Annotated in this window: 86 protein-coding genes, 2 tRNA genes and 3 pseudogenes (1 of these 91 running past the window's edge); 58 read left to right on the top strand and 33 right to left on the bottom strand. The window is 37.2% G+C overall.

Going from position 1 to position 115,343, the window contains the following annotated elements; translation table 11 throughout:
- The 6 genes from QUE35_RS00455 to QUE35_RS00430 form a co-directional block, all read left to right on the top strand.
- Positions 1-126, top strand: the 3' portion of a protein-coding gene (locus QUE35_RS00455) for a hypothetical protein (protein ID WP_147404850.1). It extends 597 nt beyond the left edge of the window; 126 of the gene's 723 nt are visible here — the last part of the coding sequence; its start codon lies off the left edge, out of view; it ends in the stop codon at positions 124-126.
- 12 nt (positions 127-138) lie between these two features.
- Positions 139-882 (top strand): hypothetical protein, encoded by a 744-nt coding sequence (locus tag QUE35_RS00450; RefSeq protein WP_122329695.1) that lies wholly within the window; start codon positions 139-141, stop codon positions 880-882.
- A gap of 187 nt (positions 883-1,069) precedes the next feature.
- Positions 1,070-1,813, top strand: coding sequence for a hypothetical protein (locus QUE35_RS00445; protein ID WP_122329694.1), 744 nt, complete (start codon positions 1,070-1,072; stop codon positions 1,811-1,813).
- A gap of 21 nt (positions 1,814-1,834) precedes the next feature.
- Positions 1,835-2,437: a hypothetical protein gene (locus tag QUE35_RS00440; protein ID WP_147404849.1), complete on the top strand. Its 603-nt coding sequence runs from the start codon at positions 1,835-1,837 to the stop codon at positions 2,435-2,437.
- A gap of 85 nt (positions 2,438-2,522) precedes the next feature.
- Positions 2,523-3,326 (top strand): hypothetical protein, encoded by an 804-nt coding sequence (locus tag QUE35_RS00435; RefSeq protein WP_022602210.1) that lies wholly within the window; start codon positions 2,523-2,525, stop codon positions 3,324-3,326.
- Positions 3,327-3,403: 77 nt separating this feature from the next.
- On the top strand, positions 3,404-6,487 hold the full coding sequence (locus tag QUE35_RS00430; RefSeq protein ID WP_022602208.1) for an RHS repeat protein: 3,084 nt from the start codon (positions 3,404-3,406) through the stop codon (positions 6,485-6,487).
- 71 nt (positions 6,488-6,558) lie between these two features.
- On the opposite strand, the gene QUE35_RS00425 is transcribed toward QUE35_RS00430, so the two are convergent.
- The gene (locus QUE35_RS00425) at positions 6,559-9,105 is read right to left on the bottom strand and encodes a DUF5686 and carboxypeptidase-like regulatory domain-containing protein (RefSeq protein WP_022602206.1); all 2,547 of its coding nucleotides are present in this window, start codon (positions 9,103-9,105) and stop codon (positions 6,559-6,561) included.
- 170 nt (positions 9,106-9,275) lie between these two features.
- Here QUE35_RS00425 and QUE35_RS00420 point away from each other — a divergent pair, with 170 nt between their 5' ends.
- From QUE35_RS00420 to QUE35_RS00405, 4 genes are all read left to right on the top strand, one after another.
- Positions 9,276-9,755: a CYTH domain-containing protein gene (locus QUE35_RS00420; protein WP_022602204.1), complete on the top strand. Its 480-nt coding sequence runs from the start codon at positions 9,276-9,278 to the stop codon at positions 9,753-9,755.
- 286 nt (positions 9,756-10,041) lie between these two features.
- Positions 10,042-10,125 (top strand) — tRNA-Ser (locus tag QUE35_RS00415).
- Positions 10,126-10,324: 199 nt separating this feature from the next.
- Entirely contained in the window at positions 10,325-10,570 is a 246-nt protein-coding gene (locus tag QUE35_RS00410) for a putative phage abortive infection protein (RefSeq protein ID WP_022389924.1), read from the top strand.
- Between the two features lie 26 nt (positions 10,571-10,596).
- Positions 10,597-12,156, top strand: coding sequence for a PDDEXK family nuclease (locus QUE35_RS00405; RefSeq protein WP_022602202.1), 1,560 nt, complete (start codon positions 10,597-10,599; stop codon positions 12,154-12,156).
- Positions 12,157-12,308: 152 nt separating this feature from the next.
- Here QUE35_RS00405 and QUE35_RS00400 read toward each other — a convergent pair whose 3' ends face one another.
- The 6 genes from QUE35_RS00400 to QUE35_RS00375 form a co-directional block, all read right to left on the bottom strand.
- Positions 12,309-13,844, bottom strand: coding sequence for a calcineurin-like phosphoesterase C-terminal domain-containing protein (locus tag QUE35_RS00400; RefSeq protein ID WP_022602200.1), 1,536 nt, complete (start codon positions 13,842-13,844; stop codon positions 12,309-12,311).
- Positions 13,841-16,657 (bottom strand): M16 family metallopeptidase, encoded by a 2,817-nt coding sequence (locus QUE35_RS00395; protein ID WP_122329693.1) that lies wholly within the window; start codon positions 16,655-16,657, stop codon positions 13,841-13,843. The genes QUE35_RS00400 and QUE35_RS00395 overlap by 4 nt, the downstream gene beginning before the upstream one ends.
- 133 nt (positions 16,658-16,790) lie before the next feature.
- Positions 16,791-18,293, bottom strand: coding sequence for an SGBP N-terminal domain-containing protein (locus tag QUE35_RS00390; RefSeq protein ID WP_147404848.1), 1,503 nt, complete (start codon positions 18,291-18,293; stop codon positions 16,791-16,793).
- A gap of 40 nt (positions 18,294-18,333) precedes the next feature.
- Entirely contained in the window at positions 18,334-18,801 is a 468-nt protein-coding gene (locus tag QUE35_RS00385; RefSeq protein WP_022602609.1) for a hypothetical protein, read from the bottom strand.
- A 25-nt stretch (positions 18,802-18,826) separates the two neighbouring features.
- Positions 18,827-20,254, bottom strand: a complete 1,428-nt coding sequence (locus tag QUE35_RS00380; protein ID WP_022602607.1) for a RagB/SusD family nutrient uptake outer membrane protein — start codon at positions 20,252-20,254, stop codon at positions 18,827-18,829.
- Positions 20,255-20,263: 9 nt separating this feature from the next.
- Positions 20,264-23,320: a SusC/RagA family TonB-linked outer membrane protein gene (locus QUE35_RS00375; RefSeq protein WP_022602606.1), complete on the bottom strand. Its 3,057-nt coding sequence runs from the start codon at positions 23,318-23,320 to the stop codon at positions 20,264-20,266.
- Between the two features lie 677 nt (positions 23,321-23,997).
- Here QUE35_RS00375 and QUE35_RS00370 point away from each other — a divergent pair.
- The 6 genes from QUE35_RS00370 to QUE35_RS00345 all read left to right on the top strand — a co-directional run bounded on the left by QUE35_RS00370 (position 23,998) and on the right by QUE35_RS00345 (position 30,721).
- Complete coding sequence (locus QUE35_RS00370) at positions 23,998-24,561, top strand: L-threonylcarbamoyladenylate synthase (RefSeq protein WP_009317209.1); 564 nt, start codon at positions 23,998-24,000, stop codon at positions 24,559-24,561.
- Positions 24,562-25,971, top strand: a complete 1,410-nt coding sequence (locus tag QUE35_RS00365) for a sugar transferase (protein ID WP_022602603.1) — start codon at positions 24,562-24,564, stop codon at positions 25,969-25,971.
- A gap of 1 nt (position 25,972) precedes the next feature.
- Positions 25,973-27,748, top strand: a complete 1,776-nt coding sequence (locus QUE35_RS00360; RefSeq protein WP_286261345.1) for a chloride channel protein — start codon at positions 25,973-25,975, stop codon at positions 27,746-27,748.
- Positions 27,749-27,757: 9 nt separating this feature from the next.
- Positions 27,758-28,723 (top strand): methionyl-tRNA formyltransferase, encoded by a 966-nt coding sequence (fmt, locus tag QUE35_RS00355; protein WP_022602602.1) that lies wholly within the window; start codon positions 27,758-27,760, stop codon positions 28,721-28,723.
- A complete protein-coding gene (locus QUE35_RS00350) occupies positions 28,723-29,130 on the top strand; it encodes a YbaN family protein (RefSeq protein ID WP_009317217.1) in 408 nt (135 codons plus the stop codon). Before fmt ends, QUE35_RS00350 begins: the two co-directional genes overlap by 1 nt.
- A gap of 73 nt (positions 29,131-29,203) precedes the next feature.
- Positions 29,204-30,721 carry a ClC family H(+)/Cl(-) exchange transporter gene (locus QUE35_RS00345; protein ID WP_022602599.1) on the top strand — a complete coding sequence of 506 codons (1,518 nt, stop codon included), beginning with the start codon at positions 29,204-29,206 and terminating at the stop codon, positions 30,719-30,721.
- 14 nt (positions 30,722-30,735) lie between these two features.
- Here QUE35_RS00345 and QUE35_RS00340 read toward each other — a convergent pair whose 3' ends face one another.
- The 9 genes and pseudogenes from QUE35_RS00340 to QUE35_RS00300 form a co-directional block, all read right to left on the bottom strand.
- The gene (locus tag QUE35_RS00340) at positions 30,736-31,056 is read right to left on the bottom strand and encodes a helix-turn-helix domain-containing protein (RefSeq protein ID WP_341459724.1); all 321 of its coding nucleotides are present in this window, start codon (positions 31,054-31,056) and stop codon (positions 30,736-30,738) included.
- Positions 31,048-32,865: pseudogene (gene recQ, locus QUE35_RS00335) on the bottom strand (DNA helicase RecQ); the annotation flags it as partial. The gene QUE35_RS00340 and the pseudogene recQ, both read right to left, overlap by 9 nt.
- The gene (locus QUE35_RS00330) at positions 32,866-34,182 is read right to left on the bottom strand and encodes a UDP-glucose dehydrogenase family protein (RefSeq protein WP_009317223.1); all 1,317 of its coding nucleotides are present in this window, start codon (positions 34,180-34,182) and stop codon (positions 32,866-32,868) included.
- A 78-nt stretch (positions 34,183-34,260) separates the two neighbouring features.
- Complete coding sequence (locus QUE35_RS00325) at positions 34,261-35,643, bottom strand: undecaprenyl-phosphate glucose phosphotransferase (RefSeq protein ID WP_022389913.1); 1,383 nt, start codon at positions 35,641-35,643, stop codon at positions 34,261-34,263.
- A gap of 104 nt (positions 35,644-35,747) precedes the next feature.
- Complete coding sequence (locus QUE35_RS00320) at positions 35,748-37,568, bottom strand: DUF349 domain-containing protein (protein ID WP_009317227.1); 1,821 nt, start codon at positions 37,566-37,568, stop codon at positions 35,748-35,750.
- Between the two features lie 127 nt (positions 37,569-37,695).
- Positions 37,696-38,469, bottom strand: coding sequence for a CRISPR-associated endoribonuclease Cas6 (cas6, locus tag QUE35_RS00315; RefSeq protein ID WP_009317229.1), 774 nt, complete (start codon positions 38,467-38,469; stop codon positions 37,696-37,698).
- A gap of 150 nt (positions 38,470-38,619) precedes the next feature.
- On the bottom strand, positions 38,620-39,867 hold the full coding sequence (locus tag QUE35_RS00310; RefSeq protein ID WP_031258888.1) for a M16 family metallopeptidase: 1,248 nt from the start codon (positions 39,865-39,867) through the stop codon (positions 38,620-38,622).
- The gene (locus QUE35_RS00305; RefSeq protein WP_022602589.1) at positions 39,867-40,685 is read right to left on the bottom strand and encodes a peptidylprolyl isomerase; all 819 of its coding nucleotides are present in this window, start codon (positions 40,683-40,685) and stop codon (positions 39,867-39,869) included. Before QUE35_RS00305 ends, QUE35_RS00310 begins: the two co-directional genes overlap by 1 nt.
- Positions 40,686-40,767: 82 nt before the next feature.
- Positions 40,768-41,217 carry a putative signal transducing protein gene (locus QUE35_RS00300; protein ID WP_009317235.1) on the bottom strand — a complete coding sequence of 150 codons (450 nt, stop codon included), beginning with the start codon at positions 41,215-41,217 and terminating at the stop codon, positions 40,768-40,770.
- Positions 41,218-41,496: 279 nt separating this feature from the next.
- Here QUE35_RS00300 and cysQ point away from each other — a divergent pair, with 279 nt between their 5' ends.
- The 6 genes and pseudogenes from cysQ (at position 41,497) to QUE35_RS00270 (ending at position 48,598) form a co-directional block, all read left to right on the top strand.
- Complete coding sequence (gene cysQ, locus QUE35_RS00295) at positions 41,497-42,300, top strand: 3'(2'),5'-bisphosphate nucleotidase CysQ (protein WP_022602587.1); 804 nt, start codon at positions 41,497-41,499, stop codon at positions 42,298-42,300.
- Positions 42,301-42,327: 27 nt separating this feature from the next.
- Positions 42,328-44,142: an SLC13 family permease gene (locus QUE35_RS00290; protein WP_022602585.1), complete on the top strand. Its 1,815-nt coding sequence runs from the start codon at positions 42,328-42,330 to the stop codon at positions 44,140-44,142.
- Positions 44,143-44,149: 7 nt separating this feature from the next.
- The gene (cysC, locus tag QUE35_RS00285; RefSeq protein WP_009317241.1) at positions 44,150-44,758 is read left to right on the top strand and encodes an adenylyl-sulfate kinase; all 609 of its coding nucleotides are present in this window, start codon (positions 44,150-44,152) and stop codon (positions 44,756-44,758) included.
- Between the two features lie 60 nt (positions 44,759-44,818).
- Positions 44,819-45,727 (top strand): sulfate adenylyltransferase subunit CysD, encoded by a 909-nt coding sequence (gene cysD / locus QUE35_RS00280; protein WP_009317243.1) that lies wholly within the window; start codon positions 44,819-44,821, stop codon positions 45,725-45,727.
- A gap of 11 nt (positions 45,728-45,738) precedes the next feature.
- Positions 45,739-47,236 (top strand): annotated as a pseudogene (gene cysN, locus QUE35_RS00275) (sulfate adenylyltransferase subunit CysN); the annotation flags it as partial.
- Positions 47,237-47,491: 255 nt separating this feature from the next.
- Complete coding sequence (locus QUE35_RS00270) at positions 47,492-48,598, top strand: cholesterol-responsive sulfotransferase (protein WP_022602581.1); 1,107 nt, start codon at positions 47,492-47,494, stop codon at positions 48,596-48,598.
- 88 nt (positions 48,599-48,686) lie between these two features.
- Here the strand turns inward: QUE35_RS00270 and QUE35_RS00265 are convergent, their stop codons facing one another.
- The 4 genes from QUE35_RS00265 to lepA all read right to left on the bottom strand — a co-directional run bounded on the left by QUE35_RS00265 (position 48,687) and on the right by lepA (position 54,231).
- A complete protein-coding gene (locus QUE35_RS00265; protein WP_022602578.1) occupies positions 48,687-49,466 on the bottom strand; it encodes an META domain-containing protein in 780 nt (259 codons plus the stop codon).
- 129 nt (positions 49,467-49,595) lie between these two features.
- Positions 49,596-50,531 (bottom strand): NmrA family NAD(P)-binding protein, encoded by a 936-nt coding sequence (locus QUE35_RS00260; protein ID WP_022602577.1) that lies wholly within the window; start codon positions 50,529-50,531, stop codon positions 49,596-49,598.
- A gap of 302 nt (positions 50,532-50,833) precedes the next feature.
- Positions 50,834-52,186 (bottom strand): Na+/H+ antiporter NhaA, encoded by a 1,353-nt coding sequence (gene nhaA, locus QUE35_RS00255; protein ID WP_122329692.1) that lies wholly within the window; start codon positions 52,184-52,186, stop codon positions 50,834-50,836.
- 257 nt (positions 52,187-52,443) lie between these two features.
- Positions 52,444-54,231, bottom strand: coding sequence for a translation elongation factor 4 (gene lepA / locus QUE35_RS00250; RefSeq protein WP_022602573.1), 1,788 nt, complete (start codon positions 54,229-54,231; stop codon positions 52,444-52,446).
- Positions 54,232-54,526: 295 nt separating this feature from the next.
- Here lepA and phoB point away from each other — a divergent pair, with 295 nt between their 5' ends.
- The 9 genes from phoB (at position 54,527) to xpt (ending at position 65,281) form a co-directional block, all read left to right on the top strand.
- A complete protein-coding gene (gene phoB, locus QUE35_RS00245) occupies positions 54,527-55,213 on the top strand; it encodes a two-component system response regulator PhoB (RefSeq protein ID WP_022602571.1) in 687 nt (228 codons plus the stop codon).
- 14 nt (positions 55,214-55,227) lie between these two features.
- A complete protein-coding gene (gene phoR / locus QUE35_RS00240) occupies positions 55,228-56,997 on the top strand; it encodes a two-component system sensor histidine kinase PhoR (RefSeq protein ID WP_022602569.1) in 1,770 nt (589 codons plus the stop codon).
- Between the two features lie 250 nt (positions 56,998-57,247).
- Positions 57,248-57,601, top strand: coding sequence for a hypothetical protein (locus QUE35_RS00235; RefSeq protein WP_009317252.1), 354 nt, complete (start codon positions 57,248-57,250; stop codon positions 57,599-57,601).
- A 99-nt stretch (positions 57,602-57,700) separates the two neighbouring features.
- Positions 57,701-60,409, top strand: coding sequence for a TonB-dependent receptor plug domain-containing protein (locus tag QUE35_RS00230; RefSeq protein ID WP_022602567.1), 2,709 nt, complete (start codon positions 57,701-57,703; stop codon positions 60,407-60,409).
- A gap of 168 nt (positions 60,410-60,577) precedes the next feature.
- Complete coding sequence (locus QUE35_RS00225; protein WP_022602565.1) at positions 60,578-62,224, top strand: AMP-binding protein; 1,647 nt, start codon at positions 60,578-60,580, stop codon at positions 62,222-62,224.
- A 37-nt stretch (positions 62,225-62,261) separates the two neighbouring features.
- On the top strand, positions 62,262-63,557 hold the full coding sequence (locus tag QUE35_RS00220) for a phenylacetate--CoA ligase family protein (protein WP_022602563.1): 1,296 nt from the start codon (positions 62,262-62,264) through the stop codon (positions 63,555-63,557).
- A 14-nt stretch (positions 63,558-63,571) separates the two neighbouring features.
- Complete coding sequence (locus tag QUE35_RS00215; protein ID WP_022602561.1) at positions 63,572-63,997, top strand: ACT domain-containing protein; 426 nt, start codon at positions 63,572-63,574, stop codon at positions 63,995-63,997.
- 16 nt (positions 63,998-64,013) lie between these two features.
- Positions 64,014-64,715, top strand: a complete 702-nt coding sequence (locus QUE35_RS00210) for an Mpv17/PMP22 family protein (protein ID WP_009317257.1) — start codon at positions 64,014-64,016, stop codon at positions 64,713-64,715.
- On the top strand, positions 64,715-65,281 hold the full coding sequence (xpt, locus tag QUE35_RS00205) for a xanthine phosphoribosyltransferase (RefSeq protein WP_022390241.1): 567 nt from the start codon (positions 64,715-64,717) through the stop codon (positions 65,279-65,281). Before QUE35_RS00210 ends, xpt begins: the two co-directional genes overlap by 1 nt.
- A gap of 50 nt (positions 65,282-65,331) precedes the next feature.
- On the opposite strand, the gene QUE35_RS00200 is transcribed toward xpt, so the two are convergent.
- Genes QUE35_RS00200 through hypF form a run of 4 tightly spaced genes read right to left on the bottom strand, consistent with a single transcriptional unit; the run spans position 65,332 to position 69,338 of the window.
- Positions 65,332-65,937 carry a class I SAM-dependent methyltransferase gene (locus QUE35_RS00200; protein ID WP_022602559.1) on the bottom strand — a complete coding sequence of 202 codons (606 nt, stop codon included), beginning with the start codon at positions 65,935-65,937 and terminating at the stop codon, positions 65,332-65,334.
- Entirely contained in the window at positions 65,934-66,704 is a 771-nt protein-coding gene (gene hypB / locus QUE35_RS00195; protein ID WP_022602557.1) for a hydrogenase nickel incorporation protein HypB, read from the bottom strand. The genes QUE35_RS00200 and hypB overlap by 4 nt, the downstream gene beginning before the upstream one ends.
- A 23-nt stretch (positions 66,705-66,727) precedes the next feature.
- A complete protein-coding gene (gene hypA, locus QUE35_RS00190; protein WP_022602554.1) occupies positions 66,728-67,069 on the bottom strand; it encodes a hydrogenase maturation nickel metallochaperone HypA in 342 nt (113 codons plus the stop codon).
- 4 nt (positions 67,070-67,073) lie between these two features.
- Complete coding sequence (hypF, locus tag QUE35_RS00185; RefSeq protein ID WP_022602552.1) at positions 67,074-69,338, bottom strand: carbamoyltransferase HypF; 2,265 nt, start codon at positions 69,336-69,338, stop codon at positions 67,074-67,076.
- Positions 69,339-69,448: 110 nt separating this feature from the next.
- On the opposite strand from hypF, the gene QUE35_RS00180 reads away from it, so the two are divergent.
- The 8 genes from QUE35_RS00180 (at position 69,449) to QUE35_RS00145 (ending at position 77,825) form a co-directional block, all read left to right on the top strand.
- Positions 69,449-69,712 carry a HypC/HybG/HupF family hydrogenase formation chaperone gene (locus QUE35_RS00180; RefSeq protein ID WP_009317263.1) on the top strand — a complete coding sequence of 88 codons (264 nt, stop codon included), beginning with the start codon at positions 69,449-69,451 and terminating at the stop codon, positions 69,710-69,712.
- Positions 69,702-70,778: a hydrogenase formation protein HypD gene (gene hypD / locus QUE35_RS00175; RefSeq protein ID WP_022602551.1), complete on the top strand. Its 1,077-nt coding sequence runs from the start codon at positions 69,702-69,704 to the stop codon at positions 70,776-70,778. The genes QUE35_RS00180 and hypD overlap by 11 nt, the downstream gene beginning before the upstream one ends.
- Before the next feature lie 11 nt (positions 70,779-70,789).
- Positions 70,790-71,830, top strand: a complete 1,041-nt coding sequence (gene hypE, locus QUE35_RS00170) for a hydrogenase expression/formation protein HypE (RefSeq protein ID WP_022390247.1) — start codon at positions 70,790-70,792, stop codon at positions 71,828-71,830.
- A 15-nt stretch (positions 71,831-71,845) separates the two neighbouring features.
- Entirely contained in the window at positions 71,846-73,030 is a 1,185-nt protein-coding gene (locus tag QUE35_RS00165; RefSeq protein WP_022602548.1) for a hydrogenase small subunit, read from the top strand.
- 12 nt (positions 73,031-73,042) lie between these two features.
- On the top strand, positions 73,043-74,761 hold the full coding sequence (locus QUE35_RS00160; protein WP_022602547.1) for a nickel-dependent hydrogenase large subunit: 1,719 nt from the start codon (positions 73,043-73,045) through the stop codon (positions 74,759-74,761).
- Between the two features lie 14 nt (positions 74,762-74,775).
- Entirely contained in the window at positions 74,776-75,570 is a 795-nt protein-coding gene (gene cybH, locus QUE35_RS00155) for a Ni/Fe-hydrogenase, b-type cytochrome subunit (protein WP_022602545.1), read from the top strand.
- A gap of 151 nt (positions 75,571-75,721) precedes the next feature.
- Entirely contained in the window at positions 75,722-76,180 is a 459-nt protein-coding gene (locus QUE35_RS00150; protein ID WP_009317269.1) for a hydrogenase maturation protease, read from the top strand.
- A 394-nt stretch (positions 76,181-76,574) separates the two neighbouring features.
- Positions 76,575-77,825, top strand: a complete 1,251-nt coding sequence (locus tag QUE35_RS00145; RefSeq protein WP_009317270.1) for a multidrug effflux MFS transporter — start codon at positions 76,575-76,577, stop codon at positions 77,823-77,825.
- 127 nt (positions 77,826-77,952) lie between these two features.
- On the opposite strand, the gene QUE35_RS00140 is transcribed toward QUE35_RS00145, so the two are convergent.
- The 5 genes from QUE35_RS00140 to QUE35_RS00120 all read right to left on the bottom strand — a co-directional run bounded on the left by QUE35_RS00140 (position 77,953) and on the right by QUE35_RS00120 (position 83,273).
- Entirely contained in the window at positions 77,953-79,401 is a 1,449-nt protein-coding gene (locus QUE35_RS00140; protein ID WP_022602541.1) for an O-antigen ligase family protein, read from the bottom strand.
- A gap of 12 nt (positions 79,402-79,413) precedes the next feature.
- On the bottom strand, positions 79,414-80,097 hold the full coding sequence (locus tag QUE35_RS00135) for a hypothetical protein (RefSeq protein ID WP_022602539.1): 684 nt from the start codon (positions 80,095-80,097) through the stop codon (positions 79,414-79,416).
- Between the two features lie 20 nt (positions 80,098-80,117).
- Positions 80,118-80,864 (bottom strand): hypothetical protein, encoded by a 747-nt coding sequence (locus QUE35_RS00130; RefSeq protein ID WP_022602537.1) that lies wholly within the window; start codon positions 80,862-80,864, stop codon positions 80,118-80,120.
- A 296-nt stretch (positions 80,865-81,160) separates the two neighbouring features.
- Positions 81,161-81,232 (bottom strand) — tRNA-Met (locus tag QUE35_RS00125).
- A 223-nt stretch (positions 81,233-81,455) separates the two neighbouring features.
- Positions 81,456-83,273, bottom strand: coding sequence for a glycoside hydrolase family 2 protein (locus QUE35_RS00120; RefSeq protein WP_009317271.1), 1,818 nt, complete (start codon positions 83,271-83,273; stop codon positions 81,456-81,458).
- A gap of 286 nt (positions 83,274-83,559) precedes the next feature.
- Between QUE35_RS00120 and QUE35_RS00115 the strand changes: the two genes are divergently transcribed.
- The 18 genes and pseudogenes from QUE35_RS00115 (at position 83,560) to QUE35_RS00030 (ending at position 105,740) form a co-directional block, all read left to right on the top strand.
- Positions 83,560-84,843 carry an O-acetylhomoserine aminocarboxypropyltransferase/cysteine synthase family protein gene (locus QUE35_RS00115; protein WP_022602534.1) on the top strand — a complete coding sequence of 428 codons (1,284 nt, stop codon included), beginning with the start codon at positions 83,560-83,562 and terminating at the stop codon, positions 84,841-84,843.
- Between the two features lie 369 nt (positions 84,844-85,212).
- Positions 85,213-85,836, top strand: coding sequence for a TetR/AcrR family transcriptional regulator (locus QUE35_RS00110; protein WP_009317273.1), 624 nt, complete (start codon positions 85,213-85,215; stop codon positions 85,834-85,836).
- A gap of 32 nt (positions 85,837-85,868) precedes the next feature.
- Complete coding sequence (locus tag QUE35_RS00105; protein WP_022602533.1) at positions 85,869-87,128, top strand: TolC family protein; 1,260 nt, start codon at positions 85,869-85,871, stop codon at positions 87,126-87,128.
- Position 87,129: 1 nt separating this feature from the next.
- Positions 87,130-88,041 (top strand): HlyD family secretion protein, encoded by a 912-nt coding sequence (locus tag QUE35_RS00100; protein WP_022602531.1) that lies wholly within the window; start codon positions 87,130-87,132, stop codon positions 88,039-88,041.
- Positions 88,034-88,990, top strand: a complete 957-nt coding sequence (locus QUE35_RS00095; RefSeq protein WP_022602529.1) for an ABC transporter ATP-binding protein — start codon at positions 88,034-88,036, stop codon at positions 88,988-88,990. The genes QUE35_RS00100 and QUE35_RS00095 overlap by 8 nt, the downstream gene beginning before the upstream one ends.
- A 13-nt stretch (positions 88,991-89,003) precedes the next feature.
- Positions 89,004-89,735 (top strand): annotated as a pseudogene (locus tag QUE35_RS00090) (ABC transporter ATP-binding protein); the annotation flags it as partial.
- Between the two features lies 1 nt (position 89,736).
- Positions 89,737-90,843: an ABC transporter permease gene (locus tag QUE35_RS00085; protein WP_022602525.1), complete on the top strand. Its 1,107-nt coding sequence runs from the start codon at positions 89,737-89,739 to the stop codon at positions 90,841-90,843.
- 1 nt (position 90,844) lies between these two features.
- Entirely contained in the window at positions 90,845-91,963 is a 1,119-nt protein-coding gene (locus QUE35_RS00080) for an ABC transporter permease (RefSeq protein ID WP_122329691.1), read from the top strand.
- 66 nt (positions 91,964-92,029) lie between these two features.
- Positions 92,030-92,932, top strand: coding sequence for an AraC family transcriptional regulator (locus QUE35_RS00075; RefSeq protein ID WP_169721142.1), 903 nt, complete (start codon positions 92,030-92,032; stop codon positions 92,930-92,932).
- Positions 92,933-93,160: 228 nt separating this feature from the next.
- Positions 93,161-94,423, top strand: a complete 1,263-nt coding sequence (locus QUE35_RS00070) for a TolC family protein (protein WP_022602517.1) — start codon at positions 93,161-93,163, stop codon at positions 94,421-94,423.
- A gap of 16 nt (positions 94,424-94,439) precedes the next feature.
- Positions 94,440-95,531 (top strand): efflux RND transporter periplasmic adaptor subunit, encoded by a 1,092-nt coding sequence (locus tag QUE35_RS00065; RefSeq protein WP_031258883.1) that lies wholly within the window; start codon positions 94,440-94,442, stop codon positions 95,529-95,531.
- A gap of 12 nt (positions 95,532-95,543) precedes the next feature.
- Positions 95,544-98,669, top strand: coding sequence for an efflux RND transporter permease subunit (locus QUE35_RS00060; RefSeq protein ID WP_022602515.1), 3,126 nt, complete (start codon positions 95,544-95,546; stop codon positions 98,667-98,669).
- Between the two features lie 47 nt (positions 98,670-98,716).
- On the top strand, positions 98,717-99,397 hold the full coding sequence (locus tag QUE35_RS00055) for a response regulator transcription factor (RefSeq protein WP_022602514.1): 681 nt from the start codon (positions 98,717-98,719) through the stop codon (positions 99,395-99,397).
- Positions 99,398-99,404: 7 nt separating this feature from the next.
- On the top strand, positions 99,405-100,733 hold the full coding sequence (locus QUE35_RS00050; RefSeq protein ID WP_022602513.1) for a sensor histidine kinase: 1,329 nt from the start codon (positions 99,405-99,407) through the stop codon (positions 100,731-100,733).
- Between the two features lie 293 nt (positions 100,734-101,026).
- Complete coding sequence (locus QUE35_RS00045; protein ID WP_031258882.1) at positions 101,027-103,060, top strand: dipeptidyl-peptidase 3 family protein; 2,034 nt, start codon at positions 101,027-101,029, stop codon at positions 103,058-103,060.
- A gap of 130 nt (positions 103,061-103,190) precedes the next feature.
- The gene (locus QUE35_RS00040; protein WP_022602511.1) at positions 103,191-103,880 is read left to right on the top strand and encodes a DNA alkylation repair protein; all 690 of its coding nucleotides are present in this window, start codon (positions 103,191-103,193) and stop codon (positions 103,878-103,880) included.
- A gap of 66 nt (positions 103,881-103,946) precedes the next feature.
- On the top strand, positions 103,947-104,417 hold the full coding sequence (locus tag QUE35_RS00035) for a Fur family transcriptional regulator (RefSeq protein ID WP_009317283.1): 471 nt from the start codon (positions 103,947-103,949) through the stop codon (positions 104,415-104,417).
- Between the two features lie 51 nt (positions 104,418-104,468).
- Complete coding sequence (locus QUE35_RS00030) at positions 104,469-105,740, top strand: adenylosuccinate synthase (protein ID WP_022602510.1); 1,272 nt, start codon at positions 104,469-104,471, stop codon at positions 105,738-105,740.
- Positions 105,741-105,799: 59 nt separating this feature from the next.
- On the opposite strand, the gene QUE35_RS00025 is transcribed toward QUE35_RS00030, so the two are convergent.
- Both QUE35_RS00025 and QUE35_RS00020 read right to left on the bottom strand, forming a co-directional pair.
- Complete coding sequence (locus QUE35_RS00025) at positions 105,800-108,484, bottom strand: 4-alpha-glucanotransferase (protein ID WP_022602509.1); 2,685 nt, start codon at positions 108,482-108,484, stop codon at positions 105,800-105,802.
- Between the two features lie 250 nt (positions 108,485-108,734).
- Complete coding sequence (locus QUE35_RS00020) at positions 108,735-111,257, bottom strand: adenosylcobalamin-dependent ribonucleoside-diphosphate reductase (RefSeq protein ID WP_022602506.1); 2,523 nt, start codon at positions 111,255-111,257, stop codon at positions 108,735-108,737.
- 443 nt (positions 111,258-111,700) lie between these two features.
- Here QUE35_RS00020 and QUE35_RS00015 point away from each other — a divergent pair, with 443 nt between their 5' ends.
- Positions 111,701-112,447, top strand: coding sequence for a nitroreductase family protein (locus tag QUE35_RS00015; RefSeq protein ID WP_022602504.1), 747 nt, complete (start codon positions 111,701-111,703; stop codon positions 112,445-112,447).
- A gap of 351 nt (positions 112,448-112,798) precedes the next feature.
- On the opposite strand, the gene QUE35_RS00010 is transcribed toward QUE35_RS00015, so the two are convergent.
- Together QUE35_RS00010 and dnaA are read right to left on the bottom strand one after the other, a co-directional pair.
- Complete coding sequence (locus QUE35_RS00010) at positions 112,799-113,785, bottom strand: glycosyltransferase family 2 protein (protein ID WP_022602503.1); 987 nt, start codon at positions 113,783-113,785, stop codon at positions 112,799-112,801.
- 60 nt (positions 113,786-113,845) lie between these two features.
- Entirely contained in the window at positions 113,846-115,243 is a 1,398-nt protein-coding gene (gene dnaA / locus QUE35_RS00005) for a chromosomal replication initiator protein DnaA (protein WP_022389959.1), read from the bottom strand.
- Between the last annotated feature and the right edge of the window lie 100 nt (positions 115,244-115,343).

The raw sequence follows: 115,343 nt of genomic DNA, 5'->3' as shown, positions 1-115,343 counted from the left end.
ACAAACCACTACAAAATAGGACAACTGAGAGATGTTCTAAAACTCGGAAATTTAGGAGAATTTGGTATTCAGTTTGAAGAATATAAGAGCATTTATTATGATATTGATATCGCTTTATTCAAATAACCCCACAAAACAATGAAAACCCGAAACAGCATTATCGCACTGACAGTCTTAGTTTTATCTGCATGCTCCGGATACAAGCGAGATACTTATAGAGTATATAAAACCTTCGATGAGTATGCCATGAAAGAGATCCCTTTCAGAATAACCGAAAAGAAATCGCTACCCTATGCTATGGTGAAAAGAAATGACGACACCATACGGGTACTTTTGTGCTTCGCCGATACAACCCAAAATCAATCCATTGTATATATAAACAAAGGGGAATATTGGTATAACCTAAAAAAATACCAAACCGACCCGATTCTATATTATTTTACCCTATGTGATACTATTCCAATATATACCGAAAGATATATACAAAACGACACGATTTGGGAATACAAATATAATATCAGAAACTCAATACTTGAATCAAGTTCTCTAACCAGACATACACGTAATAATGAAGTTTATATTTCCGTTCCCGACACTTTTAGGATTTCCGAATCAAACCGGCTGGATAGTATAAAAAATTTCATATCCCACTATTCGGAAAAATATCCCTATTATACTTCAAAAAAAATTCAACCCATACATTATTCGTATTATAACAAAATATTACGAAATGACACCCTTTATATCTATGAAAAACCTGCCGGAACAAATTACAGATTAGGAGAATTATTCTCTGTATATAAAATGAGTAATTTAGGTATAATAGATATGTATAGAGGAGGAAGTATCATATACGAAGCAAAAGTACCTAAAGCGGAATAAAATAAAAACAGATAAAACATTATGAAAAACTTTTTTTACTTTCTATTGGGATTACAGCTCCTGCTTACCGAATGTAACAGTTCTCAAAAACACGATATGGAAAAAGCATATTGTAATAGCAATCTGGACTCTATCTGAACCGTATTATGATATTGATATCGCTTTATTCAAATAACCCCACAAAACAATGAAAACCCGAAACACCATTATCGCACTGACAATCTTAGCTTTATCTGCATGCTCAGGATACAAGCAAGATACTTATAGAGTATATAAAACCTTCGACGAGTATGCCATGAAAGAGATCCCTTTCAGAATAACCGAAAAGAAATCGCTACCCTATGCTATGGTGAAAAGAAATGACGACACCATACGGGTACTTTTGTGCTTCGCCGATACAACCCAAAATCAATCCATTGTATATATAAACAAAGGGGAATATTGGTATAACCTAAAAAAATACCAAACCGACCCGATTCTATATTATTTTACCCTATGTGATACTATTCCAATATATACCGAAAGATATATACAAAACGACACGATTTGGGAATACGAATACGAAATCGAAAACTTCATACTTGAATCAAATTCTTTAACCAGACATACACGTAATAATGAAGTTTATATTTCCGTTCCCGACACTTTTAGAATTTCCGAATCAAACCGGCTGGATAGTATAAAAAATTTCATATCCCTCTATTCGGAAAAATATCCCTATTATACTTCAAAAAAAATTCAACCCATACATTATTCGTATTATAACAAAATATTACGAAATGACACCCTTTATATCTATGAAAAACCTGCAGGGACAAATTACAGATTGGGGAAATTACGTGCAGTATATAAAATGAGTAATTTAGGTATAATAGATATGTATAGAGGAGGAAGTATCATATACGAAGCAAAAGTACCTAAAGCGGAATAAAATAAAAACAGATAAAACATTATGAAAAACTTTTTTTACCTTCTATTAGGATTACAACTCCTGCTTACCGGATGTAACAGTTCTCAAAAACACGATATGGAAAAAGCATATTGTAATAGCAATCTGGATTCTATCAAGGTTGTATATTTTAAATATAGATTTTTTATTTACAGCAAACAGGCGGCAAAATGTTCTTGGCAAACAGTAATGAATATACCGAACGCCAAATGTCAGTACACCAGAAGCTTCGTAAAAGATACAATGATTAGGGATTGCGATCAATTAAAAGAAATAGAATCTGAACTGACAAAACTACATCCGCAAAAAGGTTTACCGGATTCATTGGATTATTTAGATGCCCGTATGGCAATTCTGGTCTATAAAAAAAACGGAATACGAGACTCTATTACGGTTAATGACCTTGCCTTAAATACTATTTATAAAAACCGTGTCATGCAAAATAAAAATAACAGACTCGTATATCTGATACGTAAATATACAGGATACTATTCTTGGTTTCCCAAAGATGAACTGCAACATGCGGCAGAACTTAAGGATACCACATTTAATCGGGACTCCATAGAAATCACCTTAGAAAACAATCCGCTGACGGAAGAGTTATGAAAACGAGGAAGAACTGAATTTCGGCCGGATTAATAATTTCTAATATCTATATTGTATTTGATTGATCAAACCAACTCAAAATAATATGAAAGCATTTATTCTTATCCTCTTTACATGTCTCGCTTTATCCGCAAAAGCGACGGACATCCCATTGGACAGCATCTACAATGCGGTATTCGCTTTCCAAAAAAAGACTGAACAATGCAATTATGAAGAGCGTATAGATTACCTCTTTGATCCTGTAACCCAAAAATATTTGAAACAATCCGATATTGGCATTTATCAGATATATTATTATGCAAGCCCAGAATATGTTAACTTCATCATCATTGAAAAAAAATCTTTTCAACTAATAAATATGCATGATCCCTTAGAAAAAAACGTGGAAATATTCTTTGATTATTTCAAAAGAAACAACATTCCGGACAAACTGATTTTAGAATATCTATCTTATTTAGCTTCAATCGCTAAAAGAAATGAGTATGTGGATAGATCTCATTCCTTCTATATAGGGCCAAAATGTACAAGGGAAATTGAAAGGGAACGCGAGCAGGTTTTCGATATATCCCAATGTAAAATTAAACGGTTCTCCCCCAAAAGCAACTTGTCCTATTTTATCTATTCCGCTTTCGGAATTACCAATCTCGGTATTATCGAAAAGAAAAAGGTCTCTTTATTGAATATGTATGGTGAATATTTTGATTGTCTTATCCCATTGATCAATTGCATGATAAAAAATAATACCAAACAAGACGAAATCTTCAAATACATAAGGCTATTAAACAAAACCTATTCGGAAAACCATGCGTATCTTGATTCGCTATTCAAAAGTCCGGTATCAGAATACGATACCATAGTGCTAAAAGTAAACGGACAAAAAGCTTATTGAAATCAATTAGAAGATAATCCATAAACGAATAACTTTTTATTTTAAACCCAACATTGACACCCCTAAATAAGAACGACATGAAACACATCACAACACTATTTATCGGATTTCTAATAAGTATCAATATCCATGCTCAGACAGAACCTCTATTTCCTGAAATGATGGGGGCTAAAACAATAGATTTCCCGACACCCAATGCAGCCTCGTTAGGGAAATACGGGCAAATACCTGTAAGTTACTATAACGGATTGGTCAACATATCTATACCTATATATACAATCAAGTTACAAGATATCGAAGTCCCGATCGTTTTACAATATCATTCCGGAGGGAATAAAACCGATGAACACCCCGGCTGGGTAGGTTTGGGCTGGAATTTACAAGCCGGAGGCAGTATAACCAGAATTGTAAAAGGGAAAAAAGATGAAGCATTACAACGAGATATTATTCTTTATTATAAAGATCTTTATCAAAGTAGCCAATATGGCTTCTTCTATAAAAACAGTTTATTAAACATAGACAATTGGACTGCAGAAAGTTCATTAGTTACTATTTTAAATGATGCCGCACATTTTCACTATGATACAGAACCGGACGAGTTTATATTTAACTTTTCCGGTATAGGAGGAAGTTTCTTTTTCACCAATGATCCCCAAACAGGAGCAACTGTTACTAAAGTGCAAAGCAAACAACCGATCGACTTAAAAATAGAATATGAATTATATCAAAGTGATATTCAATCATTTACAACTTTCAATAATGATTCTCTCGTAGAGGGTCCAACAGTCGATGTAACCAAACCTTTTATTCAGTTTACCATTACAACATCCAACGGCATAAAATATATTTTCGGAGCAACAGGTTACGGGAGTTATAACGACCCTACACAAGCATCTATCGCTTATACATCAGCTCTTGCAGGAAGCGGGTACACCACAACTCCAACCACATGGAACCTAACCTCCATCGAAAGTCCGCATGGAGAATATATTCACTTCTTCTATGACCGAAGCACCGATGCGCTAATCAACCAGAAATGCGGATATAGATATAAAGTTATTAACGATCCGAACGCCCATTATCCAGATCCGGAATATGATGACAATTTTATGGTTATACATCCTTCTTATTTAAAGAAAATCATAACATCCAACCATGATACCATAGATTTCTCAACTTCTACATCAAATGAACTCACATATCAATATAGTAATAAAGATAGAGATAATCTCAAAATATTTGCATCGAAATATGGAAATACAATCTTAGACGATATAGGACTAATCGAAAAAAGTGCTTTTCTAAAATTAGACAATATAATAGTAAAGAACAAAATGAATGTGAAGTTCAACTATATCGAGAATGAATCTGAAAGGTTAAAATTGGAGTCATTAGAAACCTCTTTCCCTCAAACAAAAGAAACAAAATATCGTTACCAATTCCAATATAATCAAACGAAATTACCCCCCTACAATGCAAAAAAATCGGACAAATGGGGATATTTCAACAATACATACTATGGAAATGGATATATGGCAAATATAGATGATTCTACCGCCATAGAACGGATAAGGCAACCTAATCCGGAAGTTATGGATGCTGAAATACTAACGCGAATTTATTATCCTACAGGAGGATATACAACTTTCGAATATGAACCACATGTTTATTCTCAAGTAATGAAAAAATTTCCTATCTTTAATTATATTATTGAAGATAGAGATACAATATACGATTTTCAAGCATGCGGTTTGCGAGCTCAAATCGGAATTTGTGGAGGACTCCGTATAAAAAAAATAACAGATACTCCTAATACGGATTCTGATGGAAATGATATAATACGAACTTTCTCTTATGAATTGGAAGATGGAACTTCAAGTGGAATTTTATCAATTGAACCAACTTTTTGGGCAAGAGGACTCACTAAAAATATATATGAATTCAAAGAGATAGGAAAAGGATGGTTTAATCAAAAAACACATGAAAGAGGCAGGTTGGAAATTCTACAAATTTCAGAAAATTTATTAAATCCTCTAAACAACTCAAGCGGAGCTCCGGTAACCTATTCCAGAGTAATCGAACATTTCTCTAACGGAAGTAAATCGATATATACTTATACTAACCATGAAAATTTCATGGACGAACCAGCCATAGCTAGAATTGAGAATATATTAGGACTAACATTGGATGAACCTTATACCTCTGATGAGTTAGAAAGAGGCCTATTAAAAAGTGTCACGCACTATACAAGTACAGGAAATATCGACTCAAAGATAGAATATCAATACAATAACGACACAACCCGATATGACAATTATATAAAATCCATAGTACAGAAAGTTTTACCAAGTCCTCGTGGTCTGAATTTCTGGAGGCTAAGTACTCAAAAAATATATACATTCTGTCCTTATGTAATAAAAGAAATCAAATCTAAAGGAGATGGCTCGAGTAACAACAATCTGATGGATATCGAAACAAGTTATAAATATGATGATAAAAACAGAGTCATCGAAACAAGTATGATAAACAGCAACGGCGATATACACAAAACTACTTATGAATATCCGGACGATATACAAGGTGATTATAGTCAACTGATAGAACATCATATATACCCGGTAATACGTACAACCAAATACGTAAATGACAATGTTATACAAATAATACAACATGAATATGACGGTATAAACTTAAGTAAAACCTATATAGGGAAAAATGCAAATAACCTGGAACCGAGAATCATATATTCTCACTATACTCCTTTAGGGAATCCGACATATATAGAAAAAGACGGCAAACCGGAAGCTATTTATATATGGGGATATAATTATCAATATCCGATTGCGGAAATAAAAAATGTGACATACGAAAGATTCAGTCATATTATATCATCCCAGACACTGGAACAAATCGGCTCTCGGAATATCCCCTCCGTCAGTCAATGGCAGGTAATCAACAACCTTCGGGACGACTTACCGGAAGCATTGATAACTACTTATTCCTATAAACCGGGGATCGGCATCATTTCTAAAATCGATCCGAGAGGTATAAAAACATCTTATATATACGATCCGTTCGGACGGTTAACCGATATAAAAGATCACAAAGGGAATTTGTTAGAACATTATGACTACCAATATGCCACAGAGAGTCAGAATTAATACGTGATCAAGTAGAAGTCGGACTAAAAAATGCGTATGCCCATTATATACAATGGGAGCATACGTATTTTTTAAAACGAGAAATGCATGGCAATGCGCACTCCCGAACGATCTATTCCGGGATGATTACGATAAGTCAAACGCCAGACATATTCGACCCGCAATATCGTAAATATGTTGTCGAGACCAGCTCCAAACTCCATATAAGGGGTCTTCTTATCCATCATACGGGTTGTCGACGGGAAAGCCCATAAAAAATCGGAATCGGGATGTAATGCCGGATTATTTTTATCGGATAAATGTCCGAACATGCCTTTAAAAGAAATCACTTCCCTAAGTTTCATATACTTAACCAACGGAATACGATTGAATAATATACCGTTAGCAAAATAGGTCAAATCCCATGACGCATACGAATCATTTATGAATTCCATCGGATTCATCAACGAATAAGAGCCTTGTTGGATTAAATAGGAAAGATTGGCATTCGGTATGATCAACATGGGATAAGGAACTTTGTTCCAAACTTTTCCGGCCTGAAGCATAACATTCAAATGACCGAAAGCTGAAAACCAAAATGCTTTTCTTACACTGAAATCGGTGCGATTATAATTATACTTGCTGTCAAAGACACCTTTCAATCCCACGACATGAGATAATGTAAATACCGGTGCATCTTTTGTAATCGGATAACGTTGACCTTTCGTCTGATAAAATTTTTCATTCGGAGCATAACGCAATTTTATTTCAGCTTCAGCTTCGGAATATCTTTTAAATTCATTTCCTGCTAACGGTTTGAACGGTACCCATTTCGTTGCCTCTTCTGTCTTATAGCGCAAATCCAAACCGTATGAAAATCCGAACTTATGTTCACGCAAATATCCTAACTCTGTATTCCGCAAATAGGTAGAGCGAACATCTTCCATACGTTTTAATGCCAGAAATACATTGTCTTTGTTGGTATATAAATAATGTTGCCCGAGCTGATTAATGTCATAGCTATGCATCAACCGGATAGAATGTACAGGGAATTCTCCCGGATGATATTTTTTCTTATTGAAAGAATACTGCAACTCGGCCTTATATTTGAATTTCTTATCCCGAGTTCCGTATGCAAGATAACCGTTACCGAACCAATGCGGATTCAAATTTGCCGTAGTCAGACCTCCTACTCTAAAACGCGCACCCTCTACAGAATTACCGCTGATCGTCGTATTCATCGGTCCGAAGTCGAATTTACTCTCCTTTGAGGTTTCGATATATCCCGAAATCAGAATAGATATAACCTTTTCCGTCCAATAAAACACCGGCACTTCCCGTAAACGGATCAGCAACTTATCGACTGCATTTTCTTTCGACTTCACTGCTACGTGCCGATTATCGATCCAAAAAGCTTCGGGCTTTACCTCCGCCATTTCATCAACAATCACACGCCCTTCCTTACTAAAGATAGACATATCGGCAGGAGGTGAAAAATTATGTTTTGTGTAAGTAGACAGACGTCGGGCATACAGTCCCTGCGTACCGGGCAATATTCTAAATTCTACAACAGCATCATCTTTTGTCTTGATACGAGTGCCATCCGGAAATCGTTTAAAATCCTGAGAAATAACAAGATTCTCCACATAATTCAAATTAATGGCTTTAGGAACTGTAAGCTTTGCTTTTTTAACAAAATAGGTAGAATCTAACGTAACATACAAATGTCCGACAAATCCCGTAGATTCGGAGTTAAAAGGAGCAAACGCCAAATCAACACACTTTTCACCTTCTATTTGTATGGTGTCCATCAAATAATAACGATAAAAAGCCGGTCCTATATTTGACAAAGGGCTGACAAAGCGTGTCAACAACATAGTTACATCATTGCCGAAAATATCAACCTCTTTAAACACCTCATCATAGAACTGTTGTAGGCTCTCCTGGTTGAACATCTCGTCTATACCCGCTCTTTTTATCCCTGTCACTTGTTGTTTATGACTGGCAGGACTCTTTCGATAGTGGTTTTCTGCTATTTTTTCTTTGATCGAAACCGTCAGTATCGGTTTTCCGGAGACCTCCGAGGTATCTACATAATCAAAAATAAACTGGAATTTCTTGAACAACCACTTCTTCTTTTGCTCCTCAGAAAAATCATTCAAGGCCAATGTCAGTTTATCATACTGTTCATAATTATAATAATCGTGGTTTTCCGGAGAATTTTGATCACGCCGTTCTATGATATTCTTGACAAAATCTACCGCCGGATTTCCTTTCCTTTTATAACGCTCTCTTTTAGGTCTTACTATCACTTCCTTTACATCATAGGTCGAAGGTACCAACTTGACTTCTAAAGTATGCGTTCCTCCACGTTTTACCGATATCTCTTTCCCTCGATAACCCAAAGAAGTAAAAATAATCTTAGAAAACGCAGAAGAAGTTTTTATAGAAAAACGCCCTTCATCATCTGTCGTTACCCCAACTTGAGGACCTTTCAAAAAAACCGACACGTAAGGCAGAGGTTCATTCGTAACCGAATCGGTAACAATCCCGGTTATTACAGTAGATTGAGCAACGGCTTTATAAGGGAACAAAAAACAGATACAAAAAAGGGAGATTATATATATTCTTTTACTCATGTCTCTCGATTACTATCCGAGGCGCAAATTTAGATAAAATATTAACGTTGAATATTGCATTAAAGATTTCACTCGCAATGTTTAACAAAGTTTAAATTCAAAAATCAAACGTTTAGAACATTTTGACTTACAAGCATTTTATCTTTACAAAAGATTTTATTTAATTGGAAATGGGAAAAGAAATTGAACGGAAATTCCTCGTAAATGGAGATAAATATCGTGAAAACAGTTCTAAAACTTACTACAAACAAGGTTATTTATCAGTCGATAAAGAGCGTACTGTCCGCATCCGCATTGCCGGGAATAGGGGCTTTATAACTATAAAAGGAAAAACTACAGGATGCTCGCGACAAGAATATGAATACGAGATACCGGTCACGGAAGCAGAGAAAATATTGGACAATTTATGTTTAAAACCGATTATCGAAAAATATAGATACAGATATATCGATGCAGATAATATAATCTGGGAAATCGATGAGTTTATGGGAGAAAATGCCGGATTGACAGTGGCCGAAATCGAACTCCCTACAGAAGATTCTCTTTTTACTAAACCTGATTGGATCGGGCAAGAAGTAACCGACGATGCCCGTTTTTATAATTCAAATCTTATCCGCAATCCTTTTAAACGATGGAAGAACAATAAATAAAACATTTCTCATCTTTAGAGCCTATCTGAATTTTTCAGGATAAAGCCCGAGAGAAATTTACAAGAATAGTTATTTCTCCTCTCAAAAAACTGAATTCTAAATCCTCTACAAAGAGGAACTGTATCGATACTGCCAGCAATATATAGACCGGAAGAAAATATAAAAAAGATATGATAATATTTTTTATCAGAAAATCCAGACAGGTTCTTAATAAATTCATCAAAGAATATTTGCGAATACAGAATTAATCACTACCTTTGCATCGCTTTTGAAGGACAAAGGCATTGGAGAGGTGGCAGAGTGGTCGATCGCGGCGGTCTTGAAAACCGTTGTACTCAAGGTACCGGGGGTTCGAATCCCTCCCTCTCCGCAAATCTTAAATAAACAATACCTAATACTTAATTGTATTAAAGAAAAGTCGAAACAGACAAATTATATTCACAAACAAATTTAATTCTCCGAAAAAGCACTTCCTAAATACCGATAAGATCGTATTTTACGGAGGACATCAATCTAAATCAGGCTACTATTTCAGATATATTTATAGAACTTATAAAATATATTGACGAATGCCCTTATTTAGACTTTCAACAAAAAAATCTTATGCGAAAATGTATCGAGCACAACTCACAACTTATGAACAGGCTCTATTTTTCTTTAATTCGATGTCAAGTCTGGGAAAACCTTGGAGAGAAAAAAAAGAAAACAAAAAATACTTAATTGAGAAATATGAACTAATAAAAAACATACCTCCTCGTTTTTTAGGAGAAATAGACGTCAAAGACTTTTATTCTGAAATGGAATATAAGTTCTAATATTTTTCTATCATAAACCATATAATATGAGTAACAGACAGTATAATAATATTGAAGACACGATAAGAAATTGGTTGGCTCAAAACCTCTCATTCATTGCTCCGGAATTATCATTGATACGAACGGAATTTCCTTTGCCCGATCACATCGGTAGCAAAGGCTTCATTGATATTCTAGCCAAAGACGTATTCAACAATTTTGTTATCATCGAAGTTAAAAGGGCTAATAACTCGGCGAGAGATACTATAACAGAAATTCTTAAATACCATGCACTTATAAAACAAAAATATAAAGCTAAAGATGGGGAAATTCGCATTATAATTATTTCTACTCACTGGTCTGAAATAATAAGGGCTTTTTCTGAACTTGTCAATAACACGACCTATGCAATTAAAGGATATAAAATCGAAATCGATCCGGTCTCATTTATCCCTTATTCCATAGAAGAACAACAAGCTTTATCTCCTAACATTTTTGACAGACACTTTCCAAGAACATATTCGCTCAATCTCTTTTATACTAAAGAAAAAAGGGAATTGTTTAGACAAACATTCGAATCATTGTGCGCTCAGGCCCATATTTCCGATTATGTAATGATATATATGGATTCTACTCATAAAATCATATATCCGTATGCATCTGTCTTTACCTGGCAAAAAATGAGCGATACAGAACTAATTAAAAAAATAGGACTTATAACCGGTAATATTTTTGAAAACGAAACCGATTCATATGAAACGAAGGAGGAATATACCCAGCACTTAGAAGAAGAATTGATTATCGCTTTGTGTAAAAAAGCAAATTATGATGCCAGTGAAGCCGGATATCCTGAAAAATTCGACGCCGAACTAAGTGCTGGAAACTGGATGATACCCACTATTTATAAATATGGTATATTTGCAGATGACCCTAGATATAACAATGAAATGCTTATATCCGAGATCAAAGGATTGGACGGCAACAGTTATGAGCGCTACTCTTTTATAGGAGAATCTTCTCAAGAAAAACGAATTACTGAAGCATTGGAGAAAAGTATCAATTGTCTGTCCAATACAGAAGCTTGGTATCAATTAATATCGTTCAGACTAAAGCAGATATTAATCAAAAAAGAAAAGGTCAGGATAGGCTTATATATCTATAATCCACAATCGACTCTTCGCGCTTTAGCTTTTGCCGCAACATTGAATTATGAAGATTACGCACCTTTCTATCAATTGATAATCGTATATACCGATCAACCGACTATTGAAATTTATAATGGAGATATTGCTTGGAACGGGAAAAAAAACAACTATTCCATTCTTAACAGAAAAAGTTCTCCTTTCGACACTCTTATGAAAATGCAATTAGGTTTACTCGATGATGAACTGATCTTAACATTATCCAACTTATATTTTTCCTCAAAAAAGATCGTCATACAAGACGGTAACTCAATTTTCAATAGTTATATAAAATATGACGAGGATACCGATTCTTTAGTCATAGACAAAAGAGATAAAAGATCAATATCCGATTATTATAAACAAAAGCCAAACATAATAGAGGAGTTAATCTCGATTTACCGAACCTACTCAAATTATATATAGAGCTCTTAAAGGCCATCTAAATCTGATCCGGGTAAAATATCCTCATAAATAGCCGGTTCTCCTTTCAAGAGGAGAACCGTACCGACACCGTTAACAACGTTATAGCCCGGAAGAAAACGTAAAGACGAGCTGATAATATTTTAGACGAACTCTTAACGCCTTTTTCTCCAATCGAATGGAGTATCAGGATCTTCGATACGAACTATTCGAACACCGGAAACAGAAAACCCGTAAGTATCTTTCGCCTCGATACGTATCGGATATATACCCGGCATAAGGTTCTCCGGCAATCTAAAATGCCATAAATGTGTAGATGCACTTTTCCGTAAAGGACTCCTACGGCTTATTTTTGTAGGATATATTTTATCTTTATACCACTGATTTTGTCTGGTAACCGTAGGTGCTGTTACTTCAACTTTTTCCATACGAACAGGTAGAGTATTGCCTATTTGTATACTAACCTCCGTACTATCCGACCCTCCATATATATTAGCAAAAATCTCTCCTCGTGCAAACTCTCGAAAATCTTTCACATGCCGATCTATTGTATCGCAACCTTGCACCCATATATCCATTTGCCTTTCAGAATCCAAACCGACTCCTTTAAAATGTATCTGATAATCATCAGGAGAAAATTCTATCGTAAAATAGTTACGAGGAGCACCGCACTGCATTAAAGCCGACGGAACTCCGAGCCAGTCTTTCTCTCCGACCCACCAATGTCCGCAAGTAGCACCGGCAACCAGTTCCTGCATTACAGCATTTCCTATCGGTATAAAATGCCGGCTGACTCTATGAGTATGTCCCGACAAAGCAAATAACTTATTTCTCCCATTTAACAAAGTTTTCAGATCTTCGATATTCTCGGTATGCACCAAAGGTATATGTTGACAAAAGACGACAAAACGATCTTTCGGTACATAAGACAAATCATTTTTTATAAAGGTCATCTGCCGATCGGAAATACGTGCCTTATACCCTCTTTTACTATCCGGAGCTACATTATTTAAAATAATAAAATGGACATTTCCATAATTAAATGCATAAGCTGAAGCCCCGAAATAACAATTAAAAAGAGAGTCTTGTAATGTATGTCCGTTCGTAATCCGATCATGATTTCCGGGAAGTACCCAAGATGGTATTTCCGTACAACGAATCATCTCACGTACATCTTCGAAAAGTTCAAGACGGTTATTTACCAAATCTCCCAACCATACAGCCAACTGAATATCCTTTCTCCCGGCAAGTTCAGGTATAATAGTTTGATTAGCATAATCAAGTTCTTGAGGATTTCCCATTTGTATATCTCCGATAGCGCCCAATGTAAAATGTTCCGGCTGTTTTTCTTTCTTCAGAGCAAAATCCACTTTATCTTTCGATTGCCTTGTTTTAAAAAGGAAATCGGAACTTCTGATTATATCTCCGGACGAAGAAGTGTATCCTGAAGGGATGATAGGGAAAAGGCTTTCTCCGTCCGCTACCGATATAGAAAAGTTTCCATCTTTATCCGTAAGAACCACATCTCTTCCATTCGATACCGGAACAGCCTTTATTCCGTGTTCCGATCGGTCTTGAATACCATTACCATTTTTATCTAAAAAAACTTTTCCCGATATAATATTCTGTGCGGTCAAGGGCACAAAACAGGCTAAATATACAAGAAATAGGAAATATTTAATGCTTTTCATTCTTTATCGTCTTTAGGTAATAGAACTGCTTTTACAACCGGAGTTTTCAAAAAACATTTGCGAATATGATCTGCGACATCTTCACTTGTTATATTCTTCACTCGAGCTTCATAATCCGTTATATGTTTCCAATCAGGAATATTATTATACAATGTATTACGTATCTGCGTAGTCCAAAAAGAACTTCTTTGCTTTGTTATTTTCCAATCTTTTATAAGATTCGTCTTAACATCTTCCAATTCACCAGAAAAAGAGTCCGGATCATCACACATATTTCCGATAACGAGAAAAGTGCTATCGACCAATGCCTGCACATTATCTGGCAAACAACTGAAGCTTATCGTTTCACGGCATAAGGCCGAAGGATGCTGAGTAGCTCCGACCGATACCCCAACACTGTAAACCATTCCCATTTTTTCTCTTAAGACTGCCAACAATTTCATACGCAGAATTCCTTTTGTTACATCATTCTTTAAATTCAGATCCATAATATTCCCGTCAATACTATCTTGCTGAAATATCAAAGAAACAACAGCCTTGGGTGAATCTCCGGCTTTGCGGCTAAAAACAACCGGTTCAACAGGTATTTTACCACCTTTATGCACATATTCCGTACAAGACTTTCCTCCGGGCAATCCTCCGAGATAAGTTTCGATAAAAGGTTCTATATCCTGCAACGGCTGATCGGAAGTTATGATAAAAGTATATCCTTCTGCCGCACCGAAACAATGATTATAAGCCGGCAACAACCATTCGGCTTTTACTTCATTCTCGATAATAGTATCCGATATTTCCCGATCGGTATAATCAGGAGTCCGCAAAATGTTTCTCAGCTCCGTATTAAATAAATCTGCATCGGTTTTACGTATCGTTCGGTATTTTTCGATGCTCTTATCCATCACCTGCCGTAATAAATCCATATCGACTTTAGGTTGAGTCCACCTCAAAAAAAGTAATTGGAACATCGTTTCCATTTGATCTATCTTAGAGGTCGCTATAACACCCGAACGGTGTTTCTCCACCAAGAAACGACAAGAAACATCTTTACCTGACAAGAAATAACTAAGGGCATCCCTCGAAAATTCACCCGCTCCACTCAATGGAATTACAGATCCTGAAAAAATACCCGAAACATAACGTGTCGAGTCTAATGCATAAAGGCCGCCTTTACGAAAACCGCTAACCACGATCCGGTCTTTATCTAAAGAATTATTCTTAAAAATCACTTTTACACCATTAGACAGGATCAACTCCTGAGCATCGATCTCGTCAATACTTCTACGTCCCACGATTTTCCCACCTTCCGGTTTTTCCGGTAATAATTGATCAGGCACTTCAAATTGCAGGACATAAGGAGCAAGGGTTTCTTTTTTCACTTGTTCAAAGATCGAAAGGAGTTTTCGGTCATCCGGAAATTCATCTTTATTCTTTTCGGATGAAGTAATCAGATAGTGCGGCAATGCCGACCGTTCTAATTTTTGTAACTGTTTTACCAACATCGAAGAGTCTATTTGTGCTATGAATTTTCTTGCCATACGATACTCTTCGGCCGGGGTAAATATTTGATGACCGATATAAAAATTTTGATACATTTCCTCGATAAAAGAAGAAGACTGTTCCGGATTTTTAGACTCTGCCCTACGACGCAATGTATTTAAAAGCCGTTTTTTTTCTTTATCTATTTCTTTCTTGGAAAAACCATAACGAACCATACGCTCGGTTTCTCTGGCAAATTCTGTAATACCGGCTTCTATTTTTCCCGGAATCAATTCAACGGAAGCAAATAGTCCTCCTTTAATATTCAGAAAAGAAGAATGGGACAAACTCGCCCCATTAAACGGGACATCATCAAAAGTAAGAGCATTATAACGAGCTTTTGTCAATCTGTTGAGCATGGCCCGCTGTAAATAATTTTTATAATCTTTTTCGGTTTGCACCGGATCAGGCATCGGCAAAAGGCGAATAATATTCAACTCCTCTTTTTTTAACGAAGGGTGAGCAACTCTCTTAACCGATACGCTATCATAATCATCAATAGCATAACTCGGTATCTCTTTTACAGATCCATTTTTTAAAGAACCGAATTTTTCAACAATCAAGTTTTTTACATACTCCGAGTCTACATCTCCGGCAACAGCAACAGCCATAAGTCGAGGTGCATACCAATCTCGATAATAATTTTTAATTTCTTCATGTTTAAAATGCCGGATAACTGCTGTATCTCCAATTGTTTTTCGCTTCGAATAACGCGAACCGTTCAATATTTCCATCAAAAATGCCTCACCGATTTCACTTTCAGGTCCGGTTCTGGAAAGCCATTCAGACAAAATTACCCCTCTCTCCTTCTCTATTTCCAAGCTATCAAGCAGCAAATGTCCCGCCCAATCGGCTAAAATCGTAATAGTACTATCGACCATCTGTCGGTCTGAAGAAGGAAGCTGTAATTTATAGACAGTTTCATTCATCGAAGTATGGGCATTCAAATCTTTTCCGAACTTCGCACCATGAGATTCTAAAAAACGAATCATGGAATTTCCTGGAAAATGTGTTGTCCCATTAAAAGCCATGTGTTCAAGAAAATGCGCTAACCCTTTCTGATCCTCCGTCTCGAATACCGATCCCGACTTTATAAAAAGTCGATATATAGCCTCTCCTTTCGGATAATCATTAGGATAAATATAATATGTCAACCCGTTAGATAATTTTCCCTTGATAAGATTCGGATTTTGCGGTATTTTTTTCGCACTGACCGAAAACAGTGTACCACTGATCAAAAAGAATAGCAGAAGTATTTTTTTTATTAAATCAATCATATAAGAATAGCAATATACGAGATGTTTTCCAAAGTTATTTCAATATTAGTTGCAACATTATTCTAAACGGAAAGAAAAGCAGGAGCATAGATGTAGCTATGCTCCTGTTTCACTTATTAATATTTATCGACAATTAATCAGCATCAACATCAACATAAGTATAAAGTTCTATCACATTGCCTTCTTCCATAAGCACACCGATAAAACCATCGTTATTACTGTTGAAATCGACAAACGCACGTTCTGAAGAAGCTGTATTCAAGGCAAACGCATCGCTCCACTGTTTGGTCGTATTATCAAGATTGATAACGAACGAGTTCTTAAGTCCTTTATAATCACGATAAACTACAAACGGTGTATTCTGAGCATCGACAGCGACTTTGTAAAAATTGTGCGATTCAAAAACATTATTTATCGCACCGCCTACTATGGCCAATTGTCCCGATTCCAGATTATATTTAAACAATCTTGGATTTCCGTCTTCCGTATCCGCATTATCTACAGTGCAAAGGAATACATTACCATTACCATCAATATCTATAGACAAATCTTTAATACCGTTCGAAGTCGCACCTTCTTTAAGGAATCCTCCTTCAACTACCGGAGCGATCGTACCATTCGTAAATTTGTACAAAGAATAGCCGGCACCGTTATTCGACATTGCAATATAAACACTATTTCCATAAGTTGTGGCTACAGGAACAAAAGCAGCATAAGTCGTGCCACTCACTCCCGGACGTCCGGTAAATACTTGTGCCGTTACCCAACTTGACCCGTTGAAATAAGACAATTCGGGAGCACGACGAGCAATAGCGGCTGAAGCATTATTGGATATGGTAACGACAACCGGATTTTTTGTCTGAGGATCGATAGCTAATGTCGTTCCAGAAGAAGCGTTGGCCTTAATAGAAAATCCCGGATTTCCAACGACACTCCAATTGCCACCCGTATATTTCATAACGGTCGCGGCAGTTCCGTTATCTTTATCTATATATAATACATAAGGAATACCATCGGGATCAAAAGCAATATCTATACCACCTGAAACTGCCGTTGAGAAATTTTCTGTACCCACATTTTCGAAAGCAGAACCATTCCATTTGGCAACACATAACTTATCAGAGCCATTATCATCTACCGTATAAGCAATATAAGGCATATTATCTTTCGGATTCACTTTCATTGCAAAATCTCCGGCAAGTTCTGATGTAGGGTTAAAATCGGTTATCTTTTTCCATATTTTAGGAGATTGGAACACAATAGTAATTACATAACTTTTCGAAGTATTCGATTTGGTATCCGTTACAATAATATCAACCGGATAAGTATAATCATTAGCAGTCACTCCGCTTTCTTGCAACACGCCGTTTATCTTCACCTCATTCCCATCTTCTGTCGTAAATCGGGCAACCAAAGCTGAAATATCCGTATTAGCAGGTACAGCTATTCTCATATCCCCTGTGATTTCAGGAACGATATAATCTTCAGCCAAAGCAGAATTATCTTCGGCATAAAACCCGAAAGACTTTAAACCGACAACAGCGGTAACATCCCCGTCATTGTCATCATCAGAGCAGGCAACAAATAATGCACTGCACATACTCAATAAGAGCAAATTAAAAAATAACTTCTTCATACTCAATTTTTTATAGAGGAAAACCCTCTCATTAAACAATTTAAAATGGTATTTGCTTGGTAATCGTATATTCACTATTCAAGTGATCCGGTCCCGGAAATCCGATAGTAAAATTCTTACTGTTACTCTTCAATACAATCTTAACCGTATTATTTTTCCCTGCTTCAATCATGTGATTCAACCACTCTATACGAATAGGCCTTTCATATACACCGCTGGGAAACACGATAGAAGAACCGGGAGATACTTGTCTAAAATCAACACCTTCCTGTAAACCGTCTCCTACGACAAGTTCATAATCAACCGTGACATCTTCTGCAATTTTTTTCGTACTCATATACACATAATAAGTAGCGACAAAAGTACCGTCACAATCTATAACAGCAGATGATCCTCCCTGTGCATCAGCAATATAAATAAAAGGATGATCGAACGGTTCTTCATCTTTAGAACAAGAAGAAAGTACAATAGCTACAGCCAGGAGAAATAATATTTTTACAAATTTCATATCTATAACTACTAAATTTTATCAATCAATAATTAACTCCCGGATTAAGCTGTATCTCGGGATTGGCCTCAATCTCATCCATAGGTATAGGTAACACAAACCAATCATTAGGATAAGTTTTTATTTTTACGATAGAATTCGTACTTGATTCACGCACCATATTTTGTTTTTTCCGAGTAATATCAAACAATCTATGCCCCTCAAAACAAAGCTCTTTAATACGTTCTTTCTCAACTAATTTCAGTAAATCTTCAACACTGCTATAAACTAAATTAATTTCCGAAGGCTGTTTTCCTAAAGCCCTTGCCTGCAATGCTTTGATGTCATTTGCCGCAGTTGTTTCTCCTCCGGGAAGATAACAATTGGCCTCCGCTCTAATCAAATACATCTCCGACACCCTCGAAACGAACGGATCATAATGCTTGTCATCCTCAACCACATCTTTAGCTACATAAAATTTACGGCATGCTTTAGTTTTAACTTCATCTTTTGTAGCATAAAGCAATTCGAGACGAATATCGTCAGGTTGGTCAAAAAAGGTATATAATGTATCTGCCGGACGAGCGATAGGAGACACAGGATCATAAAATTTCCACAGATCTTTTGAAGCCCGAAAACCGTTTAACCGGAATATAGCCTCACTCCCAGTTTCTATATTAACATACATATTGACATAATTTTCATACGAGGTTAAAGGAACTTTAGCAATAACCGTTGTCGCATAGTCACTTGCTTTTTGCCACTGCTCCATATAAAGATATACTCTGGCAAGCAAAGCTTCACATGCTGTTGCAGAAGCATGATAACAATCCATTGTCGTAGATCCGAAAATTCCTATAGCCTCTTCCAAATCCGGGATAATACGTTTATTATAAACATCATATACCGAAGCCCGCAACACGGGGTCATTCGCACTGGGCAAAATAGAGAGATTGGGGACTCCCCAATGTGAGGCATCAGGCGTATAAGTATAATGTTGGCCATAACAGCAGCAAAGGTTTAGATGAACTAATGCCCGGATATAGAGAGCCTGAGCCCGAATAAGTTCTATCTCTGCCGCATTTCCCGGATATTTTTCTTTCAAATCGGGAGCATATTGCAATATATTATTTACATTCCCTATTATCTCCAATCCATCTCTCCAGATATACCCCACAGCGCCGGTTTCCTGAGCCGGATCGGAAGTATAATTATACTGATCGGCAATACTTACTCCTTCTGAATTAGATAAATACAACATATCTGCTGCAACCTCAGGATATTCAGAAAATTCTCCGTCATAGAAATTATACAACAAACGATAAGAGCCCGCCAATCCGGACCGTAATCCGTCAACATCCGAAAAAAAGGTTTCTATATCGCTTTTACCGAATTTTTCTACTTCCAGGAAACTGCATCCCTGAAAACCGGCAAGAGCAATCCAAAACAAAATTTTATATATTCTTCTCATCATATTCGTTATTTAGAAAGATACACCTAAGCTCACCGAATAGGTCGTTGTCATCGGGAATCCGTTCATTAAAGTTTTATAACTGTTTTTCCCTTTTTTCTGATCCGGAGTAAATATTGCCACATTATCTCCAATAAGAGAAAGAGTACATCCGCTCATATTCATCTTTTTACAAATCGACTTCGGAAGATTATATGTCAAAACGATATTCTTCAATTCAAAATATGTCGCCTTATACAGATACCGAGTCGAGTACATACTCGATTTACTCGGATTATTATTGACAAATTTCGGATTCACCGCCAAGTCTCCGGGATTTTGCCAACGATCGAGCGCCTCGATCGGCTGATTGTAAGATAGAACACTACGTCCGTCATCTAATGATCCCGACATAAATGAACTCAACAAATATCCACCGATAGAATAGGTCATATTTACACGCAACAAAAGATCTTTCCATCTGAATGTATTATGGAATCCTCCATAAACAGTCGGAGAAGAAGTTTTATACGGGACTCTATTATCATAACTAAATGATCGGGTTATATTACCGTTCTTATCATACCACAGAGGGCTTCCGTCACGAGGATCTACCCCTGCCCAGCGGACCAAATAATAAACATTTTTATCTTCTCCTTTTCTCCAAACATTAGTTATACGACCGACTTCCGTGTCACTATACAGCTCTAATATCTTATTTTTATTATGAGCAATATTAAAATCGGTAGTCCATTCAAAATCTTTCATCCGTATATTGACCGTATTCATATTAAACTCTACCCCTTGATTTCGCATCGATCCGGCATTACGATAAATACGCGTGCTACCCACAGCACGGGATACCCCCAACTTACTCAGCATATTCTCCGTCACATTCCGATAATATTCCAATTCCATATCAAACCGTTCTAAAAAACGTGCACGAATACTGACATTAGTCTTGTAAGTAGTTTCCCACGTCAATCCCGGATTAGGCGGTTCTGACATGACAGCCCCTAATCGGTTATCATAAAAATAAGAGTCGCTATAATTATAAGCGCCTTTTGCAGAAACGCTCGAACGCGAATTATTCATATTTCCATACGAACCTTTCAATTTCAATACATCCATAAAATCCCATGAATAAAAAGGTTCGTTATGAATATTCCAAGAAGCTCCGATCGATGCCGAATTAGCCCAACGCGCAAACTTTCCAAAATCAGAACTTCCGTCTCTTCGACCCGAAACTGTCAGATAATAACGAGAAGCCCAATTATATCCTGCCGAAAAAAAGTAGGAAAGATTCCGGGTAATATCAGAACTACTAGAACCTAATCGGCTATCCTGCTCAGCATAACCGACTTCTTGAATAAAATCATTCATAAATCCGCTGCCCGAAGCGCTGTGAGAATCTCGAGAAACATTTTTCAACTCAATACCGACAACAGAATTTACTCCATGTTTCCCAAAACGGCGATCGAGATTTACCCGGTACACATTGACCCATGTAAGCACATTCGATTCTTCTCTACGAGCATAACCGATTCCCTCTCCATTAGAGTCCATTCCCGCCCAATTTGTCCGAGCATCATAAGAAGCTCCATGATTATTCAAATAATTTACACCGAATTGTACTGTAGCGTTAAGTCCTTGAATAATATCATATTTTAAAGAAAAGTTGCCTTCAGCTTGTACCGCACGTTGCTTATCCGAATTCTCAGCCCTATAAGCCAACGAATTAAAAAGTTTCTTCTTTTTCCAATTCGGGACTACATTTCCAAAGCTATCTGTTGTCGTTCCGTCGATTATATTATCATACAGCCTATAAGTTGTTCCGTCCATATCATAAGGAGAAAAAATAGGCAACAATTGATAATAGCTTTTCGATACGGCAAACAAATTATTCGGGTTATAGGAAACTCCTAATGTAACAGAAGAAGAAAACTTAGGGTGTATCTGTACATTCGTAACCGATCTTAACGTAATACGCTGCTGACGATTGCCTTTTTCAATTTGATCCTCTTGATAATAAGATGCAGACAAACGGTTAGACATTCGTTCACTTCCTCCGCTTGCAGAGACGTTAACCTGTAAGGTCTGTCCATTCCCGAAAAGAAGATCATGCCAATTGGTATTTGTCGTCGAATACGAATCATGAGGATTATCTGTATATGGGAAATAATCCAGATTTTTCTCACCGCCGTTCAGCCAAGCTTCCCGAGCCAACTCAAGGTATTGTGAGCTGTTTGTAGTTTTAAAACGTGTCGATTCATTTAAAAACGAAACTCCATACTGCACCGTAGCATTCAGCACGGTCTTTCCCGAATGGCCCTTTTTAGTAGTGATCAAAATAACACCATTCGAAGCATTAACACCGTAAATAGCAGTAGCAGAAGCATCTTTTAAAACCGTAATAGATTCGATATCGTCCGGATTCAAAAAAGAGAGCGGGCTTATACTCGTGTTCATTCCTTCTATAATATTCGTTGCCGTACCCGTATATACAGGCACACCATCGACAATCCACATCGGTTCGCTCGACGCATTCAAAGAACCGTCACCTCGAATACGGACATTATTACGAGTTCTGACCGATGGAGAATCAGTATTAGGCTCTATACGCATACCCGGAATCAAACCGTCCAACATATCATCAACTCGTCCGGCCGGAAGATACTTTAACTCTTTTGATCCTACCTGAAATGCACTCCCTACCATATCGGATCTTTTCTGAATAGTACCGTATGCCCCTTGAACCACGACTTCTCCGATCTGATGATCATTATTCTTCAAAACAACTTTTAAATCGGTCTGCTTGGTAACAATAATAGTTTCAGATTCCATTCCGATGAAAGAAAAAACCAAAGTAGCCTTATCTGCAGGAACAGAGATAGTAAACTTTCCATCCATATCCGTAACAGTTCCCTTCTTGGTTTCTTGCACAAGAATCGAAGCCCCGACAACTGGACTACGTTCAGTATCAATAACAACACCTGTCACCTTTCTGACTCCAGCCTCTTGAGCTTCTACACTTTGATTTACCGACAATAACAAAATTATAATCAGTAAATGATATAAAAACCTTCGCATATTTTTCAGATTAAATAAAGTCTATCAAAAAAGCCTTTCTATTCATTTTTTAAATAATTTTACAAATGTGTGAAACGAATTTGAGAAGTACAAAAGATTTGAAGAAAATTAATAATATGTTCCTTTTTTTAAATTTACACACAACAAATAAGTTATTTATTATTATATAAACCTAAAATACAAAAATAAATTCATTCTTTTTATCGGATTACAAAATGCACAAAAAAGAAAAACTATTAACAAAAAGCAGATTGTAATAATATTTTTAAAATAAATACGCTGTACTAATAAATTATTTGATAGAAACAACAATACCCGATATCACTATTAAGAGAATAAGAAACCATTCAAAACAAAAAAATCTTCGCATTTTTTTAATAACGGTATGAGAGGCTACTTAAATTTTATGAGAATATTTCTCAATTTTCCATTTCTTTTGAGCCTGTCCAAATTTTCCAATAATAAAAATATCATCAAGTTATCTTTGCATTTTCTCCCTGGTTATAACTCGGTACAATTCTTTTTTCAAGAAGGAAACTGACTATTAACGAAGGCTTCTCTCAAACTTTGCCCGAGTAAAACTCAGATAGGCCTTAAAAGAAATAGAGACATTTATTTTGTAATCGGAAAGTGATTTTTTAACTTTGCGAGTTGTCAGTTATATAACAACTCTTCACATGGATAACGATATAAAAGAGGCATGCAAAATCATGCAAGAGGGCGGACTCATATTATATCCGACCGACACGATATGGGGAATCGGATGTGATGCCACCAATGAACTTGCAGTAAAACGAGTATATGAAATAAAAAAACGAATCGACAGCAAAGCTTTAATCGTTTTAGTAGATAGTCCTGCAAAAATAGATTTTTATACCGATCATGTTCCGGATATAGCATGGGACTTAGTAGAAGTAGCAGATAAGCCTCTCACCATAGTTTATCCCAATGCCCGTAATCTTGCCCATAATTTGTTAGCAGAAGACGGAAGTGTGGGTATCCGCATAACAAAAGAACCTTTCTCACACAAACTTTGCGAAAGATTCAGAAAAGCAATCGTCTCGACATCCGCCAATATCAGTGGAGCACCCTCTCCCCGTAATTTTTCAGAAATTTCTCAAGAAATAAAAGATGCAGTAGATTATATTGTCGAATACCGTCAAAATGAAATGACCCATCCGTCACCATCAAGTGTTATAAAATTGGAAGAGGGAGGGATAGTTAAGATATTACGGCCATAAATGAAACAAAAACTACAAATAGCAAAATATTTCGTAGGCGACATCATTTCGGTCAGCCTTGCTTGGTTTTTGTTCAATTTGTTCCGTTACCATTTGCTAAATATACAATATTCATTCGGATCTTTATCGGGCTATTTAAATTCGTCTAAAATAATAGAGGGACAGATAATCTTTCCCTGTATATTTCTTTTTATTTTTTATTTATCCGGATACTATAATCATCCTTTCCTCAAATCCCGGTTAGGCGAATTTTTCACGACATTTCTTTCTACGCTGCTCTGTACTTTTATCGTTTTCTTTGTAGCTCTGCTTAACGACCAATCTCACGTCTATACCAGTTATAAATTAATTTTAGGACTATTCGGCATACTGTTTACTTGTGTATATACTTGTCGGGCCATTATCACACAACGAGCGACATTCCGAATACATAATCGGATATGGGGTTTCAATACTTTGATTATCGGGGCAGGTAAGAAAGCTCAAAATTTGGTCTATGAACTGAATCACATGCAAAAATCTATGGGATACAAAATTATCGGGTATGTAAGAACCGATGACCAACAAGAATGTATTTCCTCTGATTTACCGATATTTACATTCTCTGAACTTCCTGAAAAGATCAAAGAATTTTCTATAGAAGAACTTATCATCGCTCAAGAACATCATAATCGCAAAAATATGCATAAACTGATCAACAGTTTATACCCTCTCGGGCTACCGATACAGATAGAGGCCAGCGAATACGAAATGTTGACATCCCGTATAAAATTATCAAATATATACGGAACACCATTTATCGATATAAGTATATGTTCTCTTTCTGACTGCCAGAAAAACATTAAAAGATTATTAGACGTAATTTTATCGGTACTCGCTCTAATCATACTCTCCCCTCTATTCTTATTTCTGGCGATAAAAATAAAAACCGGATCGAAAGGGCCTGTTATCTTCAAACAACAGCGCATCGGCTACAGAAGAAAAGAATTTACTCTTTACAAATTTCGGACGATGGTAAACAATGCCGAAAAAAACGGTCCGGCACTATCGAATGAGAATGACTCCCGCATAACCCCTTTCGGTCACGTCATGCGCAAATACAGACTGGATGAATTACCCCAATTCTGGAACGTCATAAAAGGAGACATGTCTATTGTAGGTCCACGCCCCGAAAGAAAATATTTTATAGACCAACTGATACGCCGTGCCCCCTATTACAGTCTATTGCATCAAGTTCGTCCGGGAATAACATCATGGGGAATGGTTAAATTCGGCTATGCGCGTAATATAGATGAAATGATAAAACGACTCAAATATGAGATTCTTTACCTTGAAAACATGTCTTTATTAGTTGATTTGAAAATTATTATTTACACAGTAAAAACAGTACTTACAGGGAAAGGTATTTAATATGGGAAAAGATTGGTTCTTAAAGCTTCTTGTCTGGCGGGAAAAAAATATAAAGGAAAAAAACTTTATCTTAATTCTCAGCTTCATTATCGGTATTTTAGCTGCAGGAGCTGCTCTTATACTAAAATATCTGATACATTTTATACAAAATTTGCTCACCGAACATTTTTCTATCAGTGACGCCAACTACTTATACCTGGTATATCCGATTATAGGTATTCTGCTTTCAGGCCTATACGTACGATATATTGTTAAAGATGATATCAGTCATGGTATAACTCGCATATTATATGCTATCTCACAACGTAAAAGTCGATTAAAACCGCAGAACATGTACACCTCGGTAGTAGCAAGTTCTATTACGATAGGATTCGGAGGATTTGTCGGAGCCGAAGCGCCTATCGTATATACGGGGGCAGCTATAGGTTCGAACATTGGTAGTGCCTTCAGACTGGATACCCGTGTGCTTATGCTTCTTGTCGGATGCGGAGCATCTGCCAGTATAGCCGGAATTTTCAAAGCACCTATTGCAGGTCTGCTATTTACTCTGGAAATACTCATGATGGACTTGACCACAACATCGGTTATGCCATTACTTATCTCCTCTGCAACAGCGGCTACCGTTGCTTATATTTTTACCGGACCGACGGCTCAGTTTAGTTTCGTCCAGACAGAGCCTTTCATTGCTGAGAGAATTCCGTATGTTATTATCTTGGGAATTTTCTGCGGTTTCGTTTCTCTCTACTTTACCAGAGTCATGAACTGGCTCGAAGGGAAATTCCGTAAACTCGGAAATCCTTGGAAAAAGTTCGGATTAGGTTCTATAATCTTAAGTTTATCTATTTTCTTACTTCCTCCCCTTTACGGTGAAGGTTATGAATCTATCACTCGATTGCTCAGCGGACATCCTGATGTTATCACAGACGGTAGTATTTTTTATCCGTGGAGAGATAATTTTTGGGTCGTTTTTATGACTTTAGCTTTAATCGTGCTGCTTAAAGTATTCGCAACGAGTGCGACAAACGGAGGAGGTGGCGTCGGAGGAACATTTGCCCCAAGCCTTTATCTCGGTTGTATGGGAGGCTTTCTGTTTGCCTATACGATCAATCACTTCGAAATGGTAGTTCCTCTATCCGAAAAAAACTTCGCTCTTATGGGAATGGCCGGAGTCATGTCGGCAGTAATGCATGCTCCGTTAATGGCTCTTTTCCTCACGGCCGAACTAACCGGAGGATATGATCTTTTCCTTCCGCTAATGATCACCTCTACCGTAGCATTCGGCACAATCAGAATTTTCGAACCACACAGTATATACACTATGCGTCTGGCCAAAAAAGGAGAGCTTCTTACTCATCATAAAGATAAAGCCGTATTGACATTATTAAAAATGGACAGCGTTATAGAAAAAGATTTTCTCATAGTGCACCCCGAAATGAGTTTAGGGGATATGGTAAAAGTTATATCTCAATCGCATCGAAACATATTCCCGGTTACGAATCATCGCAATCAATTACTCGGTATCGTACTATTAGATGATATAAGAAACATCATGTTCCGTCCGGAACTATACAATCGCATGTTTGTCCGAAAATTCATGATCGCGCCTCCGGGAAAAATCGAAGTGGGTATGACAATGGAAAAAGTGATGAAAATATTCGATGAAACAAACGCTTGGAATCTTCCGGTCGTAGAGAACGATCAATACGTCGGATTTGTTTCAAAATCGAAGATATTCAATTCATACCGGCGTGTATTAGTACATTATTCTCAAGATTAACAGATATACATGGAAAAGAAAAATATAAGAATCGTTTTTATGGGGACTCCCGAATTTGCCGTAGAGAGTTTAAAACATCTCGTGGAGGGAGGATATAATGTCGTAGGAGTAATTACGATGCCCGACAAACCGGCAGGGCGAGGACACAAAATACAATTTTCTCCGGTAAAGGAATATGCTATTTCTCAAGGTCTTCCTCTTTTACAACCTGAGAAATTAAAAGACGAAACCTTCCTGACCGAATTAAAAGCGTGGAATGCCGATCTTCAAATTGTCGTAGCATTCCGTATGCTCCCTGAAGTTGTATGGAACATGCCCCGATTAGGGACATTCAATCTGCATGCTTCCCTCCTGCCCCAATATCGTGGGGCAGCGCCTATCAACTGGGCGATAATCAACGGTGACAAAGAGACCGGAGCTACCACTTTTTTTCTTACTCATGAGATAGATACCGGTAAAATAATCATGCAAAAGCGTATCCCTATTGCAGATAATGATAATGCAGGAACGGTACATGATCGATTGATGGTTATGGGTGCTTCGATGGTAACAGAAACGGTAGATGCAATTCTAGACGGCAGAGTTTCACCCGTCGATCAGGAATCTGTCAATGTAAACGAACCGTTAAGACCTGCTCCCAAAATCTTCAAAGAAACCTGCCGGATCGACTGGAATAAAAGTGCAAAAGATATATTTAACTTTATAAGGGGATTATCTCCTTATCCGGCAGCATGGTGCGAATGGGAAGCTCCCGACCAGACAGTCTATACTGTAAAAATATTTGAAACCGAAGTTATAAATACGACAAACGGAAAACCCGGGACTTTATATACAGACGGCAAAAAATATATTGAAATATCTTGCGGAAACGGAGGCTTACGATTAAAAGTGCTACAACTTCCCGGAAAAAAAAGACTATCGGCAGAAGAGCTATTACGAGGATTCTCACTCACCGAAGATTTTATTTGCCGATAATGCTAAAAATCGACTCGTACAAAAAAATATTATATATCGTATCTGGGACTTTATGTCTTATTTTAGGGAGTATCGGTCTATTCGTGCCGATACTCCCGACAACTCCGTTTTGGCTACTGACCGCATGGCTCTATACTCGCAGTTCTCCATATCTTTATCGTAAAGTCATGAACATTCCTCTTTTCGGAAACTGCATTCGTAATTTTCATGAATATAAAGCAATCCCTTTACGAGGAAAGATCATAACCATAACAACTTTATGGATTACGATAGGAATATCTATATGGATCATAGCTAAAGTATGGATAGCCATACTTTTGATAGCAATAGCCATCGGTATAACCATACATATTTTATCATACAAGACCTTACCTCCGGATATACATAAGAAAAAAGATATACACTAAAACTCAGTCTTCTACGAACAGAGTATAAAACAAAAACGTTATACTATGAAAATATGTATTCTTCTTGTTTATAATGAAATTTTCTCATGTAAAATTATATCTGCTCTGTATCGTAGTCGGAGGAATGACCGGACTTATTACTGTTCCTTTCCGTTATTTACTCGTGAAGTCTTCTGATTTACGGGACATTCTTTTTTCATCGTCTTACTCTTGGTGGTTTCATCCGGTAATCATAACAATCATGTGGATTACCGGAATAGCAATATGGTATCTTGTAAAAAAATATCCTATTATCTCAGGGAGCGGAATACCTCAAATCGAAGGTGCAATATTCGGAAGATTTCAATTTATCCACCCGCTAAAAGCATTAATAGCTAAATTTATAGGAGGTGTTGCCGGAATAGGTATGGGATTTTCTTTAGGAAGAGAAGGTCCATCTGTCCAGATGGGAGGGTTCATTGCAAAATTAATCGGAAAGTGGGGAAAGGCTAACATCTCCGAACAACGTTATTTATACACAGGCGGGGCAAGTGCAGGCCTCTCTTCTGCTTTTACCGCGCCATTGGCTTCTACGATATTTATCATCGAAGAAGTGGAAAAGTTCGATTCCGTAAAAATCGCCATATCATCACTTTTAGCTGCAATCATATCCGGCTGGATAGCATCTCAGATATTCACGGTCAACTCATATACTTTGATCAATACGGCCTACCCTGATGAAATGAATATCGGCGAAATAGCTATTGCATTTATCCTTTTCTCAACGCTATTGACTATTATAGGAAAAACCTTCAACTATTTATTACTCCGATTTCAAAAGCAATATAGAGGCAGCCGGATACCTGTCTCCATACGTATTCTCGGAATAATCATTGTTACTTATATTTTAGGATATTTCTTTTCAGGATTAGTTGCAGGAGGAGAGAAATTCCTACTAAAAGAGGCAAATGCTATTCATACCGAAATGGGGATATTGATAATTCTTATTATCATAAAACTTTTATTTACAACGCTTTGTTACGCAACTGGCTTTCCGGGAGGTATCTTCCTCCCGCTATTGGTCATAGGTGGACTTACAGGAAAATTATTCGCACTTCTCTTGATTCGGATCGAAATACTCTCGCCCGAGCATTTTGGCTTTTTCATGCTAATCGGAATGTCTGCTCTATTTGCTGCAGTAGTGAGATCACCTATTACCGGAATCATTCTAATACTCGAAATGACTCAAAAATTCAATATGTTAATACCAATAACCGTTGTCGTAGGCATAACTTATTTTATCAGTGAAATTTGGAAAGTAAAACCTATTTATGATCAATTATACAAAAACTTATTACCTGCCAATTATTCACAATCGGATGAAAGAATTACTATTCCGTTTGAAATAAATACGGAATCCTATCTCGCCGGCAGAACAAATAAAACAATTAACCTCCCGTACGGTTGCCATATAGAAAATGTAATTCGAAACAATGAATGTATTTCTAATAAAAATTATTCACTCAAACCGGGAGATCAAATCAACATATCTCTTTATTCTAAAGATTTAGAAAAGTTATACCGTTCTTTGAGAAATATAACGAACGAATAAACGTAAAAAGACTATTATTCAAGAGATAGAACAGCTAAAGCTAAACGTATCTTGCCATAATCTATTTCACCATTTAACGCTTCATATATAGGCTTCAGATTTTGAGTTTTACTTTCGGAAGATGATATGACATTCGCAACGGACTCGATTTCAAAAACCGAAATATAATTGCTCCAATCTGTTAACTTCCGGGATATGATCAATTCTGCTATATGAGAATAAATCGTAACAGGCTTTAAATTCCGGCTTTCTGCAACCTGCTCGATCGTCAGTCCTTGACGTAAAAGCATCAAAGTCTCGATATAAGAATCGCCTTTTTCTCGTTTAATATTCAATTCTTTACGAAGCAAATCGACAAATTGTTTACCATAGCGAGAAACTTTTGCTTCTCCAACTCCGCTGATCCGGGCAAAATCATATAGCGTAACAGGTTTGCGCTCTACCATCTCTTGTAAGACACGATCTGTAAATATCGTATAAGCAGGTTTATCCTCTTCTACCGCAAGTTTCATTCGCAATCCACGCAATGCTTCAAAAAGTTTTTCGTCATCAGATAATTCTGCAACCTCATGACGAATTGTTTTTTTAGGAGTTTTGGCTACCGGTTGCACAGGTTCATCGGTTACCCATGTAAGCTTAATTTCCAATTCATTCCGAAGGGCTTTCCAACCCAATTCTGTCACAGATAATTGTTCACCCTGATTATAAAGCATTTCGAATAATCCTAACTGCAACATTTGCAAAAGATATCCCTGCCATTGCCGAAATGTCAAATCAGAACCGACTCCGAATGTTTTTATTTTATCATAATTTCTTTTCAGAATTTCTGCTTTATGCGACCCTCGCAAAACATCAATCAACAAATTAAAAGTCACTTGTTGTTCTGTGCGAACGATAGCACTCAAAGCCTTCTGTGCCAATACAGATCCATCAAACCGTTGAGGCGGATTCTTGCAAACATCACAGTTTCCACAATCATGATCGACTGTTTCGCCAAAATAACTGAGTAAAATACGTCTGCGACAAATCGGAGATTCTGCATATTGCTGCATTCGGCGAAGCTTCTCCAAATTGATTTTCTTCTGCCCGCTTTCTTCAGCAAATTTTGAAAGCATTACCACATCACCTAAAGAATAGAACAGCAATGTGTCGCCTTTCATTCCATCCCTTCCGGCTCTCCCGATTTCCTGATAATAACACTCTATACTCTTAGGCATATTATAATGTATGACCCACCGCACATTAGATTTATCGATTCCCATTCCAAAAGCAATCGTAGCACAGATTATCTGTACCCGATCATTCAAGAATGCTTGTTGTGCCGTTTCTCTCTCCCGAGACGACAACCCGGCATGATAAGCTGTCACTGAAATTCCGTATTGAGACAGTTCTCGGACCAATATCTCAGTACTGTTCCGACTCATACAATAAATTATTCCGCTTTGGCGCGGATGCTGTTCTATAAATGAGAGTATTGCTGATAGTTTTTGCTTCTTATTCAGATTTTTACGCACCGAAAGCGTGAGATTGGGACGATCAAAAGAAGATATAAACACCTGAGGATTATCCATAGCAAGCTGAGTCACGATATCTTTACGTGTCAACTTATCCGCAGTAGCAGTCAATGCCATTAACGGCACTTTAGGAAAATATTTTTTAAGGACGGAAAGACGATTATACTCAGGCCTAAAATCATGTCCCCACTGCGAGATACAGTGTGCTTCATCGATAGCAAATAAAGAAATATTCATCTCTCTCAACAGTCCGTCTATCTCACCCATCAACCGTTCAGGAGAAATATACAATAGTCTCAGATCTCCCCGCCGAGCAGCAATCTTTACTTTCACCGTTTCTGTCTCATTTTGCAAACTATTCAGCATTGCAGCAGGAATTCCGTTCGAATCGAGAGTGTCGACCTGATCTTTCATTAAAGCCAATAAAGGAGAAACGACAACCGTCGTTCCTCCTTTTATAATTGCAGGTATCTGATAACAGAGAGATTTTCCTCCTCCCGTAGGCATTAATACCAAACAATCGCGACCGGATATAATCGTATCGATTATTTCAGCCTGTTGGAGACGGAATGTATCATATCCATAATATTTCTTCAGTATCTGTAACGGAGTGTTCTGGTTCAAAGTCATCTAACGTCCTATGCATTCGTAATCAAAACCTAAAGCTTTTACCTCTTCCCGGTCATAGATATTGCGACCGTCCAATATATAAGGGGTTTTCATTAACTTGCGGATAACTGCCCAAGAAGGTAATCTAAACTGTTTCCATTCAGTCACCAACATCAAACAGTCTGCATCGATCAGAGCATCATACATATCATCGACAAAAATAATATGATCCTCGCCTAACCGACGTTTAGCCTCAGGAATAGCGATAGGATCATAAGCTTTTACAACACATCCGGCCTTGACCAAAGCATCAACCAACAACAGAGACGGGGCATCTCTCATGTCATCGGTTTCCGGCTTGAACGAAAGCCCCCAAACCGCAATCGTTTTTCCCGATAACTTATTTGAATAATAAGCAGACAACTTCTTAAACAAAATCATTTTCTGCTCGTCATTCACCCGTTCTACTGCTTTCAGAATTTCAAGATCGACATCGTTTTCCGACGCAGTCTTTATCAACGCCCGAACATCTTTCGGAAAACATGACCCTCCATATCCGCAACCAGCATACAAAAATTTGCTGCCAATACGTTCATCACTTCCGATTCCTGCACGCACCATATTTATATCAGCACCGACTTTCTCACAAAGATTAGCAATATTATTCATAAAACTGATGCGGGTAGCCAACATCGCATTTGCCGCATATTTAGTCATTTCGGCCGATGGAACATCCATAAATATAATACGGAAATTATTGATCAAAAACGGTTTATAAAGACGAGACAACAAAGCTTTCGCTTTTTCTGATTCTACTCCGACAACGACACGATCGGGATGCATAAAATCATTCACAGCATTTCCTTCTTTCAAAAACTCGGGATTAGAAGCAACGTCAAATTGAATATCCAGATTCCGAATATCCAACTCGTCTTGTATAGCCTTACGCACCAAAGCTGCAGTTCCCACAGGGACAGTACTCTTCGTAACAACAAGCAAGTACTTATTCATCGTGCGTCCGATAGTACGTGCAACCTCCAAAACATAACTTAAATCGGCACTTCCATCTTCGTCGGGAGGAGTACCTACCGCACTAAAAACAATATCCACATCATTAATACATGAAGCCAGATCTGTCGTAAAATTCAATCGTCCGTCATTACAATTCTTTTTAACCAACTCTTCTAAGCCCGGTTCATAGATGGGAATTATACCGTTTTTAAGCTTTTCGATTTTAGTCCGGTCAACATCAACACAAATAACATTCGCTCCCATTTCAGCAAAACAGGTTCCTGTTACCAAACCCACATAACCGGTTCCGACAATTGCAGTTTTCATAATCTATGCTTCTATATTTAATACTTTAATTCTCAAATTAATTCCGGAAAATTCAAATAAGTCTCCAACATTTTCTAATCAAAATGCATTCTTATCACCTTTAAAAATACCGATTAAAGTTAAAAAGATAATCTTCATATCGAGCATAAAGTTCCAATTTTCAATATACCAAACATCATACTCTACTCTCTTTTCCATCTGCCAAAGTTCTTTTGTTTCTCCTCGATACCCATTTACTTGCGCCCATCCCGTCAAACCGGGTTTTATGAAATGACGCACCATATATTTATCGATAATCGCCGAGTAGTCTTTGGTATGCTTCAGCATATGAGGACGAGGACCGACAACCGACATCTCTCCTTTAAAAACATTAATAAACTGCGGCAATTCATCCAGACTTGTCTTTCGCAAAAACTCACCGATACGAGTTATACGGGGGTCTCCTTTAGTTGCCTGAAGTTTATCACTTTCATTATTTACCCTCATCGTCCGAAATTTCAAACAATTAAATTCCCGTCCCATAAAACCTGTACGTTTTTGCTTGAACAATACAGGACCGGGCGACGACAATTTCACGCATATAGCTATCGGCAACAACCACAAAGGAGAAAGTAAAAGAATAACTGAGGAAAAAACGAAATCGAACAAACGTTTGACAGCCCTCATCTCCCACCTCTGCAAGGGTTCTTCCCGAACAGACAATACCGGAACTCGTCCCATAATCTGAAAATGCAGCCTACGTAAGACATAACGGCTGATTTCCGGCACGATAAAAAAACGGATGGCATGACGCTCGGAAAACTGGAGTAAATTTAATATTTTAGCATCTTGAGATCCTGGAAGCGCACAATAAATTTCGTCTACATTATTTTCCAATGCAAATTTTTCGACCATACCGGTATCGCCCAGCAATTGGGGAATCTGCCCTTTCAACTCCGCATTATCATCAAAAAAACCTAAAAATTTATATCCATATCCTAAATCAGAATGTAGTTCCCGAAACAGCATTAAACCGGTTTTCCCTGCACCTACAATAATGATTCTCTTAAAATTAAATCCCTTACTTCGATAATATTTAAGAACCCTACTTGCCAATAACCACCAAAGATTCAAGGATATAAAGAAACCCACAAAAAATGTAAGCAGGACAATTGTCCCGACCTCGATTTGCAAAAATGTCAACAACGATATAAAAATCAGAAACAATAATACAACCGACTCAGAAGCCGCCAATAATAAAGAATCGATATAGATAATACGGGTATTATGTATCTGATTAAACATCAATACTACCGGGAAATAAGATATATTCAGTAAAAGCCAAACTATTTTCTGATTGAATTGATGGGTCATATCTGAATCGAAAAACAGATAAACCATAAGGAAAACAAGATTGATACAACAAAAATCTCCAACTGCAACCAATCCCCTTATAAAACGTCCTCTATCTCTTCTTTCCATATTATCAAACACTTATTTCACAATAGAAGCATCTATGTGATTATCGATAAAACAGCCCGTAACAAACCTCAGTCTGTTACGAGCCGTACAAAGCTTTACTTATTTTACAGATTCTCGTCGATCAATTCGATTTTTTGGGCAATCAGCTGCATTTCATCTTTTAATTTTTGCATCTTCCGTTCCATTTCCTTGAGCATACCTCCTCCACTTTTCGAAGAGATATTTAAAAAGCCCATATTATTTTCGTACGTCTGCAACTCCGCTTTAACATGTTCATACGAACGCATCAATCGTTCTCTTTCCCGATATAATTTATTTTGAGCTTGGTCAGAAGACGCCATTTGTTGGACAGCAGAAGTAAAGGAATTTAAACGATTCTTGGTTTCATTCATGTTCAAACGTTTAAAATGCTTATCCAATGCAGCCTGATAACTCTTATAAATTTTGTCTTTCTCTTTGAAAGGGACATGTCCTATCTGATTCCATTCGGCCATCAAAGTCTTTACCAAAGCAACCGCTTCGCTCGGAGCCATTGCTTCGTCAAGAGCATTTAGTTTTTCAATGACAGCTTTTTTCAACAGAAGATTTTCCTGTTCAACTTGACGTACAGAAGCTGTCTGCTTATTTTTTTGTTCAAAGAAATAGTCGCAAGCCGCAATAAAACGAGTCCATACAGCATCCGAATATTTTTTTGCAACCGGACCTATAGTTTTCCATTCTTTCTGAATAGCTATCATCTGATCGGTTGTATTTTTCCAATCAGTACTGTCTTTCAGAGCTTCAGCCTTTTCGCACAAAGCTTTCTTTTTCTCAAGGTTGAGAGACATCTCGTCTTTCACTCGTTTGAAATACTCCGCCTTTTGTTTAAAGAACTCATCACATGTTTTACGGAAACGTTCGAATAAAGCATTATTCACCTTACGGGAAGCGAAACCTATACCTTTCCATCGTTCTTGCAATGCTATAATATCTTTTGTTTTTTCATCCCAAGCACTAAACGATTTCAACGCAGTCATATCGATAGCTTCAATTTCCTCACATATCGCAATTTTCGCCGCTTCATTTTTTTGCTCGTCAGCCTTCAAAATTTCAAAATGCTGCTGATGAGCCTTATTAATTACTGTAGAAGCCGCCTTGAACCGATTCCACAAATCTTCACGCAACTCTTTTGCTACCGGTCCTATAGCTCTCCACTCGTCATGCAAAGTTTGTAAAGACTTAAAAGCAGCCACAACATCATCATTTTTAGCTAATGCTTCGGCCGACTCACAAATTGCCAATTTCAGATCAAGATTTTTTTTGAAGTCATAATCTCGCAACTCTTTGTTGATTTTTAATAAATCATAAAAGTGCTCGACATATAATTGATAATTTTTCCATAATTCATTAACAGCAGAAGCCGGAACATCCGTAATTTCTTTGAATGCCTGTTGTAATTGTTGAAAATCATTATAATGCTTATTGATATTATCAGAATCTTCGGTAATTTTCTTTATTTCTTCAAGAATAGATTTTTTACGCAGAAGATTTTCTTCTTTCACTTTTTCTTGTTGCTCAAGCAGTTTTGCCTTTTTTTCTTTAAACACATTCAACAAGCCTTTCAATGTCTCTTCACACTCATCAGGCTCAGGAGTAAATCCTGATGTGTCACCAGTCTCTTCTTCAAACTTCCGACGAGCTTCCTCTACTTCATTTTTACGAAGCTTATAGTAATTTTGTTTCAACGAATCTATCTCGTCTTTTACAGACTCGACAGGTTGATCTACAAGTTCTTTGACTCTCGCTACTATTTCTTCTCGCGATAGTTTATTTTCAACCAATTTATTTTCTTTGGCAGTTTCTGGTAAAGAAACATTTTCCGTGGTAATGTTCTCCTCTGCCTGAGCAGACTTCTCCAACAAAGGAGCTTCATGAAGGTCCATCATATTCAAATTCTTTAAGAAAAAAAGCTAATTACTTTAGAGAGACAAAATAAAAAAATTATTTTGTCAAATCATATAAAAAGCTTCACTTTTTTCAAAGATTTCTTTTTTTCGGAAACAAAGATGCAAATCATTCTAAAATTTCAATACAACCAAATCCCAAATTGACTTTATCTCCCAATCCGGTATTATGAATCAACTGATGCAAAACAGGATGCAATGTCAGCTTAAATTTATACATATAACCGATAATCTTCGATTCTTCTTTTGTAAAACGTTTTATAAATATACCTTTTCGCTTAGGTTCAGATAAGAGCTCAAAATTAAAATTCATATCGCCAGAAAAATCTTTCCCATAAAAATGACGATACTTTTCCAGAATATGATCCAATAATATCTCTCCATATCCCGGAGTAGAGGGACTCACATATTCTATACTTCTATTAGGACGAACATGCACAAATACAATAGGAGATAATGAAAGATAGCTCAACGTCTCAGGATAAGAATCCATATCTGTTTTTATTATGTCATCCACTTGCAATTCTACTTGAGTATGACGATCTCCTATCAACAAAATTTTTCCTGCAAAAAGCGCTTTTATAAAATCTTCAGTACCACGCTCCGGCAAACAAGAAATCCATAATTGTACTCTTTTCGAAAGAATAAAAAGACGATCGGTTTCGACTTTTATTTTAGGAATATAAAAATTTGAGATAGATAATAACCTATATTTCACACTCATTTCCGGTAAGAACCCATTCATCCTCAACCACTGTTCATACAGTTCTTTATTATCAGTCAATATTCGATGAATGCAAGAAGATAATTCATATTGGTAACTCACCGGAAGTACATTTCCAGAATGTTCTGAATTTACTGTAAGTATCAACTTAAATCGCATATATTCCCCCATTTATTCACAATAAAGGTTATCGGGCAAAATCTCTACAGCCCCGTTTCTACCTGTATTGATTGTCTTTCTTATATTAATCTAACTACTCTAAAATCACAAAATGGATTTTATCAATTCTACTATATATGCAAAAACGGTTTATGATAAGTCTCCGTCTGCACGATAATATAGAGTAGAACTATTCTCCTCAACAAATGCTCTTTCTGCTACTTCTTTCAGCATACGGGAAGTGATACCTTTATATTTTTCTATTTCACTATCGATATTTTCGGCTTTATCCAATAATTCGTAATAGGCTAAATTAGTTGCTTTATTCAAGTAATTAATATTGGAAAACAGATCGTTTGACTCAAATTTATTGACTACTTTTTGCAATTCATACGCCGACACCTCATTCTCTCCCAATCTACGCAACTCTTCAACAATAGCACGATCTGCCTCCTCTAAAGAAATTCCTTTATTGACTTTTCCCTTGATCATAAACAATCCGGCATCTATATCACCTGTAATACTGGCATCTATATCGGCAAACAGTTTCCGATCCATAACAAGCCGTTGAAACAACCGGGAAGATCGTCCATTGGATAGTATGTCGGATAACAAGTCAAAGCAATGATATGCTTTATCCATTCTCCGGCACATGTGATACACCTTAGTAATCGAATCTAACGGTACAGAACGTGAAACTTCCTGAAACCGTGCAGACTTCTGAACAGGCTCTGCCGGTAAATTCCGAGGCTCTATATCTCTTCGCTCTATCGTGCCAAACCATTTTTCGGTAAGTTCAACAGCTTCTTCAAAAGAGATGTTTCCCGTAACTGCCAAAATGGCATTATTCGGAGCATAATGTTTATAAAAGAACGACTTCACATCTTCCAGTTTTACCTGTTCGATATGCTCAACCCGTTTCCCTATCGTAGGCCACCTGTACGGATGCACTTTATATGCCAATGGCCTTATCAATAACGGAATATCACCGTACGGCTGATTCAGGTTACGCTGCTTAAATTCTTCGATTACGACTTGCTTCTGTACGGACAGACTTTTTTCCGAAAAATCAAGCCCCAACATACGATCCGACTCCAGCCAAAAAGCTGTTTCTACATTCTGACGCGGAACTACCGAATAATAATTCGTTATATCATTACTTGTCCACGCATTATTCTCACCACCGGCTTTTTGCAACGGAGTATCGAAATCGGGAATATTAACAGACCCACCGAACATCAGATGCTCAAACAAATGAGCAAATCCTGTACAATCCGGATTTTCATCCTTAGACCCGACATCATACAAAAGGTTTAATGCCACCATCTGAGTTTCTTTATCCTGATGGTGAATTAAACGCAATCCATTTGACAGACAATATCTATTAATCCGAATCACTATTCTATAATTTTCATTCGCATTGAAATATCTTTTTTCGGGCGATCAGCTTTACCGGTAGTCACCAATTGTATTTTATCAACAATATCCAGCCCCTCGACGACTTCACCGAATACAGTATATTCACCGTCCAAATGAGGAGCACCGCCCACCGATGTATATGCCGTTTTTTGCTCCGGAGTGAACATTACCGGACCTTCCTCCATCAAAATTTCATAAGTCCGAGCAATAAGAGTATCTTGCAAAGCCATCAACCCTTCTTGATCACGATTTTTACGCAACTGCATAATTTCCGACCTATGCTCTCCCACCAAACGATTAAAGATATTCCGTTCTTTCATTTGAGTGAGCTGCTGTTCCAAACTTTTCAATTTCCCTTCAGAATATACGTTTCCGGTAACTATATAAAACTGAGATCCGGAAGACTCTTTTTTCGGATTCACTTCATCTCCCTGACGAGCCGCAGCCAAAACTCCTTTTTTATGGAAGTATAAAGGATACACGATTTCTGCAGGAAGAGTATATCCCGGTCCTCCGCTCCCCAATGTTCTATCAGCAACAGCTCCTTTAGAGTCAGGATCTCCGCCCTGTATCATAAAATCTTTTATAACCCGATGAAACAAAAGGCCGTCATAATAGCCTTCTTTTACCAATTTGACAAAATTATCTCTATGAAGAGGCGTTTCATTATATAGTTTGACCTTAATATCGCCCAATTCAGTTTCAATCAATACATAAACATGTTCTTTGTTTACAGACGTACAACCCATACAAAATAAAATTAAACAGATTATTAATTTACTTATTCCTTTTTTCATAAAGAGAAACCACTCTAAAATCTTTACAAAGATAATCAGCAAGTCCTAATATATCGTAAAAAAATGGCTTTTTGACAGATATTTAATTCTTCCTATATTTAAAATCTGTTCCACAATCAAAGCAATGAAACCTCTTACGGATTGCAAACGGATATACCTGAAGGAATATGGATATAAATATAGTCAACCAATTATATTTATGTTGGACAGAAGCTCCATAAGCAACATTTCGTGAGCCACAAACAGGGCATACAGGCCCGTCATCCACCAAACTATTCACACCTTTTTGATCTTCAGGAATAAAAGAAGCTTCTTGTTGCTCTTTAACTAATCTTATCGCACTCTCAAGATCTCTCTCAAACACAGACAATTTTATTCCTCCTAGTCCTTGATTATATAAAGGATAAACCGACAAAACATTCTCATCCGATATAAAAGACGGAATTGCATTATCATCTAATATACCTTTAACAAGATATGCTTCCGTCAAATCACCGAAAGTCATAAAGACCACTATATTATCACCTGCCATGATATAATAATTTATTTTGAATCAAATATATGGATTATATCATAAATGTATACTATTTTCAATCAACTAAAAGAAAAAAATATATTTACAATAAAGAAATATTATCAGGTCATTTTTACGTTTTTCCCGAAAATATATTTATTCCTATTCCAACAAAATCGCTACCAAACTTTTACTCATTATCAAATTTCTCACAGTATATAATAAAGTTTTTATTATCTTTGTAACTTCATTTTAGGGAATCAAGCATTTGCTTATACCTTGTTTTTATCCGAAAATATGCAAAATGAATTAAATACTGCTATCCGTGCTGCCATTGAAGCAGGCTCAGAGATTATTAAAATATATTCCGATCCGAACGCAGATTTCAAGATCGAACAAAAAGCAGATAATTCTCCTCTCACGATAGCCGATAAAAAATCAAATGAAATAATTTTATCTTTTCTGAATCAAACTCCTTATCCGGTATTAAGTGAAGAAGGAAAAAGTATTGACTATTCTATTCGCGAATCATGGGAAAAATTATGGATAGTAGATCCTTTAGACGGAACTAAAGAATTTATTAAACGTAACGGAGAATTTACCGTCAACATAGCCCTTGTAATAAACGGAGTCCCTGAATTGGGTGTAATTTATGTTCCTGTAAAAAGAACTCTTTATTACGGTCTGACCGGATACGGAGCATATAAAATCGAAAATATTGATGCAAAACCTGAAAATTTGTCTGCCGAAAATTTAAGACAATTTGCTATTCAATTACCGATTAAAAGAGAAAAACGTCCATTCACAGTTGTAGCGTCCCGTTCACACTTGAGTCCTGAAACAGCTTCTTTTATTGCAGACTTACAACAAAAACACCCAGATTTAGTAACAACTTCAATAGGAAGCTCTATAAAAATCTGCCTCGTAAGTGAAGGTAATGCTGATATTTACCCGCGTTTTGCCCCGACAATGGAATGGGACACGGCTGCCGGACATGCAATAGCTCGTGCAGCAGGGAAAGAAATATACCATACAGACCGGCAAACACCAATCTCCTATAATAAAGATAATTTACTTAATCCCTGGTTTATAGTTGAATAAGCCTGAATAAATTTTGAATACATCGAAATGAGTATAGATGCTATTATTGTTTTAACCGCCCTGATAGCCATGTTGATTGTCCTGGCAATGGATAAAATGAGACCCGGTCTTACATTATTGCTGGTGGCTATAGGTTTTATGCTCATGGGAATTATTACTCCCAAAGAAATGGTAGCCGGATTCAGCAACCAAGGGATGATAACGGTTGCCATCTTATTTCTGGTCAGTGAAGGAGTCAGAAGATCCGGAGCTCTGGATTATTTGATAAAAAAAATATTGCCCCAAACTAAGACGTCTGTCAGAAAAGCTCAATTAAGGATGCTTCCGACAATTAGTTTCATCTCTGCATTTCTAAACAACACAGCCGTAGTCGTTATTTTTGCCCCGATCATTAAAAAATGGGCGGAATTTGTAAATATGCCTTCGCAAAAATTTTTGATTCCCCTCTCATACGCTACCATTTTGGGAGGACTCTGTACTTTAATAGGAACTTCGACCAATCTTGTTGTTCATGGGATGATGCAAGAATCAGGGTACGAAGGTCTAAAAATGTTCGAACTAAGCAAAATCGGCATTATCATAACAATCGCGGGACTTATCTATATTTTCATTGCCAGCAAAAAATTACTGCCGGGAAATAATCTCAACGGAGATACCGGGAAAGAAATAAAAGAGTATTATTTCGATGCGATCGTTCCTGAAGACAGCCTCCTGACAGGAGCGGTAATAGATCACGGACATTTTAAGGAAATTCCTCAAATGAGCGTTTATGGAGTATATCGTAACAATAGCTTCATGCCGGCTGATAAGCAACGTATTATTTTACGGGCATCAGACCAAATTATTCTGGCAGGAAAATCTTCCAGCTTAAAAACGCTTATCAGCATAGAGGGAATAAAACTGACTTGTTTACAAAATGTAGATAAAGACTTTATTCAATCAGCTGTAAAATTGGTAGAAGTTGTTTTAGGACCACGCTTCCCCGGTATCGGACAAACATTGGGTAAATTCGACTTTTTCCGACATTATGGAGGAATTGTCACCGCCGTAAATCGTAACGGAGAACGCATCACTACCGGTTTGAATAAATTAAAACTACAAGAAGGTGACAACCTCGTTCTACTTACGGATGACTCTTTCATATCGACATGGGGAGATTCAAAAGTGTTTTATCTCGTATCCGATGCCGGAGATTTTGAAATTCCTCAACAAAAAAGCCGACGTTGGCTTGCTTCGGTCATTCTTATCTTTATGATTGTTGGAGCGACAATCGGGGAATATATGCCCAAAGTCAACGGTATGAAAATAGATATGTTCTATTTCGCTGCCGCCGCTTTATTTGCCATGACTGCATTAAAAATATTCCCGGCAAAAAAATATACAAAATACGTAAGTTGGGATGTATTGATCGCCATAGCATCGGCATTTGCAATCAGTCAGGCAATGACAAACTCTGGAATAGCCAATATTATCGCCGGTGTAATTATAGATATAGTGAAAGATTATGGTCCACATGCCGTACTGGCAGCATTATTTCTTATCACCAACATCTGCACCGAAACGATCACGAACAATGCCGCAGCAGCACTTACTTTTCCGATAGCGCTATCACTCTCCACTGAATTAGGTGTAGATCCGATGCCGTTTTTTATTACAATCTGTGTCGCTGCATCAGCAAGTTTTTCTATTCCGATCGGATATCAGACCAATCTGATCGTACAAAGTGTCGGAGGTTACAAATTCAAAGATTTCCTTAAAATAGGACTACCGCTCAATTTAATAATATTTATTTTATCTATCATATTGATCCCCCTCATTTGGGAATTTACACCTATAAAATAATTATAATATGGAAGAGAGACATATTTACCCTATATTCGATCGAATGCTGCAACGTAGCGACCGGGAAAATCTTCTGAAACAAAAAGGTCTTATGCTCTGGTTCACAGGGTTATCGGGTTCTGGGAAAAGTACATTAGCCATCGCACTGGAAAGAGAATTATACCAAAACGGTATATTATGCCGAATCCTCGACGGCGATAATATTCGCAGCGGCATCAATAACAATCTCGGTTTTTCTGAAGCCGACCGAATTGAAAATATTCGGAGGATCGCTGAAGTATCTAAACTGTTTGTAGATTGCGGAATTGTCACCATCGCTGCGTTCATCAGTCCGACAAACGAAATACGGCAAATGGCTGCCGATATAATAGGTAAAGACGACTTTATGGAAATTTATGTAAGCACTCCGCTTGAAGTGTGTGAGCAACGCGATGTAAAAGGGTTATATAAAAAGGCAAGAAAAGGTGAAATAAAAGACTTCACGGGTATATCTTCACCTTTTGAAATTCCGGAACAGCCTGATCTGACAATCGATACATCTACTCAAAGTTTAGAGGAGAGTGTAGCAATCCTTAAGAAAACTGTTTTTCCAAGAATAGTTTCTTTTAACATTTAATTCGGTTCAGTATCTTACTGAATGAGTATTTTTGCGCCTAAAATTAAATTAGAACAACACATGTCAACTTATAAACTAAGTCATTTAAAAGAACTGGAATCAGAAGCCATACACATTATACGGGAAGTAGTGGCGGAATTTGAAAATCCGGTAATGCTATACTCCATAGGGAAAGATTCTTCTGTAATGGTACGTCTGGCAGAAAAAGCTTTTGCACCAGGACGTCCGCCTTTCCCTCTAATGCATATCGACTCTAAATGGAAATTTAAAGAAATGATCGAATTCAGAGACAAATATGCCAAAGAGCATGACTGGAATTTGATCGTGGAATCTAATATGGAAGCTTTCAAAGCCGGTGTTGGCCCTTTTACTCACGGAAGTAAAGTTCACACGGATTTAATGAAAACCCAAGCTCTTTTAAACGCTCTTGATAAATATAAGTTTGACGCTGCTTTCGGTGGAGCTCGCAGAGATGAAGAAAAGTCTCGTGCAAAAGAACGTATTTTTTCATTCCGCGATCGTTTTCATCAATGGGATCCTAAAAACCAACGCCCCGAACTTTGGGATATTTACAATGCACGAGTGCACAAAGGTGAATCGATTCGGGTATTTCCTCTCTCTAACTGGACAGAACTCGACATATGGCAATATATCCGGTTAGAAAATATTCCTATTGTTCCTTTGTATTTTGCCAAAGAACGTCCGATCGTCAATATAGATGGAAATCTAATCATGGTAGATGATGACAGAATGCCCGAAGAATACCGTAAAAAGGCAAAAATGATGAAAGTCAGATTCCGCACTTTAGGGTGTTATCCTCTTACAGGAGCGATAGAGTCTGATGCCGATACTATTGAAAAAATCGTAGAGGAAATGATGGTTACTACCAAATCGGAACGTACGACTCGGGTAATAGATTTCGATCAAGAAGCCAGTATGGAACAGAAAAAAAGAGAAGGTTATTTTTAAGGACAGAAAAGATGGCAACAAAACTAAATATATCCGATTTTCTCGACCAAGACGAGAAAAAAGATTTGCTTCGTTTACTAACTGCCGGCTCGGTAGATGACGGGAAATCGACATTAATAGGTCGTTTGCTTTTTGACAGCAAGAAATTGTATGAAGATCAACTGGATGCTTTGGAACGTGACAGCAAGCGAATCGGAAATGCAGGTGACAACATCGATTACGCTCTATTATTAGACGGGCTAAAAGCTGAACGTGAACAAGGCATCACAATAGACGTAGCTTACCGATATTTTTCTACAAACAAACGGAAATTTATCATTGCCGATACTCCGGGTCACGAACAATATACCCGAAACATGATCACCGGAGGCTCGACAGCAAACCTTGCAATTATTCTCGTCGATGCACGCACCGGTGTTATTACCCAAACACGCCGACACACTTATCTTGTATCTCTTCTCGGCATTAAGCATGTAGTTTTGGCGGTTAATAAAATGGACCTTGTAGAGTATGACCAACAGGTATTCGACAAAATAGTAGATGAGTACAAGCAATTTGTAACTCCATTGGGCATTCCCGACATCAACTGCATCCCATTGTCGGCTTTAAAAGGAGATAATGTCGTAGATAAATCGGACAATATGCCTTGGTATAAAGGGACTGCCTTACTTGACTTTCTCGAAACCGTACACATTGCCAACGACCATAACTTAAAAGACTTCAGATACCCGATACAATATGTATTGCGCCCTAATTTAGACTTCAGAGGTTTCTCCGGGAAGATATCCTCCGGAATCGTGCGTAAGGGCGATAAGGTCATGGCTATTCCGTCAGGAAAAATATCCCATGTAAAAGGGATTCATGTATATGAAGGAGAATTAAAAGAAGCTTTTTCTCCCCAATCGATTACTATTACATTAGAAGATGAAATAGACTTATCGAGAGGTGAAATGCTCGTACATCCCGATAATCTTCCCCGTATCAGCAGAAATTTTGAAGCAATGCTCGTGTGGATGGATGAAAAACCTATGGACAGGGATTTGCAATATTACATTAAACATACAACAAATACGACAAGAGTCAGAATAGACCAGATCCGCTATAAAGTAGATGTCAATACCATGGAACAATCCATGACCGAGAATCTCCAATTAAACGAGATCGGTCGTGCCGTATTCATGACTAACAAGCCTTTATTTTTCGATCCTTACAAACAAAATAAAAGTTGCGGAGCATTTATTTTGATCGATCCGATTACCAACAATACCTGCGCCGTAGGAATGATCATCGATCAAGTAGATGAATCGGATCTTGCATCAACCATTACAAAAGAAGATTGTGAACGCATGAGACAGGGAAAATCCCTCGTTTCGACAGAAGAACGCATAAAAACGTTAGGACAGCAAGGAAAATTATTCGTTATTTCCGGAAAAGAACTCTCTTCGGTCAGAGAGTTTTCAGGGATATTGGAACGACGTTTATTCGACACAGGCCACATTGCAGTCGTGTTCGACTCCAAAACCTTAGGCGTCTCAGGAAAAGATATGCTATCTTTAGGTTTTGCTCTACAAGAACAGGGTATTATTGTAATTTGCATCGATTCGCGAAATGAAATCACCGATGTCCCGGAAAAGACGGTTACCATACGATTATCCGATGAAAAAACAAACGATACGATAAGTTCCGAAAGCGACCAATGCACAGTATTTTGTCAAAATATATCTTCGGCAGTAGAGGACATCATCAACATCAAGTTATCATAATATGGGTTTATTAGAATTTTCGAAACTTCCGATCAACACTCTTGTTGGTGCAGACTGGAAAACATTTAAAGGAGTTACCGAGGGGCGCATTGTCGATAAAGGGTATAAACAAAAATATTACTTGACAAAATCAGTATGCCGGTTATTGAGTTTATTGCAATCATTCGAAGATCGTAAGTACAAAAAGTTACTTGCGGATAAAAAAATAGAAAATGATCCGGTATTCATACTCGGTCACTGGAGAAGCGGAACAACTTTTGTCCATAATGTATTTTCCTGCGATAAACAATTCGGATATAATACAACTTATCAAACCGTATTTCCCAATTTGATGTTATTCGGACAATCGTTCTTCAAGAAACAGACATCCTTGCTTATGCCGGATAAAAGACCGACTGATAATATGGAGTTAAAAGTGGATCTTCCTCAAGAAGAAGAATTCGCATTGTCCAATATGATACCATATTCTTTTTACAATTTTTGGTTTTTCCCCAAATATTGGCAAGAATACAGTAAAAAGTATCTGCTTTTTGAAGATATTACACCTAAAGAACTGGAAGCATTTAAATCTGTTTTCGAACGTTTGATCAAAGTGTCGCTGTGGAATACGAAAGGTAGTCGCTTTTTGTCAAAAAATCCGCCTCATACGGGAAGAATACCTCAATTGTTGGAGATGTTCCCGAATGCGAAATTCATATATTTGATGAGAAACCCATATACCGTATTCGAATCGACAAGAAGTTTCTTTACAAACACCATACAACCTTTGAAATTAGAAGATTTCTCGAACCAGGAAATTCAAGATAATATTGTCAAGACATACCGAGATTTATATTTCAAATATGAAAAAGACAAAAACCTTATCCCCGAAGGGAATCTTATAGAGGTCAAATTCGAAGATTTCGAAAAGAATGCCTTGGAGATGACCAAGAATATTTACGAATCGCTATCTATTCCCGGTTTTGAAAATGCCCGTCCGGCAATCGAAGCTTATTTGGATACAAAAAAGGGATATAAAAAGAACCAATATAAATACGAAGAAGAAACGGTACGCATCGTAGAGAACAATTGGGACTTTGCTTTGAAGGACTGGGGATATGAATTATAAATTCATCCTTTAAAATACTTATTTCCAAACAAAAAAGTCACTCTAAAATCGAATAGTTTAGAGTGACTTTTATTATAATTCAAACTTGTCATTTCGCGTCTGAAACAGAAGTGTACAGAACAACCCCTCGACGGCTAATAACCCAGATGTCGTCTTCTTTTGTTACATTATATGTATCATCATCTTCCTGATTCCATGCATACCCACCTTTCGGCAAAGAACGGCGGTCCAACACAGGCTGAATATCTTCTTCAGGAAGGAATAACTCTACTTGCAATGAATCGGGAGAGAAAACCAAAAAGGCCGAAGAAGTAGCATTTTTATCAGTTTGCGAATTCATCCGTATTCCCGTCTCAAATATGCGGATGCAATCTTTTTTTACTTCAGACCACATATATCCGGCAGCCGCGTTACAGCCATGTTCATCCATAGCCACTCCCACTTCCTTAACATAAGGTTCATATATCAAAACAGTCTTTCCGTCATTCCCTTCAATAATAAGCCTTTCATTTTCCATCGATGCAAAATGAGAACCGGACAATGCTTTCATATATATGTCTTCAAATTCAAGATCCGGACAAGCCATCATAGTCATACCTCCCGGGTCCATCACAAAACCTTTTTCTTTAGACAATTCATAACGCCCCATAAAACGATTGCAACCAGCCATACCGTAAACGGTATTTGTATCGGTAAAAAATATTGTCAATTTCTCAGCCGGCAATTTTTGCAACGTATCTCCATTCTTAAATTCGGATAATATCCATTCCTGAGATGCCAACTCTTGTTTATCTATAAGCTTTTTCCCTTTGCAGGCAACCAGAAATATTACTGTCAAAGACAATACCATTATAAAACACTTTTTCATAATATCAATACTTTTAATTATTTTCTCAGTATAAAAACATTCATCATTGCCTAACGTCCGTGAAATTTCGGTATTAAAAAAACAAACAATATTTCAAAGATAATGAAAATATAGACAAACAAATCAAAATCATACAGAATATGCCAAACGCAGATAATCTGATAATGAAGTCAAAGAATGAGTCCATTCCAACGGTGCAGAATCCTTTTTAAAAAACCAACTTTTAATTCCGGATTTCAATTTCGGTAAAGAATTTTCCCTATTCAACAACTTTTGCAGCGTATAACCAGTCTGATCGAACTCATTACGAACTATAGCAACAGCAACAGAACTTAACCGTTTTACAACAAATATCGACAAATGCATATCTAAAAGCGCTTCCTCATATATACTGAGGTCTATCGGCTCGTACTCTATCTTATATCCCATTTGTCGAGAGAGTTTATCTGCAATATCCTCAAAAGAGTATGAAATCTCATGCGTCAATGTAAATACTCTATTTTCAGGCTTATTCTCTATCAATAATTCAGAGATGACTTCCGCCACATCTTTCGAAGATACAAAACCTATACGACCATTTCCTCCCGGATAATAGATATGCCGACCTTCGATCGATGTTCCTATAAAAAAAGGAAGATATTCCATCAACATATTGACTCTAAGAATCGTATAAGGTATTCCCGACGACTTTATGAGATTTTCAATTTCCCTATCCTCACATACCATCCGAGAAGATATTCCGGAATGAGAAACAGAACTGACAAACATAATATGTCCGACTTTCGATTCCTGAGCACACCTTATTAAATTGGTATATGCCGACCGATAATCTTGTAAAAAATTAGAATTACAAATTAAAAGTCGGTCGATATCTTGAAAAGCCTTATCTAAAGAAGGCATATCAAACAAGGATACTTCAGATACTTCGGTATTTAAATATTTAAGAGATGGCAAACCTTGCTGTCGATCTGCCATTACCCGAACAGGTATTACAGATTTTTTTTCATCTAAAGCAACCAGTACATCATTACCTAAACAATTGACAATGTCCGTTACCAATATCATAAAAATAGTTTTTACAGTAGAACAATATCATATTGAGAAAAGTTCTTCAAATATTCTAAGAGTCTATTTAAAAGCAAACCGAAAAACGTTAACAAGAAACCTTTATTTTGTTAACACATTATTCTCATTTAACAAATCATGTTAAATAAAAAACTATTTCGATCGACATATTTGTTTTATACGAAAACATATCTTTATATTTGATACAGATTTTCATGGAATTAAGGTTTAGGTTAATTAAGTAGTAAAAAAGATAAGGCTGTCGGGATGACAGCCTTATCTTTTTTATGTTTTTTGTCTATTCATAATTCCTCATCGGACAAATGTTTCGGTAAAAACAAATTCAATAATGTATAACCGATAATACCGGCAAGTAATGAGCCTAACAGAATCCCCATTTTTGCCTGATTCAGCAATAATTCACCTCCGGGCATATCACCGTACGAAAGATTTGCAATGAAAAGAGAAACGGTAAATCCTATCCCTCCCAAAGCAGATACTCCTGCAATCGTTTTCCATGTAGCTCCATGAGGCATAGACACCCATCTCATCTTTATTGCAATAAAAGTAAAAGAGAATATTCCGAAGAATTTTCCCAATACAAGTCCCAAAAATATTGCCAAACTGACTCCTTGAAAAACAGAAGAAAGGTCAAAGCCATTCAATGCTATGCCGGCATTAGCAAAAGCAAATAAAGGAATAATCAAATAATTTATGAGGGGATGCAATGTGTCTTCCAGATCTTGCAACGGACTAATAACCTTATCGGAGGCTGATTCGACACACTTTAATAAATTCAACTGCTCTTTACTCAAAATATGTGTCTCACCGCTTTCTTGATTTTCAGATGCCGGAAAACGGGAAACCGTATCTCTGATCTTGTTAATAAATTTTTCGGTATGCATCACAGGATGTGCCGGTACGCAAAATGCGACCAAAACTCCGGCAATAGTCGGATGTATTCCCGAATTGAGAAACAAAAACCAAACAGCAATACCAATCAATATATAGAACATTTTACTATTAATATGCCATTTCGAACCCATTAGTAGAACCACTAAAAGCCCAAAAGCATAAAGCAAATAGGTAAAATAGATTTCTCCTGAATAGAATATCGCTATTGCCAAGATTCCTCCGACATCGTCCGCTACTGCCAAAGTAGCCAAAAATATTTTCAATCCGATAGGCACTCTTCTACCCAACATACTTAAAATACCTAAAGAAAATGCGATATCGGTAGCCATCGGAATCGCACTTCCTCTTAATATATCTTCTCCTTCGGCAACCATTCGAAAAATCAGAATTGGCAACACAATACCCCCTACCGCAGCGATAACCGGTAATAAAGCCTGCTTCACTGATGATAATTCACCTACCAACACTTCTCTTTTTATCTCGAGTCCTACGGAGAAAAAGAAAATTGCCATAAGAGCATCGTTTATAAATTGCATCAGAGTCATCGGTTCTCCGTGGTGGCTAAACAGATTGAAACTTCCTATCTGCAATGAGACAGGAACATCCCACCAAGAAAAATACATCGATGCTAAAGGAGAATTGGCTATAATCATGGCCAATACCGTTACCATAATTAATACGTACCCGCCATTCGTATAATTTTGTAATGTACGACGGATTGCAAAAATAGAATCTTTCATAACTTAAAAATCTTAACTTTTTGTAGAACAGAAATCAAGCTGTCACAGTTTAATTATTATCTGTTTTTTTAAAGAAACTGTCTAAACCATACAGAAATATATAAAAATAATTCTACTCACATCGCAATACGACGCTCCAAATCTAAACAGTATCAGATATACAACGCAAAAATAATATTTTTCGGCAAAAAAACGATATAAAAAAGGAACATCCTCATAAAGAATGTTCCTTTGTCAAAACCGATATAAAGTTTATTTCAGTCTAATTTCAACACGGCAAGAAAGGCCTTTTGTGGTACTTCTACCGAACCGATCTGCTTCATTCGTTTTTTCCCTCTTTTCTGCTTTTCCAAAAGTTTCCGTTTACGACTTATATCCCCCCCGTAACATTTTGCCGTAACGTCTTTACGCACGGCCTTTATGGTTTCACGAGCAATGATTTTTGCACCGATTGCAGCTTGTATAGCAATATCAAATTGCTGGCGGGGAATCAGTTCTTTCAGTTTTTCACACATACGCCGCCCAAACGAAACCGCATTGTCAAAATGCGTCAAAGTAGATAATGCGTCTACCGACTCTCCATTTAACAAAATATCCAGTTTAACTAATTTAGATGGTCTGAAATCGTGGAGATGATAATCGAACGAAGCATATCCTTTAGAGATACTTTTCAACTTGTCATAAAAATCGATAACAATCTCACCCAAAGGCAAATCATAGATCAGCTCAACTCTGTTACCCGAAATATATTCCTGCTTGATAAGCTCTCCTCGTTTTCCCAGACAAAGCGTCATAATCGGCCCGATATAATCGGTTGCCGTTATAACAGAGGCCCTTATATAAGGTTCTTCTATTTTTTCTATCAAAGTAGGATCGGGCAAACCGGACGGATTATGTACCTCTGTCACATTTCCTTTTTTATCATATACTTTATAGGATACATTAGGTACTGTAGTGATAACGTCCATATCAAATTCTCTATCGAGCCGTTCCTGAATTATCTCCATGTGTAGTAACCCAAGAAAACCGCAACGAAAACCGAAGCCTAATGCAACCGAAGACTCAGGCTGGAAAGTCAGTGAAGCATCATTCAATTGCAACTTTTCTAAAGATGCTCGTAAATCTTCGAAATTTTCACTTTCGATCGGATATACTCCTGCAAACACCATAGGTTTCACTTCCTCAAAACCATCGATTGCTTTATCGCACGGACGTGCTATATGTGTAATCGTATCTCCAACCTTTACCTCCCGAGATGTTTTTATTCCTGAAATAATATATCCTACATCACCCGTTCCAAGTTCTTTTCGAGGAGACATGTCCAGCTTAAGTACTCCTATCTCATCGGCTTCATACTCTTTGCCAGTAGCAACAAACTTTACTTTATCACCTGTCCGAATCACGCCATTCATAATCTTAAAGTATGCGATGATTCCTCTAAACGGATTAAATACAGAGTCGAATATAAGACATTGTAAAGGAGCTTCCGGATTACCTGTCGGGGCAGGAATACGTTCGATAATCGATTGAAGAATTTCTTCAACTCCGACACCGGTCTTACCGCTGGCACGTATTATCTCTTCTCGCTTACAACCGATCAATTCAATGATCTGATCTTCGACTTCATCGGGCATTGCGCTGGGAAGATCTACTTTATTGACAACAGGTATTATCTCCAAATCATTTTCGATCGCCATATACAAATTGGAAATCGTCTGCGCCTGAATGCCCTGAGATGCATCTACAATCAACAAAGCCCCCTCACAAGCAGCGATAGAACGAGACACCTCATATGAAAAGTCAACATGGCCCGGAGTATCGATCAAGTTCAATATATACTTTTCATCATTATATATATATTCCATCTGTATGGCATGACTCTTGATCGTAATACCTCTCTCCCGCTCCAAATCCATGTTATCCAATACCTGATCCTGCAAATCCTTAGCAGCTACGGTATTCGTAAACTCTAATAAACGGTCGGCCAATGTGCTTTTTCCGTGGTCTATATGTGCAATAATACAAAAATTGCGAATATTCTTCATTTATTTTTTCTTAGTTTTTTCTCTTTGCAAATATACGCAATTTTTTGATTCTCCGACAGCAAGTTGTTCTTTAGAACATCTGAGAACGGCACACCCCTTTTCTGTCAATAAATAATGAATGCCTCACCCTAATACCAATCAAATGTTTTTCTTACCTGATCAAACAAATTTTTATTTTTATCTTTGTCAAAAGAACAAGATTACCCCCTTGCAAAGTAATATCTTTGTAATATATATTTCACACTAACGAAACAGTGTTTTCCGACTTTTGTATTGCAATAAAAAATAAACAGTTATGACAAATTACAGAATTCTGGTAGTCGATGACGAAGAAGATCTTTGCGAAATACTAAAGTTTAACCTCGAAACAGAAGGTTATGAAGTAGATACCGCTAATTCTGCAGAAGAAGCACTAAAGAAAGATCTGTCGGTATATAATCTGCTCATGCTGGATGTAATGATGGGAGAAATCAGCGGATTCAAAATGGCAAACATCATTCGCAAAGATGATAATAAAGCTAAAATTCCAATTATTTTTTTAACAGCAAAAGATACGGAAAACGATCGACTGACCGGATTCAATCTCGGAGCAGATGATTATATTTCTAAACCTTTCTCAATAAGAGAAGTTATCGCTCGGGTAAAGGCAGTTCTGCGACGAACGGCAACAGATAACAACACAAGTCAAGAAACTCTCTCCTTTGATCAACTTCTTGTTAATATACCACAAAAAAAAGTAACAATCAAAGGAGAAGAAATTACGCTGACCAAAAAAGAGTTCGAAATTCTGAAACTTTTATTAGGAAATCAAGGTCACGTTTTCTCCCGTGAAGAAATACTATCCCGTGTCTGGAGTGACGAGGTATATGTATTAGACCGCACAATAGACGTGAATATCACCCGATTAAGAAAAAAAATAGGAGAATACGGGAAAAATATCGTGACCCGTCTGGGATATGGATACTGTTTCGAAAATGCTTGACTAAAGCTAAAATAATGAGTTATACTGAAAAAGACAAACGCAGAATACCTTTTCACATAGAGCTTTTCATATCGATAGCTTCTTTGTTTATCACATTCATTTTGGTCATTTTCTTTACCCAGTTCAATCTGGATAAAGAGACTCGAAAAGGAATGCTTAATTCGATTCTTCAAGATTACAATAATCTGATATATAGAGAATATTCTTCTTCACAAATGACCGAAGCCAAACTTGACTCTATAATAGCCGGAATTACCGACAAAAACTTACGTGTAACCATTACGACTCTGGACGGAAAAGTCATTACCGACAGCGGGCATAACGATTCTATCCCTCTGCCCAACCACAAAAAACGACCGGAAATAGATCAAGCAATTCATTCCGAAATCGGATATTCTTTACGAAGTTCCGAAACACGTCCGGGAAAAGATTATTTTTATTCCGCCCGGAAATATAAAGACGTAATCGTCCGATCGGCTCTTCCTTTCGATTTATCAACCGGATCTATGCTGAAAAGCGATAGTCAGTTTACTTATATATTAATCATAACTTCCGCATTAGCTATCATCATACTTTATTATTTTTGTAATAAATTGGGAAAATCGATCTCTATACTTCGAGATTTCTCCAACCGGGCAAAACAAGAAAAACCGATCGATGTAAATATGCCTTTAGCTCATAATGACATCGGAGACATAACACACAATATCATCCGCATTTACAAAAATCTGCATCACACCAAAGAAGAACTGTCTATAGAAAAAGAAAAGTTGATCAAACATTTACAAATATCTAAGGAAGGGCTTGCCGTCTTTTCTCAAGAAAAGAAGGTTATCGTAGCAAATAATCTATTTGTACAATATGCAAACTTGATTTCCGACGAGCCGTTTTCTTCTATCGATGATATTTTTGAAGTACAAGAGTTCAAGCAAATATTCGATTTCGTCGATAAAAACAGCTACCCGAATCATTCCCGTGAAGAAATTATAAGCGATTCATTTTTATTGAGTAAAAACAGCAAATCATTCCAAATAGAATGTATTTTGTTTCAAGACAACTCATTCGAAATATCGATAAATAACGTAACTCAACAAGAAGAGGAAAGTCGTCTGAAACGTCAATTGACACAAAATATCGCTCATGAACTTAAAACTCCGGTTAGTAGTATTCAGGGATATATGGAGACAATCATCGACAATCCGACTTTACCTGAAGAAAAGCGTACACTATTTCTCAATAGGTGCTATGCCCAAACAAAACGACTGACAGATTTATTGCATGACATTTCGATACTGAACCGGATCGATGAATCGAACGATCTTTTCGATTGCGAACCTATATCGATAAATAAAATTATCGAAGAGGTTATTGCCGATACTTCTACTTCATTGGAAAACAAGAAAATGGAATTGGATATTTCACTACCCGAGAATATGATACTGAATGGGAATCATTCTCTCCTATATTCTATTTTCAGAAATCTCACGGATAATGCCATTGCCTATGCCGGTACTGAAACAACGATTTCAATCCACTGTTATTTGCAAGATGACAACTATTATTATTTTTCTTTCTCAGATAACGGAATCGGGGTTTCGGAAGAACATCTGAACCGCCTATTCGAACGTTTTTACAGAGTAGATAAAGGCCGTTCCCGCAAATTGGGAGGTACCGGTCTCGGACTGGCAATCGTAAAAAATGCTGTATTATTCCATAAAGGTGAAATTTTGGCAAAAAATCAGATCAACGGAGGACTCGAATTTCTTTTCACACTGAAAAAATAAACCTACCGACAATATAGAACCTGTCATATTTATACGACAGGTTCTAACAATCTATCAAAAAATCAAAGAAACAAAGATTTACACACATCTTTTGATCTGTCCCATATTTTCCTTATTGGGCATTCTTATCTTTTTATCCCCCGACTATTATATAAGTTATATGATTTTCTAATACAGTTCCCATTTAATTTATAGAAATATTTTTTATTCTATACTTTAATCTTATTTTTGTAACATAACATATACATTTATGACACAGACTGAAATTTATTTGAACGATCTACAATCTCCCATACTTGAAACATTCAAACCTATATTCAAGAGTATCGAGAAATTTTATGCCACATGTTATCTGATTATTAAAAACGAACATGTCTTGTCTCAAGAACAGCCCGAATTATGGGAGGAGAAAATAAAAACCGTACAATGGTTTAAAGACAAAATAGAGAGAAAGTTGAACGATAACAATCTGAATGGAAAAGACATTGTCGCCGATATAGCCAGTGACTATTTCGAAGATTATGTACATTATAAAGAACGCGATTTTAAGATGACTAACGAAGAGTTCATATCTTACATAAAACAAATTCAAAGTTTACCCTAAAAGATATTATCGATTAAACTTCCCAATCATTCGGAAGTCTAACAAGATAACCCCCAACAGAACAAACCTATTTCCAATAACCCTATATAGAAAAACTCCATGAACACATATTTATACAAACTTAAAACATCTGTTGTTTTATGTTTATTAATAGGATTAGGCCCTAGTATATATAGCCAAAATAAAGACAAATCAGAAACATTTTCTCAAGAAGACAAATTAACCTCATATTTCGATATAATCAGCCGCATTCCTCAAGAAAAGTTATATCTACAATTGGATAAGCCTTATTACGGTGCAGGAGAAAGCATTTGGTTCAAAGGTTACCTTGTCAATGCCATTACTCATATCGACAATACTCGCAGCAACTTTATTACGGTAGAACTGATAGACCGCAACGACTCTATCATTCAACGAAAAAAGGTAAAACGACAAGAACACGGGTTTCAGAACAATTTCGTTTTACCTGCCGAAATGCCTGCCGGTGATTATTACATAAGGGCATACAGTAATTGGATGGTAAATGCTGATCCCGAATACATGTATCTCAGGGATATTAAAATAGGAAATGCCATAGACGTGAGCATCCTCTCCTCTATCGAATATCAGAAAACAGATGACGGATATCTTGCTAAAATCAAATTTTTTAACAATACAAATGGGGTATTCAGCAAAACAAAGATAAAGTATACGGTCTTTGACAACGAACTAAAAAAGCCGATAAAAGGAACTTCGGTAACAAACGAAGAAGGATATATATACATCTCTTTGCCGGAATTTAAAACTCCCGATATACAACGTCGCATCGATGTCCGATTTGACGATAAGCAATATACTTATGACAGAACGTTTTTCATTCCTAATTTTTCAAAAGATTTTCATGTCGATTTTTTACCCGAAGGTGGAGAATTATTAAATACGACAAACCAGATCGTAGCATTCAAAGCTTTAGGCAGCGACGGTTTCTCTAAGGAAATAACCGGTGTAATACTAAATCAAGCTGGTGATACTATCTCTATATTCGGCAGTGAGTACAGAGGAATGGGAGCTGTCAGTATTTCTCCTCAAGCCGGAGATAAATTTCATGCTATCGTCACATCGAGCGACAATGTTACGAAACGATTCGAACTCCCCGAAGTAAAAAACGACGGGATAAAATTAGCAGCGGTTCACTACAAAGGTTACATACGTTATCAAGTACAAAAAAGTGAAAACACGGTTTTGCCCGATACACTGTATTTATTGGCTCATACACGTGGAGAATTAAGAGTATTGACCCGTATTACTGAACAAAATAGCATAGGAAAAATAAGTGACAAAACTCTGAAAAACGGAATTACTCACCTCATGCTGTTAAACAGCAAGGGGATACCTATCAGCGAACGACTTGTTTTCATCAAACATCCATCTACGGATCAATGGGAGATAAACACGGATAAAAAAGAATATGGAAAAAGAGAAAAAGTAAAACTGAACATTGCAGTAACGAATAGTATCGACGGGATGCCTTTACCGGGAGAATATTCAATCAGCATAACCGACAACAATCTTGTAAAAAACGACTCTCTGGCCGACAATATATGTTCTAATATTCTTTTAACCTCTGATCTAAAAGGATATATAGAAGCCCCCGGATTTTATTTCAAGGATAATTCCGGTAAAACCGAACGTTATTTAGATTTCGTAATGCTCACTCACGGATGGAAAAGATTCAAGGTAAAAGACATAAATAAACTCCCCGATATAAATGTTCAATATCCGGTAGAGCAGGGACTGTACATCAGCGGTACGGTAAAAGGACTGTTCGGGAAAAAGAACAAAGCCCCGATTATTGCACTTGCGCCAACACAAAATATACTGCAAATGACAGAGACCAACCCCGAAGGGAGATTCATGATAGATAATCTTTTATTCCCGGACAGCACTACATTTGTCATTCAAGCTCGAACTAAAAAGGGATTTGCTACAGTTGACATTACAATCGACTCGACGGCCATTCCGAAAACAGTACACAAAATACCTTTTTCCAACGACTCTGTTCAATATATGGATGATTATTTAGCAAACGTACGGGATAAATATTATAATGAAGGCGGCATGCGTGTTATCAATTTAAAGGAAATCGTTGTAAAAGGACATAAAATAAGTCAGGAAAATGAAAATAAAAGCATTTATTCGAGCGTAATGAATTATTCTATAGATAGTGAAGATATAGAACGCACTAATGCAAACTCTGTGTACGATTTACTTGGAACGATTCCCGGAGTGCAACGAAGCGGAAATCAAATACGCATACGGGGAAATAATCGTCCCCCTGTCGTTGTTGTCGATGATGTCATGTATGATGCTCCTGTAGACGAGATGGAACAAAATGAAAACTCATTCGGACCGATCGGAGGATCGATACTCGAATCGATAGTTGTGTCGGATATAGCATCCCTTGAAATCATGAAGGGAAGTAATGCTTCTATTTTCGGAAGCGCCGGAAGTGGAGGAGCAATCATTATCACTTTAAAAAAAGGTGCGGAAGTAAAAGGTGCTCCTTCTCCCGGATTAATAACAATCAAGCCATTAGGATATACCCAAGATGTACAATTTTATAACCCTAAATACGAAACTCCTGAAGAGAAACAAGAATCTACTCCGGATCTCAGAAGTACGATTTATTGGAATCCTTTTGTCACAATCGGAGCAGACGGTAAACAAGAAATAGAATTTTATACTTCGGATAATCCCGGATCATACCATATCGTTATCGAAGGAATAAGTGCCGACGGCAGAGTGTGCCGATATGTAAAAGATTTGTAATCTCGACCGTTCGATAAAAAATGCTGTATGATATCATACAGCATTTTTTATCGAACGGCTTTTTCTACATCCTTTCTTTAAGATAAATCTGAAGAAAATAGCAAATTGTTTTCCAACCGAACTTTTTTTCGTAAGTTTGTAATTAGAATATTATTAAAAGCCATAAATATGCAACAAAGTTTTAATGCGTATATAGAAAACAGCATTCGTGAACACTGGGAACTGGTCGCTTTATCGGACTTTAAAGGTGTTTCATACCAATATAAAGATATTGCCCGCAAAATAGAAAAGCTACACATTTTGATTGAAGCCGCAGGAATACAAAAAGGCGATAAAATCGCAATATGTGGACGAAACTCGTCGCATTGGGCAGTCGCTTTTTTCGCCACATTGGCATACGGTGCAGTAGCCGTACCCATACTTCATGAGTTCAAAGCAGATAACGTTCACCATATTGTCAATCATTCTGACGCTAAACTTTTGTTTGTTGGAGACGTAGTATGGGAAAACTTGAACGAGTCGCAAATGCCTAACCTCAATGCGATCATTTTGATCAACGATTTTTCCGTACTTATATCTAAAAAGAAAAGCCTGACAGATGCACGGGAACATCTGAACGAATATTTCGGAAAGAAATTTCCGAATCGATTTACAAAAGACGATGTAAAATATTATGAAGACCAACCTGACGAGTTGGCTCTCATAAATTATACTTCCGGTTCTACAGGTTTTTCAAAAGGTGTAATGCTCTCTTATCGCAGCATTTGGTCGAACTTGAAATTTTGTTTGGAGAATCTCGATTTTTTGCGTGAAGGTGACGGGACAGTATCGATGCTTCCGATGGCACATATGTACGGTCTGGCCGTAGAATTGATGCATCCTTTTGCAAAAGGTTGCCATATTCATTTTTTGACCCGCATTCCCTCGCCTAAAATAATTATGGATGCTTTTGCCGAAGTAAAACCAAAACTAATCGTAGCGGTACCTCTAATTATTGAAAAAATCATTAAAACCAAAGTATTCCCGTTGCTGGACAAACCTTTGATGAAACTTATGTTGATGATCCCCGTTCTTGATACTCAACTTCTTTCAAAAATTAAAATGAAGCTCGAAGAAACGTTCGGAGGGAATTTGCATGAATTAATTATCGGCGGTGCCGCACTGAATAAAGAAGTGGAACAATTTCTGAAAAAAATCAATTTTCCGTTCACGGTAGGATATGGAATGACAGAATGCGGACCATTGATTTCATACGCGCCTTGGAAACAAAGCAGAGCCACATCTTGCGGTAAAATAGTAGATCGTATGCAAGCCCGAATCGACTCATCCGATCCGGAAAATATCGTAGGAGAACTGCATGTCAAAGGAGACAATGTTATGCTCGGGTATTATAAAAATAATGAAGCTACAGAAAATGCTTTCAAAGACGGATGGTTGAATACGGGAGATCTCGCCGTTATGGACAAGGATAATTTCATCTATCTCAAAGGCCGAAGCAAAAATATGATTTTAGGACCGTCGGGACAAAATATATATCCTGAAGAGATCGAAGGGAAATTGAACAATATGCCCTTTGTCAGCGAATCCATTGTCATTGAAAAAGAAGGGAAACTTATCGCTTTGGTTTATCCTGATTTCGAAAATGCCGGAAAAGAAAATATAACTCAGAAAAATATCGAAACTCAAATGGAGGAGAATCGAATCGCTTTGAATAAAGAGCTTCCGGCATACAGCCAGATAAGTCAAATCAACATCCATTATGAAGAGTTTGAAAAAACACCGAAACGCAGTATCAAAAGGTATTTATACCAATAAACATAACCGACACACATTTTTAAGTTAATTTCCAACTATGTACTATCAACCCGAAATCGAAACGATCAAACGTTCTGAATTACAGAAATTACAGGTCGAAAGGTTGAAAAGAAGCATCGACATTGCGCTTCATTCACCTTTTTATGCTAAAATTTTAGGAGAAAAAGGGATTACATCCGATTCTATATCGACCGTAGAAGACATTAGAAAACTACCTTTCACAACAAAAGCCGATTTAAGGGAATATTATCCTTTCGGACTGGTTGCTACAGATATGAAAAATGTCGTACGATTGCACTCTTCAAGTGGGACGACTGGTAATCCGACTGTTATATGTCATTCACAACATGATCTCGACCAATGGGCTAACCGAGTAGCCCGTTGCATGTATATGGTAGGCATACGGAACACCGATGTATTTCAAAATACATCAGGATACGGTATGTTTACCGGCGGACTCGGATTTCAATACGGAGCAGAACGTTTAGGAGCTCTGACAGTTCCTGCAGCAGCGGGAAATAGTCTGCGGCAAGTAAAATTCATTACCGATTTCGGAACGACAGCCATTCATGCCATACCCAGCTATGCAACCCGTCTGGCCGAAGTCTTGTTCGAATGCGGTATCGATCCTCGAAAAGACACGAAATTAAAAACATTAATTATCGGTGCCGAACCCCATACTGAGGAACAGAGAAAACGAATAGAAGAATTATTAGGAGTGAAAGCATATAACAGTTTCGGAATGTCCGAAATGAGCGGTCCGGGTGTAGCTTTCGAATGTACTTATCAAAACGGTCTGCATCTGTGGGAAGACTGTTTCCTCATGGAAATCATCGATCCTGAAACTTTAGAACCCGTACCTGACGGTGAAATCGGAGAATTGGTACTCACGACTCTCGACCGGGATGCTATGCCGTTACTGAGATACAGAACCCGGGATTTGACCCGGATTATTCCAGGAGAATGTCCCTGCGGACGAACTCACCGAAGAATAGACCGGCTGAAAGGACGTAGTGACGACATGTTTATCGTAAAAGGTGTGAATATCTTCCCGATGCAAATCGAAAAGATTCTTTTACAATTTAAAGAACTCGGGACAAATTACCTGATTACGATCGAAACAATCGGCAATAATGACGAACTCATGATAGACGTCGAGCTCGGAGAGCTATTTACCGACGATTACAGCCAATTACAACAGCTTACAAAAGAAATTACCCATCGATTGAAAGACGAAATACTGTTGACGCCTAAAGTAAAATTAGTCGATAGAGGAAGTCTTCCGCAGTCAGATGGTAAAGCTGTGCGAGTAAAAGATTTACGCAAAAAATAAATAAAACAAAAGATATGATCATACAACAACTTTCGGTTTTTCTCGAAAATAAATCGGGACGGCTTAACGAAATTCTCGACATTTTAGGTAAAGCTAATATCCGTATTATTGCTGCCACAGTAGCCGACACTTCGGAATACGGGATATTGCGATTGATAACTTCTGATACAGCCTATGCCATAAAACTGCTCAAAGAGGCTAACGTCAGCGCAAATACAAGTGATGTAATCGCTCTTACGTGCGATTCTATGGCCGGAACATTCGCTAAAGAGTTGAAATATTTTGCAAAGGAGTCAATCAGTATCGAATATATGTACTGTTTTTCAAAACAAACCAATGCATTTCTTATTATACGCACAAGCAACCAGCATGCAGCATTGGAGACAATAAAAAAATATGGGCTACATAGTATTGCCGAAAAGGAACTGATCGAGCTATAATCTTATCGGGAATAAAATGAAAACGAAAGACCTATTATTCGGAGGGATTATAATACTCTGTTTCTTGCCTTTTTTCATTTCGGAATCTTTTTATAACGGATATACGGAATATAATGGATCTCATCCGTATATCATGGCATTTTTTAAATTCGCCATTCTCGCAACATTAGGCGAAGTCATCGGACTAAGAATTAAAAAGGGAATATATAACGAACCCGGATTCGGAATTCTTCCTCGAGCCATCATTTGGGGATTTTTGGGAATGTGGATTGCTGTCGCAATGAAAACGTTTTCTTCAGGAGTCCCCTATTTACTCCAAAGTTTCGGAATAGAAGGCGTCCCCGATGCTATGAAGCAGAGTTTGTCAATGGAAAAAGTATTCGGTGCGTTTTTTATCAGCGTCATGATGAATACGACATTCGGGCCTGTATTTATGACCCTACATAAAATAACCGATACTCAAATATTACAATACGGAGGTAAATTAACAGCATTGATAAAACCTCTTCCCATGGGAAAAATTCTTTCGTCTCTAAACTGGAATGTTCAATGGGGATTCGTGTTTAAGAAAACGATTCCGTTTTTTTGGATTCCGGCTCATACCATAACATTTTTATTACCCGGGCAATATCAAGTTTTATTTGCAGCACTTTTAGGCGTCGCTTTAGGAATTATTCTGTCGATAGCCGCTGTTATGTCAAGAAAAAACAACAACTAATGGAAATATTAAAAAAACGAATATTAGAAGACGGGACTTGTTACGAAGGCGGCATTCTCAAAGTCGATAGTTTCATCAACCATCAAATGGATCCTATGTTAATGAAACTTATTGCCGAAGAGTTTGCCCGACGATTTGCAAACGACCGAATTAACAAGATACTGACTATCGAGGCCAGCGGTATAGCACCTGCAATCATGACCGGTTACACAATGCAACTCCCTGTTGTTTTTGCAAAGAAAAAAGAGCCGAAAACTATGCGTCATGCCTTAAGCACAATAGTACATTCTTTCACAAAAGACCGGGAATATCCGGTAAGCATAAGTGCAGAATATTTAAAACCTGGAGACCGAATATTATGCATCGACGATTTCCTCGCATACGGAAATGCAGCTTTCGGATTAATCGACCTGATCCGTCAATCAGGTGCGACATTGGCAGGAATGGGATTTATTATCGAAAAAACATTTCAACACGGAGGAGACCAATTGAGAGAAATGGGTATTCATGTAGAATCACTCGCTCGTATAAAAAGTTTGGAGAACTGCCAGATAATTATAGAATAACAATAAAATAGGGAATAACTAATTCTGATTATTCCCTATTTTATAAGTCTCTATCCGTTTTTTACCTTCGAGGTAATAATCAAATAATAAAAATCACTATTCTCGACAGCTTCCAAAACACGCAAACCAACTTGTTCTAATTTTCGTTTTTGGGTCTGTACATCAGTCAACATATCCTCCGAAACCCGATCATCCCGCATTCGGTGCATCCGATTCAACTCTTGTCGGCTCTGAGAATGAGCAATAAGCAATACTCCATCCGGTTTTAAATTATGAGAAACCAATCGAGAAACAGTCTCTTCTCTAAATTCTAAATGAGGAAATACAGAATAAAGCAATATTTGATGATAGCGTCCCGGAATATCATCTGATTCTGCATCTGCAACCTGAAAAGAAAGATGAGAATCATCTCCATATTTACGTGAAGCTACCGCTATCATTCCCGGAGACATATCGATTGCCCGAATATCTCCCTCATGATTCAACTCCCGGATATAAGGAATCAAAACACCAGTTCCAGTCCCCACATCCAAAACAGAATCTCCTGATTGTATAGAAACACGGCTTAACAAATAACGGAGTTTCATTTTGTCGTGACAACAGATAGCATCCCACCGTTCACTCAACTGATCAAAGAAACCGGCTTTAACCTTCATCCGTTTATTTTTTTTACTTGATCACATAAAAAATCACACCATCGATCAATACCCGTTCCGACAGTTGCAGACAGTTCAAAAAATATAAGATTCGAATTTATTTTTAATGCATTATCTTGAATACGCTCTATCTTACTGTCGACATAAGGTAAAAGATCGATTTTATTGATAACGCAAATATCTGCACTGTCGAACATATAGGGGTACTTTAACGGTTTATCATCTCCTTCAGTAACACTTATTAATACGACTCGTTTATTCTCGCCTAAATCAAAAAGTGCAGGACAGACTAAATTACCGACATTCTCAATAAACAGTAAAGAATTATCTTGCAAGTTCATTTTTTTCACCGCACGATGAATCATTGCAGCATCGAGATGACATCCGTTCTGAGTATTGATCTGTATACAAGGTATGTCTAACTTACGTATTCGATCCGCATCATTATCGGTCTGCTGATCTCCTTCAATTACAGCAATCGGTAATCTCGATTTCAGATTAAAAAGAGTCTTCTCCAATAAGGTTGTCTTTCCCGAACCCGGAGAACTGACCATGTTAAGTACAAATACCGATTTAGCCTCAAAATATCCTCTATTCCGAGCAGCTATCAAATTATTTTCCGAAAGAATATTCTGTTCAACCAGATGTTCTCTGCTATTACGATTTTCAGAATGATGCCGTTCATGTTCATGAGCTATACCCAAAGCATGCATTTCTTCATGAGTTATCCCGTCTATAAGATGATCACAACCACAAGTCTCACACATAATATATGTTATTAGTTTACAATTTACTCTATCAACAGAGATTTAAGTCTAAGTTCCCGTCCTCGCAAAAATTCTATCTCATGAGAATAGCAACGAGGACACGGATCAAACATAGACACAGGAGAGAAACGTGTCTTACAATCTCGACAAACTGCCAATGATCTTATTTCGACAATACGAACTTTAGCTCCTTCCAATATAGTATTCTGCATAGCGATACTCATAGAAAATTCTAAAGCTTCGATATTGACACCGGCCATTTCTCCTATTTCCAACTCCAGCTCACTCACTCGAGTTGCATTGCTTTTTTCAGCCTCTTTTGTCGCCAAATTAATAATGCTCAAAGCGATAGATAATTCATGCATAATTTTATCCTCTTTTTTTTAAAGCAGCAATATAGAGCTGTCCAACAGCAATTGCTCCATCATTACAAGGTATTCTCGATGACAAATAGTAGGATATCTTTCTGTTCGCCAACTGTTTTATTAACAAATTCGTAAGCCTTTTGTTCTGAAAAACACCGCCGGAAAGTACGACAGTCGTCAATCTCTCAGTTTTTACTTTTTGAATAATAATATTTAATAACATGGCAGATAAAGTATTATGGAATACCGATGCTATCTCCGAAACAGGTACAGATAATCTGTAATCCTTCAAAATTCCATCAAAAAGAGATCGGAGATCAAGCGGATTATCAGAATTTATCGGATAACAACGGGATATACCATTCTCAGCTATTTGTTCCAACAGTGCTGCAGCTTCAGCTTGATAAGTATTTTCATCACAAATTCCCAAAAGCGAAGCTACGGCATCAAACAAACGTCCGGCACTCGATGTCAGAGGCGTATTGACACCTTTTTCTATAAGCATCTCAATCTGCCGTATATGAGATTCGCCCAATCGTTCGATGAACGTCTCCGGATAATCGGCCTTACTACCATATATGCTTTTCAAATAAGAGACAGCCATTCTCCACGGTGATTTCGCTGCCGCATCTCCTCCGGGTAACGGTACATAAGGCAAATGAGCGATTCTTCTATATTCCGACTGATTACAACGAAAGATCTCCCCACCCCAGATGCAACCATCATCTCCATACCCTGTCCCATCCAAACAAACAGCTATAACATCCTCAGTCAAACCGTATTCTGCCATTACTGCCGCAGCATGAGCATGATGATGCTGCACGCGTAACAGCGGAATCTGAAAACGTTGTGCCAATTGCAACGCCAACTGTGTAGAGAAGTAATCGGGATGTGCATCACAAACCAAATATCGAGGAGTGAATCGAAATAAAAGACAGAATTTATCCAAAGCCTCCCGATAAAAAAGATACGTTTCCCGATTCTTTAAATCTCCTATATATTGGCTCAAAATAATCTCCTTATCTTTTCCTAAGGCAAACATAGATACTCGCTCTGCTCCAAAAGCCAAAATGCCCTCAGTATCAAATTTTAAAGATAACGGTTCTGGGGTAAAACCTCTTGAACGCCGAATTATTCGAGGCTGTGACCCTACTACTTGAACAATCGAATCATCTACCCGATTGGATATATCTCTATTGTGTTCTACAAATAAATCTACTTCTCTAAGTAAATCGGATAAAGCTGCATCATTATCTGTCAGTATAGGATTATCCCCTCGATTACCGCTTGTCATCACCAATGCTTTCAATTCGGACGAAGCAAATAAATGATAATGTACAGGCAAATAGGGCAACATAGCACCTACAGTTTTATAACCGTCATTAATTCCTGTGCCGATTTTTTGTTTTTCTTCCAATAAAACAATCGGACGACGCCAAGAAGAAACAATCTCTTTTTCCAAAGGCAAAATATTCAGATAATGACTTAAAGTCGGAACATCCGGAAACATTACTGCAAACGGCTTTTTATATCTTTTTTTAATTTCCCGTAAACGACAAATAGCTTTTTCATTTTCTGCATTGCAAATTAAATTGAAACCTCCAAGACCCTTCAACGCAACAACTCCGCCTTGTCGCAAAACCGCCGCCATACGAGAAAGTATCTCTTCATAATCAACAGTTTCATAACCATTCTTCATAAACAAATGATAATGTGGCCCGCAATGGTTACAAGCAATAGGCTGCGCATGAAAACGGCGATCCCGAACATCTGTATATTCAGCTTCGCATTCCGGACACATCCGGAATACCGACATTGTAGTTCCCGGTCGATCATAAGGGAGCGCATTTATTATTGAAAAGCGCGGTCCGCAATGGGTACAATTGATAAACGGATACCGAATACGATGCGGCTGTGAGATTAAATCTTGCAAACACTCATCACACACGGCAATATCCGGGCTTATACGAGTAATATGATTATCAACCTCCCGACTGGGAGCAATAAAAAAATCGGGTAAAGGCTTTGATACGGGTTTTTCAAGAACTGTAACAGTCTCGATCTCTGCCACATCCGGCTTATGTGTCGTTAACCCCTTGACAAAATCATCTTTTTGAGAAGGTGTCGCTTGTATCATTACGAACACTCCATCGTTACGATTATCGACATAACCGTGCAAGTGCATATCAGTGGCAAGACGGTACACAAAAGGACGAAATCCTACTCCCTGAACCAAGCCTTTAATGTGTATATTATACTGACTAATCATTCTTTAATATTTGATTGTGAATAAACAAAAACATATTAAAATTTGTTCATAAGGAAATTCTCAAAACTAACCCGAGTAAAATTTAAACAGTCTCTAAAACTTCAAAATATATGTGTTTAGCAATTCCCGGTAAAATAATCTCTGTAGAAGTCCCTGAAGACGGAGGATTGAAAACTGCTGTCGTAGATTTCGGAGGAATACTCAAAAATATTTGTATCGAATGGGTAGAAGCTACTCCAGGAGAATATGTTCTTGCTCATGCAGGAGTCGCACTGACAACAATCGATATTAAAGAGGCGGAAGAAACTTTAAAAGATTTCGAGATCATAGCCTGTCATAATGAATCTATAAATCCGAAAGACCATGTTCAATGAATTCAGAAATCCCCAAAAAGCAAAAATATTATTAGAGGCCATACATAAGATAACCCGTCACTCATGGCATATTATGGAAATATGCGGAGGGCAAACTCATGCTCTTGCCCGCTATCGCATAGAACCGCTATTGCCTAAAGAAATAAAACTGATACACGGCCCGGGATGTCCTGTTTGCGTCACTCCGGTTTCCATTGTCGACACTGCAATACAACTGGCATTAAAAAATAATGTTATCTTTACTTCATTCGGGGATATGCTCAGAGTTCCAGGCTCTCGGCACGACTTACTCGAAATCAAATCTCGAGGAGCGGATATACGGATCGTATATTCTCCTTTAGATGCGTTACGCATAGCTTCGGAAAATCCGGGACATGAAATTGTCTTTTTCGGAATAGGATTCGAAACAACAGCTCCGATACATGCTCTTACTATTCTCGAAGCTTATAGAAAAAAAATCAGGAATTTTTCGGTATTGACATCCCTATTTACTGTACCTCAAGCCATAACAACTATCGCCCAAGACAAAGAATGTACTCTAAACGGTATTCTTGCCGCCGGTCATGTATGCGCCATTACCGGAACATCCGAATATGAAAAACTGGCAAAACATTTGAAACTATCTATCGCTGTTACCGGATTCGAACCCCTCGACTTACTATTAGGAATATACACCTGCATTGATCTATTAGAAAACCGAGAATATACCGTAAAAAACGCGTATAGACGAATAGTAGCCTATGATGGAAATCCTAAAGCACGACAAGAAATCGATGAAGTTTTCGAGATTTGTAACCGAAAATGGAGAGGTATAGGAGAGATCGAAAAAAGCGGTTATCAAATACGCAGCAAATATGAACAATACGATGCCTTAAAACGTTTTAATATAAAAACCGATAATAAAAAAGAGGCGTCATCATGTCAGGCCGGAGATATTATGAAAGGTAAAATAACACCTATGCAATGTAAGCAGTTCGGCATTTACTGTACTCCCGAACATCCGCTCGGTGCTCCTATGGTCTCCTCAGAAGGTGCATGCGCAGCCTATTATCGTTATAACATTTAATCAAAAAAATAATGAAATCGGCACAATGTCCCATCCCTAAACAACGATATGATCGAGTATTGCTCGGTCACGGAAGTGGCGGTACACTCACTCAGTCCCTGATCGACGAAATATTTTATCCGGCATTCAGCAATCCGTTTCTTCAACAACAACATGATGGAACAGTATTACCGCTAATGTCTCAGCATATTGCTTTTACGACCGATTCTTTTGTTGTTTCTCCATTATTCTTTCCCGGAGGAAACATTGGTGACCTTGCTGTAAACGGGACAGTAAACGACCTTTTATGCTGTGGTGCAACTCCGCTTTATTTGTCTGCGGGTTTTATACTGGAAGAAGGTCTTCCTTTGGAAGATCTGAAAAAAATTGTAAAGACAATGGCCAAGGCAGCAGAAAAAGCCGGAATCACGATTGTCACAGGAGATACCAAAGTGGTAGAAAAAGGTAAATGTGACGGAGTTTTCATCAACACGAGCGGTATCGGATCTATACAGAAAAATCTCCGAATATCTCCTAAAAATGTGACCGAAGGAGATATTGTCATAGTCACAGGTCCTATCGGAGAGCACGGTGTCTGCATTTTATCAACTCGTGAAAATCTCGGATTCGAGTCTAAAATAAAAAGTGATACTGTCGCACTGCGTAGCATGGTAATGAATCTGCTCTCAGGTATTCCCAATATCCACATGTTACGAGATGCGACACGAGGGGGAATCGCCTCTACACTAAACGAAATTGCCGACACGGCACAAGTCAGTATAGCTCTCGACGAATCAAAGATTCCCATCGAAGAGCCTGTACTATCTGCATGTGAATTACTCGGATTAGATCCGCTTTATGTTGCTAACGAAGGCGTATTGCTGGTTATTCTCCCCCCGGAAGAGGCCGAAAGCGCTCTACAAATCATAAAAAACGATCCGAACGGAAGTAAAGCTGAAATTATAGGTGAAGTAGTAAAAGGTACACCCGGAGAAGTATATTTAAATACGGCTCTCGGATCTTCACGGATCATCGGCAGACTATCGGGGGAGCAGTTACCCAGAATATGTTGAAGATTAAATAAGTATATGGATATGGAAGCAAAAAGTTTTTATCAGGAACTCATGGATAAAGGATATTCGCGCCGGGACTTTCTCAAATTCTGCGGAATGATGGGTGCTATGCTCGGACTACAAAGTTCAGGAGTAGCACAAGTCGTAGATGCCCTGCAAAGCAAACCGAGAAAACCCGTTTTGTGGTATCACTTCCAAGAATGTACCTGTTGTAGCGAATCATTCTTGCGTTCATCCCATCCTCTGGTAGGCCAAATTCTATTAGAAATGATTTCTCTCGATTATTCCGACACCTTAATGGCTGCAGCCGGAGAACAGGCCGAAGAAGTTCGTCACCAGGCCATGAAAGATAATTACGGACATTATATCATGATCGTAGAAGGTTCAGTTCCTTTAGGAAGTCCCGGATATTGTACCATAGCAGGACGTGATGCCAAATCGATATTCGATGAAGGCGCTGCAGGAGCTGAGGCTATTATAGCATGGGGAAATTGTGCATCTTCAGGGTGTATTCAACACGCCTATCCCAATCCGACTAAAACAGAACCTGTTCATAAAATATATTCGGGAAAGCCCATTATCAATGTCCAGGGATGTCCGCCTATTGCAGATGTCATGGCAGGCGTCATTACTTATATCTTGACATTCGACAAACTTCCCGAGTTAGATAATATGGGACGCCCGTCTGTATTTTACGGACGACGAATACATGACACTTGTTACCGCCGACCAGCCTATGATGCAGGATTATTCGTTCAATCGTTCGATGATGAAAACGCCAAAAAAGGTTATTGTCTCTACTATATGGGCTGCAAAGGACCCAATACATTCAACTCTTGTGCTGTAATCAAATGGAACAACAGCATCAGTTACCCGATCCAGTCGGGACACGGTTGCATCGGTTGTGCCGAACCTAATTTCTGGGATTACGGCCCATTATATAGTCACATACCTTATGTTCACGGTATAGGAATAGAAGCAACAGCCGACAAGATAGGAGCTGGATTAAGTGCCGTAGCTTTAGGCGGAGTTCTGGCACATGCAGTAGTTACCAATATACAAAAACACAAGTTGATCAAAAATCAAATGGATGATCTGAGTATAAATGAAGAGGATTTCGACAAGACAGAATCGCATCTGAAAAATGAAAAAGAGAAAATAGAACAAAAAATAAAAACAGAAGAAACAGATAAACTGTAGTAAGACATAGCTATGAGTACACGAGTTGTTGTTGATCCGATTACCAGAATCGAGGGTCATTTAAGGATAGAAGCAGATATTGAGAACGGTATCATCAAAGATGCCTTTTCCACCGGTACAATGGTACGCGGCATTGAAATTATTGCACAAAACCGTGATCCGAGAGAAGTCTGGGCTTATGTAGGACGTGTATGCGGAGTATGTACGTCTATACATTCTCTGGCTTCGGTCAGGGCTGTAGAGAATGCGCTGGGAATCATTATTCCGCCGAATGCGGAACGTGTACGAAGTCTCATGCAAATAGCACTTACAGAACAAGATCATGTAGTTCATTTCTATCAATTACAGGCTTTGGACTGGGTAGATGTAGTTTCAGCGCTCAAAGCAGATCCAAAAAAAACATCTGCTATTGCTCAAAGCATCTCGGCATGGCCGAAAAGTTCGATAGGTTATTTTACGGACATACAGAAGAAAATTAAAAAATTTGTTGAATCCAGCAAACTCGGAATCTTTGCAAACGGATACTGGGGACATCCGGCGTACAAATTGCCTCCGGAGGTTAATCTGTTGGGAGTAGCCCACTATCTGGAAGCTCTGGAAGTACAAAAAGACATAGTAAAAGTACAAACTATTTTCGGAGGTAAAAATCCTCATCCCAATTATTTAGTCGGGGGAATGGCGTGTGCGGTCAATATCAACGATCCCAATGCCATTAATCTGGAACGCCTCAGTTATGTAGCCGAAATTATTCAAACAACTCAAAATTTCGTCCGACAAGTTTACTTGCCCGATGTACTTGCCATTGCATCCTACTATCCCGAATGGACAAAAATAGGAGGAGGATTGCGAAATTATATTTCATACGGAGACTATCCCACGGGAAATTATGGGGAACTAAGTACTTACAAAAGTCCGAGAGGAATCATCATAAACCGAGATCTACACCATATCGAAGATTTCGATCCTTATGCAATGGATGGGCTTCAGGAATATGTAAATAATTCATGGTACAGTTACAGTGAAGGTAAAGAAGTCGGGCTGCACCCTTCTATCGGAGAAACGAATCTGGATTATACCGGTCCTACCCCTCCCTACCAATATCTGGACAATTCTCAACCTTATAGCTGGATAAAAACCCCACGCTATAAGAACCGACCTATGGAAACCGGACCTTTGGCTCGAATGATTGTCGGGTATGCTTCCGGTCGAGACGATTATAAAGATTTGACAGATCGCTGTTTAAAGCAACTAAATGTTCCCTTTGAAGCTATGTATTCAACTATCGGACGGACTCTGGCCCGTGCTATGGAATCGAATCTATTGGCTGACTGGATGCAGGATTTCTATATTCAATTGTTGCAAAATATAAAATCGGGAGATTATCGAATGTTCAACAATATATATTGGGAACCTTCTACTTGGCCTCAAAAAGCTCAAGGAATCGGACTGGCAGAAGCCCCTCGCGGATCGTTAGCACATTATGTCAATATAGAAAATAAACAAATAAAAAACTATCAGATGGTAGTCCCGACAACATGGAACGCCTCTCCAAGAGATACAAAGGGACAACGCTCCTCTTTTGAAGAATCATTATTGGGAACTCCCGTACATGATACTTCAGCTCCATTGGAAATCATACGTACCATTCATTCTTTTGACCCGTGTATGGCTTGTGCCGTACATCTATATGACGAAGAAGGAAAACATATACACCAGTTCGACACTCTATAATAAACCAAATAGTCATGATCAGTAAAAAAGCTCATCTAAGAGAAGTATATGTATGGCAGTTACCCGTCAGAATTTTTCATTGGGTAAACGCATTCGCCATTACGATATTATGTATTACCGGCTACATTATAGGAGATCCTCCAGCGATAATGCACGGGACAGCACCAGAATTTAATTACTGGTTCGGATGGGTACGACTGACACATTTCATAGCCGCATTTATTTTTATAATCAACTTTTTGGTACGCATTTACTGGTTCTTCGCCGGAAATACATTTTCCAGGTGGCCTAATTACATACCTTTGACTAAAAAACAATGGAGAGGAATCTTCGAAACGACCAAAGTGGATGTTCTGTTACTATCTCCCAAACCGGTTTACGATATCGGGCACAACAGTCTCGCCGCGTTTACTTATTTCGGACTATTTCTCATAATGATCGTACAGTCTGTTACCGGACTGGCAATGTTCTATGTAGACTCCGACAGTATTTTAGCTCCATTTTTCGGCAAACTGTTAATCATTATGGGAGGATTTTATCCGGTAAGGGACATACATCATATTCTCATGTGGGCGTTTATCCTATTCGCCATTGTTCATATTTATCTGGTATTTTACCACGATTATATAGAACGGAACGGCATTGCATCATCGATCATCGGCGGCTGGAAATTTATAGACGAACATCTCGTAAAAGAATATGAAGACGAACAAAGAACAAAATACAAGATCGTTCTTAAAAAAGAGAAAGAAAAATTATTGAAGAAGGAAATCGAAATAAAAGAAAAATCCAGACAGGCTCTTAGATAAAAAACAAGAAACTGTTTAAGAGCCCAAATTTTTATGGGAATATTTTTTTAATACGATCTTTCTCTGTTGCAATATGAAGATTTTCAAATGACTGAAAATCATACTTGCTACATCTCAAATAATATAAACAGATTCTAACAAAATCCGAAAAATGAAAGATATACTTATTCTGGGCGTAGGAAATCTGGTTTTAAAAGATGAAGGTATAGGTATTCATGTTATAAACCGATTAGAAAAAGAAGAATTACCGCTGGGGGTCGATTTGTTGGACGGAGGCACAGGCGGTATCTTCTTAATCGGTACTTTACAACAGTATAAACACCTGATATTAATAGATGCGACTCTCGATAGCCGTCCGGCAGGTACTATCCGCCACTTAAAGCCTAAATATTCTCATGACTATCCTCTTTTGCTAAGCGCTCATGAAATAGGCCTGAAAGAAATGATCGATGCCATGATTTTACAAGAGCAAATTCCCGAAATCGATTTATTAGCAATATCGGTTCAAGAAGTCAGAGAAATAGGAATGCAATTATCTCCGAAAGTCGAAGATGCAATTCCTGCAATTATCAATAAAATTCATGAATTAATCAAACAAATAAAATCATGAAATGATCTGCCATGGAAAAACAGGAAGAAACTAAATGCATCGTAAATTTTACCATCCACCAAACTGCATTCAACTATTTTCAGATTGATTATAATATAGCCATCCGCATTCATATCAAACGATATCGAATAACTTGTATCCGTAAAAGGTGTTCGTACAAAATAAATATACCCTGCAAGAAATAGACCGGTTCTGGGATCTCAATATCTTCAAGCCGAAAGATCGATTCTTCCGGCTTTTATCCCCCTCTAATAACCTTTTGTACAGAAAAACAAGTTAAAGCCACATCTTGTTATTTCTGACAAAAAAAGGTTAACACAAGTAACATATTCTCCTCACAGACAAAACATTCTTGGTAATTTTGCAATGGTTTTTAATTAATAGGAGATAATATATGAAAGAGAATAATTCTAAAGCATTTTTATTGATTTTGTTAGGAGCTCTTACAGCTTTCGGTCCCTTAGTAACCGATATGTATTTACCGAGCCTTCCGACTATGACAGGATATTTCGATACAAATTCGTCAATGGTACAACTCGGACTCACATCAAGTATGATCGGGTTAGCGATCGGGCAGATTTTTTTCGGCCCGTTAAGCGATAAATACGGACGACGACCGCTATTGCTTATTTCCATGTTACTTTTTATCGTTTCAACCGTATTCTGTATTTTCTCACCGAACATAGAAAGCTTCATTGCTTTCCGCTTATTGCAAGGTATAGCAGGATCAGGAGGTATTGTCATTTCCCGGTCAGTAGCTACCGATAAATTTTCGGGACAAGATCTGGCAAAAGCCATGGCTATCATCGGAGCTATTAACGGTATAGCTCCGGTTGCTTCTCCGGTATTAGGCGGGTTTCTAACTGATTCTATCGGCTGGAAAGGTATTTTTATAATACTGTTGATCATCGGTATTATTCTTCTGATAGGAAATTTTCGTTTTAAAGAATCTCTACCTAAATCGAACAGAAAACAGGAGAATATCAAAGGATTATTATGGGGATTCGGGAAAATACTACATAATCGTCGTTATGTTTTCTATGTGCTCCAAATGGGATTCGCCATGGGGGTATTATTCGCCAACATATCTTCATCTCCTTTTATCATGCAACAACACTACGGTTTCTCAGCCTTTACATTCAGTCTGTTTTTTGGAATAAACGCATTATCCATCGGAATAGCAGCAGCATTATCTATAAAATTTAAAAGTCCCGAACATGCCATTTTCTTTGGTTGCATAGGAATGGTCATTTTCTCAGTAATCGAATTTATCGCTCTTAGCAATAATTGTTCTTTCATTATTTATGAAACGCTGTTATTCTTCTTACTCTTTACTATGGGACTTACCTTTACAGCTTCTACGACTTTGGCAATGGACAGTGAGCGACAAAATTCAGGGACAGCCTCTGCACTATTTGGAGCTACAGGGTTTGCGTTCGGCGGTATCGTGTCCCCTCTTGTCAGCATAGGAGATATTCTCCCGACCACAGGACTAATATTTCTTTTGTGTTCTTCATGTTCTTTAGGATGTGCGATAATAGCCCTGAGACAAACACATCCTCACTTATGGATAAACGTCAAAAGAAAGCTAAAGCCGACAGTCCAGTTCATATCTGCCTCTAACTCTAAAGGGAAAAAGGAATAAAAATAGCTACATATATAAATTCAAGAACCACGATAAAGCTTTAATAAAAAATCCTCATATTTCTTTATCCTCATTTTAGAATGAGGATAAAGAAAGAATCCAATATCAGATTTATTGTAAATCCGAATCAATTATTATTCTCTATTTCTCTCTTCACTAACTCTTTTATATATATAGTTTCTTCAGAATTAACTTTATTTTTCAAGTTCATAATATAATAAGCTAAAGTAATCATTTCCTCTTTCCTACATTGTTCTTTATACAAGTTCATTCTCAAATACAACGGGTATATTTTATGAGGAATTCGATAATAAGCTTTATAAAACATATTTTCAGCTAACTGAAAATATCCCTGTTGTTGGTAATTCTTCCCTATTATATTTAAAAACATCGGATCCCCGCTATAAAACAACCCTTCTTTCAATATATCATTACTTTTCTCATATTGTTTTATTTGCGATAAACATTGACCATATTCAAATAAAAAAGCTGCATCTGTTTTTAAATAGGGATACAATACCGCATAATTTTTTGTTATTTCACTAAATTGTCCAGCATAAAAATAAGGCTTTAATGCATTCCATTGCTTATACGCCATTTTTTTATTACCCAATACCCCAAATGAATAACATATATCAATTGCTGTGACAAAAAATATTGCAAAAACAACCCCTCGTTTTATGGTAAAATATTCTTCATATTTTTTATGTGGAAACAATAAAGAAAAAAATATCACACAAACAGACAGCAAACAAGTATATATATTTCGAAATGGATAAGAAAAAAAAGAAACGATTAATAAACTTATAAGAGCTCCTATAAACGCAATTTTATACTGGGATTCTGATTGTATCAAATGATAAAAAGCATATACTATAATAAAAACAAAAAACAAAAATCCGACTAAACCCTGCTCTATCAAAATTTGTATATACTCATTATAGGCAAAAGATGGTGATCCTGCTATATATTTTTCATATTCACTTCCTTTTCCATTTTTAAAATACTGTTCTTGAGCTTCTCCATACACACTTGAGAAACGACCATTTCCCACACCTTTTATAAAATGCTCTTGTAAAATAGACGTTGAGATTTTCCAAATTAAAAGTCTACCATCCGCTGATTCTTTTTTAATTCCATAAAACAAATAGCTACATAGAAGGGATATAATACATCCAATAAAAATCATTAAATATCGTTTAATAATAGTAGGACTAGAGTATTTTATAATACTATAATAAGCTATTACACCACAACTTATCATTCCTGCAATCCAAGAAGTCCTACTAAAAGTAAACGGAAGTATACACAAAGCCAAGAAAACATATAATGTTGATAATAAAAAAATGAAACGTCTTAATAAATTACCACGCCGCAAAGATTTCATTTGTAAAAAGCAAAACCATGCAATAGGAAAAATCAATACAATAAATATAGAATATACAACTTGATTATTAAATGTTCCACAAATACTCTGGCATGACCAATCATAAAAAATTATCCCCACAAATTGTCTTAGACCAATAACCAATTCATAAAGGCCTATGAGCAAGAACAAAATAATAACAATATGCATTAAATTATCCTATTATTCCAACTTCAACACAAAATCTCCTCTCAGTGAAACAGATTGCTCATTCTTTAATTTATCTAAATAATAAAAACATCCTACATAATTAACAGATATCCATTTTGACTCTTTCTCATAAGAAACATTTAGGACAGGGTTAAAACTAGAAAAAGGTGCTATAGAAACAATATCACATTTAAGAATGTGACATTCCTCTTTAATTGTATCATATGTGTACCATATTGAACATTCCAGATCGGTCTTTTCCGCATTTTTAGCTTGATAAATAACAGACTTTTCTTTACAGAAACGAATATGTTCATTTATACGAAATAAAATCTCTCGTTCCCAATGCACACTTGTGTCTCTATTAGAAAAAAGATTTATAGTAAATAGCTGGCCTTTTTCATTTTGACATTCTCCCTTCTTAATAGCAGCGCACAGCGGTTTAACAATATCTTCATAAAGACTTTTCTTCTTATCAAAAGATATTTCTTGTTTCAAAAAGTTATAGTCCACTTGATATACACTGCTCATAGTCTTCCATAACTGGAATTCCTCTACCGATACTTTCTCTTCCACCCAATCAGGAATAACTCCTACAGGCGAATATTCTTGTAAAGGTATCTCTTGAGCCTTTTGCGCACGCAAAGTGACAAAAAATAAAAATAAAAAAACACTCAAAATAATATTTTTATTCATATTTCTATATAATTTACAATTTAGAAAATAACTCCTAATCTTACAGTTTTATTAACTTTTACAGAAGAAGTAGCCCCACTATTAAGTTTATGTACAAATGTTCCATTAACAGTAACCATGACAAGTCTAGTAGCGACATTGGAAACTCCAGTTCCATGAAAAGATACCGCAGCTCGTCCTTCAACAGAAATTATCGGATGTTCTGCACTTATAATTTCTTGTCGGCCAACATCAACACGACATCTAACACTAGCAACAACTCGTGCATCTACCGATGGTGAAGAATATATAGTACCTGCAGCTATACGATACTCAAGACCTTCACTTTCAGAGTTACTCAATCTTTCTATTTCCAAAGATTCATTGCCAGATTCTGTTAATCTACAAAAAGTAAAAAGACCTGCATATTCCTCTATTTTACCCAACCTTATATCTTGTACACAAGAAATTAAAATAGAATCGACCTGTTGTTTTTGTGAAGCTGTAAGCTCAGTAAGTAAAATAGAATAATCCACTTCATATTTAGAGCTCAGAACTTTCCATAATTCATACTCTTCAGAAGACACACGAAATTTAACCCACTTAGGGATCATCCCTAAAGGCATATATTCTCGAACTATTTCAGATTTACTTCGTGCTCCTAAATCTAAGATACTTTTCTCATTTGTTTTTAAATTCTCTGCAAAATCTAAATCACTCCCCTGTTGGCAAGCAATAATACCTAATAATATTCCAACTAAAAATAAAGTAATTTTTACAGTTTTCATTTTACTTGCTATTTTAATGTATATACAAATATATATATTTTATCTTATCTAAAAAGTTAATATATATAAATTTATTTTTATTTATCCTATTTGTATACTTTATAAGAAGCAAAAGAATTCGTCTTAATTTTACCCGGGTAAAATTTATAGGTGTCATTCGGTGATGTTTATCTGTTTTTTTTACAAGAAGGATAGCAGATGACTATAAACAAATAAACTGACTGAAAAAAAGCAAACATAACAAGTAAAAAGAGCCCGGCTTATAATAAGCCGGGCTCTTTTTACTTGTTATGTTGTTGCGGGAGCCAGACTCGAACTGACGACCTTTGGGTTATGAGCCCAACGAGCTACCACTGCTCCACCCCGCGATATTTGTGATTGCAAAGGTACAAAAAATTTCATACGATACAAATTTTTCAAGACTTTTTTATAATCATAACTATTAAAAAGAATCTGCAAGAACTATTTTAGGATAATCTTGCAGATTCTGACAAACTGACTCAGTAATTATTTATGAATAACTATTACATGAGTTTATTCGGTCTATCAACCTTAGTTTTTTCTAAAAAGTCCAATTTTGAAACTACCCGCTTATCTATTTAAAGACTTACAAATACGACTATTAATCTCGTTCACCCGTTTTTCATCTAATTTGATTACTCTACGGTCATACGTTATCAATCCGTTGACTTCAACCTCTACATCCGTTGTCTGAGTATAAACAGCCGCCGAAAAGCCTTTGAAAATCAAATCGTATAATTGATCGGCATATTTTAAATACTCGTCTGTCGCCTCTTTTGAAGAATTGAACTGAATATATCCCCAATTACGGTCAGGTTCCCACAGATGACCTTTTATAATAAGCCCTATTCCACCATATTCACCCAGAACCGTAGCCCTCTGTGCATCATACAAATACAAATCAGGAGTAGGATAATTATGCAAATCGAGCATATCTCCGCAGGTAAAATGGTTACCTCCACTCGCCGGATTTACCAAACGTGTAGGATCATACCGTTTTGTCCATTCTGCAATCTCGACCGTTTTGAATTGTCCCCAAGCTTCATTAAACGGTACCCATGTACTAATACAAGGATAAGAATAAAGATAATCGATAATCTCTTTCCACTCTTTTCGATAACATGCTTCAGACTCGGAAGAACGATACATTTCAGGCCCTTCATAATAACTGCGGTTTTGCCATTGTTGTCCACGATCGCCATTCGGCATATCCTGCCAGACAATGATGCCCAACTTATCGCAATAAGCATACCAACGTGCAGGTTCGACTTTGACATGTTTTCTTATCATATTAAAACCCATATCCTTCGTTTTCTGAATATCGTATTTCAAAGCTTCATCGGTAGGAGCTGTATATAGTCCATCCGGCCACCAACCTTGATCCAATGGCCCGAACTGGAACAAGGGCTGATTATTTAGCCTCAGCCGAACAATTCCTGCAGCATCACGCCCGACAGAATATTTACGCATAGCTGCATAGCTATCAACCCGATCTAACACTTTATCGCCATTCTTCAAAGATATTTTCAATGTATATAAAAATGGAGAATCAGGACTCCATAATTTACTATCTTGAGGCATAGATACAACGAGTGGTTCTCGGTTAATACTTCGGGCAGTCGCAATCAGTTTAGATTCATCATAAACTTTTACCTCAATCAAATCTTCATCAGAAACCACATTCCGGTCGACTTCTACAGTTAGCAAATGCTTATCGATATCCGGTGTAATACGCAATTTTTCTATATATTTCTCAGACACCGGCTCTAACCATACCGTTTGCCAAATTCCCGTAACAGGGGTATAATAAATACCTCCGGGATTTTTTACTTGTTTTCCTCTCGGTTGATAACCATCATCCGTAGGATCCCAAACTTTCACCATCAACTGATTATCACCTTTCGCTACAAGAGCTGCGGTTATATCAAAAGAAAAAGGGGTGAATCCTCCTGTATGATTACCCACCTTTATACCATTTACCCAAACATCCGCTTTCCAATCTACAGCACCAAAATGAAGCAGGATTTTTTTATTTTTCCAAGACGAAGGAATATTAAACGTTCGGCAATACCATAATTCCTTCTCCTTTCCAACAGCTTTCCCGACACCGGATAAAGCCGATTCGACTGCAAAGGGGACTAATATCTGCCCGTCAAACTGCTTCGGACAACTTTTTCCGACATCCGTTATAGCATACTCCCATAGTCCATTCAAGTTTTTCCATTCATTTCGTTCCATAATCGGACGAGGATATTCCGGTAAAACCGAAGTCACATCCACCTTTTCTGTCCAAGGTGTTACAATCCTATTTCCTACGGGTTTCCATTGAGCACGAATATTCGTAAAAATACAAACCAAGATCGTACAAATAAAAAACGTCTTTTTCATGATATAACAATTATTTTTTGTTTTCACAAAGGTAGGATTTATGCCAGGACAACAATAAAAATATTTTTTCAATTTATAGAAATATCGGTGCAAAAAACGAGATTAATTGTACAGAGTTCTTTCTAAAGAACAGATATATCGATTCTTATCGGACAAATAATTTTATTTATAACCACGCTTTCTTATTTTATATTACAATACACCTCCACACATCATTATCATCAATAATTATTTCTATTTTTGTACCCGACATAAACATTGCCAATATTATAAAGTAAATTTAAATATGGAAAAAAAATTCAGCCAGGCAACTCTTTGCGTACAAGGAGGGTGGAATCCGAAAAAAGGAGAACCGAGAGTATTGCCGATTTATCAGAGCACGACATTCAAATATGAAACCAGTGAACAAATGGCAAAATTGTTCGATCTGGAAGAGTCTGGTTATTTTTATACTCGATTACAAAATCCTACTAATGATGCCGTAGCTGCAAAGATCGCAGCTTTAGAAGGGGGTATCGGAGCCATGCTAACTTCATCGGGACAAGCGGCTAATTTTTATGCTATCTTCAATATATGCCAAGCCGGAGATCATTTCGTATGTTCTTCCACCATATACGGCGGAACATACAACTTATTCGGCGTAACCCTAAAAAAATTAGGAATAGAATGTACTTTCGTCAATGCCGACGACAGTGAAGAGGAGATCAGCAAAGCTTTTCGCCCGAATACCAAAGCCTTGTTCGGTGAAACCATATCGAACCCAAGCATAGACGTGCTCGATATTGAAAAGTTTGCTCGAATTGCACATAAACACGGTGTTCCCCTAATCGTTGACAATACTTTTGCCACTCCGATAAATTGTCGTCCATTCGAATGGGGTGCTGACATCATAACTCATTCCACAACAAAATATATGGACGGGCACGCAACCTGCGTAGGAGGAGTTATCGTCGATAGCGGAAATTTCGACTGGGAAGCTCAGGCAGATAAATTTCCGGGACTGACACAACCGGATGAATCGTACCACGGACTGACTTATACTAAAGCTTTCGGGAAAATGGCTTATATAACTAAAGCCACAGCCCAGCTAATGCGTGACTTAGGTTCTATACAATCTCCTCAAAACGCATTTTTACTAAATCTCGGACTGGAGACTTTACATTTACGTGTGCCCCGGCATTGTCAAAATGCACAAAAGGTTGCCGAATACCTTGAGGCTAACGATAAAGTCGCATGGGTAAACTACTGTGGATTAAAAAGCAGTAAATATTATAAATTAGCACAAAAATATTTGCCGAACGGCTCTTGCGGAGTAATTGCATTCGGTTTGAAAGGTAGCCGTGAAGATGCTATAAAATTCATGGACAACTTAAAATTAGCTTGTATCGTAACGCATGTGGCAGATGCACGCACATGCGTACTTCACCCGGCAAGTCATACCCATCGTCAACTTACCGACGAGCAATTGATCGAAGCAGGAGTTGCTCCTGATCTGATTCGCTTATCAGTCGGTATTGAAGATGTAAATGACATAATTGCCGATATAGAACAAGCTTTGGCTAAATTTTAAGAGCCTGTACAAATTTTACATATTCTTTTTTCAGGAATGTGTAACTTGCGATTATTACGAATAGTAAAAAGCTTGATACACAAATCGTATCGTAGATCTTTTTACTATTCGTATTTTTTCAAATCAAGTTCTTTCCACTTTAAAAGCAAATTTAATCTCTAAAGCTGTTTTTTCTGGCAATTAATTATCACGTAATTTCTTAAGAGCTCTAAATTTTCCGATAAGAAAATATTATCAGTTTTTTTAACAAAAATAAACTTTCAATCGTTGCGCAAATTGAAATTTATATTTTCATTTGCATATCCTAATAAGATTATTAAACATAGTAATTAAATATATTGATTAAATAAATATATTAATAATATAGAGATGGCAAATACCGAAACTAATCACGACATGGAGCAATCAATATTAAAGGTTGCCGAACAGCTTTTTTTAGACAAAGGTTTTAACCGTACTTCAACAACTGAAATCGCACGAGTTGTAGGATGTAACCAAACACTGATACACTATTATTTCCGTACGAAAGAAAACTTGTTCAACCGCATTTTTGAGAAAAAATTAGAACAAATAATCCCTCAACTTTTCGAATTAAGTCAACAAAAAGTTTCTTTTCTCGAAAGAATACGACAAGTTATAGAAATCCATTTTTCTATCTTACAACAAAATCCGAAACTACCGAGAATGATCTTGAACGAACTCGGCACTGATCCTAAACGTACCGAATGGTTAAGAAGTTTGCTATTAGAAAAAGCAAAACCTTACTATATGCAATTTGAAGAAGAACGAAAACAAGCTATTCAAAACGGGGAAATACGACCGATAGAACCGATTACCTTGCTCCTCGACATTCTATCCATGAATGCTTTCATATTTCTCGTCTATCCATCTTTTTGCAATATAACGGGAATAGAGCTCGGAGACTTCGAAAAGGTTGCAGAAACTCGAAAAAAAGAAGTAATCACTCTTATCACTAACGGCCTTCGTCCATAAATAAATTATAAGTTCTAACAAAAACAATTCCTATGAAACGTTTTTTTATTTTAGGTGTTTTCTTTTCCTGCTTACCGGTTTTTTCCGGTTACGGACAACTATCTTTAGAAAGTTGTCAAAAAAAGGCGATAGAAAATTATCCGCAAATCAAACAATACGGATTGATAGAGCAAATGCGGGAATACAATCTATCCAATGCAAACAAAGGTTACCTGCCTCAACTCTCTTTCTCAGCTCAAGCCACCTATCAATCGGATGTCACGGAGATTCCTATTCAATTGCCGAATCTTAATATCAAGGAATTGAATAAAGACCAATATAAAATTGCCGTTGAATTAAATCAAGTCATTTGGGACGGAGGTGCTATCCGCTCTCAAAAAAACAACCTTCAAGCCTCGTCCGATGTCGAGAATAAAAAATTAGACGTAGAAATGTACGAGTTAAACGACAGAGTCAACCAACTCTATTTCGGCATTCTTCTTATCGATGAACAGTTGAAACAAAACATACTGTTACAGCAAGAGCTGGAAAGAAACTACAGACAGATAGAGTCGTACATGATAAATGGTATTGCTAATCAAAGCGACTTGGATGCCGTGAAAGTAGAGCAGATCAACGCCAGACAACGCAATACGGAATTACAAACCGGACAAGATGCTTACCTCCGGATGCTCGGTGCAATGATCGGGGAAAATATTTCGGACAGCAAAACACTGGAAAAACCGACTGCGACATTGCTTTCCAGTAATGAAATAAAGCGCCCCGAACTACAACTTTTCAAGGCTCAACACACTTTGTTAGAATCCCAGAAAAAAATTCTATCAGCCTCGAATATGCCTAAATTAGGTTTATTTATACAAGGTGCATACGGAAATCCCGGCTTAGACATGCTAAAAAATGAGTTTACACCTTACTACATAGCAGGGGTACGGTTATCTTGGAACTTCGGGACTCTTTATACTAAAAAAAATGAGAAAAAAATCATCGATACGAATATCCGGAATAATCAAATCGGACAAGAAACATTCTTATTCAACACTCGCCTGCAAATGCTTCAGGAAAACAGCGAAATAAAAAAAATCAAAGAACTTATGAAAGAAGATGATCAAATCATCTCATTACGTGACAACATAAAAAAGGCGGCTGAAATAAAAGTGAAAAACGGGACACTATCGGTAACCGAACTTTTACGGGAAATCAATGCGGCAGATCAAGCCAGACAATCTAAATATTTACATGAAATACAATATTTAATGGCTATATATAATTTGAAAAATACAACAAACAATTAATATGAAAAAGATATATCAATACGGAATATTATCAGGCTTTCTCGCTCTATGTGCCTGTGGAAATAATAGTGACAACATGGATGCTTCAGGAACTTTTGAAGCTACCGAAGTAATCGTTTCTGCCGAAGCTAACGGTAAGATAGAACAACTCGATATCGAAGAAGGGTCTATCGTAACTACCCGACAAAAATTAGGCTATATCGATACGGTACAATTATATTTGCAAAAAGAGCAACTATTAAAGAATATCCGTTCTGTAGAAAGTAACCGCCCGGATATAAACAAACAAATTGCGGCTACAAGACAGCAAATTGCGACGGCCCAAATCGAACAAAGGAGAATTATCAACCTGCTTAAATCGAATGCTGCCAATGAAAAACAATTAGATGACATCAATGGGCAGATCGCTGTTCTGGAAAAACAACTGAAAGCTCAGGAATCTACATTACAAAACAATAGCAACAGCATTACAGAGCAAAGTTCGGCTCTTGAAATTCAAGTCGCACAAATACAAGACCAACTAAAAAAATGTTCTATCAGCAGTCCTATCAACGGAACTATACTCACCAAATATGCCGAAGCCGGAGAATTGGCAAATACAGGAAAACCTCTTTTCAAAGTTGCCGACATCGAAAATATGTATCTCAGAGCATATATTACTTCTGTTCAACTGTCCCAAGTCAAAGTAGGGCAAAAAGTAACGGTAATATCGGATTACGGTGATGGGAAACGGAAAGAATATCCCGGTATCGTCACATGGATCTCTTCTCAATCGGAATTTACTCCCAAAACAATATTGACTAAAGACGAACGGGCAAACCTCGTTTATGCAGTAAAAATAGCAATAAAAAACGATGGTTATGTAAAAATAGGAATGTACGGAGAGGTAAAATTCACCTCGAATAATGACTGACTACCAAAAACAAAGTCCTATGCAAGCTATCGAAGTAAATAATATCAAAAAATCTTACGAAAACAAATATGCTCTCGGACAGCCGGACTCTAAAGAAGGCATTTCATTTTCGGTATCTCAAGGTGAACTGTTCGGGATCATAGGTCCGGACGGTGCGGGGAAAACGAGTTTGTTCAGAATATTGACAACTCTTATCCTGCCTGACAGCGGAACAGCCTCCGTCGATGGACTGGATATAATAAAAGATTATAAAGAGATCCGTAATCGTGTCGGATATATGCCCGGTAAATTTTCTCTATATCCCGACTTATCGGTAGAAGAAAACCTGAAATTTTTCGCATCTGTCTTTCAAACTACCATTCAAGAGAATTATTATTTAATAAAAGATATTTACCAACAGATAGAGCCGTTTAAAGACAGAAAAGCCGGAGCTTTATCCGGAGGGATGAAACAGAAACTGGCTTTAAGTTGCGCTCTCATTCACAAGCCTTCGGTTCTGTTTTTAGACGAACCGACTACCGGTGTAGATCCGGTTTCCCGCAAAGAATTCTGGGAAATGCTGAAACGATTAAAAAATCAGGGTATTACAATACTCGTATCTACACCTTACATGGATGAGGCCCGTTTATGCGACAGGATTGCCCTAATCAAAGAAGGCAAATTCATAGGAATAGATACACCCGAAAACATTACTGCCGGCTTCAATAAAACCTTATGGTCGGTACAAAGTAACAAAATGTTCAAATTACTGACAGATTTACGGTCTCATCCTTTTATCGACAGTTGTTTTGCATTTGGTGAAACACACCACATCACTTTAAAAAACAATGATTTAACGATAAATAATTTATGCAGATGGTTACAACAAAAAGGCCACGAGGAAATTATAATTCAAGAAATTAAGGCCTCTATAGAAGATTGTTACATGCAGCTTGCTCAAAACGGATAATATGAACGAAATTGTTATTGAAACGGAAAACCTGACTAAAACATTCGGAAATTTTACGGCAGTAAACCATATTTCTTTCAAGGTTTTTAAAGGTGAAATTTTTGGTTTTTTAGGGGCCAATGGCGCTGGAAAAACAACCGCAATGAGAATGCTATGCGGTCTTAGCAAACCGACTTCAGGAAAAGGAACGGTCGCAGGATTCGATATATACAGACAAGCCGAAAATGTAAAAGAGAACATCGGATACATGAGCCAGAAATTTTCACTTTATGAAGACCTAAAAGTATGGGAAAATATACGGCTTTTTGCCGGAATATACGGAATGAACGACCGTCAAATCTCCGAAAAAACGAACATACTTCTAAAACAACTCGGATTTGAAAGCGAACGGAATACTTTGGTAAAAGAACTTCCCCTCGGCTGGAAACAGAAACTCGCGTTTTCGGTATCTATTTTTCACGAACCGAAAATAGTATTTCTCGATGAACCGACCGGAGGCGTAGACCCTTCGACACGACGTCAATTTTGGGAACTGATCTATCAGGCCGCTGATCGGGGAATAACAGTATTCGTCACGACACATTATATGGATGAAGCGGAATATTGCAATCGGGTCTCGATCATGGTTGACGGACGCATAGAAGCATTAGATACTCCTAAGAATTTGAAATATCAATTTAAAGCAGAAAGCATGGAAGATGTCTTCCAGCAATTAGCCCGTAAGGCAACTCGTAAAGCAGAGTGATATGAAACAATTTATAGCTTTTGTACACAAAGAATTTTATCATATTTTCCGGGATATCCGGACAATGATGATTCTTCTCGGAATGCCGATTATAGAGATTATAATTTTCGGTTTTGCACTCAGTACCGATATAAAGGACATACGGGTCAGCATACTAAATCCAAATGAAGATATCGTCAGCAGAAAAATAATAGAGCGAATAGACGCCAGCGAATATTTTATCGTAGACCGCTATCTGCATACCAGTAACGAAATAGAAAAAGAGTTTAAAGAGGGCAAAGCAGACATGGTAATCGTATTCAGCGAACAGTTTAGCAGCAAATTATTGCACACCGGAGAAGCCGGCATACAAATTATTGCCGACGCAACCGATCCCAATACGGCAAAAACATTCACTCAATACGCTGCAAGTATCATTGCTGCCAGCCAGCAAGAACTGACTCTCGGCAACAATATCCCCATGCATATCACCTCAAGCATAAAATTATTATATAATCCTCAAATGAAGAGTGCATATAATTTTGTACCGGGTGTTATGGGGCTCATTCTGATGTTGATATGCGCAATGATGACATCTATATCGATTGTCCGGGAAAAAGAAATGGGGACAATGGAGGTATTGTTGGTTTCTCCGATGAGACCTATCTTTATCATTTTGGCAAAAGCAGTTCCTTATTTCGTTCTTTCCTGTGTAAACTTGTTTACCATACTTATTTTATCAGTTTACGTTTTGCATGTTCCTATTGCCGGCAGCTTATTCTGGCTGATTATCGTATCTCTCCTTTTCATTTTCGTATCATTATCTCTCGGATTGTTGATCTCGACTTTGACAAAAACACAGGTAGCGGCTATGCTGGCTTCGGGAATGATATTAATGATGCCTACCATGTTGCTTTCCGGAATGATATTCCCGATAGAAAGTATGCCTCCCATACTACAATGGATATCGCACATCATTCCGGCAAAATGGTATATAATGACCGTAAAAAAACTGATGATCGAAGGGGTAAATGTCTCTCTTGCATGGCAAGAAATATCAATTCTCATGTTTATGTCCATAATATTAATTACTATAAGTCTAAAGAAATTTAAAAACAGACTCGAATAATATGAAAATAAAATACCTCATAGAAAAAGAGTTCAAACAGATGATCAGGGACTCATTCATGCCGAAATTAATATTGATCTTTCCGTGCATGATGATGATATTGATGCCTTGGGCGGCAGACCTTGAAATAAAAAATATCAATCTGGGGATAGTGGATAATGACCATTCGGATTATTCCCGAAGGCTCATACACAAGATAAATGCATCCGAATATTTCCATTTAAAAGAAATATCTCCGACATATAACGAAGCCATGCAGTCGATAGAAAAAGGTTCTATCGACATTATTCTCGAAATACCGCCTTTTTTTGAAAAGGACCTTATCAAAGAAAAAAATACGAATGTGCTGATCTCCGCTAACACCGTAAATGGGACAAAAGGGGGATTAGGGAGTTCTTATATGATGGAAATAATAAACAGTTTTGCCGGAGAAATACAACAAGAGTGGCTAAATTCAAGTAATGCGAATAATCTATCGGCAACCGTAAATATTTCGGTGCAGAACCGTTTCAACCCACACTTAAATTACAAATTCTTTATGGTTCCGGCACTCATGGTAATGTTGCTGACTATGCTTTGCGGATTTCTTCCGGCACTAAATATAGTAAGTGAAAAAGAAATAGGAACTATCGAGCAAATCAATGTAACTCCGGTAAGCAAGTTTACATTTATTCTTGCCAAATTGATACCTTATTGGATTATCGGGTTCATAGTACTGAATATATGCTTCCTATTAGCCAAAGTATTATATGGAATCTCGCCTGTCGGGAGTCTGTTCACATTATACTTTTTTTCACTGATTTTCATTGTTTTAATCTCCGGATTTGGCTTAATTATCTCAAACTACTCAAGCACTATGCAACAAGCGATGTTCGTCATGTTCTTCTTTATAATTATTCTGATTCTGTTAAGCGGACTATTCACACCGGTTGCAAGCATGCCCAAATGGGCACAAACAATAGTCATATTCAATCCCTTAAAATACTTTATTCAAGTAATGAGAGCTGTTTATCTGCGCGGAAGCGGAATAACTGAATTAATACCACAACTGACAGCATTATTAAGTTTTGCCGTGACACTTAATATATGGGCGGTTCTAAGCTATCGGAAAAACTCATAAAGGATTATCTAAAGACAAAGAAACTGATAAAGTTATTTCAATATGATATATCAAAAAACAACGGACATGGTACAAATAAAAAAATGCACATTCGAGCATATGACGAAATCATACCCCTGCAAAGAGAAAAGCGTGCTTGACGGTTGCATGATAATGCGACAGAGTATAAAACCAGAAGATGTACAATCACCTTTCCAAATTGAAGCTTATGCCTTACTATTTTGTATCAGCGGAGAAGTAAACATAATATCAGACTTAAGATCATACACCGTAACTCCAGGTACATTGTTCGTATATTTACCCAATAATATTATAAAAATAGATTGCAAAAAGGAGAGTATCATAAGCGAGGTGATCTTAGCATCCGACTATTTAAGAAAGAATTTTTTGCAATGGAATAAAATATCTCCTTTATTCATCCAAACAACAAATAACCCGGTCATCACCATTCCGACAAACAGAAGAGATGAACTCATCCGAATGTTGGGTAATATACAGGAACGAATAAGAACCGCTACATGCTCGGAATGGAACAGAAAAGCTTATCATGCAGCTTTAAAAACCTTCTTATATGACATAATCAGTCTGGCCAATAATCCCGAGTTTCTCGAAATCACAAACATTCACCAAAGTAGAAATCAAGATTATTTCGCACGATTTATGCAATTGGTCTCACAATACTGCAAAAAAGAAAGAAAGGTTCATTTTTATGCATCGAAATTATGTATTTCTTCTAAATATTTATCAACTATAATCAAAGAAGTAAGCGGGAAAACACCTTCAAGGTGGATAGACGAAGTCATTATGTCAGAAGCTATTTTTCTTTTGAAATATTCCAATGCAACGGTTCAAGAAATAGCTTTTCAAATGAATTTCCCGAATCCGTCCTTTTTCGGTAAATTTTTCAAACGTTACACAGGTTTTTCTCCCAAGTATTACCGAAGCAACGCGATCTCAACTATTCCATAAAGATAAGATAATTCTAAAAAGTTTCTTCTTATAAATACAGGCCGAAAAACATAGATAAATACTCTTTTTTCGGCCTGCATTTTTATTCTTCTATATCCATAATACACATATCTACAACATTTTATAATCTTCTAATCAAATTCTAATTTCATATAAGTATATTATAATTCATTCTGTACACTCTCCCAAATATCGAACCCTATCTTTGCCAAAAATTAAATATACAGAATGAAAAAAAATTTAATCACTTTATGTTTCTGCGGATGCCTACTTTATGGAAATGCACAACCGGACAGTACTCAACTGTCCTTACAAAAAGCTGAGCAAATTTTCATTTCCAGAAATTTAACACTTATTGCCGAACGATATAATATCGACATTGCACAAGCAAAGATTACACAAGTCAAATTATGGGATAATCCGTCTTTATCTCTTGAACAAAACATATATAACCGATTAAACGATAAATACTTCGATGTCGGCAAAGATGGTGAAGCCAGTGTAGAGATAGAGCAAATTATCCAAATTGCAGGACAAAGAAACAAACGTATCAAATTAGAAAAGATAAATAAAGAAAATGCAAAATACCAATTTGAAGAAGTTTTGCGAACACTCAAAAGTAAACTCCGTGAAACATGTATAGAAATTTATTTCGATAATCGGTCTGTTAAAGTCTATGATACAGAAATAGCTGCGTTAAAACTTTTACTGAACACCTATCAAGAACAACATCAAAAAGGGAACTTATCTCTTCTGGAAATCTCACGACTTGAAGCATTACTCTTTTCTTTAGAGAAAGACAAAAGTGAAATTACCGCCCGGCTTATAGAAAATAAAGAGACATTGAACCTGCTACTGAATTATGAGGCCGGCAAACCAATTTCTCCTATTATCGATACATCTGTAGCCGACAAATACAAATTAGAAGAAATACCCTATAATGATCTATGCCTGACATTAACGGAAAGACCTGATATAAAAATATCCCATACAGAACTACAAGCTTCAAAAGCAAATCTGAAACTCCAGAAATCAATGGCTGCCCCTGAATTCGCCGTAAAAGGGATATATGACCGAGCCGGGAATTTTATAAATAATTATTTTGCCATAGGGATAAACATATCCATTCCTTTATTTGACAGAAACCAAGGAAATATCAAGGCTGCTCGATTTGATATACAAAAGAAAATTAAAGAAAAAGATTTATCAATAGAAAAAGCCCGATCAGAAGTATATGCAACATACTCTCAATTAAAAAGAGCATTACAACTTTACCGTTCAGGAAACTCCGAACTGGAAAATAATTTCGATACATTAATATCGGGAGTAAATGAGAATTTCAAGTTACGAAATATCAATATGCTTGAATTTATCGATTACTATGAAAGCTATAAAGAGGTATGTCTGCAATTGTGCGAATCCAGAAAAAACGTTTTCCTACTTATGGAAAAGCTAAATACACTTACCGGAAAAAATATTTTCAATTATTAATTTAATGCATACAAATATGAAAGGGAAATCATCTATATTCCACATCTTACTACTTTTTGTTCTTTTTTCTTGCTCCGGGAAAAAGATAACAGAAAAAAATCCCTCATCCGAAATTATTTCTGACAGTCTGCAAGAGATTATTTCTATCGATACCGTACAAATATATAAAATCTCAGACGAGTTGACTCTCAACGGACGAGTAACTCTCGATCCGAAACAAACGGCTCGTGTTTTTCCAATATTCGGAGGGACTATTACAGAAATAAATGCAGAAATCGGTGACTATGTAAAAAAAGGTAATACATTGGCCATAATCCGAAGCGGAGAAGCCGCCGATTATGAAAAACAATTGAAAGACGCCGTAGAAAATGTAAAAACTGCACAAAGAAATTTACAAGCTACCGAAGACATGTTTCACTCTGGCATGACTTCAGAAAAAGATGTCATGATAGCACGACAGGAACTTACCAACGCTCATAATGAACAACAACGATTACAAGAGATTTTCTCCATATATCACATTCAGCCGAATTCATTTTACCAAATTAAAGCACCTGTAACCGGATTTATAATAGATAAAAATATCAATAAAGGAATGCAAATACGCAACGATCAAGATGGGGATCTTTTTACTATTTCAGGACTTAATGATGTATGGATAATTGCTGATATTTATGAAAGCGATATCAATAAAATACATGAAAACGATTCGGTAAGAATCACGACATTAGCTTATCCGGACAAAGAGTTTACGGGTATCATCGAAAAAATATCTCATATACTCGACCCGGAAAGTAAAACAATGAATGCCAGAATTGAACTCAAAAATATAGATCATATTCTTAAACCTGGTATGTTTACCAATATTCATGTACAATCGACTCTTTTTGAAAAATCAATGCCCCGCATCGACACTCAGGCTCTAATTTTTGAAAATGGCAAAAATTATGTTATTGCCATAACTCCCGATAATCGTACGAAAATCAAGGAAATAGAAATATACAAACGATCCGGGAAATATTGTTATTTAAGTTCAGGTCTAAACGAAGGTGAAAAAATTATCATCCAAAATGCTCTTTTGGTGTACAATGCTTTAAAAGCTAACTAAAAAAACATTACTATGCATAAATTCATAGATAACATCATTGCATTCTCTCTAAAGAATAAATTTTTTATTTTTTTCTTGACATTTCTTGCTGTCGTCATTGGAGCAGTTTCCTTCAAACATACTCCGATAGATGCATTTCCAGACGTAACGAATACAAAAGTAACGATTATCACCCAATGGCCGGGAAGGAGTGCTGAAGAAATAGAAAAATTCATCACTATTCCGATAGAAATAGCGATGAATCCAGTACAACAAAAAACCGACATTCGATCCACTACATTATTTGGATTATCAGTCATCAACGTAATGTTCGATGATGATGCAGATGATTTTACGGCACGACAACAAGTATATAATTTGTTAAACGATGCAGATCTTCCGGAAGGGGTAACACCAGAAGTACAACCCCTATACGGACCTACCGGAGAAATCTTTCGTTACACTTTACGAAGCGATAAAAAAAATATCCGAGAGTTAAAAACAATTCAAGATTGGATTATCGACCGTAGCCTCCGTTCTGTGCCTGGAGTTGCTGATATTGTCAGTTTCGGAGGAGAAGTTAAGACTTTCGAAGTAAGTGTAAATCCTCATCAACTAAAAAACTACGGTATTTCATCGTTAGAATTATTTGATGCCATCGCAAACAGTAATATCAATGTAGGAGGAGATATAATAACCAAGAGTTCTCAAGCCTATGTGGTCCGTGGAATCGGGTTAATCAACGACATGGACGAGATCAAAAACATTGTCGTAAAAAATATAAACGGAACTCCTATTTTAGTAAAACACCTGGCTGAAGTACACGAATCGTGCCTACCTCGTTTAGGACAAGTAGGACGCATGAACGAGAACGATGTGGTAGAAGGCATTGTCATTATGCGAAAAAATGAAAATCCCAAAGAAGTCATCGATGCGCTGAAAAAAAAGATCTCTTATATCAATGAAAACATATTACCTAAAGATGTAGAAATAGTATCATTTTATGATAGAGAGAATCTGGTAAATCTTGCAGTCAATACGGTAACTCACAATCTCATCGAGGGGATATTGTTAGTTACTTTTATCGTTTTGATATTTATGGCAGATTGGCGTACTACCGTTATTGTCGGGATCGTGATACCTCTGGCTCTTTTATTTGCCTTTATCTGTCTTCGTATGATGGGTATGTCTGCAAATCTTCTATCTATGGGAGCAATCGATTTCGGGATTATCATAGACGGGGCAGTCGTAATGGTAGAAGGAATTTTCGTTGCATTAGACCGTAAAGCAAAAGAAAGTGGAATGACTGCATTTAACAGAATGTCTAAAATGGGGTTGATCCGAAATATTTCCAAAGAAAAGGCTAAAGCCGTCTTCTTTTCAAAACTAATCATTATCACGGCACTAATTCCGATTTTCTCTTTCCAAAAAGTAGAAGGGAAAATGTTTTCTCCCCTCGCCTATACACTTGGCTTTGCTCTATTGGGAGCTTTAATATTTACTTTGACTTTAGTACCGGTATTATCTTCAATACTGCTGAAAAAAAACGTAAAAGAAAAAGAAAACCGATTTGTTCGTTTTCTAAAAGAAAAATCCTCTTCTTTCTTTGAAAAATGCCTCTTCTACAAAAAAACCACGATCGGAATTGCAAGTGCTTTTGCACTTTTCGGATTATGGTGCTTTACATTGCTCGGGACAGAGTTTCTTCCGCAATTGAATGAAGGCTCTATCTACATCCGGGCAACTTTGCCTCAAAGTATTTCTCTAAATGAATCGGTAAAACTGGCAAACGAGATGAGAAAAGAGCTGAAAAATTACCCTGAGGTACGACAAATTATGTCACAAACCGGACGTCCTAATGATGGGACAGATGCAACCGGTTTTTACAATATCGAATTTCATGTGGATATTCATCCAGAAAAAGAATGGAAAAGTAAACTTTCCAAAGCCGAACTTATTGAAAAAATGCAAAAGGATCTGAGCAGATATCCCGGAATAGATTTCAATTTTTCTCAACCTATTACCGACAATGTAGAAGAAGCCGCTTCCGGAGTAAAGGGTTCAATTGCTGTAAAAGTTTTTGGCAAAGATCTCTATTATTCTGAACAAAAGGCTTCTCAAATCAGTAATATATTAAAAACCGTAAATGGAATAGAAGATGTAGGAGTAATCCGAAACATAGGACAGCCAGAATTAAGAATAGAGCTGAATGAACAAAAACTTGCCCGTTACGGAGTATCGAAAGAGAATGTTCAAAGTATTATAGAAATGGCTATTGGAGGCAAATCGGCATCGACCTTATACGAAGAAGAAAAAAAATTTAACATTATGGTACGTTATAAAGAAGAATTTAGACAAAATGAAGACGAAATAGGAAAAATTCTCGTTCAAGCAATGGACGGAACAATGATCCCCATAAAAGAATTAGCAGAAATAAAAACAATCACAGGACCTCTACTTATATTTCGGGATAATCATGCCCGATTCTGTGCGGTCAAATTCTCGGTACGAGGAAGAGATATGGGAAGTGCTGTTGCCGAAGCACAAAAGAAAATCAACGAACAAGTCGTTTTACCCGAAGGTTATACATTAAAATGGACAGGTGATTTCGAAAATCAACAACGTGCATCCAAACGATTAGCCCAAGTCGTTCCTATCAGCATCATTATTATATTTATCATTCTATTTATTTTATTTTCCAATGCTCGAGATGCCGGACTTGTCCTACTCAATGTTCCGTTCGCTGCTGCAGGCGGAATAATAGCTCTTCTGTTAACCGATTTCAATTTTTCCATATCTGCCGGAATCGGATTTATAGCTTTGTTCGGAATATGTATTCAAAACGGCGTTATTATGATTTCGGACATCAAACAAAACATTAAAACTCGGCTACCTCTTCAGGATGCAATAAAATCAAGCATGCGTTCCCGAATACGTCCTGTAATAATGACTGCTGCTATGGCAGCAATAGGATTAATGCCGGCTGCACTGAGTCATGGCATAGGATCTGAATCACAACGACCATTGGCAATTGTAATAATCGGGGGATTGGTCAGTGCAACCATCTTCGCTCTTTTTGTTTTCCCACTAATAATCGAATGTTTTTATCAGAAAATGTTATATGACAACAACGGCAATCTTAGACAAAGACGATTGTAATTTGTTATATTTGCGATAATATACAAAGGTAACTACATAAAACAGACATGGCTTATATACTTTTAGCTGAAGACGAAATAAATATCGCCTCATTTATTGAACGGGGGCTTCAAGAATCCGGACATACGGTTTATACCGTTCACGATGGGATTTCTGCATGGAAAGCTATACAACAAAAACAATATGATATATTGATTCTGGATATTATAATGCCGCAAATGAACGGGTTGGAAGTTTGTAAGAAATTCAGGCAAACAGAAGGATACCGAACCCCCATACTTTTACTTACGGCATTAGGGACAAGTGACGATATTGTCTCCGGACTGGAGGCCGGGGCTGATGACTATTTAGTAAAGCCCTTTAACTTTCAAGAGCTCGGAGCTCGCATCAAAGCACTTGTTAGACGAAGCTGCAATGACAAGAGTGTACAAACACTAACCTGTGCAGATCTGGTATTGAACTGCAACACCAGAAAAGCTCAACGAGGAACTCAAGAAATAGAACTTACGGTAAAGGAATACCGTCTGTTAGAATATTTTCTCCAAAATCAGGGATGTGTACTTTCAAGAATGAATCTATTAAAAAACGTATGGGACAAAAATTTCGACCCTAACACCAATATTGTGGATGTATATGTCAACTATTTAAGAGCAAAAATAGATAAAGATTTCGATAAAAAACTCATACATACGGTAATGGGTACTGGTTACATTATGGAAGCGCATTAGACAAAACATGAAAATAGGCCACAAAATAGCATTATTTTATACTACGACTGCAGTAAGTATTATTACGGTTATCGTGATTATTTTCTACTTTTTTACAACACGGTACATTAATACATTGTATTACTCTTATCTTGTTGATAAAGCTTATATAACAGCTCAAAAACATTGGGAAAAAGACGAAGTAGACGAATCGAGTTATCAAATTATTCAAAAAAAATACAATGAGTTACTCCCCCTCGCTCATGAAATATTATTGAATGCAGACAGTATTTCATCAGATGAAGATTCATTACAATTATTTCTTTCTGCAGATCAAATTCAAAAGCTTTTCACAAAAACTCCCATTACATTTAAACATGGTAAACAATTAGGTGCAGCCTTATATTATCCGGATAATGAAGGAAATTTTATTGTCATAATTTTATCGGAAAACCATTATGGCGACAATATCATTGACCATATTCTAATATTAATGATTATATTAATATTTTTCAGTATAATTTTGATCTATCTTACCGGAAGAATTTATTCAAATCGAATACTTGCCCCCTTACAGAATTTATTAAAAGAATTAAAACGAATACGTGGAAATAATCTGAACATAAGACTTAAAAGAACTGATAACAACGACGAATTGGATACATTGATACAGACATTAAATGAAATGTTGGATCGCATCGACACAGCTTTCAAATCAGAAAAAGCATTCATAAACAACGCTTCTCACGAATTAAACAATCCAATTACGGCAATTCAGGGCGAATGTGAAATCAGCTTAATGAAAAAACGCTCTGTAGAAGAATATATCGCAGCACTACAACGAATAATGACCGAAAGTAAACGCATATCCCGATTAACTCAAAATTTGTTATCTCTTTCTCATCAAGAAGAAGAGATGCAAATGCGCCCATCAGAATTGATTTTCTTAGGATACTGGTTAAAAGAACGTTTCAAAAATAATGACCGCATACAACTTCTACTTAACGAAAAATGTTACGATATAACAGTCGAAGCAAATTCTGAATTGCTGGAAATAGCTCTCCGGAATATTATTGATAATGCTTGTAAATATTCGGGAAATAAAACCGTACAGATACGTCTATTCTATGATTCTTCAAAAAAAATAATAGAAATAACCGATCATGGTATCGGTATACCACAAGAAGAGATCAACCATATCTTCCAGTCTTTTTACAGAGCATCCAATGCTCGGGAATATCCCGGATACGGAATAGGGCTAAGCCTCTCTTTAAAAATATTGTCTTATTATGGAGGAAAAGTAGAAATATCGTCCGAATTGAATAAATATACAACATTTTCTATAATTTTCGAATAATATTTGAATATAACCCGACTACGATTTATAACACAAAATACCCTTTAATCAGAAATAAACAAGTTTCTATCTCAAATTTTACTTAAAAAATTCCAGATCAAATAAAAATAAAAGCTGTAAAATAGCTCATTGAAAACTCACAATTAAAAAATAATGATAAATGTCCAAAGCTAATAAAATAATATTCTCTAAAATTGCCTAAGCTTTTGGAGTTTTACCGACAAAACTTTTTTCTTTAGCCTGAAGATTGTACTTTTGCATATACATTGAAACACAGACCAAACAAAATGACAATGAAAAAAACTATTTGTATGATAATAGCCGCAGCTACATTTTCAACATCTGTCGAAATATCGGCAGCTGAAAAAAATTTCTATTCGGTTGAAAAATTTGCAGATCTGGAAATACTTCGTTATAAAGTTCCAGGATTTGAAGACTTGACACCTAAACAAAAAGAATTAGTCTATTATCTTTCTCAAGCCGCATTACAAGGACGAGATATTTTATATGATCAAAACGGAAAATGGAATCTGGCTATCCGTCGGACTCTTGAGGCCGTTTATATCCAATATAAGGGAGACAGAAACAGTAAAGATTTCAAAGCTTTGGAAAAATATCTGAAACAAGTATGGTTTGCCAACGGAATACATCACCATTATTCTACAGATAAATTTAAACCCGAATTCAGTCAAAACTTCTTCGTTCAAGCAGTCAGCTCTATACCGGCTCAGTCTTTGCCTTTAAAAAAAGGAGAAAGCATTAAAGATTTACTAAACGACATCACTCCGGTAATGTTTAATCCCAAAATTATGACAAAACGGGTAAATCAAACCGAAGGAGAAGATCTTGTCGCAACTTCGGCAGGAAATTATTATGACGGAGTCACTCAGGCCGAAGCCGAAGCTTTTTATAATAATATGAAAGATCCCTCCGACCCCACTCCTATTTCATACGGATTGAACAGCCGTCTGGTTAAACGGAACGGAAAAATACAAGAACAAGTTTATAAAGTCGGAGGTCGCTACTCCGAGGCTCTGGAAAAAGTCGTTTATTGGCTTGAAAAAGCTGCTGCCGTTGCAGAAAACGACCAGCAAAAAGCAGTAATCGAAAAACTGATTTCTTACAATAAAAGCGGTGATTTAAAAGAATTTGACGAATACGCAATTCTTTGGGTCGGAGATCTGAACTCTGACATTGATTTTGTAAACGGATTTACCGAAACCTACGGAGATCCTCTTGGCATGAAAGCCAGTTGGGAAGCATTGGTCAACTTTAAAAATAAAGAAGCTTCGAGACGTACCGAGATTATCAGTAACAACGCTCAATGGTTCGAAAGCAACTCTCCGGTAGATAACCGGTTTAAAAAAGAAAACGTGAAAGGTGTATCGGCAAAGGTAATCACCGCAGCTATTCTTGGAGGAGACTCTTATCCTTCTACTGCAATCGGAATCAATCTTCCGAACTCTAACTGGATACGTCACGATCACGGTTCAAAATCTGTAACGATCGAAAATATTACAGATGCTTACGATAAAGCGGCACAAGGAAATGGCTTTGCAGAAGAATTCGTATGGAGCGATACAGAACGCAATTGGATAGAAAAATACGGATTTCAAGCCGATAATTTGCATACCGACCTGCATGAATGTCTCGGGCATGCTTCCGGGAAATTACTCCCGGGTACAGATCCTGATGCATTAAAAGCCTATACCTCTACTCTCGAAGAAGCACGAGCAGACTTATTTGCCCTCTATTATATCGCCGATCCGAAAATAGTATCTCTCGGACTCCTGCCAACAGCAGATGCTTATAAGTCGGAATACTATAAGTACATGATGAACGGCCTTATGACTCAACTGACCCGTATCGCTCCCGGTAAAAACATCGAAGAAGCGCACATGCGTAATCGACAATTGATCGCAGCTTGGGTATTGGAAAAAGGTGCTCAGGATAAAGTTGTAGAATTTAAAAAGAAAAACGGAAAGACATTTGTCGTTATAAACGATTACGACAAAATGAGGACATTATTGGGCGAATTGCTGGCAGAAATACAACGCATCAAATCTACGGGAGATTATGAAGCCGGAAAGAATCTTGTGGAAACTTATGCCGTAAAAGTAGACCCCGATCTTCATAAAGAAGTATTAGCCCGTTACGAGAAATTGAACATTGCTCCGTATAAGGGATTCATTAATCCTGTATATACCCCCGTAAAAGATAGTAACGGAAATATCACAGACGTAAAAATCTCATACGATGAAGGATATTCTGAACAAATGTTACGGTACTCAAAAGACTATTCTCCCCTACCTACTTATAACGATTAGAAACTCATAAACAATAATATGGAAAACGGATAATTTCAATTATGAGATTATCCGTTTTTTATATTTTATATTGAGTAAAAATAAAAATTCTACGTACCTTTGAAACAACCTATTTTATATCTTAACTTTTATGGAGGAAACTTTACGGGAAATAAAAAAACGATTCAGAATGGCAATGAACGGAATCGTTTCTACAAGTATGCGAGAAAAAGGGATGGACTACCGGATTAATTTCGGTCTCACCCTTCCATTGATACGCAATATCGCAGAATCATATACCCCCAATGCAGAATTAGCCCAATATCTTTGGAAAGAACAAATAAGAGAATCGAAAATGTTAGCTACATGGCTATACCCGGTAAATGAAATGAATCCGGACAAAGCCCAACAATGGGCTGAGGAGATTCCCTATCCTGAAATTGCAGACATCTGTTGCATGAACTTATTTATCAAACTCCCGTTTGCAATACAAAAAGCAAGCGAATGGGTCACATCGGACAAAGATATTCTTCGCTATACAGGATACCAATTATTTAACCGGCTAATGATGCAAAACAGGTATCCGGACAAAACAGTAGAAGAAAATCTCATATCCTCAGTCTTAAACCAAGACGACCGGGAAATCTCCTCAATACGAATAGCGACACTCAATTGTATAAAACGGCTGATGCACAGAGATCTTCAAACAGCAAAACATACAGCCGACATATTTCGCCATATATCCGAAACAGGAAATGACAGACAAAAAAGATTTGCAGAAGAGATCTTACTGGAATATGAATTTTGCAAAGACACTCTTTTTCCGACGCAAGATAAATGAACTAATGTTTCATTGTTCTTGTTATAAAAATTAATTATCTTTGTCCTGTTTCCTACAAATGACACCATGCCGGAAGATAAAACGAAAGAAATCGTAAGACAAAAACTTACTCAATATTTAGAAGCGAAAGGTCATCGCAAAACTCCTGAGCGCTATGCCATATTGGATAAGATATATTCGACGAACGAACACTTCGATGTTGATTCGCTTTATGACATTATGTCTCAAAGCGAATATCGGGTAAGCCGGGCAACCATTTACAATACCGTAGACCTGCTTGTCGATGCCGGTCTGATAAGGAAACATCAATTCGGTTACAATCCCGCCCAGTACGAAAAATCGTATAATATGGTCAGCCATCATCACCTGATCTGTACAAAATGCGGGAAAGTACAGGAAGTGAAAGATCAAGAGCTATTAAATGTATTGGCAAACAAAAAATTCGGGAAATTTACAACTTCATATTATGCCTTATATGTATATGGTCTATGTAACCGTTGCAATCAGGCAGAACGAAAAAAAGCATCTCGTAAATAGCCCTTATTTTTTCAAGAACAAGAAAGTTTATATAAAATTAGGAATATACGTATGAAAGTAGATGTGCTATTAGGTTTACAATGGGGCGACGAAGGTAAAGGAAAAGTAGTCGATGTGCTAACCCCTAAGTATGACGTTATCACCCGTTTCCAAGGAGGCCCAAATGCGGGACACACTTTGGAGTTCGACGGTCAAAAATATGTACTCCGCTCTATTCCTTCAGGTATTTTTCAAGGAGGAAAAGTAAATGTAATCGGTAACGGAGTTGTTCTCGATCCTGTTCTTTTCAAACAGGAGGCCGAAGCTCTGGCAGCCAGCGGACATGACCTGACACAAAGATTATACATTTCGAAGAAAGCACATCTTATACTCCCGACTCATCGTATATTAGACGCAGCATACGAAGCTGCTAAAGGCGACTCTAAAATCGGAACGACAGGTAAAGGTATCGGCCCTACCTATACCGATAAAGTAAGCCGCAACGGATTGCGAGTAGGTGATTTGTTACACAACTTCGAGGAGAAGTATGCCAAAGCCAAAGCCCGACATGAATCTATTTTAAAATCACTTAATTATCAATATGATATTACAGAACTCGAAAAACAATGGTTCGAGGCTCTGGAATATTTGAAAAAATTTAATCTCATCGACAGCGAACACGTCGTAAACGGATTTTTAAAAGAGGGTAAATCGGTTCTTGCAGAAGGAGCACAAGGGACTCTGTTAGATGTCGATTTCGGTTCATACCCTTTTGTGACTTCTTCAAATACCATTTGTGCCGGTGCTTGTACGGGACTCGGTATAGCACCTAACAAAATCGGGAATGTTTACGGTATTTTCAAGGCATATTGCACTCGAGTAGGAAGCGGTCCTTTCCCCACAGAGTTATTCGATGAAACAGGTGAAAAGATGTGTAGTATCGGGCACGAGTTCGGAGCTGTAACCGGACGTAAGCGTCGTTGCGGATGGATAGATCTCGTTGCCTTGAAATATGCCATTATGATAGACGGCGTTACACACCTCATCATGATGAAAAGCGATGTGCTCGACACATTCGAAACGATAAAAGCTTGTGTTGCTTATAAAATTGATGGTAAAGAGACAGAAGAGTTTCCTTTTGAAATCGATGATTCTATCGAACCGGTATATGTAGAGCTCCCGGGATGGAAATGCGATATGACCAAAATGCAAAGTGAAGACGAATTTCCGGAAGAATTTAATGCTTATATCTCATTCTTAGAAGAGGAGCTGCAAGTTCCGATCAAAATCGTTTCGGTAGGTCCTGACCGTGAACAAACAGTTGTGAGATATACAGAAGAATAAAACTGCTCTTTAACAAAGTAATCGGGTGGGATTTGATTCCACCCGATTGCTTTTGTAAATCATTCTCTCCCACCGGATCTCACCAGCTCGAATATCCGTTCATTGAAATCGGAGTTTTTCAACAAATCTTCTATCGTAATATGCATACGATAACGCCAATAATTGCGAGGATTAGCCGGAACATTTATCCTCTCTTCCACAGGATTATTACGGCGTATATTTCCATCAATCGAAAACCAGTCTTGTAATGGAATGATAGCCAACATAGAAGGCGAATGCATATGCATAGCAAGAATCTTTTCACATATCCACGGTTCACAGTAATAAGGAGCTTCTCCTTGTTCTTGTAAAATACAATTATAATACCGTTGGGTCTTACTTCTGTCTTCCTCCCACCATGCTCTGATTCCGGACATATCATGCGTAGAAGTAGTGCATACCGACAAGTACGGATAATTAGCAACATCTCCAAACTCTTTATCCGGATCTTTCGGCATTCTTTGTATCTCGAGTGACAGAATCTGCAACGCATTCATTACTTCCGGTACAGATTGCGGTATCATCCCCAGATCCTCACCACACACCAGCATCCCGGTTGAAGATATCAACGGTGGTAGTTTCTTCATTGCTTCATTTTTCCAAAAAGCATCTTGTCTATGGTAAAAAAAGTCAACATACAGCCGATCATAACACCATCTTTCATAATCAGTCAAAGATTTATAACTATATGTTTGCCGGGCAGAGATACAAGGATGGTACTTCCTTTTCTGGTAAGGATCTTCTACGAACAAAATTTCATCTGTTAATGCAAAAAGTCCGGATTTTATTTTTAAACTCTTCTCATCACTTTTACCACAAAAATGGTTTTCAATTTTCCTTTGCGTATTGAAATCGAGACTCAATGCATATATTCCATATCCGCATTCAAGCAGATAATCATGTATTACCTCTCCGGCATATTCGCCGAACAGACTTTGTAACATATATTCTCGAATATACGGATGTGCATGTCGGTGTTCTTCAAAATAAAATCCATAAGACTGTAATTCTTCTATCGAAAAAGGAATAGCCGGATTAAAATGCCCCAATACTCCTTGTATGGCACTTTCGGGAATTTCCCAGATTCTGAAAAAACCCAATATATGATCTATGCGGTACGCATCGAAATATTCTGCCATTTTACGAAAACGGGCTTTCCACCAAGTATAACCGTCTTTAGCCATCTCATCCCAATTATATGTCGGGAATCCCCAATTTTGGCCTTCTACAGAGAAATCATCAGGTGGAGCTCCAGCCTGCGAATCCATGTAAAACAATTCGGGATGAGACCACGCATCCACACTATCCCGACTTACCCCGATAGGAATATCGCCTTTAAGCACTATGCCTTTTGCATGCGCATAATCCCTGACTTCAAGAAGCTGTATATGTAGATGATACTGAACAAAATAATAAAAACTGACTTTATCATAATAAATATTCCCACATGCACAGAATTCGGCTATATCATCCGGGTTGAAAACCGAATACATCTTCCATTTCCTAAAGTCCGGAGTTTCATAAATATCACGCAAACAGCAATAAGCAGCATAAGGCTCAAGCCATTCTCTGTTAGCCTTAAAGAACTCTTTAAAACCAGATGAATTCAATGTCTTTTTCCCTGACTGCAAAAATACGGCTTTTAAATACTCCCATTTCATAAGAGTTACTCGCTCATAATCGATCTCCGGTAAAACATTCAACTCTGCCGCAAGTTTTTCATATGCAACCATAGAATCATTGTCTTTCAACCGATCTATTGCCGTTACTCGTAAATATGCCGGATGAAGAGCAAAAATAGAATTCGCCCTGTAGGGATACGAGTCAAGCCAAGTATGAGTCATTGTAGTATCATTAACCGGCAGAACCTGAATAAACCGCTGACCTGTCTGTACAGCCCAATCGACCATCTTCTTCAAATCAAGGAACTCTCCTATTCCCCAACTTTCTTCTGAACGTAATGAAAAGACCGGAATTGCGACTCCTACCCCTCTCCAATCCGGTAAAGGAAGATTCCATTTAAAGCCGGAAAAAACGATGTTCTCACCCGGTCCCAAATGAGGAATCTCCAAAACTCTGTTATTCCCAGATTCCCATGCAACGACATTACGGGAATCTTTCTTCATGACCAAGAATTTATATTCTACGGGATGTTTCAAAGATGATGCATCCAATACAGCCTCCCACAAAGGGAAACGTGTATCATCCATAATAATAGCATCCTTAATACTCCATGCCTCAGACATCATTGTCCCGGTCAAAGCCACAACTTCATCCGGACGAATAGAGGGTGCATATATCTGTAACGTCACGGCAGTTGAATAAGAAGGCAAAACATCTGAACCTGTCCGATGACGTGCCAAAATTACTTTATTAAACGCAGAAGAATAAAACGAACTGTCGGCAGGCATATTCTGCCAAACATCATATAAATAATAAGTATGATTTAATTCTGATGGTATAAAAGTACGAGGCTCGCCCCATTCTTTATCATAAGACTGCCCATATTCTTTCACTAAATAATGATAATCAAATCCGGAAGATGCGCTTTGCAAATTCAGTGTTAAAGACCATATCCCATCTCCTTCATACCGCATCGGTACAGCTTTCTCCTCCTCAAAATTACCAAGAGAAGAATGACTGCCTGTCACATAAAGTTCTTGTCCCCAACGGGTACGATATTCTATTTTAAATACTATTTTCATAGCTATTCATTTTAATCATTAGCTCGTTATGAAGTTACGAATTTATTCAAAACCGATAATTATATCTCAGCCCAAAAATAAAATTCTTTCTTTCAAATATAGTTAAATGCCTGTTTAAATTTTTATCCGAAATGAAATAGTACAATTTTCAAAAGATTTAAAACAGGCTTATAAGTTCAAACAAAAAAAGACGAACATGTGTTCGTCTTTTTTATCTATAGAATATCTTTTTATACAATAATCGACCGATTTATCCGCATTTAGATGTACCGCACGAAGTACAAATTAAACAGCCCTCCTGATAAATGAGAGTTTCCTGACCACAATTCGGACACGTTTGTCCGCTGGCTTTTGTTCCGTTCGGTAAATATTTTTTCAAAGCTCTTTCTACCCCGTTTTTCCACGTATTGATAGACTGACTATCCAATTCAAGAGTAGAAACGAGCTTCAAAACCTGATCTATAGGCATACCGTAACGCAAGACTCCCGAAATCAATTTGGCATAATTCCAATATTCAGGATTAAACTTATCGGATAAACCTTCAATGGTCGTTTTATATCCTCTCTTATTTCGATATTGGAAATCATAACGTTTATTGCCTTCTTCATCGATAGCTTTAATTATCTTTCCTTTCGTAATATTTTTCGGAAGTAAGATTCCCTCTTCATCATCCGCCAAACCTGTAAAAATTTCATAAGGATTCCCGTCTTTCAAACCAATAAAAGCAATCCATTTATCTTTATTATTCTGAAAACGGACTACATCGGCATCCAACTCTATAGGACGTTTAGGATCAAGATGTACCGGTGCTTTTTTCTCCTCCTTTTTGGTTGCGAGAAGCACTCCTGCCCGAGAACCATCTCTATAAACGGTACAACCTTTACAGCCGCTCTTCCAAGCTTCAACATACAACTGTCCCACCAATTCCTCTGTTACATCTGACGGTAGATTGATCGTTACACTGATCGAATGATCTACCCATTTTTGAACACGACCTTGCATTCTCACTTTCTGCAACCAATCGACATCATTCGATGTAGCCTTATAATAAGGTGATTTGGATACTAATTCGTCTATTTCTTCCTGTGTATAATTCGATCGCACTTCATAACCATTGGTCTGCATCCATGTTATAAACTTATGATGGAATACGACATACTCTTCATACGCATCTCCTGATTCATCGACAAAATCGATACGAACTTCAGGGTCATTCGGATTTACTTTCCGACGGCGACGATACACAGGCATAAACACCGGCTCAATACCGGAGGTAGTCTGCGTCATAAGGCTCGTCGTACCTGTCGGAGCAATCGTCAAACAAGCAATATTTCTACGTCCGTACTTCACCATATCAGAGTAAAGCTCAGGATCGGCATCCTTTAAACGCAGAATAAACGGGTTCTTCTCTTCTCTCTTAGCATCGAATATTTCAAAAGCTCCTCTTTCTTTCGCCATCTGCACAGAAGAGCGATATGCCGCCAAAGCCAATGTCTTATGGACTTGTTCCGAAAATTCCGTCGCTTTTTCTGTCCCATACTGCAATCCGAGAGCAGCCAGCATATCTCCTTCGGCTGTCGTTCCGACTCCGGTACGACGTCCTTTCAAAGTCTTTGACCGTATCTTTTCCCAAAGATGTAATTCTGTCTGCTTCACTTCATCCGACTCGGGATCAGACTTAACCTTATCCAATATTTTATCGATTTTTTCCATTTCAAGATCGATAATATCATCCATAATACGCTGAGCCAGCATAATATGTTGTTTGAACAGGTCAAAATCGAAATATGCTTTATCTGTAAACGGATTTACAACGTATGAATATAGATTGACGGCTAATAAACGACAACTGTCATAAGGGCACAAAGGTATCTCTCCGCAAGGATTGGTAGAAACTGTTTTGAATCCCAGATCAGCATAGCAATCGGGTACAGATTCCCGAGTAATAGTATCCCAAAAGAGGACTCCCGGTTCTGCCGACTTCCACGCATTATGTACTATCTTTTTCCAAATAACCTGAGCATCGACTTCTTTTGTAACTTTGGGATTTTCTCCTTCAATCGGATATTGCTGAACAAAAGGCTCTCCGGCAATAGCAGCTTTCATAAAATCATCGCTGATTTTTACAGAGACATTTGCCCCTGTTACCTTACCTTCTGTCATCTTTGCATCGATAAAAGCCTCCGAATCAGGGTGTTTAATAGAAACACTCAACATTAAAGCTCCACGACGTCCGTCTTGAGCGACTTCACGGGTAGAGTTGGAATAACGTTCCATAAACGGAACTAAACCGGTAGAGGTCAAAGCTGAATTTTTTACAGGCGAACCTTTAGGGCGAATATGAGACAGATCGTGTCCTACTCCACCCCGCCTCTTCATCAACTGTACTTGCTCCTCATCTATTTTTATAATACCGCCGTATGAATCGGCCGAACCGTCCATACCGATAACAAAACAATTAGACAAAGATCCTATTTGAAAGTTATTTCCGATACCACTCATCGGACTTCCTTGAGGAACAATATAACGAAAATCTCTAAAAAGGCCCATCAACTGCTCTTCTGTAAGAGGATTAGGATATTTTTTTTCGATTCTCGCAATTTCACTTGCCAAACGAAAATGCATTTCATCCGGATTCTTCTCATAAATATTTCCATAAGAATCTTTAAGGGCATATTTGTTCACCCATACTCGGGCTGCAAGCTCATCACCCTTAAAATACTTTAATGAAGCTTCGAATGCTTCATCATAAGTGTAGTTTTTAGGTTCCACTGTTCTTTAGTTTAAGTAGGTTTTGTGTTTTTAGAATAAATTTCCAGTATTGATTTTTGTAGAAAAATTTGAGATTACAAGTTTATAGAAAACATTTTGTTTACACAAATAAAAAACTAATTATTTATCAACAATATCAAAGTTTTCCATTTTAATAAAATAATAAACTAATAATCAGATTATTAAAAATTCAAGAATCAACAAAAGTTTTCCAAAATAGAAATTGAATCTCAAAAAGATAAAAAACACGATACAAATACAGGCTTATCCGACAAATTATCCTATTTTTATTTTATTAATACGAGTATTTCTACCAACTCCAGACAAATTCTTACAAAAAAAAGGAATAAGTAATAAAAATATTTGCGCAAAATGTCAAGCTACTAACAAGAAAAGAATATTCTCCTGATTTTATTTTGTATTTTTGTAAAAAAAGACTGCCTATGTTATTTGAAGAATTAAAACAAAGACGTACTATCCGTAAATATACCGGAGAAGATATTCCCGAAAAGTTATTGAACGAGCTTATAGAGACGGCATGTCGGGTCTCAACAACGGGTAATATGCAATTATATAGCGTAATTATTACTCGAGACAAAGAAATGAAAGAAAAATTAGCCCCGGCTCACTTCAATCAGCCGACTGTCACATCTGCCCCCGTAGTTCTTACGTTTTGTGCTGATTTTAACCGTTTCATCAAATGGTGTGATTGGCGAGATGCTCAACAAGGTTACGACAACTTCCAATCATTTTTTACAGCGGCAATCGATGCCCTCATCTTTGCCCAACAATTTTGTACAGTCGCAGAACTCGCCGGATTAGGAATATGTTATCTCGGAACAACAACATACAATGCACCGCAAATTATAGAAACGTTACAGTTGCCCAAGTATGTAATTCCGGTAACAACAATTACTGTCGGTTATCCATCCGAAATCCCAGAACAGGTAGAACGCCTTCCTTTAGAAGCAATTATACATCAAGAAAAATATAAAGATTATACTCGTGAAGATATAGATCGTTTATACCGAGATAAAGAAAATCTTGCCGCAAACTTGAAATTCATCAAAGAAAATAACAAAAAAACTTTAGCTCAGGTATTTACTGACGTACGTTATAAAAAGGAAGATAATGAATATTTTTCAGAGGTGTTCTTGAAGATAATCAAGGAACAAGGTTTCAGATTTTAAATATATATTTGCAAGTATAAAAAGCCTGTTCGGATTTTCCAATAAAAAATATTACCAGGTTATTTTTTACTTTTTTCCGTACTATAACTTGTTGGCGGTACCGATACAGTTCCTCTCTAAAAAGGGGAACTGATTTTTTTGTGTCTCTCAAATTCTACCCGAATAAAATTTAGATAAGCTTTTAGAGCACCCCCCAAATGTTACTTCAACATACATGTACATTATGTCTGATAAAAATTATTGGAGTAACGAAAGTATAACTCGCTATCTCTATAAAGAATCTGCATTATTAAAAGAAAAAACTAAACTTTTTTCTTTATAAAAACAAATCAAAAGATAGATAAAGAACCTTCAAGCTTCTAATTTCGTCTTTCCTTTTAAAATTAACTGACGAATAAAATCTTGTCGCTTACACTGCGTCTTATTCTTACAACGATATTTGCAATATATACAAGAACCCCATGTATTTATTCCTCTTTTCCTTGCCAATTTCAAAAGCTCTTCTTTACTGTATCGCTCCCGATCTTGAGGAGACAAAAAAGAATCATACTTTCCAAATAGAAAATGGGTGAACCAACATGCAAATATATAATGGACTTTAGAGAATACATTCCATGCCCCAACTTTATTATAAAAGAATTTATCCCAATTTATAATCTGTTGCACTGATGGCGTGTTAGTAGAAGTCCAAGTGTCTTGTCCCTTATGTCTGCGAATATAAAATAATGAAGGGTCATCAAAAAGTACCGTATTCCCGTAACCAGACATTTTTACCAAGAAAGGCCAATCATTGAATTTGTTGAACTTCTCATACTCGATAGCAGTTTTCTTAAAATCGACAGTCCGATATAATGCTGTCGCATACGCAATACGTTCTAAAAAATACATATGCGAAGCAAAGTCTTTTTGTTTTTCAAAATAATAATAATCAGGAACTATCGATTCCGGCATTCCGGGAAAATCATCATCAAAAAATTCTGTATAACGTGTTGTAATAAGAGATATATCATCTTTTTCATTCAAGACTTGCAAAGCCAGTTCTAAATATAAAGGATGCAAAATATCGTCATCATGAAATAACATCACATATTTTCCGGATGCAATTTCTTGTGCCTTTTTGAAATTTCCGAGAAATCCTTTTGTCCTGATGTATCTTACTCCACGAGAAGAAAAGCGTTCTACTGCCGATAACGTATTATCTGTACTTTCATTATCAAGCACAGTAATTTTGCTAACTCCTGCCGATTGATTTAACAGACTCTCTATAGAGAGCATCAGATAATCCGCTCTATTATGAGTCATTATATAAATATCTATATCATCAACCGTATATTTCATTACAACATGAACTAAAACCGGACAGTTTTAACATTGTTCCGGAACAGGAGTAACCGAAGTCTATTTTTTTAAAGATTCTTCTATTTCAAGAACATTAGCTCTTAAAGCTTTATCAATTTCTAATTGTTCACTGATCGTTTTACATGCGTGCAAAACAGTGGCATGATCCTTTCTCCCCAATATATCTCCGATACGGGACAACGAGTAATCGGTATATTTTTTTGACAGATACATAGATATTTGACGTGCCTGAACAATTTCTCTTTTACGAGTCTTTGCCTGAAGAAGTTTAGGATCCATATCATAAAATCCGCAAACTTTTTCTTGAATGAGTTCTATTGTAACCTGTTTCTTCTCTACATGAACGCTGGTCGAAAGGACACGTTCTGCCAAATCGATCGTTATTTCACGATTAAATATCGTAGAACGAGCCATCAACGAAACAATAATCCCTTCCAGATCGCGAACATTATCGGCAACATTACGAGCAATATAATCAACTACTTCTTCTGAAATAGGTAGACCGTCTTGATGTATTTTATTTAAAAGAATATTTCTACGCAACTCATAATCAGGCCTTTCTACTTCTGCAGTAAGCCCCCACTTAAAACGAGTCAACAAACGGGGAACCATACCCTCCAAAGAAACGGGAGGACGATCCGAAGTAAGTACCAGTTGCTTATTATTCTGATGTAGATGATTGAAAATATGGAAAAAGGTATTCTGTGTTCCGGTTTTTCCCGCCAAATCCTGAATATCATCAATCAACAAGACATCTATACTTTGATAGAAATTGATAAAATCATTGACTGTATTGCTTCTGACAGCATTTGTATATTGTACCTGAAAAAGATGAGAAGACAAATACAAAACACGTGCCGAAGGATCTTTTTCCTTTATACGTATACCGATAGCCTGCACCAAATGTGTTTTTCCAACGCCCGATTCTCCATACAAGAACAAAGGGTTAAAGGCTGTCTTACCGGGTTTTTCAGCAATAGACTCACCTGCTGTACGAGCAAGTTTATTACTTACTCCCGAATAATAATTTTCAAAATTATAAACCGGATTCAATTGCGAGTCCAATTCTTCATACACCTGCTGTTTAAACGGATCAGGAACATGAGTTGCAGGAGCGCTTACCTGCGGCACTGCATTAACAGATTTATTAGCTCCGGCAACAACGACATCCGTTTTGGGATTCTCTACGACACCAACCTGATACTTCAATTGCACCCCGTTTCCAAAAACGCGATACAACACTCGTTGCAGAAGATCTATATAATGCTCTTCCAGATATTCGTAAAAGAAATAAGAAGGAACACCAAGTGTCAAGACATTATTGTCAAAGCTTAAAGCCCTGACCGGAGTAAACCACATAACATAAGCGCTCTCCGAAAGATTGTCCTTAATAATGTCCAAACAGCGGTCCCACAAAGTGACATGATTTGAACTCATTTTTATCAATCAAATTTTTCTATCAAAATCAAAAACAGGATTACAAAATTTGAAATTCTTTTCGAGAAAAACAAATGACTTTTTCTTTGTTTTTTTTGAA

The organism is Coprobacter fastidiosus (assembly GCF_030296935.1).
Classification (GTDB): domain Bacteria; phylum Bacteroidota; class Bacteroidia; order Bacteroidales; family Coprobacteraceae; genus Coprobacter; species Coprobacter fastidiosus.
The sequence above is the reverse complement of the archived record's forward strand: the minus strand, read 5'-3'. Positions and strand labels throughout refer to the sequence as shown.

What these genes read in the sequence shown, in the direction of transcription:
- QUE35_RS00450 (WP_122329695.1), top strand. Translation starts at nt 139, where the DNA reads ATGAAAACCCGAAACAGCATTATCGCACTGACAGTCTTAGTTTTATCT.
- QUE35_RS00445 (WP_122329694.1), top strand. Translation starts at nt 1,070, where the DNA reads ATGAAAACCCGAAACACCATTATCGCACTGACAATCTTAGCTTTATCT.
- QUE35_RS00440 (WP_147404849.1), top strand. Translation starts at nt 1,835, where the DNA reads ATGAAAAACTTTTTTTACCTTCTATTAGGATTACAACTCCTGCTTACC.
- QUE35_RS00435 (WP_022602210.1), top strand. Translation starts at nt 2,523, where the DNA reads ATGAAAGCATTTATTCTTATCCTCTTTACATGTCTCGCTTTATCCGCA.
- QUE35_RS00430 (WP_022602208.1), top strand. Translation starts at nt 3,404, where the DNA reads ATGAAACACATCACAACACTATTTATCGGATTTCTAATAAGTATCAAT.
- QUE35_RS00425 (WP_022602206.1), bottom strand. Translation starts at nt 9,105, where the DNA reads ATGAGTAAAAGAATATATATAATCTCCCTTTTTTGTATCTGTTTTTTG.
- QUE35_RS00420 (WP_022602204.1), top strand. Translation starts at nt 9,276, where the DNA reads ATGGGAAAAGAAATTGAACGGAAATTCCTCGTAAATGGAGATAAATAT.
- QUE35_RS00410 (WP_022389924.1), top strand. Translation starts at nt 10,325, where the DNA reads ATGCCCTTATTTAGACTTTCAACAAAAAAATCTTATGCGAAAATGTAT.
- QUE35_RS00405 (WP_022602202.1), top strand. Translation starts at nt 10,597, where the DNA reads ATGAGTAACAGACAGTATAATAATATTGAAGACACGATAAGAAATTGG.
- QUE35_RS00400 (WP_022602200.1), bottom strand. Translation starts at nt 13,844, where the DNA reads ATGAAAAGCATTAAATATTTCCTATTTCTTGTATATTTAGCCTGTTTT.
- QUE35_RS00395 (WP_122329693.1), bottom strand. Translation starts at nt 16,657, where the DNA reads ATGATTGATTTAATAAAAAAAATACTTCTGCTATTCTTTTTGATCAGT.
- QUE35_RS00390 (WP_147404848.1), bottom strand. Translation starts at nt 18,293, where the DNA reads ATGAAGAAGTTATTTTTTAATTTGCTCTTATTGAGTATGTGCAGTGCA.
- QUE35_RS00385 (WP_022602609.1), bottom strand. Translation starts at nt 18,801, where the DNA reads ATGAAATTTGTAAAAATATTATTTCTCCTGGCTGTAGCTATTGTACTT.
- QUE35_RS00380 (WP_022602607.1), bottom strand. Translation starts at nt 20,254, where the DNA reads ATGATGAGAAGAATATATAAAATTTTGTTTTGGATTGCTCTTGCCGGT.
- QUE35_RS00375 (WP_022602606.1), bottom strand. Translation starts at nt 23,320, where the DNA reads ATGCGAAGGTTTTTATATCATTTACTGATTATAATTTTGTTATTGTCG.
- QUE35_RS00370 (WP_009317209.1), top strand. Translation starts at nt 23,998, where the DNA reads ATGGATAACGATATAAAAGAGGCATGCAAAATCATGCAAGAGGGCGGA.
- QUE35_RS00365 (WP_022602603.1), top strand. Translation starts at nt 24,562, where the DNA reads ATGAAACAAAAACTACAAATAGCAAAATATTTCGTAGGCGACATCATT.
- QUE35_RS00360 (WP_286261345.1), top strand. Translation starts at nt 25,973, where the DNA reads ATGGGAAAAGATTGGTTCTTAAAGCTTCTTGTCTGGCGGGAAAAAAAT.
- fmt (WP_022602602.1), top strand. Translation starts at nt 27,758, where the DNA reads ATGGAAAAGAAAAATATAAGAATCGTTTTTATGGGGACTCCCGAATTT.
- QUE35_RS00350 (WP_009317217.1), top strand. Translation starts at nt 28,723, where the DNA reads ATGCTAAAAATCGACTCGTACAAAAAAATATTATATATCGTATCTGGG.
- QUE35_RS00345 (WP_022602599.1), top strand. Translation starts at nt 29,204, where the DNA reads ATGAAATTTTCTCATGTAAAATTATATCTGCTCTGTATCGTAGTCGGA.
- QUE35_RS00330 (WP_009317223.1), bottom strand. Translation starts at nt 34,182, where the DNA reads ATGAAAACTGCAATTGTCGGAACCGGTTATGTGGGTTTGGTAACAGGA.
- QUE35_RS00325 (WP_022389913.1), bottom strand. Translation starts at nt 35,643, where the DNA reads ATGGAAAGAAGAGATAGAGGACGTTTTATAAGGGGATTGGTTGCAGTT.
- QUE35_RS00320 (WP_009317227.1), bottom strand. Translation starts at nt 37,568, where the DNA reads ATGATGGACCTTCATGAAGCTCCTTTGTTGGAGAAGTCTGCTCAGGCA.
- cas6 (WP_009317229.1), bottom strand. Translation starts at nt 38,469, where the DNA reads ATGCGATTTAAGTTGATACTTACAGTAAATTCAGAACATTCTGGAAAT.
- QUE35_RS00305 (WP_022602589.1), bottom strand. Translation starts at nt 40,685, where the DNA reads ATGAAAAAAGGAATAAGTAAATTAATAATCTGTTTAATTTTATTTTGT.
- QUE35_RS00300 (WP_009317235.1), bottom strand. Translation starts at nt 41,217, where the DNA reads ATGGCAGGTGATAATATAGTGGTCTTTATGACTTTCGGTGATTTGACG.
- cysQ (WP_022602587.1), top strand. Translation starts at nt 41,497, where the DNA reads ATGCAAAATGAATTAAATACTGCTATCCGTGCTGCCATTGAAGCAGGC.
- QUE35_RS00290 (WP_022602585.1), top strand. Translation starts at nt 42,328, where the DNA reads ATGAGTATAGATGCTATTATTGTTTTAACCGCCCTGATAGCCATGTTG.
- cysC (WP_009317241.1), top strand. Translation starts at nt 44,150, where the DNA reads ATGGAAGAGAGACATATTTACCCTATATTCGATCGAATGCTGCAACGT.
- cysD (WP_009317243.1), top strand. Translation starts at nt 44,819, where the DNA reads ATGTCAACTTATAAACTAAGTCATTTAAAAGAACTGGAATCAGAAGCC.
- QUE35_RS00270 (WP_022602581.1), top strand. Translation starts at nt 47,492, where the DNA reads ATGGGTTTATTAGAATTTTCGAAACTTCCGATCAACACTCTTGTTGGT.
- QUE35_RS00265 (WP_022602578.1), bottom strand. Translation starts at nt 49,466, where the DNA reads ATGAAAAAGTGTTTTATAATGGTATTGTCTTTGACAGTAATATTTCTG.
- QUE35_RS00260 (WP_022602577.1), bottom strand. Translation starts at nt 50,531, where the DNA reads ATGATATTGGTAACGGACATTGTCAATTGTTTAGGTAATGATGTACTG.
- nhaA (WP_122329692.1), bottom strand. Translation starts at nt 52,186, where the DNA reads ATGAAAGATTCTATTTTTGCAATCCGTCGTACATTACAAAATTATACG.
- lepA (WP_022602573.1), bottom strand. Translation starts at nt 54,231, where the DNA reads ATGAAGAATATTCGCAATTTTTGTATTATTGCACATATAGACCACGGA.
- phoB (WP_022602571.1), top strand. Translation starts at nt 54,527, where the DNA reads ATGACAAATTACAGAATTCTGGTAGTCGATGACGAAGAAGATCTTTGC.
- phoR (WP_022602569.1), top strand. Translation starts at nt 55,228, where the DNA reads ATGAGTTATACTGAAAAAGACAAACGCAGAATACCTTTTCACATAGAG.
- QUE35_RS00235 (WP_009317252.1), top strand. Translation starts at nt 57,248, where the DNA reads ATGACACAGACTGAAATTTATTTGAACGATCTACAATCTCCCATACTT.
- QUE35_RS00230 (WP_022602567.1), top strand. Translation starts at nt 57,701, where the DNA reads ATGAACACATATTTATACAAACTTAAAACATCTGTTGTTTTATGTTTA.
- QUE35_RS00225 (WP_022602565.1), top strand. Translation starts at nt 60,578, where the DNA reads ATGCAACAAAGTTTTAATGCGTATATAGAAAACAGCATTCGTGAACAC.
- QUE35_RS00220 (WP_022602563.1), top strand. Translation starts at nt 62,262, where the DNA reads ATGTACTATCAACCCGAAATCGAAACGATCAAACGTTCTGAATTACAG.
- QUE35_RS00215 (WP_022602561.1), top strand. Translation starts at nt 63,572, where the DNA reads ATGATCATACAACAACTTTCGGTTTTTCTCGAAAATAAATCGGGACGG.
- QUE35_RS00210 (WP_009317257.1), top strand. Translation starts at nt 64,014, where the DNA reads ATGAAAACGAAAGACCTATTATTCGGAGGGATTATAATACTCTGTTTC.
- xpt (WP_022390241.1), top strand. Translation starts at nt 64,715, where the DNA reads ATGGAAATATTAAAAAAACGAATATTAGAAGACGGGACTTGTTACGAA.
- QUE35_RS00200 (WP_022602559.1), bottom strand. Translation starts at nt 65,937, where the DNA reads ATGAAGGTTAAAGCCGGTTTCTTTGATCAGTTGAGTGAACGGTGGGAT.
- hypB (WP_022602557.1), bottom strand. Translation starts at nt 66,704, where the DNA reads ATGTGTGAGACTTGTGGTTGTGATCATCTTATAGACGGGATAACTCAT.
- hypA (WP_022602554.1), bottom strand. Translation starts at nt 67,069, where the DNA reads ATGCATGAATTATCTATCGCTTTGAGCATTATTAATTTGGCGACAAAA.
- hypF (WP_022602552.1), bottom strand. Translation starts at nt 69,338, where the DNA reads ATGATTAGTCAGTATAATATACACATTAAAGGCTTGGTTCAGGGAGTA.
- QUE35_RS00180 (WP_009317263.1), top strand. Translation starts at nt 69,449, where the DNA reads ATGTGTTTAGCAATTCCCGGTAAAATAATCTCTGTAGAAGTCCCTGAA.
- hypD (WP_022602551.1), top strand. Translation starts at nt 69,702, where the DNA reads ATGTTCAATGAATTCAGAAATCCCCAAAAAGCAAAAATATTATTAGAG.
- hypE (WP_022390247.1), top strand. Translation starts at nt 70,790, where the DNA reads ATGAAATCGGCACAATGTCCCATCCCTAAACAACGATATGATCGAGTA.
- QUE35_RS00165 (WP_022602548.1), top strand. Translation starts at nt 71,846, where the DNA reads ATGGATATGGAAGCAAAAAGTTTTTATCAGGAACTCATGGATAAAGGA.
- QUE35_RS00160 (WP_022602547.1), top strand. Translation starts at nt 73,043, where the DNA reads ATGAGTACACGAGTTGTTGTTGATCCGATTACCAGAATCGAGGGTCAT.
- cybH (WP_022602545.1), top strand. Translation starts at nt 74,776, where the DNA reads ATGATCAGTAAAAAAGCTCATCTAAGAGAAGTATATGTATGGCAGTTA.
- QUE35_RS00150 (WP_009317269.1), top strand. Translation starts at nt 75,722, where the DNA reads ATGAAAGATATACTTATTCTGGGCGTAGGAAATCTGGTTTTAAAAGAT.
- QUE35_RS00145 (WP_009317270.1), top strand. Translation starts at nt 76,575, where the DNA reads ATGAAAGAGAATAATTCTAAAGCATTTTTATTGATTTTGTTAGGAGCT.
- QUE35_RS00140 (WP_022602541.1), bottom strand. Translation starts at nt 79,401, where the DNA reads ATGCATATTGTTATTATTTTGTTCTTGCTCATAGGCCTTTATGAATTG.
- QUE35_RS00135 (WP_022602539.1), bottom strand. Translation starts at nt 80,097, where the DNA reads ATGAATAAAAATATTATTTTGAGTGTTTTTTTATTTTTATTTTTTGTC.
- QUE35_RS00130 (WP_022602537.1), bottom strand. Translation starts at nt 80,864, where the DNA reads ATGAAAACTGTAAAAATTACTTTATTTTTAGTTGGAATATTATTAGGT.
- QUE35_RS00120 (WP_009317271.1), bottom strand. Translation starts at nt 83,273, where the DNA reads ATGAAAAAGACGTTTTTTATTTGTACGATCTTGGTTTGTATTTTTACG.
- QUE35_RS00115 (WP_022602534.1), top strand. Translation starts at nt 83,560, where the DNA reads ATGGAAAAAAAATTCAGCCAGGCAACTCTTTGCGTACAAGGAGGGTGG.
- QUE35_RS00110 (WP_009317273.1), top strand. Translation starts at nt 85,213, where the DNA reads ATGGCAAATACCGAAACTAATCACGACATGGAGCAATCAATATTAAAG.
- QUE35_RS00105 (WP_022602533.1), top strand. Translation starts at nt 85,869, where the DNA reads ATGAAACGTTTTTTTATTTTAGGTGTTTTCTTTTCCTGCTTACCGGTT.
- QUE35_RS00100 (WP_022602531.1), top strand. Translation starts at nt 87,130, where the DNA reads ATGAAAAAGATATATCAATACGGAATATTATCAGGCTTTCTCGCTCTA.
- QUE35_RS00095 (WP_022602529.1), top strand. Translation starts at nt 88,034, where the DNA reads ATGACTGACTACCAAAAACAAAGTCCTATGCAAGCTATCGAAGTAAAT.
- QUE35_RS00085 (WP_022602525.1), top strand. Translation starts at nt 89,737, where the DNA reads ATGAAACAATTTATAGCTTTTGTACACAAAGAATTTTATCATATTTTC.
- QUE35_RS00080 (WP_122329691.1), top strand. Translation starts at nt 90,845, where the DNA reads ATGAAAATAAAATACCTCATAGAAAAAGAGTTCAAACAGATGATCAGG.
- QUE35_RS00075 (WP_169721142.1), top strand. Translation starts at nt 92,030, where the DNA reads ATGGTACAAATAAAAAAATGCACATTCGAGCATATGACGAAATCATAC.
- QUE35_RS00070 (WP_022602517.1), top strand. Translation starts at nt 93,161, where the DNA reads ATGAAAAAAAATTTAATCACTTTATGTTTCTGCGGATGCCTACTTTAT.
- QUE35_RS00065 (WP_031258883.1), top strand. Translation starts at nt 94,440, where the DNA reads ATGAAAGGGAAATCATCTATATTCCACATCTTACTACTTTTTGTTCTT.
- QUE35_RS00060 (WP_022602515.1), top strand. Translation starts at nt 95,544, where the DNA reads ATGCATAAATTCATAGATAACATCATTGCATTCTCTCTAAAGAATAAA.
- QUE35_RS00055 (WP_022602514.1), top strand. Translation starts at nt 98,717, where the DNA reads ATGGCTTATATACTTTTAGCTGAAGACGAAATAAATATCGCCTCATTT.
- QUE35_RS00050 (WP_022602513.1), top strand. Translation starts at nt 99,405, where the DNA reads ATGAAAATAGGCCACAAAATAGCATTATTTTATACTACGACTGCAGTA.
- QUE35_RS00045 (WP_031258882.1), top strand. Translation starts at nt 101,027, where the DNA reads ATGAAAAAAACTATTTGTATGATAATAGCCGCAGCTACATTTTCAACA.
- QUE35_RS00040 (WP_022602511.1), top strand. Translation starts at nt 103,191, where the DNA reads ATGGAGGAAACTTTACGGGAAATAAAAAAACGATTCAGAATGGCAATG.
- QUE35_RS00035 (WP_009317283.1), top strand. Translation starts at nt 103,947, where the DNA reads ATGCCGGAAGATAAAACGAAAGAAATCGTAAGACAAAAACTTACTCAA.
- QUE35_RS00030 (WP_022602510.1), top strand. Translation starts at nt 104,469, where the DNA reads ATGAAAGTAGATGTGCTATTAGGTTTACAATGGGGCGACGAAGGTAAA.
- QUE35_RS00025 (WP_022602509.1), bottom strand. Translation starts at nt 108,484, where the DNA reads ATGAAAATAGTATTTAAAATAGAATATCGTACCCGTTGGGGACAAGAA.
- QUE35_RS00015 (WP_022602504.1), top strand. Translation starts at nt 111,701, where the DNA reads ATGTTATTTGAAGAATTAAAACAAAGACGTACTATCCGTAAATATACC.
- QUE35_RS00010 (WP_022602503.1), bottom strand. Translation starts at nt 113,785, where the DNA reads ATGAAATATACGGTTGATGATATAGATATTTATATAATGACTCATAAT.
- dnaA (WP_022389959.1), bottom strand. Translation starts at nt 115,243, where the DNA reads ATGAGTTCAAATCATGTCACTTTGTGGGACCGCTGTTTGGACATTATT.